Annotated in this window: 101 protein-coding genes and 2 pseudogenes (1 of these 103 cut by a window edge); 60 read left to right on the forward strand and 43 right to left on the reverse strand. The window is 70.9% G+C overall.

Going from position 1 to position 114,203, the window contains the following annotated elements:
- Both I004_RS39875 and I004_RS39505 read left to right on the forward strand, forming a co-directional pair.
- A pseudogene (locus I004_RS39875) lies at positions 1-274 on the forward strand (hypothetical protein); the annotation flags it as partial.
- Positions 271-1,017, forward strand: coding sequence for a tetratricopeptide repeat protein (locus I004_RS39505; protein ID WP_486580028.1), 747 nt, complete (start codon positions 271-273; stop codon positions 1,015-1,017). The pseudogene I004_RS39875 and the gene I004_RS39505, both read left to right, overlap by 4 nt.
- A gap of 92 nt (positions 1,018-1,109) precedes the next feature.
- Here the strand turns inward: I004_RS39505 and I004_RS0116070 are convergent, their stop codons facing one another.
- The 5 genes from I004_RS0116070 to I004_RS0116090 form a co-directional block, all read right to left on the reverse strand.
- Positions 1,110-2,927, reverse strand: a complete 1,818-nt coding sequence (locus tag I004_RS0116070; protein ID WP_028436336.1) for an IucA/IucC family protein — start codon at positions 2,925-2,927, stop codon at positions 1,110-1,112.
- A complete protein-coding gene (locus I004_RS0116075) occupies positions 2,924-3,574 on the reverse strand; it encodes a GNAT family N-acetyltransferase (protein WP_037976513.1) in 651 nt (216 codons plus the stop codon). The genes I004_RS0116070 and I004_RS0116075 overlap by 4 nt, the downstream gene beginning before the upstream one ends.
- Positions 3,571-4,935 (reverse strand): lysine N(6)-hydroxylase/L-ornithine N(5)-oxygenase family protein, encoded by a 1,365-nt coding sequence (locus tag I004_RS0116080; RefSeq protein ID WP_028436338.1) that lies wholly within the window; start codon positions 4,933-4,935, stop codon positions 3,571-3,573. Before I004_RS0116080 ends, I004_RS0116075 begins: the two co-directional genes overlap by 4 nt.
- Positions 4,936-4,965: 30 nt before the next feature.
- Positions 4,966-6,492, reverse strand: a complete 1,527-nt coding sequence (locus I004_RS34260) for a pyridoxal phosphate-dependent decarboxylase family protein (RefSeq protein WP_051345090.1) — start codon at positions 6,490-6,492, stop codon at positions 4,966-4,968.
- A gap of 133 nt (positions 6,493-6,625) precedes the next feature.
- Positions 6,626-7,972 (reverse strand): DUF1015 domain-containing protein, encoded by a 1,347-nt coding sequence (locus I004_RS0116090; RefSeq protein ID WP_028436339.1) that lies wholly within the window; start codon positions 7,970-7,972, stop codon positions 6,626-6,628.
- 113 nt (positions 7,973-8,085) lie between these two features.
- Here I004_RS0116090 and I004_RS0116095 point away from each other — a divergent pair, with 113 nt between their 5' ends.
- Positions 8,086-9,132, forward strand: a complete 1,047-nt coding sequence (locus tag I004_RS0116095) for an HAD hydrolase-like protein (RefSeq protein ID WP_028436340.1) — start codon at positions 8,086-8,088, stop codon at positions 9,130-9,132.
- A 157-nt stretch (positions 9,133-9,289) separates the two neighbouring features.
- Here the strand turns inward: I004_RS0116095 and I004_RS0116100 are convergent, their stop codons facing one another.
- Together I004_RS0116100 and I004_RS0116105 are read right to left on the reverse strand one after the other, a co-directional pair.
- On the reverse strand, positions 9,290-10,210 hold the full coding sequence (locus tag I004_RS0116100; protein WP_028436341.1) for a siderophore-interacting protein: 921 nt from the start codon (positions 10,208-10,210) through the stop codon (positions 9,290-9,292).
- Between the two features lie 179 nt (positions 10,211-10,389).
- On the reverse strand, positions 10,390-11,424 hold the full coding sequence (locus tag I004_RS0116105; protein ID WP_028436342.1) for an ABC transporter substrate-binding protein: 1,035 nt from the start codon (positions 11,422-11,424) through the stop codon (positions 10,390-10,392).
- Between the two features lie 254 nt (positions 11,425-11,678).
- Between I004_RS0116105 and I004_RS0116110 the strand changes: the two genes are divergently transcribed.
- From I004_RS0116110 to I004_RS0116150, 9 genes and pseudogenes are all read left to right on the forward strand, one after another.
- Positions 11,679-12,707 carry an iron ABC transporter permease gene (locus I004_RS0116110; protein WP_051345121.1) on the forward strand — a complete coding sequence of 343 codons (1,029 nt, stop codon included), beginning with the start codon at positions 11,679-11,681 and terminating at the stop codon, positions 12,705-12,707.
- Positions 12,704-13,735, forward strand: coding sequence for an iron chelate uptake ABC transporter family permease subunit (locus I004_RS0116115; protein ID WP_028436344.1), 1,032 nt, complete (start codon positions 12,704-12,706; stop codon positions 13,733-13,735). Before I004_RS0116110 ends, I004_RS0116115 begins: the two co-directional genes overlap by 4 nt.
- 71 nt (positions 13,736-13,806) lie before the next feature.
- Positions 13,807-14,694: an ABC transporter ATP-binding protein gene (locus I004_RS34265; RefSeq protein ID WP_051345122.1), complete on the forward strand. Its 888-nt coding sequence runs from the start codon at positions 13,807-13,809 to the stop codon at positions 14,692-14,694.
- A 56-nt stretch (positions 14,695-14,750) separates the two neighbouring features.
- Positions 14,751-15,200 (forward strand): hypothetical protein, encoded by a 450-nt coding sequence (locus tag I004_RS40350; protein ID WP_486580033.1) that lies wholly within the window; start codon positions 14,751-14,753, stop codon positions 15,198-15,200.
- Positions 15,201-15,203: 3 nt separating this feature from the next.
- The gene (locus I004_RS0116130) at positions 15,204-16,010 is read left to right on the forward strand and encodes a TlyA family RNA methyltransferase (protein WP_028436346.1); all 807 of its coding nucleotides are present in this window, start codon (positions 15,204-15,206) and stop codon (positions 16,008-16,010) included.
- Positions 16,007-16,912, forward strand: a complete 906-nt coding sequence (locus I004_RS0116135; protein WP_028436347.1) for an NAD kinase — start codon at positions 16,007-16,009, stop codon at positions 16,910-16,912. The genes I004_RS0116130 and I004_RS0116135 overlap by 4 nt, the downstream gene beginning before the upstream one ends.
- A gap of 72 nt (positions 16,913-16,984) precedes the next feature.
- On the forward strand, positions 16,985-18,745 hold the full coding sequence (gene recN, locus I004_RS0116140) for a DNA repair protein RecN (RefSeq protein ID WP_028436348.1): 1,761 nt from the start codon (positions 16,985-16,987) through the stop codon (positions 18,743-18,745).
- A 79-nt stretch (positions 18,746-18,824) separates the two neighbouring features.
- Positions 18,825-19,664, forward strand: a pseudogene (locus I004_RS34270) (Gfo/Idh/MocA family protein); the annotation flags it as partial.
- A gap of 278 nt (positions 19,665-19,942) precedes the next feature.
- Entirely contained in the window at positions 19,943-21,094 is a 1,152-nt protein-coding gene (locus I004_RS0116150) for a glycosyltransferase family 4 protein (RefSeq protein ID WP_028436349.1), read from the forward strand.
- A 130-nt stretch (positions 21,095-21,224) separates the two neighbouring features.
- On the opposite strand, the gene I004_RS0116155 is transcribed toward I004_RS0116150, so the two are convergent.
- Positions 21,225-22,274 (reverse strand): LacI family DNA-binding transcriptional regulator, encoded by a 1,050-nt coding sequence (locus I004_RS0116155; RefSeq protein WP_028436350.1) that lies wholly within the window; start codon positions 22,272-22,274, stop codon positions 21,225-21,227.
- Positions 22,275-22,384: 110 nt separating this feature from the next.
- Between I004_RS0116155 and I004_RS0116160 the strand changes: the two genes are divergently transcribed.
- Positions 22,385-23,344, forward strand: a complete 960-nt coding sequence (locus I004_RS0116160) for a glycoside hydrolase family 16 protein (protein ID WP_037976516.1) — start codon at positions 22,385-22,387, stop codon at positions 23,342-23,344.
- Positions 23,341-24,513, forward strand: coding sequence for a beta-1,3-glucanase family protein (locus tag I004_RS0116165; RefSeq protein WP_028436352.1), 1,173 nt, complete (start codon positions 23,341-23,343; stop codon positions 24,511-24,513). Before I004_RS0116160 ends, I004_RS0116165 begins: the two co-directional genes overlap by 4 nt.
- 183 nt (positions 24,514-24,696) lie before the next feature.
- On the opposite strand, the gene I004_RS0116170 is transcribed toward I004_RS0116165, so the two are convergent.
- Entirely contained in the window at positions 24,697-26,511 is a 1,815-nt protein-coding gene (locus tag I004_RS0116170; RefSeq protein WP_028436353.1) for a glycoside hydrolase family 15 protein, read from the reverse strand.
- 481 nt (positions 26,512-26,992) lie between these two features.
- Between I004_RS0116170 and pyrG the strand changes: the two genes are divergently transcribed.
- Both pyrG and I004_RS0116180 read left to right on the forward strand, forming a co-directional pair.
- Complete coding sequence (gene pyrG / locus I004_RS0116175) at positions 26,993-28,645, forward strand: CTP synthase (protein WP_028436354.1); 1,653 nt, start codon at positions 26,993-26,995, stop codon at positions 28,643-28,645.
- Between the two features lie 3 nt (positions 28,646-28,648).
- Positions 28,649-29,311, forward strand: coding sequence for an NUDIX hydrolase (locus I004_RS0116180; protein WP_051345092.1), 663 nt, complete (start codon positions 28,649-28,651; stop codon positions 29,309-29,311).
- A gap of 63 nt (positions 29,312-29,374) precedes the next feature.
- Here I004_RS0116180 and I004_RS0116185 read toward each other — a convergent pair whose 3' ends face one another.
- Complete coding sequence (locus I004_RS0116185) at positions 29,375-31,435, reverse strand: HelD family protein (RefSeq protein WP_486580036.1); 2,061 nt, start codon at positions 31,433-31,435, stop codon at positions 29,375-29,377.
- 254 nt (positions 31,436-31,689) lie between these two features.
- Between I004_RS0116185 and I004_RS0116190 the strand changes: the two genes are divergently transcribed.
- The 12 genes from I004_RS0116190 (at position 31,690) to der (ending at position 46,021) form a co-directional block, all read left to right on the forward strand.
- Positions 31,690-33,822: a tetratricopeptide repeat protein gene (locus tag I004_RS0116190; protein WP_028436357.1), complete on the forward strand. Its 2,133-nt coding sequence runs from the start codon at positions 31,690-31,692 to the stop codon at positions 33,820-33,822.
- Positions 33,823-34,037: 215 nt separating this feature from the next.
- On the forward strand, positions 34,038-35,153 hold the full coding sequence (gene ald / locus I004_RS0116195) for an alanine dehydrogenase (protein WP_028436358.1): 1,116 nt from the start codon (positions 34,038-34,040) through the stop codon (positions 35,151-35,153).
- Between the two features lie 374 nt (positions 35,154-35,527).
- A complete protein-coding gene (locus I004_RS0116200; RefSeq protein WP_078511290.1) occupies positions 35,528-36,721 on the forward strand; it encodes a ParA family protein in 1,194 nt (397 codons plus the stop codon).
- Entirely contained in the window at positions 36,718-37,527 is an 810-nt protein-coding gene (locus I004_RS0116205) for a hypothetical protein (RefSeq protein ID WP_028436360.1), read from the forward strand. The genes I004_RS0116200 and I004_RS0116205 overlap by 4 nt, the downstream gene beginning before the upstream one ends.
- Before the next feature lie 91 nt (positions 37,528-37,618).
- Complete coding sequence (locus I004_RS34275; protein WP_078511292.1) at positions 37,619-39,160, forward strand: segregation/condensation protein A; 1,542 nt, start codon at positions 37,619-37,621, stop codon at positions 39,158-39,160.
- On the forward strand, positions 39,157-39,939 hold the full coding sequence (scpB, locus tag I004_RS0116215; protein WP_028436361.1) for an SMC-Scp complex subunit ScpB: 783 nt from the start codon (positions 39,157-39,159) through the stop codon (positions 39,937-39,939). Before I004_RS34275 ends, scpB begins: the two co-directional genes overlap by 4 nt.
- Positions 39,939-41,183 carry a pseudouridine synthase gene (locus I004_RS0116220; protein ID WP_028436362.1) on the forward strand — a complete coding sequence of 415 codons (1,245 nt, stop codon included), beginning with the start codon at positions 39,939-39,941 and terminating at the stop codon, positions 41,181-41,183. The genes scpB and I004_RS0116220 overlap by 1 nt, the downstream gene beginning before the upstream one ends.
- 164 nt (positions 41,184-41,347) lie before the next feature.
- Complete coding sequence (aroH, locus tag I004_RS0116225) at positions 41,348-41,710, forward strand: chorismate mutase (protein ID WP_028436363.1); 363 nt, start codon at positions 41,348-41,350, stop codon at positions 41,708-41,710.
- Positions 41,710-42,798 (forward strand): prephenate dehydrogenase, encoded by a 1,089-nt coding sequence (locus I004_RS0116230; RefSeq protein ID WP_028436364.1) that lies wholly within the window; start codon positions 41,710-41,712, stop codon positions 42,796-42,798. Before aroH ends, I004_RS0116230 begins: the two co-directional genes overlap by 1 nt.
- Positions 42,799-42,956: 158 nt before the next feature.
- Entirely contained in the window at positions 42,957-43,724 is a 768-nt protein-coding gene (gene cmk, locus I004_RS34280) for a (d)CMP kinase (protein ID WP_106965366.1), read from the forward strand.
- Positions 43,721-44,377, forward strand: coding sequence for a lysophospholipid acyltransferase family protein (locus I004_RS0116240; RefSeq protein ID WP_028436365.1), 657 nt, complete (start codon positions 43,721-43,723; stop codon positions 44,375-44,377). Before cmk ends, I004_RS0116240 begins: the two co-directional genes overlap by 4 nt.
- A 165-nt stretch (positions 44,378-44,542) precedes the next feature.
- Positions 44,543-46,021 carry a ribosome biogenesis GTPase Der gene (gene der / locus I004_RS0116245; RefSeq protein ID WP_028436366.1) on the forward strand — a complete coding sequence of 493 codons (1,479 nt, stop codon included), beginning with the start codon at positions 44,543-44,545 and terminating at the stop codon, positions 46,019-46,021.
- Positions 46,022-46,107: 86 nt separating this feature from the next.
- Here der and I004_RS0116250 read toward each other — a convergent pair whose 3' ends face one another.
- Both I004_RS0116250 and I004_RS0116255 read right to left on the reverse strand, forming a co-directional pair.
- The gene (locus I004_RS0116250; RefSeq protein WP_028436367.1) at positions 46,108-46,371 is read right to left on the reverse strand and encodes a hypothetical protein; all 264 of its coding nucleotides are present in this window, start codon (positions 46,369-46,371) and stop codon (positions 46,108-46,110) included.
- Positions 46,372-46,561: 190 nt separating this feature from the next.
- Complete coding sequence (locus tag I004_RS0116255; RefSeq protein WP_028436368.1) at positions 46,562-47,518, reverse strand: hypothetical protein; 957 nt, start codon at positions 47,516-47,518, stop codon at positions 46,562-46,564.
- Positions 47,519-47,808: 290 nt separating this feature from the next.
- Here I004_RS0116255 and I004_RS0116260 point away from each other — a divergent pair, with 290 nt between their 5' ends.
- From I004_RS0116260 to I004_RS0116280, 5 genes are all read left to right on the forward strand, one after another.
- On the forward strand, positions 47,809-49,059 hold the full coding sequence (locus I004_RS0116260) for a glycosyltransferase family 4 protein (protein ID WP_028436369.1): 1,251 nt from the start codon (positions 47,809-47,811) through the stop codon (positions 49,057-49,059).
- The gene (locus tag I004_RS0116265; protein ID WP_486580039.1) at positions 49,056-50,201 is read left to right on the forward strand and encodes a hypothetical protein; all 1,146 of its coding nucleotides are present in this window, start codon (positions 49,056-49,058) and stop codon (positions 50,199-50,201) included. The genes I004_RS0116260 and I004_RS0116265 overlap by 4 nt, the downstream gene beginning before the upstream one ends.
- Positions 50,202-50,245: 44 nt before the next feature.
- Entirely contained in the window at positions 50,246-50,416 is a 171-nt protein-coding gene (locus I004_RS0116270; RefSeq protein ID WP_028436371.1) for a hypothetical protein, read from the forward strand.
- A 111-nt stretch (positions 50,417-50,527) separates the two neighbouring features.
- Positions 50,528-51,493: a helix-turn-helix transcriptional regulator gene (locus I004_RS0116275; protein ID WP_028436372.1), complete on the forward strand. Its 966-nt coding sequence runs from the start codon at positions 50,528-50,530 to the stop codon at positions 51,491-51,493.
- Positions 51,494-51,880: 387 nt separating this feature from the next.
- Positions 51,881-52,102 carry a hypothetical protein gene (locus I004_RS0116280; RefSeq protein WP_028436373.1) on the forward strand — a complete coding sequence of 74 codons (222 nt, stop codon included), beginning with the start codon at positions 51,881-51,883 and terminating at the stop codon, positions 52,100-52,102.
- Between the two features lie 147 nt (positions 52,103-52,249).
- Here I004_RS0116280 and I004_RS0116285 read toward each other — a convergent pair whose 3' ends face one another.
- Positions 52,250-53,302, reverse strand: coding sequence for a phosphatase PAP2 family protein (locus tag I004_RS0116285; protein WP_028436374.1), 1,053 nt, complete (start codon positions 53,300-53,302; stop codon positions 52,250-52,252).
- Between the two features lie 516 nt (positions 53,303-53,818).
- Between I004_RS0116285 and I004_RS34285 the strand changes: the two genes are divergently transcribed.
- Complete coding sequence (locus I004_RS34285; protein ID WP_078511296.1) at positions 53,819-55,756, forward strand: MFS transporter; 1,938 nt, start codon at positions 53,819-53,821, stop codon at positions 55,754-55,756.
- Positions 55,757-55,852: 96 nt separating this feature from the next.
- Here I004_RS34285 and I004_RS0116295 read toward each other — a convergent pair whose 3' ends face one another.
- A complete protein-coding gene (locus I004_RS0116295) occupies positions 55,853-56,299 on the reverse strand; it encodes a cell division protein SepF (RefSeq protein WP_028436375.1) in 447 nt (148 codons plus the stop codon).
- 947 nt (positions 56,300-57,246) lie between these two features.
- On the opposite strand from I004_RS0116295, the gene I004_RS0116300 reads away from it, so the two are divergent.
- Entirely contained in the window at positions 57,247-58,290 is a 1,044-nt protein-coding gene (locus I004_RS0116300) for an alpha-lytic protease prodomain-containing protein (RefSeq protein WP_028436376.1), read from the forward strand.
- A gap of 156 nt (positions 58,291-58,446) precedes the next feature.
- Here the strand turns inward: I004_RS0116300 and I004_RS0116305 are convergent, their stop codons facing one another.
- On the reverse strand, positions 58,447-59,469 hold the full coding sequence (locus I004_RS0116305) for an aspartate-semialdehyde dehydrogenase (RefSeq protein WP_028436377.1): 1,023 nt from the start codon (positions 59,467-59,469) through the stop codon (positions 58,447-58,449).
- 163 nt (positions 59,470-59,632) lie between these two features.
- The gene (locus tag I004_RS0116310; RefSeq protein WP_037976592.1) at positions 59,633-60,469 is read right to left on the reverse strand and encodes a metallophosphoesterase family protein; all 837 of its coding nucleotides are present in this window, start codon (positions 60,467-60,469) and stop codon (positions 59,633-59,635) included.
- A gap of 261 nt (positions 60,470-60,730) precedes the next feature.
- On the opposite strand from I004_RS0116310, the gene I004_RS0116315 reads away from it, so the two are divergent.
- Both I004_RS0116315 and I004_RS0116320 read left to right on the forward strand, forming a co-directional pair.
- Positions 60,731-64,456: a DNA polymerase III subunit alpha gene (locus tag I004_RS0116315; protein WP_028436379.1), complete on the forward strand. Its 3,726-nt coding sequence runs from the start codon at positions 60,731-60,733 to the stop codon at positions 64,454-64,456.
- Positions 64,453-65,550 carry a DinB/UmuC family translesion DNA polymerase gene (locus I004_RS0116320; RefSeq protein WP_078511300.1) on the forward strand — a complete coding sequence of 366 codons (1,098 nt, stop codon included), beginning with the start codon at positions 64,453-64,455 and terminating at the stop codon, positions 65,548-65,550. Before I004_RS0116315 ends, I004_RS0116320 begins: the two co-directional genes overlap by 4 nt.
- Before the next feature lie 17 nt (positions 65,551-65,567).
- Here I004_RS0116320 and I004_RS34290 read toward each other — a convergent pair whose 3' ends face one another.
- The 3 genes from I004_RS34290 to I004_RS0116335 all read right to left on the reverse strand — a co-directional run bounded on the left by I004_RS34290 (position 65,568) and on the right by I004_RS0116335 (position 68,647).
- A complete protein-coding gene (locus I004_RS34290) occupies positions 65,568-67,094 on the reverse strand; it encodes an MFS transporter (protein ID WP_078511302.1) in 1,527 nt (508 codons plus the stop codon).
- A gap of 74 nt (positions 67,095-67,168) precedes the next feature.
- Positions 67,169-67,657, reverse strand: a complete 489-nt coding sequence (locus tag I004_RS0116330; RefSeq protein ID WP_028436381.1) for a MarR family winged helix-turn-helix transcriptional regulator — start codon at positions 67,655-67,657, stop codon at positions 67,169-67,171.
- Positions 67,658-67,822: 165 nt separating this feature from the next.
- Complete coding sequence (locus I004_RS0116335) at positions 67,823-68,647, reverse strand: RNA methyltransferase (RefSeq protein ID WP_028436382.1); 825 nt, start codon at positions 68,645-68,647, stop codon at positions 67,823-67,825.
- 251 nt (positions 68,648-68,898) lie between these two features.
- Between I004_RS0116335 and I004_RS0116340 the strand changes: the two genes are divergently transcribed.
- Positions 68,899-69,894, forward strand: a complete 996-nt coding sequence (locus I004_RS0116340; protein WP_486580041.1) for an esterase/lipase family protein — start codon at positions 68,899-68,901, stop codon at positions 69,892-69,894.
- 73 nt (positions 69,895-69,967) lie between these two features.
- On the opposite strand, the gene I004_RS0116345 is transcribed toward I004_RS0116340, so the two are convergent.
- A complete protein-coding gene (locus I004_RS0116345) occupies positions 69,968-70,612 on the reverse strand; it encodes an MSMEG_1061 family FMN-dependent PPOX-type flavoprotein (protein WP_028436384.1) in 645 nt (214 codons plus the stop codon).
- Between the two features lie 74 nt (positions 70,613-70,686).
- Positions 70,687-71,688, reverse strand: coding sequence for a lytic polysaccharide monooxygenase (locus I004_RS0116350; RefSeq protein ID WP_028436385.1), 1,002 nt, complete (start codon positions 71,686-71,688; stop codon positions 70,687-70,689).
- 326 nt (positions 71,689-72,014) lie between these two features.
- On the opposite strand from I004_RS0116350, the gene I004_RS0116355 reads away from it, so the two are divergent.
- On the forward strand, positions 72,015-72,620 hold the full coding sequence (locus I004_RS0116355; RefSeq protein ID WP_106965369.1) for an AMIN-like domain-containing (lipo)protein: 606 nt from the start codon (positions 72,015-72,017) through the stop codon (positions 72,618-72,620).
- An 83-nt stretch (positions 72,621-72,703) separates the two neighbouring features.
- Here I004_RS0116355 and I004_RS0116360 read toward each other — a convergent pair whose 3' ends face one another.
- A complete protein-coding gene (locus I004_RS0116360) occupies positions 72,704-73,528 on the reverse strand; it encodes a DODA-type extradiol aromatic ring-opening family dioxygenase (protein WP_051345093.1) in 825 nt (274 codons plus the stop codon).
- Positions 73,529-73,660: 132 nt separating this feature from the next.
- Here I004_RS0116360 and I004_RS0116365 point away from each other — a divergent pair, with 132 nt between their 5' ends.
- Together I004_RS0116365 and I004_RS0116370 are read left to right on the forward strand one after the other, a co-directional pair.
- Positions 73,661-74,149: a MarR family transcriptional regulator gene (locus I004_RS0116365; protein ID WP_028436388.1), complete on the forward strand. Its 489-nt coding sequence runs from the start codon at positions 73,661-73,663 to the stop codon at positions 74,147-74,149.
- A gap of 220 nt (positions 74,150-74,369) precedes the next feature.
- Complete coding sequence (locus tag I004_RS0116370; protein WP_028436389.1) at positions 74,370-75,566, forward strand: MarP family serine protease; 1,197 nt, start codon at positions 74,370-74,372, stop codon at positions 75,564-75,566.
- Positions 75,567-75,641: 75 nt separating this feature from the next.
- On the opposite strand, the gene I004_RS0116375 is transcribed toward I004_RS0116370, so the two are convergent.
- Positions 75,642-76,571, reverse strand: a complete 930-nt coding sequence (locus I004_RS0116375; protein WP_028436390.1) for a GNAT family N-acetyltransferase — start codon at positions 76,569-76,571, stop codon at positions 75,642-75,644.
- 124 nt (positions 76,572-76,695) lie between these two features.
- Here I004_RS0116375 and I004_RS0116380 point away from each other — a divergent pair, with 124 nt between their 5' ends.
- Positions 76,696-77,067, forward strand: coding sequence for a GntR family transcriptional regulator (locus tag I004_RS0116380; protein ID WP_028436391.1), 372 nt, complete (start codon positions 76,696-76,698; stop codon positions 77,065-77,067).
- Between the two features lie 128 nt (positions 77,068-77,195).
- Here I004_RS0116380 and ybiA read toward each other — a convergent pair whose 3' ends face one another.
- Together ybiA and I004_RS0116390 are read right to left on the reverse strand one after the other, a co-directional pair.
- A complete protein-coding gene (gene ybiA / locus I004_RS0116385; RefSeq protein ID WP_028436392.1) occupies positions 77,196-77,762 on the reverse strand; it encodes a riboflavin biosynthesis intermediates N-glycosidase in 567 nt (188 codons plus the stop codon).
- A gap of 105 nt (positions 77,763-77,867) precedes the next feature.
- Positions 77,868-79,019, reverse strand: a complete 1,152-nt coding sequence (locus I004_RS0116390) for a DUF5925 domain-containing protein (RefSeq protein WP_078511350.1) — start codon at positions 79,017-79,019, stop codon at positions 77,868-77,870.
- A 208-nt stretch (positions 79,020-79,227) separates the two neighbouring features.
- Between I004_RS0116390 and I004_RS0116395 the strand changes: the two genes are divergently transcribed.
- The gene (locus I004_RS0116395; RefSeq protein ID WP_037976521.1) at positions 79,228-79,494 is read left to right on the forward strand and encodes a hypothetical protein; all 267 of its coding nucleotides are present in this window, start codon (positions 79,228-79,230) and stop codon (positions 79,492-79,494) included.
- Positions 79,495-79,657: 163 nt separating this feature from the next.
- Here I004_RS0116395 and I004_RS0116400 read toward each other — a convergent pair whose 3' ends face one another.
- The 3 genes from I004_RS0116400 to hmgA form a co-directional block, all read right to left on the reverse strand.
- Entirely contained in the window at positions 79,658-80,872 is a 1,215-nt protein-coding gene (locus tag I004_RS0116400; protein WP_051345124.1) for a type ISP restriction/modification enzyme, read from the reverse strand.
- Between the two features lie 137 nt (positions 80,873-81,009).
- The gene (locus I004_RS0116405; RefSeq protein WP_028436396.1) at positions 81,010-81,762 is read right to left on the reverse strand and encodes a GntR family transcriptional regulator; all 753 of its coding nucleotides are present in this window, start codon (positions 81,760-81,762) and stop codon (positions 81,010-81,012) included.
- Between the two features lie 11 nt (positions 81,763-81,773).
- Complete coding sequence (gene hmgA, locus I004_RS0116410; RefSeq protein WP_028436397.1) at positions 81,774-83,132, reverse strand: homogentisate 1,2-dioxygenase; 1,359 nt, start codon at positions 83,130-83,132, stop codon at positions 81,774-81,776.
- 256 nt (positions 83,133-83,388) lie between these two features.
- On the opposite strand from hmgA, the gene I004_RS34295 reads away from it, so the two are divergent.
- From I004_RS34295 to I004_RS0116430, 4 genes are all read left to right on the forward strand, one after another.
- Entirely contained in the window at positions 83,389-85,752 is a 2,364-nt protein-coding gene (locus tag I004_RS34295; protein ID WP_078511305.1) for a molybdopterin oxidoreductase family protein, read from the forward strand.
- Positions 85,749-87,182, forward strand: coding sequence for an MFS transporter (locus I004_RS34300; protein ID WP_486580043.1), 1,434 nt, complete (start codon positions 85,749-85,751; stop codon positions 87,180-87,182). Before I004_RS34295 ends, I004_RS34300 begins: the two co-directional genes overlap by 4 nt.
- Positions 87,183-87,283: 101 nt before the next feature.
- Complete coding sequence (locus I004_RS0116425; protein WP_028436398.1) at positions 87,284-88,702, forward strand: aldehyde dehydrogenase family protein; 1,419 nt, start codon at positions 87,284-87,286, stop codon at positions 88,700-88,702.
- Positions 88,703-88,822: 120 nt separating this feature from the next.
- Positions 88,823-89,926: a Zn-dependent alcohol dehydrogenase gene (locus I004_RS0116430; protein WP_028436399.1), complete on the forward strand. Its 1,104-nt coding sequence runs from the start codon at positions 88,823-88,825 to the stop codon at positions 89,924-89,926.
- Here the strand turns inward: I004_RS0116430 and I004_RS0116435 are convergent.
- Positions 89,908-90,843 (reverse strand): LysR family transcriptional regulator, encoded by a 936-nt coding sequence (locus I004_RS0116435; RefSeq protein ID WP_028436400.1) that lies wholly within the window; start codon positions 90,841-90,843, stop codon positions 89,908-89,910. The genes I004_RS0116430 and I004_RS0116435 overlap by 19 nt on opposite strands.
- An 83-nt stretch (positions 90,844-90,926) precedes the next feature.
- On the opposite strand from I004_RS0116435, the gene I004_RS0116440 reads away from it, so the two are divergent.
- Complete coding sequence (locus tag I004_RS0116440) at positions 90,927-91,688, forward strand: TSUP family transporter (RefSeq protein WP_028436401.1); 762 nt, start codon at positions 90,927-90,929, stop codon at positions 91,686-91,688.
- 88 nt (positions 91,689-91,776) lie between these two features.
- Here the strand turns inward: I004_RS0116440 and I004_RS0116445 are convergent, their stop codons facing one another.
- Positions 91,777-92,400, reverse strand: coding sequence for a TetR/AcrR family transcriptional regulator (locus tag I004_RS0116445; protein WP_028436402.1), 624 nt, complete (start codon positions 92,398-92,400; stop codon positions 91,777-91,779).
- A gap of 230 nt (positions 92,401-92,630) precedes the next feature.
- Between I004_RS0116445 and I004_RS34305 the strand changes: the two genes are divergently transcribed.
- Positions 92,631-93,302: a TetR-type transcription factor C-terminal domain-containing protein gene (locus tag I004_RS34305; RefSeq protein ID WP_051345094.1), complete on the forward strand. Its 672-nt coding sequence runs from the start codon at positions 92,631-92,633 to the stop codon at positions 93,300-93,302.
- 1 nt (position 93,303) lies between these two features.
- Here the strand turns inward: I004_RS34305 and I004_RS0116455 are convergent, their stop codons facing one another.
- Positions 93,304-93,765, reverse strand: coding sequence for a MaoC family dehydratase (locus I004_RS0116455; RefSeq protein WP_028436403.1), 462 nt, complete (start codon positions 93,763-93,765; stop codon positions 93,304-93,306).
- Positions 93,766-93,888: 123 nt separating this feature from the next.
- Complete coding sequence (locus tag I004_RS34310; RefSeq protein ID WP_486580044.1) at positions 93,889-94,395, reverse strand: hypothetical protein; 507 nt, start codon at positions 94,393-94,395, stop codon at positions 93,889-93,891.
- A gap of 455 nt (positions 94,396-94,850) precedes the next feature.
- On the opposite strand from I004_RS34310, the gene I004_RS0116465 reads away from it, so the two are divergent.
- The 5 genes from I004_RS0116465 to I004_RS0116485 all read left to right on the forward strand — a co-directional run bounded on the left by I004_RS0116465 (position 94,851) and on the right by I004_RS0116485 (position 100,251).
- On the forward strand, positions 94,851-95,657 hold the full coding sequence (locus tag I004_RS0116465) for an SAM-dependent methyltransferase (protein WP_028436404.1): 807 nt from the start codon (positions 94,851-94,853) through the stop codon (positions 95,655-95,657).
- Between the two features lie 195 nt (positions 95,658-95,852).
- Positions 95,853-96,695, forward strand: a complete 843-nt coding sequence (locus I004_RS34315; RefSeq protein WP_051345095.1) for an SDR family NAD(P)-dependent oxidoreductase — start codon at positions 95,853-95,855, stop codon at positions 96,693-96,695.
- Positions 96,696-96,697: 2 nt separating this feature from the next.
- On the forward strand, positions 96,698-98,356 hold the full coding sequence (locus I004_RS0116475) for a class I adenylate-forming enzyme family protein (protein WP_486580073.1): 1,659 nt from the start codon (positions 96,698-96,700) through the stop codon (positions 98,354-98,356).
- A 154-nt stretch (positions 98,357-98,510) separates the two neighbouring features.
- Positions 98,511-99,056, forward strand: coding sequence for a TetR/AcrR family transcriptional regulator (locus I004_RS0116480; protein WP_051345126.1), 546 nt, complete (start codon positions 98,511-98,513; stop codon positions 99,054-99,056).
- Positions 99,057-99,258: 202 nt separating this feature from the next.
- On the forward strand, positions 99,259-100,251 hold the full coding sequence (locus I004_RS0116485) for an NADPH:quinone oxidoreductase family protein (protein WP_028436407.1): 993 nt from the start codon (positions 99,259-99,261) through the stop codon (positions 100,249-100,251).
- Between the two features lie 384 nt (positions 100,252-100,635).
- On the opposite strand, the gene I004_RS34320 is transcribed toward I004_RS0116485, so the two are convergent.
- A complete protein-coding gene (locus I004_RS34320; RefSeq protein WP_486580045.1) occupies positions 100,636-101,661 on the reverse strand; it encodes a phosphotransferase family protein in 1,026 nt (341 codons plus the stop codon).
- 124 nt (positions 101,662-101,785) lie between these two features.
- Positions 101,786-101,995 carry a hypothetical protein gene (locus I004_RS0116495; protein ID WP_028436408.1) on the reverse strand — a complete coding sequence of 70 codons (210 nt, stop codon included), beginning with the start codon at positions 101,993-101,995 and terminating at the stop codon, positions 101,786-101,788.
- Positions 101,996-102,272: 277 nt separating this feature from the next.
- Here I004_RS0116495 and I004_RS40355 point away from each other — a divergent pair, with 277 nt between their 5' ends.
- Positions 102,273-102,401 carry a hypothetical protein gene (locus I004_RS40355; RefSeq protein ID WP_486580046.1) on the forward strand — a complete coding sequence of 43 codons (129 nt, stop codon included), beginning with the start codon at positions 102,273-102,275 and terminating at the stop codon, positions 102,399-102,401.
- A gap of 82 nt (positions 102,402-102,483) precedes the next feature.
- Here I004_RS40355 and I004_RS0116505 read toward each other — a convergent pair whose 3' ends face one another.
- The 6 genes from I004_RS0116505 to I004_RS0116530 form a co-directional block, all read right to left on the reverse strand.
- Positions 102,484-103,707: an acyl-CoA dehydrogenase family protein gene (locus I004_RS0116505; protein ID WP_028436409.1), complete on the reverse strand. Its 1,224-nt coding sequence runs from the start codon at positions 103,705-103,707 to the stop codon at positions 102,484-102,486.
- 5 nt (positions 103,708-103,712) lie between these two features.
- Positions 103,713-104,735, reverse strand: coding sequence for a phosphotransferase family protein (locus I004_RS0116510; protein ID WP_028436410.1), 1,023 nt, complete (start codon positions 104,733-104,735; stop codon positions 103,713-103,715).
- 360 nt (positions 104,736-105,095) lie between these two features.
- On the reverse strand, positions 105,096-105,290 hold the full coding sequence (locus tag I004_RS0116515; protein WP_028436411.1) for a hypothetical protein: 195 nt from the start codon (positions 105,288-105,290) through the stop codon (positions 105,096-105,098).
- Between the two features lie 125 nt (positions 105,291-105,415).
- Positions 105,416-105,889, reverse strand: a complete 474-nt coding sequence (locus I004_RS0116520; protein ID WP_037976618.1) for a gluconokinase — start codon at positions 105,887-105,889, stop codon at positions 105,416-105,418.
- An 86-nt stretch (positions 105,890-105,975) separates the two neighbouring features.
- On the reverse strand, positions 105,976-106,311 hold the full coding sequence (locus I004_RS0116525; protein WP_028436413.1) for a DUF202 domain-containing protein: 336 nt from the start codon (positions 106,309-106,311) through the stop codon (positions 105,976-105,978).
- Positions 106,308-106,703: a DUF202 domain-containing protein gene (locus tag I004_RS0116530; RefSeq protein ID WP_037976523.1), complete on the reverse strand. Its 396-nt coding sequence runs from the start codon at positions 106,701-106,703 to the stop codon at positions 106,308-106,310. Before I004_RS0116530 ends, I004_RS0116525 begins: the two co-directional genes overlap by 4 nt.
- Before the next feature lie 140 nt (positions 106,704-106,843).
- Here I004_RS0116530 and I004_RS34325 point away from each other — a divergent pair, with 140 nt between their 5' ends.
- Complete coding sequence (locus I004_RS34325) at positions 106,844-107,521, forward strand: hypothetical protein (RefSeq protein WP_051345096.1); 678 nt, start codon at positions 106,844-106,846, stop codon at positions 107,519-107,521.
- A gap of 46 nt (positions 107,522-107,567) precedes the next feature.
- Here I004_RS34325 and I004_RS34330 read toward each other — a convergent pair whose 3' ends face one another.
- Entirely contained in the window at positions 107,568-108,092 is a 525-nt protein-coding gene (locus I004_RS34330; protein WP_051345097.1) for a hypothetical protein, read from the reverse strand.
- A gap of 191 nt (positions 108,093-108,283) precedes the next feature.
- Positions 108,284-108,823: an NUDIX domain-containing protein gene (locus tag I004_RS0116545; RefSeq protein WP_028436415.1), complete on the reverse strand. Its 540-nt coding sequence runs from the start codon at positions 108,821-108,823 to the stop codon at positions 108,284-108,286.
- A 344-nt stretch (positions 108,824-109,167) separates the two neighbouring features.
- Here I004_RS0116545 and I004_RS0116550 point away from each other — a divergent pair, with 344 nt between their 5' ends.
- Positions 109,168-110,823 (forward strand): FAD-binding dehydrogenase, encoded by a 1,656-nt coding sequence (locus I004_RS0116550; protein WP_028436416.1) that lies wholly within the window; start codon positions 109,168-109,170, stop codon positions 110,821-110,823.
- Positions 110,824-110,869: 46 nt separating this feature from the next.
- On the opposite strand, the gene I004_RS0116555 is transcribed toward I004_RS0116550, so the two are convergent.
- Complete coding sequence (locus I004_RS0116555) at positions 110,870-111,658, reverse strand: NAD(P)-dependent oxidoreductase (protein WP_028436417.1); 789 nt, start codon at positions 111,656-111,658, stop codon at positions 110,870-110,872.
- A gap of 76 nt (positions 111,659-111,734) precedes the next feature.
- On the opposite strand from I004_RS0116555, the gene I004_RS0116560 reads away from it, so the two are divergent.
- From I004_RS0116560 to I004_RS0116570, 3 genes are all read left to right on the forward strand, one after another.
- A complete protein-coding gene (locus tag I004_RS0116560) occupies positions 111,735-112,406 on the forward strand; it encodes a GntR family transcriptional regulator (RefSeq protein WP_199779405.1) in 672 nt (223 codons plus the stop codon).
- A 400-nt stretch (positions 112,407-112,806) separates the two neighbouring features.
- The gene (locus tag I004_RS34335; protein ID WP_037976525.1) at positions 112,807-113,772 is read left to right on the forward strand and encodes a DUF6282 family protein; all 966 of its coding nucleotides are present in this window, start codon (positions 112,807-112,809) and stop codon (positions 113,770-113,772) included.
- Positions 113,769-114,203 carry the 5' portion of a PIG-L deacetylase family protein gene (locus I004_RS0116570; protein WP_037976528.1) on the forward strand. It continues 297 nt past the right edge of the window, so 435 of the gene's 732 nt are visible here — the first part of the coding sequence; its start codon is at positions 113,769-113,771; its stop codon lies beyond the right edge, outside the window. Before I004_RS34335 ends, I004_RS0116570 begins: the two co-directional genes overlap by 4 nt.

Genomic DNA, 114,203 nt, shown 5'->3' on the forward strand with positions numbered 1-114,203 from the left:
GAGCGGGGCGGGAGTGGTGGCCGGCGTCCGTATGGTCAGGGTGGCGGCCGTGGTCGGGATGATGAGCGGGGCGGGAGTGGTGGCCGGCGTCCGTACGGTCAAGGTGGCGGCCGTGGTCGGGACGACCGGGAGCGGCGTGGTGGTTTCCGGGGACGCGACGACCGCGGAGGTCCCTCTCGTGGCCCCGGCCGCGACGACCGCCGGGAAGGCCGCCGGGACGACAGGCGTCTGGATCGCGATGCGCCGAAGAGGCTGCCCATCGACGACGACGTGACCGGTGCCGAGATCGACAAGGACGTCCGGCAGGAGCTGATGAGCCTGCCGAAGACGCTCGCCGAGGACGTTGCGAAGAACCTCGTCATGGTTGCCAGGCTTCTGGACGAGGATCCGCAGGCGGCCTACGGCTATGCGCGCGTTGCTCTGCGGCTGGCCTCCCGTGTCCCGTCGGTGCGTGAGGCGGCGGGCTTCGCTGCGTACGCCGTGGAGAAGTACGCCGAGGCGCTGGCGGAGTTCCGTGCCGCGCGGCGGATGACGGGGCTGCAGCACCTGTGGCCGGTGATGGCCGACTGCGAGCGCGGCATGGGCAGGCCGGAGAAGGCACTGGCGATGGCCGGCGAGCCCGAGGTGCAGAAGCTGGACAAGGCCGGGCAGGTGGAGATGCGCCTCGTCGCGGCGGGGGCCCGTCGCGACATGGGCCAGGCCGAAGCTGCCGTGGTGACGTTGCAGAGCCCCGAGCTCGCGTCCGGTTCCCAGCAGCCGTGGACTGCCCGCCTGCGCTATGCGTACGCAGACGCTCTGCTGGAGGTCGGCCGCGAGGACGAGGCGCGGGAGTGGTTCGCCAAGGCGCTGGAGGCCGACCAGGCCGGGTCGACGGACGCGTCGGACAGGCTGGCCGAACTCGACGGAGTGGAGTTCATCGACGCCCTCGACCCGGAGGCGGAGGAGGACGACGTCGAGGACGGGGCCGCTGAGGACGGGGCCCCTGCGGACGGTGTCGGCGGCACCACATCGGAGTGAGGCCGGGGAGCAGCCGGGAGACATGAGGAGGCGGGAGCCCGTAGCGGGCTCCCGCCTCCTCGTCGTGGGACGCGTCCAGGAAGGGACGGGGACTACGGCGCGAAGCGCGCCAGCGGGTTCTCCAGCTCGCCGACGAGCTGGAGGGCGCCCGCCGGGTCCTGCAGGTCCACCATCTGCTGGTTGTTGCGCAGCTGAAGGCGGTTGAGGCAGGAGAGCGGGAAGGTGTCCGCGAAGAGGTCGTAGCGCTCGAAGCGTTCGGCCAGGTGCGGCGCGGACTTCTGATAGTCGCGGACGCAGTCGGCGACCGCGGACCAGAACGCGTCCTCGTCCAGCGTTCCGTTGCCGGCGAGGATGCCGTTGAGGAAGCGCAGGAAGCAGTCGAAGACGTCCGTGAAGATGGAGAGGAGCTTCTTCTCCTCCGGCACGTCGGCCCGGATGCGTTCGACCTCCGGGGGGAGCTCGGCGTCCGCGCTCATGACCGCCACCTCTTCGGCGAGGTCCTTGAAGATCGCCCGTTTGGGGACGCCGTCCTCGTCGAGGACGAGGATGACGTTCTCGCCGTGCGGCATGAAGACGAGGTCGTACTCGTAGAAGCAGTGCAGCAGCGGCGTGAGATACACATCGAGGTACCGGCGCAGCCACGTCGCCGCGTCCAGGCCCGACTGCTCGATGAGCGAGGTGGCCAGGGAGGCGCCCTCGGCGTCGGTGTGGAGCAGGGACGCCATCGTCGCCGGCCGCTCACCCGGTGCGAGAAGCGGTACGGGGCTCTCGCGCCACAGGGCGGCGAGCATCTTGAGGTACGGGGAGCCCTTGGCGGCAGCTGCTTCGTACGGTGCCGGGTGGTAGCCGACTGCGGCGCACTCGCGGAGCACCGCGAGGCCCGTCTCGCGCAGCACGTCGTCCTCGGAGATGAGGCGGGCCAGCCAGTCGTTGATGGCGGGTGTGGCCTTCATGTACTCGGCCGAAAGGCCGCGCAGGAAGCCCATGTTGAGGACGGAGAGGGCCGTCTTCACATAGTGCTTGCCCGGGTTGGTGGCGTTGAAGAAGGTGCGGATGGACTGCTGGGCGAGGTGCTCGTCGTCCCCGTGTCCGAGGCAGACGAGATTGCGGCGTGCGACCTCGGCGGCGAAGGTGACGGACAGCTTGTTCCACCACTGCCACGGATGGACGGGGATGAGGAAGTAGTCGTCCAGGTCGAGGCCGTCCTCCTTCATCGCGGCGGAGAAGCGGCGCAGCGTCTGCGCGGACAGCTCCGAGAGCAGCAGCTTGTCGTAGCTGAGGTCCGCGGCCGCGGTGAAGGTGGCGTGGTCGCGGTGCGCGGCGACCCAGATCAGCCGTACGGGGGCGCCGGCTTCGGGCGCGTAGGCCAGGTATTCGGCGATGTCGAAGCCGAGGCGGCCGTTGTTGGCGACGAAGCACGGGTGACCCTCGGTCATGCCCGCCTCGATCTCCTGGAAGCCGGAGCGGGCCAGCCGGTCGGCGCCGACGGGCGTACGGGCCAGCTTGAACGCCGTGCTGGAGAGGGTGGAACTGATCTCTTCGAGGTAGACGGGCAGGATCTCCGCACCCAGACGCAGCGAGTCGCGCAGCTCGGTGATGAACGCGAGGGCGTCGAGGGGAAGTTGGCCGCCGTCGCGGTGGCGGGTGATGCTGCCCGCGTCTATCTGCCAGTGGTCGAGGGCGAACTGCCGTGCGGTGAACCGGTATTCGGTGGTCCCGTCGTCGCTGTGGACGGAGTACCGGTCCGCGGACTGCCCGTCCTGCGACGGTATCGGCGCCGGCGAGAGGAGCCGTTCGTGGGTGAACTCGGCCAGCGCCTTGCGTATCAGCAGCCTGTTGGCCAAGTCCCAGCGCTCGGGCGTGAGATGGGCGACTGCATCGCGTGGGGAGAGGGACGTGGGGGTGGTCATCGGTTCTTCGCCTCTCCTGGGTTCTCGCGGGTACCGCCGGCCTCTCGGGTCTCGAGGGCCTTGCGTGCGTCCTCGAACTGCTCCCGGGTGCACATGCTCAGGTAGGCGTCCTTCTCGGGCTTGGCGATGGTGCGCTCGATGCGGAAGCCGACCGCTTCGTTGAGTGCGTGCACGGCGGTGTTGCGTACGTCCGGTTCGACGACGACCCGGCGGGTGTCCGGGTCGGCGAAGAGCATGTCCATCACCGTGGTGATCACGGCGAGGGTGAAGCCGTGGACCGGGGATTTGGTCGGGGCGCACAGGAAGTGCATGCCGACGTCGCCCGGCTGTGCCTCGTAGAGGCCCTTGAGCTCGACGTGGGCGGGGTCGTAGCGCTCCATGAGGAAGCGCGGCTCGCCGTCGTGCAGTCCGAGGTAGGCGTCGTGGTGCTCGGAGGCGGAGATGTCCATGAACTCCCGCTCCACGTCGGTGAGTGACGCCTCCTGCATCAGCCAGAAGGCCGACTTGGGGTCGGTGACCCAGGTGTGCAGCAGTTCGGCGTCGCCGGCCGGGTCGACGGGGCGCAGGGCGAAGCGGCCCAGGTCCGGGTCGGTGCGGGTGTGCACGGTGGCGGTGGCTCCGCCGGAGTTCGTACGGGCGCTGCTCATGGGTGGGGAACCTCCGTCCGTGTGGCGGGCGCCGGTGCCGCGTCGGGCACGGGGGCGCTGAAGTCCTGGAAGGCGATGGACTGTTCGATCGGGTAGTACTCGCGGCCGAGCAGTTCGCGGATGATGCACGAGTTGCGGTACGCGGCCATGCCGAGGTCCGGCGTGACGAAGCCATGGGTGTGCAGCTCAGCGTTCTGCACGTAGATCTCCCGGCCGGCGCTCATGCCGTTGTCGACGCGGTAGTTGCGCCGGACGTCGAAGCGGCCCTGCTCGTCCCATTCGATGCGGTCGGCGATGGGGCCGAGGAACTCGGGCGTGCGGTAGCGGTATCCGGTGGCGAGGACCAGGCCCTCGGTTGTGAGGGTGAAGTCCTGCTTCTGCTCCTCCTGGCGCAGCCCGAGGGTGTACGCACCCGCAGCGGGGTCGTAAGAGGCGTCCGTCAGCGAGGTGTTGGTCATCAGCCGCGTCGGGCAGGGTCCGCCGATGCTCTTCTGGTAGAGCAGGTCGAAGATGCCGTCGATCAGCTCGGTGTTGATGCCCTTGTAGAGGTTCTTCTGCGACGTGACGAGTTCGTCCCGGATGGCCGACGGGAGGCTGTAGAAGTAGTCCACGTACTCCGGGGAGGTCATCTCCAGCGTCAGCTTGGTGTACTCGAGCGGGAAGAAACGCGGGGAGCGGGTGGCCCACGTGAGGTGGTAGTCGTGGGTGTCGATCTCCTGGAGCAGGTCGTAGTAGATCTCGGCGGCGCTCTGACCGCTGCCGACGACCGTGACGGACTTCTTCTTCTGCAGCTCCGCCTTGTGCTCCAGATAGCGGGAGTTGTGTATGAAGTCCCCGCCGAGGCCGCGGCAGGAGTCCGGGATGTGGGGCGGGGTGCCGGTGCCGAGCACGAGCTTCCTGCTCCGGTACGTGCGCTGCTCCCCGGCCCTCAGGTCGTCGGCGCGGATGATATAGACCTCTTCGCCCTCGTCGAACTCGACGCCGGCGACGCGGTTGTTGAACCGCACCGAATCCAGCTTCCCCGCCGCCCAGCGGCAGTAGTCGTTGTACTCGGCCCGCAGCGGATAGAAGCTCTCGCGGATGTAGAACGAGTAGAGGCGTCCGGACTCCTTCAGGTAGTTGAGGAAGGAGAACGGGGAGGTGGGGTCCGCGAGGGTGACCAGGTCGGACATGAACGGGGTCTGCAGCGTGGCGTCTTCGAGCAGCATGCCCGAGTGCCAGTCGAACTCGGGCTTGTCGTCGAGGAACAGGCCGTCCAGCTCGCCGACGGGTTCGGTCAGGCAGGCGAGGCCGAGGTTGAAGGGGCCGAGGCCGATGGCTATGAAGTCGTGTACGCGGGTGGTGCCTTGTGGGGTGGACACAAAGGACTCCGGATCTCCGGGGGCAGGCGGTCAGCTGGCGCGGGGGTGGACCGGTTCCGGGTCCGGGAGCTGGGCTTCGAGGCCGCCCCGTCGTTCGGTGAAGCGGCGGCCCGCGTGCTCGGCGATGAGGTCGAGGACGGTGGCGATGTCATCGAGGGAGGTCTCGGGGTTGAGCAGTGTGAACTTGAGGTAGTGACGTCCGTCGACGACGGTGGACGCGATGACTGCCTCGCCGGAAGCCGAAAGGGCGTGCCGCGCATGGAGGTTGACCTCGTCCGTGACGGACTGGCCGGCCGGTGAGGGCGGCAGGTAGCGGAAGACGAGGGTGCTCAGCTGAGGCCGGGTGACGACCTCGAAGCGGGGGTCGTCGCGCAGCATCCGCCATGCGTCGGCCGCCCGGTCCACCACCTCGTCGAAGAGCTCACCGATGCCGGACGCGCCCATGATGCGCAGCGTCAGCCACAGCTTGAGGGCGTCGAAGCGGCGCGTGGTCTGGATGGACTTGTCGACCAGGTTGGGGATGTCGTTCTCCGCCATCCGTGCCGGGTTGAGATAGTCCGCGTGGTACGTGACATGGCGGAGCGTGGCCTGGTCGCGCACGAGCACGGCGCTCGAACTCACCGGCTGGAAGAAGGACTTGTGGTAGTCCACGGTGACCGAGTCGGCGCGCTCGATGCCCTCCAGCAGAGCGCGCCGTCGGGAGACCAGCAGACCGCAGCCGTAGGCCGCGTCCACGTGCAGCCACGTGCCGAACTGCTCGCACAGGTCCGCGATTTCGGGCAGCGGGTCGATGCTCCCGAAATCCGTGGTGCCGCCGGTGGCGACGACGGCCATCACCATCAGGTCCTCGCGCTCGCACCGGTCGAGTTCGGCCGCGAGGGCGGAGGTGCGCATCTTCCGGTCCTCGTCGCACGGCACGGCGACGACGGCCTCGGCTCCCAGTCCGAGCAGCGTGGCGGCCTTCTCGATGCTGAAGTGGCTGCACTCGGAGGTGAGGATGCGAAGCCGCGGCAGTATCTCCGGCTTCCGAAGCGGGGTGGGGGAGTTCTTCTCCACCAGGCGGCAGGCCTCGTCCCTGGCCAGCAGCAGGGCCTGCAGATTGGACTGCGTACCGCCGCTGGTGAAGATGCCGTCGGCGGCGGTGCCGAGGCCGATGCGCTCGGCGGTCCACTTGACCAGATGACGCTCGATCAGCGTGCCGCCCGCGCTCTGGTCCCAGGTGTCCATCGAGGAGTTGACGGCCGAGATCACGGCTTCGCCCAGGACCGCCGGGATGACCACTGGGCAGTTGAGATGTGCGAGATAGCGCGGGTGGTGGAAGTAGACGGCGTCGCGGAGGTAGACGCTCTCCAGTTCGTCGAGGGCTGCGGCCGGGTCGCCCAGGGGCTCTTCCAGGTCGATGCCGTGGACGGCCGGGCCGAGTTGGGACGGGGTGACTCCGGTGAAGGGGCGCTCGGTGCGGGCGATCCTGTCCGCCACGCGGTCGACGCCTTCCGTGACGGAGCGCCGGTAGTGCTCCGCCGTCCCGTCGTTGAGCAGGTGTGACCTGCTGCTCATGAACTGTCCTCCCTGACGCGGGCATCGTCGTCATGCACCGCACGGAGAGTGCGGTGAGGTAAGGCTACCCTAACCATGTCGCGGTAAGGGCGGACCGGGGTGGGTCACGAGCGTCACACGGGGCGGGAAGTCCTCAGGAGCCGTCACCGAGGACGCGGAGCACCAGACCGGTCGCCGGTTTCGGGCCGAAGGAGGTCGATTTGCGGGGCATCATCACGCCCTGCTCGGCGAGTTCACGTACGACTTCTTCCCGAACGGGCCTCATCAGAACCGCGGTTCCGCCCGCCCGGGCAGCCTTGCCGACGGCTGCGGCGGCGTCGTGGATGTAGCTGATCTCCTCCGGAAGGTCGGGCACCCGCCACACCTCGTCGAGCAGCACGGAGTGCAGCACGGTCGCGTCCAGGCGGCGCCACGACTCGGGACCGCCGGAATCGAGGGCCTCCAGCAGACGGGGAGCGGGGTCGTGCAGCAGATGGAAGCCGCCGCCGTCGGTGAGCAGGAAGGCGTTGCCGGGGGTCTCGTCCAGGGCGCGGAGCGCCTGCGGGAGCGGCACGGTCCCGAGGGCCCGTACGCGGAAGGCGCCTTCGGACTCGGCGGTGTGCAGGGCCTGTTCGAGCGGCAGCCTGGGAAGCACCCGGTGGATGGCCTGCACCCGCAGCGGGTGGCGGACGGTGTCGACGAGCAGGACGAGGCCGTGGTCCCAGGGTGAACCGCCGGGCACGGACGGGCCGTTGGTGGATCCGGCGTCGTCGCCGGAGCCGCCGTGTTCGCCGCCCTCGCCGGTCTCCGGGCGTTCCCGGTGTTCGCTGCGGAGCCGGAGATATGTCGCCCAGCGGTGGTGCCCGTCCGCGATCAGAGCGCGGTGTCGGGACAAGTCGGCCTCGATCTCGGCGAGTTCGGCCGGATCCGTCAGGGACCACAGACGGTGCGAGAAGCCGTCCTCGGTCGTCGTGGAGAGCAACGGCGCGCGGAGTGCTGCCCGTTCGATGACTGCCGTGGCACCGGTCACCGTGCCGTCGCCGCGGTAGGAGAGGAGCAGCGGCTCCAGATTGGCCCCGGTGGCGCGCATCAGCGCCGCACGGTCCTCCACGATCTCGGCTATGACGCCCTCGTGCGGCAGTACGACGCCCTCCTCGGGCGCGGAGAGCCGCAGCGCACCGATGAGTCCGCGCTGAAGAAGGTCGCCGCGGCGCTGCTCGTAGACGTAGAGCGCCGGTCTACCGTCCAGCGCCAGTACGCCCTCGGCGCGCCAGGAACGCAGCGTCGCCGCGGCCTTGGCCTGCCTGCCGGCCGCGTCGGCGGCCTGCGGCAGGATCAGCCGGACGATGTTGTACGGGTCCGCCGTCTCCAGCTGGTGCAACTCGTCGGGGCGGACCACCACGTCGTACGGCGGCGACGTCACGGCGGCGAGGGAGCCGACCTTCCCGGGCGCGTAGCGCAGGCCGCGAAAAGGGGTGAGCCGGAGGCCGTCGGTGGTCATTACCGCATGCTATGCCGGACTCCGTACGGGGGCGGAGCGGGCCCGGCGGCCCAGGGCGGCATCATCGGGGGAGTCGGGTGAGGAGAGATCCGTTGCGAGGAGAGCGAGAGACGATGGCGGGCACTGTGCGTACGAGCCCTTCCGGAAGCGGCCGGGCCTTGCGGGAGGCGTACGACACGGCTCTGCTCGACCTGGACGGCGTGGTGCACGTCGCAGGCGATGCGGTGCCCCACGCCGTGCGGTCGTTGGAGGAGGCGCGGGACGCCGGCATGCGGCTGGCGTATGTGACGAACAACGCGTCACGCACGCCGGAGGCCGTCGCGGCGCACCTGTGCGACCTGGGCATCCCGGCGGAGGCGAGCGACGTGATCACCTCGGCGCAGGCGGTGGCACGTCTCATCGCCGAGCAGCATCCGCAGGGCGCGCGGGTATTGGCCGTCGGCGGCGAAGGACTCCGGCAGGCGCTGCGCGAGCAGGGGATGAGCGTCGTCGGATCGGCGGACGACGAACCGGCCGTCGTGGCGCAGGGTTACGGCGGCCCGCAGCTGGAGTGGGGACGGCTCGGCGAGGCGGCGCTCGCCGTCGGAAGGGGCGCCGCGTGGTTCGCCTCGAACGCCGACGTCACCGTCCCGGGGGACCGGGGCATACTGCCGGGCAACGGCGCGGCCGTCGAGGTCGTCCGCATGGCGACCCGGTGGATGCGCGATGCCCCCGAGCCGCAGATCGCGGGGAAGCCGCGGCCCCCGATGCACCGGGAGACCATTCTGCGTACGGGGGCGACGCGGCCCCTGGTCGTCGGCGACCGCCTGGACACCGACATCGAGGGCGCGCACGTCGGCGGCGTCGACTCGCTGCTCGTGCTGACCGGGGTGACCGACGCGGCGCAGCTGCTCGCGGCGCGGCCCGAACACCGCCCTGCATACGTGGCCCGGGATCTGCGCGGACTGGCGCAGCCGCACCCGGAGTTGAGCGGCGACGCCGGGACCGGCTTCGGCTGCGGCGGGTGGAACGCCAAGGCCGGCTCGGAGGAATTCGTGCTCGAGGGCGAGGGTGAAGTACTCGACGGGCTGCGGGCGTTGTGCGCGGCGGCGTGGACCGCCGCGGGCGACGACGGCTGCGCGCTGGAGGCGGACAAGGCCCTTGCGCGGCTGGGACTGTGAGTAACGGGAAGGGCCCGGATTTTGAGGAGGGCGAAGGAGCGGGAGACAGAGGACGCCGCCAGGGGCCCCTTCCCTCCTGAAGCATGCAGGCCATCCCCAGCCTGCATGCTCCCGAGCCTGGGAGGAGGCGGCCCCGGCGGCGCCCTGGTCCTTCTCCTCAGTCGCTTCCGGCGGTGGCGGCGCCGGCCACGGCCTCCTCGACGAGCTGCTCCTCGCTGGTGTCCATCCGCCAATAGCCGGTGAACTTCACCCTCTTGCGGTCGAATCCGCGCTCGCCGACCAGATGGCGCCGCAGCGTCTTGACGGTTCCGGCCTCGCCCGCGATCCACGCGTACGGGGTGCCCTCGGGGAGGCGGGCGGAGGCGATGGACGCGAGATGGAAGTCCGTGCGGTTCTCGGTGGTGTTGTCCCGGACGAGCCAGGTGATGTCTGCGTCCGCGGCCGTCGGGAGCTCCTGGATGTCCTCGGCGTTCGGCACCTCGATCCACACCTTGGCCGGGGTGCCCGGCGGCAGCCACTCGAGGATTCCCGCGATCGCTGGCAGCGCCGTCTCGTCACCGCTGATCAGCACCCAGTCGGTACCGGGAGTCGGCCGGAAGTCGACACCGCCGTTGTCGTCCACGGTGGGTCCGAGGAGGGTGACCCGGTCGCCGGGTCGCGCGGTGGCGGCCCACCGGGAGGCCGGTCCCGCCGGCACGAAGCCGGCCGAGGCCGCTTCTGCCGGATCGCCGACGCCGTGCAGGGCGAAGTCGATGTCCAGCTCGTCCTGCGGGAAACGGCGCTGCTCGCGCACCGTGTAGGAGCGCATGATGCCGCGCACGGACGGGTCCATGGACCGCCAGACGGTGAACCACGCGTCGCCGGCGTCCGTGGGGACGACAGGCGCGTCCTGGCCCGGGTGCGGCAGGAAGAGTTTGAAGCGCTGGTCGCGCCCGCCGGAGGTGAAGTGCCGCAGCGACTCGCCCCCGAAGGTGATGCGCAGCATCGTCGGGCCCAGCCGGCGAGTCCGTACGACGTAGGTGTCGAAGAACTCGAACGGGATGGTGCGGGCGGGGGCTTCGGGGGCTGCGGTGCTCATGCTGCGGCTCTCCTCCCGGGGTGGCCGTGCCGTGCGTGGGTGCTTGGACTGCGGAGTGCTCCGGCCGCGGACGCGGCGGGCCATGGTGCGTGTGAAGTGCGCCGCGTGTGCGGCGAATTGAGGTCCGGAACGTCCGGATCGCGGTCGGGCGGCGGACCTGCCGCCGCCCGACCCGGCGCTCAGGCGGTCTTCTTCGCGTCCTCGATCGCCTTGGCGAGCTGCTCGAGGATGGGGGCGGCTCCCGCGTAGGAGAAGCGGGGCTCGGCGTCCCACGTGGTGACCTGGCCGTCCTTGACGGCGGGCAGGTCCGACCAGGTGGGCTTGGACTTGAGGGCGGCGGGCTGGAGAGCCTGCGTCCGGTTGTCCAGCATGATCACGTCGGCCTTGTACTTGTCGGCGTTCTCCCAGCTCAGCTCCTCGAAGAAGCCCTGCTTGCTGAGCTTCTTCGGTACGACGATGTCGACGCCGAGCTCCTTGAAGTACCGCAGGTCGGCGTTCGCGGAGGGGTCGGAGACATACATGAGATCCGGGGCACCGGAGGCGGCCATCACCTTGAGGCCGCCGCTCGACTTCGCCGCCTTGCGCAGCCTCTCGGAGGCCTTCTCGAAGCGGTCCTTGGCGTCGGTGACGCGCTTGGCCTTGAGGTCCGCGCCGAGCGATTCGGAGAGTTCGGCGAAGCGCTTGATGGTGTCCAGCATGGACGTCTCGGCGGTCTTCAGCGCCAGGGACGGGGCGAGCTTGAGGATCTTCGCCTTGCTCTCGTCCGGCACGTACCAGAGCGCGTCCTTGACGTACATGTTCGTCACCAGCAGGTCGGGACGGACCTTCGCGTACTTCTCGATGTCGAACTCGCCGAAGGCGTTACCGATGATCTCCAGCTTCTTCACGTTCAGGTCGCCGGCCAGCACGTCCGGCTCGCCGTTCTTCTTCTTCTTCGTCGGGCCGAACACGCCGACGATCGCGTCGCCGGCGCCGAAGTCGTGCAGGGCGGCGGCGGTGCCGACGTAGGCGACGATGCGCTTCGGTGCGGCGTCGAGGCTGATCTTCTTCTTGCGGTCGTCCGTGAAGGACCAGGCGCCTCCGCCCTTGCCGGAGCCGGACTTCGAACCGCCGTCGCTGCCGCAGGCGGTGAGCAGAGCACCGAGACCCGCGGCACCGCCTGCAGCCAGCAGACCGCGGCGGGAGAGACTTGGGGACGCGGACGAATAGGGCATGACAGAGCCTTCTCTTCCTCGGTGTCTTTCGGGCAGCTGTGGCCGGGTTGCGAGTTAGGTTAACCTAACCAAAGTCGTTGTTGTCCAGTGGCCGGGTGTCCCACGCCCCCGTCCCCGACCGGAGCCCGTACGTGACTCTCATCAAGTCCCGCCAGACATCGGGAAGTTCGGCGGCCGCAGGTCCCGGACAAGACGAACGTCCCCCGCAGGAGGGGGAGTCCGTACGGACGGGAAGCGCCCGCAAGATCGGGCCCATGGAGCGGAGCGGTGACCCCGCGACGGGCGGCGGCCGGACCGCCGTCGTGCTCCGCGCCGCCGGACTGCTGGGCGCCGCGGCCCTGTTGCTGCTCGTCCTCGCCCTGAGCATCGCCGTCGGGGCGAAGCAGCTCTCACCCGCGGAGGTGCTGAACGGCCTGACGGACCCCGGCTCGGCGTCGTACTCCGTCGTCCACGAGATGCGCCTGCCGCGCACCGTCCTCGGGCTGCTCGCCGGAGCCGCGCTCGGGCTGGCGGGCGGCGTGATGCAGGCGCTGACCCGCAACCCGCTTGCGGACCCCGGCCTGCTCGGCATCAACGGGGGCGCCGCGGCGGCCGTGGTCACCGCGATCTCCTTCTTCGGGGTCTCGGGCTACACCGGCTACATCGGCTTCGCGTTCGCCGGCGCCGCGGCCGTCTCGGTGGCCGTGTACGCGGTGGGCGGCGGCCGCGGGGCGACGCCCGCACGGCTCGCCCTCGCCGGTACGGCACTGAACGCGGCGCTCATCTCCTACGTCAACGCCGTGCAGTTGCTGGACACGGCCTCGCTGGACCGCATGCGCTTCTGGACGGTCGGCTCGCTGGCCCGCGCGCAGGACGACACCAACCTCAAGGCGCTGCCGTTCGTGCTGGCCGGTGTGCTGCTGGCGCTGGCGCTGGCCCGTCCGCTCAACGCGCTCGCGCTGGGCGAGGACGCGGCGCGCGCCCTCGGCTCACGTCCCGAGCTCACGCGCGCCACAGCCATCGTGGCCGTGACGCTCCTGTGCGGTGCGGCGACCGCGGCCTGCGGGCCCATCGTCTTCGTCGGCCTGATGGTGCCGCACATGGTGCGCTCCCTTACGGGCCCGGACCTGCGCTGGCTGCTGCCCTACTGCGCGCTGCTGGCGCCGGTGCTGATGCTCGGCGCTGACGTGCTGGGACGTGTGCTAGGGCGGCCCGCGGAGTTGCAGGTCGGCATCCTGACCGTGGTGCTCGGAGGGCCGTTCTTCCTCTATTTCGTGCGGCGCCGGAGGGTGGCACAAGCGTGAGCGTGATACGTACCGCAGGCGGATACTCCGTCAACTTCCGCCCGCGAGCGGCGCTGGCGGGCGCGGCCTGTGCGGTGCTGGCCCTCGTCGTCGGCGTCTTCGCCATCGGCAGCGGTGAATACCCGATGTCGCCCGCGGACGTGCTCCGCACGCTGGCCGGGCAGGGCGCACCGGCGGACGCCTTCATCGTGGGCGAGTTGCGGCTGCCGCGCACCGTGACGGCTCTCACCGTGGGTGCCGCGCTGGCACTGTCCGGCGCGGTGTTCCAGGCGGTGGTGCGCAATCCGCTCGGCAGCCCCGACGTGCTGGGCTTCACCCACGGTGCCGCGACCGGTGCGCTGATCGCCATCGTGATCGTCGGCGGTGGCAGCGCCGCGCTCGCGGGCGGTGCGATGGTCGGCGGCGTCATCACCGGGGTCGCGGTGTACGGGCTGGCGTGGCGGGGAGGTCTGCACGGCTACCGGCTGGTGCTCGTCGGCATCGGCGTCGCCGCGATGCTCACCGGAGTCAACGGCTATCTCCTCACCAAGGCCCAGATCACCGAGGCCGGGCGCGCGGTCCTGTGGATGACGGGCAGCCTCGACGGGCGCGGCTGGGGCGACGCGATGCCGCTGCTCGCCGCGATGGCGGTGCTGGTCCCGGTAGTACTGCTCGGATGCGAACGGGCCCTGCGCATGATGGAGATGGGCGACGACGCGGCCGGGGCGCTGGGCGTACGAGTGGAGCGGGTGCGGCTCGTGCTGCTCGCCGCAGCCGTGCTCCTGGTGGCCCTCGCGGCGGCGGCCGCGGGACCCGTCGCGTTCGTGGCACTGACCGCGCCGCAGCTGGCGAGGCGTCTGACGAAGTCGCCCGGACCGAACCTGCTGCCGTCGATGTGCATGGGTGCCGCGCTTCTGGTCACCGCTGACTTCGTCGCCCAACGGGCGTTCGGAGGACGCGAGGTGCCCGTCGGCGTGGTCACCGGTGTGCTGGGGGGCGGCTATCTGGTGTGGCTGCTGGCGACCGAGCGCAGGGCGGGACGGATATGAGCGGCGAGAACCCGGCGGACGCGATGACGGATGCGACGACAGGCAGAGGCAACGGTGCGAGGACGGCGAGCGTGACCTGGCAGCAGACCCCGGAGGCCCCGCAGGAGGCGCGGGCACCGAAGTCCCCGCGAACCGAAGGCACTCCGCAGGGCGGCGCCCGGCTCACCGGCGAGGACCTCACCCTCGCCTACGACCGGCGCACCGTCTCCGAGGGACTCACCGTCGCCGTGCCGGACAAGTCCTTCACGGTGGTCGTCGGCCCCAACGCGTGCGGCAAGTCGACGCTGTTGCGCGCCCTCTCCCGCATGCTCAGGCCCGCCGCCGGCTCCGTGCTGCTGGACGGCGCCGACATCGGCGGGATGCCCGCGAAGAAGCTGGCACGCACCCTCGGGCTGCTGCCGCAGTCGTCCGTCGCCCCCGACGGGATCACCGTCGCTGACCTGGTGGCCCGCGGCCGCTACCCGCACCAGAGCCTGCTGCGGCAGTGGTCGCGCGAGGACGAGCGGGTCGTGCGGGAGTCGATGGAGGCGACCGGCGTGGACGACCTGGAGAACCGCTTCGTCGACGAGCTTTCGGGCGGCCAGCGGCAGCGCGTGTGGATCGCCATGGCGCTCGCACAGCAGACGCCGCTGCTGCTCCTGGACGAGCCGACCACGTATCTCGACATCGCCCACCAGATCGAGGTCCTGGACCTGTGCGCCCGGCTGCACGAGGAGGAGGGCCGCACGCTCGTGGCGGTGCTGCACGACCTCAACCACGCGGCGCGCTACGCCACGCACCTCATCGCGATGTGCGACGGCGAAGTGGTCGCGGAGGGCGCTCCGGGCGACGTCGTCACCGCGCGCCTCGTGGAGGAGGTCTTCGGCATGCCGTGCAGGGTGATCGACGATCCGGAGTCGGGGACGCCGCTGGTCGTCCCGGCCGCGCGGTCGCGAGCGCGCGCAGCGCGGAGCACCTGAGCCCGCACGCACGGACCGGACCCGCGGCGAGCGCCGGAAGCGGTAGCGTCAGGGGCATGAGCGAGTCGATGCCGGGCGCACTGCCGGCGCAGCAGGACGCGGACCCCGCGGAGGCGGCGGGAGCCGCGGGACCTGCGGAACAAGCGGAATCCGCCGGAGAAGAGGCGCCGCACCCCCCGGAGGCCATCGAGGAGGCGGAGTACGCCGACGCGGACGAGACCGCGCAACCCGGGGAACCGGAAGAAGAGGACGACGGGCCGCGCCCGCTGGGGCTGCGCGTCGAGCCGACCGGGCACGCCCCCGTGGACGTCCAGCTGAGACGTCTGGAGGACGCCGACCATCTCGCGGTCTCGGGCCACCTCGAGGTGTACGAGGACGTGCACCGCGGACTGCGCGAGGCGCTGGCCGGGCTCGACCGGCACGCCGATCCCTCACCCGTGTCCGGCCCTGCCTCCGCCCACGGTCCGGGCCGTCCCGTGCCAGGGCCTCAGTACCCCCGGAGCTGACAGTTGCCCCGACGCCGACTCGACGCGGAACTGGTGCGCCGCAATCTGGCCCGTTCGCGTGAGCACGCCAGCCAGCTGATCGCCGCGGGACGGGTCACCGTCGGCGGCAACGTCGCGGCCAAGTCGGCCACGCAGGTGGAGACCAGCGCCGCCGTCGTCGTACGCGCCGACGACTCCGACCCTGAGTACGTCTCCCGCGGCGGCCACAAACTCGCGGGCGCACTCGCGGTGTTCGGGCCGCTCGGCCTGCGCACCAAGGGCCGCCGCGCCCTGGATGCCGGCGCCTCGACGGGCGGCTTCACCGACGTACTGCTGCGCGCCGGCGCGACGGAGGTCGTGGCCGTGGACGTCGGCTACGGGCAGCTCGCGTGGTCGTTGCAGAGCGACGAACGCGTCGCCGTCAAGGACCGTACGAACGTACGGGAGTTGACGCTGGACGACGTGGACGGCATCCCCGTGGACCTCGTCGTGGGCGACCTGTCCTTCATCCCCCTGGGGCTCGTGCTCCCCGCCCTGGTGCGGTGCTCCGCGCCGGACGCCGACCTGGTGCTCATGGTCAAGCCCCAGTTCGAGGTCGGCAGGGAACGGCTCGGCAGCGGCGGCGTGGTGCGCGGCGCCGCGCTGCGCACGGAGGCCGTCCTCGGAGTCGCCGACCACGCCGCACGGCTGGGCCTCGGCGCGCTGGGAGTGACGGCGAGTCCGCTGCCGGGGCCGTCCGGCAACGTCGAGTACTTTCTTTGGCTGCGCGCCGGTGCTCCCGGGATCGACGCGGCCGATGTCGAGCGAGCTGTGGCGGAGGGTCCGAAATGACGACAGCCGGTGACGCCCGTACGGTCTTCCTGCTCGCCCACACAGGCCGCGGAGCAGCCGTACGCAGCGCCGAACTGGTCGTACAGGGTCTGCTGCGCAAGGACATCGGTGTGCGGGTGCTGGAGGAGGAGGCCGGTGCCCTGCCGCTGCCCGAGTCCGTGCGTGCGGTGCCGTCCACGGAGGACGCGGTGGAGGGCTGCGAGCTGATCATCGTGCTCGGCGGCGACGGGACGCTGCTGCGCGGCGCCGAGTTCGCCCGCGCATCGGGCGTTCCGATGCTGGGCGTCAACCTGGGACGGGTCGGGTTCCTCGCGGAGGCCGAGCGGGACGACCTGGAAGAGGTCGTGCACCGGGTCGTCACCCGGGGCTACGAGGTCGAGGAGCGGATGACGCTCGACGTCCTCGTACGCACCGACGGGCGAATCGTGCACCGCGACTGGGCCATCAACGAGGCGTCCGTGGAGAAGGCCTCCCGCGAGCGGATGCTGGAGGTCGTCACCGAGGTCGACAACCGTCCCGTCTCCCGGTTCGGCGGCGACGGTGTCGTGTGCGCCACACCCACCGGCTCCACGGCCTACGCCTTCTCCGCCGGCGGGCCCGTCGTCTGGCCCGAGGTCGAGGCGCTGCTGATGGTGCCGATCAGCGCACACGCGCTCTTCGCCAAACCGCTGGTGACGGCGCCGGAGTCGGTGCTCGCCGTGGAGGTGCAGCCGCAGACGCCGCACGGTGTGATGTGGTGCGACGGGAGACGCAGCGTCGAACTCCCCGCGGGTGCGCGCGTGGAGGTCCGCCGGGGATCGGTGCCGGTGCGGCTGGCGCGTCTGCACCACGCCTCGTTCACGGACCGGCTCGTCGCCAAGTTCGCGCTGCCGGTGGCGGGTTGGCGCGGCGCGCCGCACTGACGCGCGCCGCCTCCCACGACTGGGCGACCACCCCTTCCGGGCCTGGGGTGGGGGTACCTCCGCGGACTGCGTATGGTCGTACCCGTGTTGGAGGAGATGCGGATCAGGTCCCTGGGCGTCATCGACGACGCTGTCGTCGAACTGTCCCCAGGCTTCACCGCGGTGACCGGTGAGACCGGAGCGGGCAAGACCATGGTCGTCACCAGCCTCGGGCTGCTGCTCGGCGGACGGGCGGACGCCGCCCTCGTACGGGCGGGAGCCAAGGCGGCGGTGGTCGAGGGGCGGATAGTCGTGCCGCCGGAGTCGTCCGCCGCGGTCCGCGCGAGCGAGGCCGGAGCCGAACTCGACGACGGGGCACTGCTCGTCAGCCGTACGCTCTCCGCCGAAGGACGCTCACGTGCGCATGTCGGCGGCAGGTCCGTGCCCGTCGGGCTGTTGGCCGAGCTGAGCGACGACCTCGTCGCCGTGCACGGACAGACCGACCAGCAGGGCCTGTTGCGCCCCGCTCGCCAGCGGCAGGCCCTGGACCGCTTCGCCGGTGAGGCCGTCTCCGCGCCGCTGGCCAGATGGACGTCCGCGTACCAGCGGCTGCGCAGCGTCAGCGGCGAACTCGACGAGATCACCACCCTGGCGCGCGAACGCGCCCAGGAGGCGGACATGCTCCGCTTCGGCCTGGAGGAGATCGCAGCCGTCGAGCCGCTCGCGGGGGAGGACACCGAACTCGCAGCCGAGGCCGAACGCCTCGGCCACGCCGAAGCCCTCGCCTCCGCCGCCACCACCGCGCACGGAGCCCTCGCGGGTGACCCCGAGGACCCCGGCCGCCCCGAGAACTCCGACGCGGCGGCACTGGTCTCGGCCGCGCACCGCGCCCTGGAGGCCCAGCGCGCGCACGACCCCGCGCTGGCCTCGCTCGCGGACCGGCTCGGCGAGGTCTCCATCCTGATGGGCGACGTCGCGGGCGAACTCGCCGGATACGCCGACGATCTGGACGCCGATCCCCTCCGGCTCGCCGCCGTCGAGGAGCGGCGCGCGGCACTGGCCCAGCTCACCCGCAAGTACGGCGAGGACATCGCCGCCGTCCTCAGCTGGTCGGAGGAGAGCGCCGCACGCCTCGCCGAACTCGAGGGCGACGACGAGCGCATCGGCGAACTGTCCGCCGAGCGCGACGCCCTCGTCAGCGAACTCACCGGCCTCGCCCAGCAGTTGACGGACGCCCGTACGGACGCGGCGAAGCGCTTCGCGGACGCCGTCACCGAGGAGCTGTCCGAGCTGGCCATGCCGCACGCCAGGGTCTCCTTCGCGCTCGGGCGCAGCGACGCGGCCGCCGGCGCGACGGGACTCGAACTGGACGGCCGCAGCGTCGCGTTCGGGCCGCACGGCACGGACGAGGTCGAGCTGCTGCTGGCGCCGCACCCCGGGGCGCAGCCGCGTCCCGTCGCCAAGGGCGCCTCCGGAGGTGAGCTCTCGCGCGTGATGCTCGCCGTGGAGGTCGTCTTCGCGGGTGCCGACCCGGTACCGACGTACCTCTTCGACGAGGTCGACGCGGGAGTCGGAGGCAAGGCGGCGGTCGAGGTGGGGCGGCGGCTGGCACGGCTTGCACGGTCTGCCCAAGTGGTCGTCGTCACGCACCTTCCGCAGGTCGCCGCGTTCGCCGACCGGCATCTGGTCGTGGAGAAGACCGACGACGGTTCCGTCACACACAGCGGCGTCCAGGCGATGGAGGGGGAGTCCCGGGTGCGGGAGCTGTCCCGGATGCTCGCGGGCCAGGAGGACTCCGAGCTGGCTCGGGCCCACGCGGAGGAACTGCTCGAAGCGGCGCGTTCGGGTTCCTGACGGGCGCGGGCGCCGGTGAGGGCGCCCGCGCCGGAGCCTGACGGCACGTTGGACCCGGGCCACCCCTGGCCCGGAATGAGAGGCGGAACGCATGACCGAGGCCGCCGAGCAGGCCGGGCGCGACGGAGTACGCGCCATGGTCGGCTTCAACTACCGCCGCGTGCCTGCCCTCGCCCATGCCGCCCGGCTGGTCGCCGACGGCCGGATCGGGGACATCCGGCACGTGCGGGCGCAGTATCTGCAGGACTGGATCACCGACCCCGACTTCCCGCTCGTGTGGCGCCTGCGCAAGGACCAGGCCGGATCGGGTGCGCTCGGCGACCTCGGATCCCACGTCATCGATCTGCTCCAGTACGTCACCAGACAGCGGCTGAGGGGTGTCTCGGCCGTCCAGAAGACCTTCATCGGCGAACGCCCCCTCCCGGAAGCCTCCGCCGGACTGACCGCGACCACGTCCGGCACCCGCCGCGGACAGGTCACCGTCGACGACGCCACCGCCTTCACCGGGCACCTGGAGGGCGGCGCCCTCGCGGTCGTCGAAGCGACACGGTTCGCCACCGGGCGGAAGAACGCCATGCGGTTCGAAGTCAACGGCTCCCAGGGCTCCCTCGCCTTCGACTTCGAGTCGATGAACGAGCTCCACTTCCACGACGCGACCGCAGACGACACCGAAGCCGGCTTCCGGCGCATCCTCATCACCGAGCCCGCCCACCCTTACCTGGACGCATGGTGGCCGCCGGGCCACGGCCTCGGCTACGACCACGCGTTCGTCCATGAGATCCACGACTTCGTGACGGCGGTGGCGGACCCGGGTACGCCCTTGCGCCCTTCCTTCGCGGACGGGCTGCAGGTCCAGCGCGTCCTGGACGCCGTCGAGCGCAGCGCAGCCGACGCGTCCCGCTGGACCGGCGTGACGTAGCGGCAGGCGGGCCGGAGCAGGGAGGAGCTGAAGCAGGGGAGAGGCGGCCTCGGCCCCCTCTGTGCCGCCGCCGTGAGCCGGCCGGCCCGTAGTACATGCGACGTCACCTGAGTGAGTGATAGCGGTACGGTACGGGGCGCGATGTGCCGCACCGGTGACTCCCGTGCGGTGACGCGGCGCCGGCCTCAACTGGCATGCTGGGCCAGTCCCGCACGGCCTGCCGCCCCGCATGCCGGCGCCCTTCCTCCGACCGAGACCACTTTGGAGCTCGACCTGCTGTGAGCCTTCCCCCCACGCCGCCCCCACCCTCAGCCGTCCGGGAGCCGCAGCACGCCGTCCAGGTCGTGGACGGTGCGAGTGCCGGGACCGGCGCCCATGTGCGCTCACTCACGGAGGGTCTCGTGGCGCGCGGCCTGCGGGTGACCGTCTGCGCGCCGTCGGGCGCCGAGGCGGTGTACGGATTCACCGGCGCCGGGGCCCGTTTCGCACCGCTCCCCGCGCGCAGCGAGCCGGAGGCGGCGGCAGTGCTCCGCCGGTTGTGCGCGGACGCCGACCTCGTGCACGCACACGGCGTGCGCGCCGGGCTCCTGGCCCTCACCACGCTCGCCCTGTCGGGGCGCGCCCGGCGGGTCCCGCTCGTGGTGACCTGGCATCACCGCAGCAACGCCCCGGTTGCGCGGGCGCCGCTGCGGCGGCTGATGGAGCGCCGCGTCGCGTGCAGCGCGTCGGTCGTTCTCGCCGTCACCACAGACCTCGTCGACCGGGCCCGGCGGCGCGGCGCTCACGACGCACGGCTCGCGCCTGTCGTCCTTCCCGGGCCGGCCCGGGACGAGACCCCGCTGGAGCCGCGGGCCGCCGTCGAGAGCCGGGGGCAGCACAAGTCGCGTGCCGAAGTGGGGGCGGTGGGGCGTCCGTTGGTCTTCAGCGTGGGACGTCTCGACGGCCGTCACGGCTACGGCACGGCCCTGAGCGCCGCCCGGTCCTGGCGGCACCTGGATCCGCCGCCGCTGCTGGCCATCGCCGGCGAGGGGCCGCAGCGGGCCCAGCTGCAGCGGCGCATCGCGGACGAGGAGTTGCCCGTACGGCTTCTGGGCCGGCGGGATGACGCCTTCGAGCTGCTGGCCGGCGCGGATGTGGCTCTTCTCAGCTCACGCTGGGAGGGCCGTCCGCTGCTGGCGCAGGAGGCGCTGCACGAAGGGGTTCCGCTGGTCGCCACCTCGGTCGGGGGTGTGCCGGAACTGGTCGGCGACGCCGCCGAGTTGGTGCCCTACGGCGACGCGCGCGCCATCGCGGCGGCTGTCGGCGGCCTGCTCGCCGATCCCGAGCGCCGTGAGAACCTCGTCGCGCGCGGCCGGGCCCGGGCCGCGGAGTGGCCCACGGAGGAGTCGACGGTGGCCCATGTCCTCAGCGTCTACGACGAGTTGACCTGAGAGGGCAGCCCCTGAGTCCTGGTCGGAGCTCCGCCCCCCTGTCCCGACCTGGTCCGTCCTCGTCCGTCGAGAAGCCCTCCGGCCCGGTACTCCCGTCCCCATCCTGTTCGTTGAGGGAAGTCAGCTCGACTCAACTCGACTCGCGCACGACCAGCGTGGCCGGTGTGATGACAGGCGCGGGCGGTGCCGCGGCTGTTCCGACGGCCAGCCCGATGCGGCGCAGCAGCAACTCGGCCATCATCCCGCCCATGCCTTCCACGTCCTGACGCACTGTCGTGAGGGGTGGCGAGGCCCAGGCGGCGGGTTCCAGGTCGTCGTAGCCGACGACGCTCACGTCCTCGGGCACGCGGCGTCCTCGGGCACGCAGCGTGCGCAGCGCACCGGAAGCCATCAGGTCGTTCCCCGCGAAGACGGCGTCCAGCGAAGGGGAGACGTCGAGGAGACGGGCCATGGCACGCTCGCCGCCCTCGGCGGTGAAGTCGCCCTGCGCGACGAGCGATCGGTCCGCCTCGTGGACGCCGATGCCCAGGGCGTCGCAGTAGCCGTGCAGCCGGTCCAGGGCGGAGGTCTGGTCGAGGGGTCCGTTGATGACGGCGATGGTGCGCCGCCCTCGCTCCTGCAAATGAGCAATGGCCTGTCGTGCGCCGTCCCGGTTGTCGGTGTCGACGTAGAGCAGATCCGCTTCCTTCTCGGCCCCCGGCCAGCCGGGCCTGCCTCCGAAGACCGCCGGCAGACCCGACTGGCGTGCCATGGCGGGCAGGGGGTCGTCGCCGTGCAGGGAGAACATCAGGGCGCCGTCTACGTGACCGGCCGACAGGTACCGTCCGATGCGCGCGTAGTCCTTCTGCCGCTCCAGCATCATCAGCAGCAACTGCGTGTCGTGGTCGGCCAGTTCGCGACTGATACCCCGCAACTGCTGCGCGAAGAACGGGTCGGCGAAGACGCGGCTCTCCGGCTCCGCGATGACGACGGCCACGGCACCGGTACGCCGGGTGACGAGCGTGCGGGCGGCGTTGTTGGGCACGTAACCCAGCTCCTCGACGGAGTTCCGCACCTTCTCGCGGATCTCCTCACGGACGCCGGGCCCCCCGTTGACCACCCGCGACACCGTCGCCCGTGAGACCCCGGCATGGGCGGCCACGGCCTCCAGGGTCGGGCGGGACTCGCGGAAAGTGTGCACGAACAACTCCCATTCTTTGCCTAGGTCTTGACCAATGCCGGGTTCGGTGGGCAGTGTGCTGTGCATGACGTGAGAGCGCTCTCACCCCCCACCAACGAGGAGCGTAAGTCATGCTCTTGAAGAGCGACAGACGGCGCTGGGCACTTGCCGGCATCGCGGCACTGGCCGCCATCGGGACCTGTGTGGCCCCGTACGCCCAGGCCGACGAGGGCGGCAACTCGGCGCAGAAGCAGAAGAAGGCGCCGGCCCTCGAGGAGGTCTGGCGCACGGACTTCGACGGCGCCGCCGGATCCCTTCCGTCCGGCGACGACTGGATCATCGACAAGGGGCACAACTACCCGGGCGGGCCCGCGAACTGGGGCACCGGCGAGATCCAGGAGTACACCGACAGCCCGGAGAACCTGCAGCTCGACGGCGAAGGCCACCTGAAGATCACCGCGTTGAAGAACGGTGAGAACTGGACCTCCGCACGCATCGAGACCAAGCGCACCGACTTCGCCGCACCCGAGGGCGGAAAGCTGCGCATCGAGGCGGGCCTCAAGTTGCCCGACGTCTCCGGCGACGAGGCCCTCGGCTACTGGCCGGCCTTCTGGACCCTGGGCGACGCCTACCGCGGCAACTATCAGAACTGGCCCGGTGTGGGCGAGTTCGACATCATGGAGAACGTCAACGGCCAGAACACCACGCACGGAGTGCTGCACTGCGGCACCAACCCGGGCGGGCCGTGCAACGAGACGACCGGCATCGGCAAGGCGCGCGAGTGCGCCGGCGACTGCAAGGCGGACTTCCACGAGTACGCCCTCGAACTCGACCGCAGTGGCGGGACCGAGGAACTGCGCTGGTACGTCGACGGCGAGCAGTTCCACTCCGTGAAGGAGTCGGACATCGACGCCGGAACGTGGTCCAAGGCCACGGACCACGGCCACTTCATCCTGCTCAACCTCGCCATGGGCGGCGCCTTCCCCGACGGTGTCGCGGGCTCGAAGACCCCCACCGCCGCCACCAAGTCCGGCGGCTCCCTGACCGTGGACTACGTGTCCGTCGAAAGCACCGGAGGTGCCTCCAAGTGATCAGCCGCAGGTCCCTCATCCGCGGTGCCGCCGCCTCGGCGGTCGCCCTGCCGGCGGCCGGTCTCCTGGTGACGCAGGCCGGCGGTGTGACACGCGAGAAGTCCGCCAAGGCCGCCGGCCCCCTGTCGTTGAAGATCGTCAACAAGAGCGGCCAGTTCGACAACAAGTCGGTCCACGTCTACATCGTCGGCAACGACGGCACGAACCAGGTCCACGTCACCCCGGAGGGCGAGCTGAAGCCGGTCTCCGCGGGCGACAACGGCAGCGACGGCTTCACGGACTACGCCATCCCGCTCTCGGGCAGCGAGACGACGCTCAAGCTTCCCGAGATGTCCGGACGCATCTACTTCGCGCTCGGCGACAAGCTGAAGATCAAGGCGGTCGAGGGCGGCGACGGCAAGGCCGCGCTGGCCTACCCGGCGGGCTGGGTGGCGTCCGACCCCAACTTCGGAGTGCTGCACGACTGCGCGGAGTTCACGTACAAGAACGGCGCCATGTACTGCAACACCACCATGGTCGACATGTTCAGCGTGCCGCTGTCCATCCAGCTCAAGGGCGACAAGGACCAGACGACCGGCACCCTGAAGGAGGGCGGGCGCGAGAAGATCTTCAAGGACGTCGCCGCCGCCGAGGGCTTCTCCGACCTGGTGATCGACGACAAGCGTGTCATCGCTCCCGGACACGGCCTGGGCGAGGGGAAGTTCGCCGAGAACTTCTTCGACGCGTACGTCGAAGAGGTGTGGAGCACCTACTCCGGCAAGGAACTCGTCGTCACCACCAACGCCGGCAAGTTCACCGGCAAGGTCAGCGGCGACAAGCTCTCCTTCAGCGGGCCCGCCGAGGTCTCCTTCAACAAGCCCAGCACGAAGGACATCCTCTTCTGCGACGGCGCGCTCGCGGCACCGAACGACGGCACCACCGGTCCGGTGGCCGCCATCCTCGGCGCCGCGTTCAACCGGACCACGCTCGCCTCGACGGCGTCCCAGCCGACGACCGACCCGGCCGAGTTCTACAAGGGCAAGTTCGCCCACCAGTACTCGAAGGCCATGCACGCGGCCACAGAGGACGGCAAGGCCTACGGCTTCGCATTCGACGACGTCGCGAGCTTCGCTTCCTACATCGAAGACGGCGGGGCCGGCGAAATGACGTTGACGCTGACCCCGTTCTGAGGGAACCGATCACGGGGCCGTGCCCACCCGCCGGGTCCCCGGGGGTTCTGGCCCGGGGAGGCCCCTTCCTGACGTTCTCTCACCTCCACGCCCGCTGCCGGTTGTCGCCGGGCAGCGGGCGTGGATCCGTTGGTGAGTGCTGTTCCGTACGTCTGCGGGGGAGTCCCGGCCGGGTGGTCCGTGTCAGCCGCCGTACGCGCCGGAGGCGGTCAGCCGCAGCGCCGTGTCGATCAGGGGCACATGGCTGAACGCCTGCGGGAAGTTGCCCACTTGACGCTGCAGACGCGAGTCCCACTCCTCCGCGAGGAGCCCCAGGTCGTTGCGGAGCGAGAGCAGCCGCTCGAAGAGCTTCCGCGCCTCCTCCACCCTGCCGATCATCGCCAGGTCGTCGGCGAGCCAGAAGGAGCAGGCGAGGAACGCGCCCTCCTCGCCGAGCAGTCCGTCCACGTTCTCGCCGTCGACCTGGGACGTCGGGTAGCGCATCACGAAACCGTCCTCGGTGGACAGCTCCCGCTGGATCGCCTCGATCGTCCCGATGACGCGCTTGTCGTCCGGGGGCAGGAAGCCCATCTGCGGGATCAGCAGCAGAGAGGCGTCCAGCTCGCGCGAACCGTAGGACTGGGTGAAGGTGTTGCGCTCCTTGTCGTAACCCTTCTCGCACACGTCGCGGTGGATCTCGTCCCGCAGGTCGCGCCAGCGGTCCAGCGGACCGTCCACGTCACCGGACTCGATCAGCTTGACCGTACGGTCGACCGCGACCCACGCCATCACCTTGGAGTGCACGAAGTGCCGCCGCGGGCCGCGCACTTCCCAGATGCCCTCGTCCGGCTCGTCCCAGTGGTCCTCCAGGTAGCTGATGAGCTTCAGCTGGAGGAGCGAGGCGTAGTCGTTGCGTGAGAGGCCGGTCATGTGAGCCAGGTGCAGGGCCTCGGTGACCTCTCCGTAGACGTCGAGCTGAAGCTGTCCGGCGGCCCCGTTGCCGATCCGCACCGGCGTCGAACCCTCGTATCCGGGCAGCCAGTTGAGCTCGGCCTCGCCGAGTTCCCGCTCACCCGCGATGCCGTACATGATCTGCAGGTTCTCCGGGTCGCCGGCGACCGCGCGCAGCAGCCACTCGCGCCAGGCCAGCGCCTCGTCGTGGTAGCCGGTGCGCAGCAGGGACGACAGCGTGATCGCCGCGTCACGCAGCCACGTGAAGCGGTAGTCCCAGTTGCGCATGCCGCCGATGCACTCCGGCAGCGACGTGGTCGGAGCCGCGACGATGCCGCCCGTCGGCCCGTACGTCAGCGCCTTCAGCGTGATCAGGGACCGTACGACCGCCTCGCGGTAGGGGCCGTGGTACGTGCAGTGGTCGACCCACTCCCGCCAGAACTCCTGCGTCGCCTCCAGCGCGGACTCCGGGTCCGGCTCCGCCGGGGGGCTCTTGTGCGACGCCTGCCAGCTGATGGTGAAGGCGACGCGTTCGCCGGGGGAGACGGTGAAGTCCGCGTACGTCGTCAGATCCTTGCCATAGGTCTCGGCCTCGGTGTCCAGCCAGACGGAGTCGGGCCCCGCGACCGCGACCGTACGGCCGTCGATCTGCTGCACCCACGGCACGACCCAGCCGTAGGAGAAGCGCATCCGCAGGGCGGAACGCATCGGCACGCGGCCGCTGACGCCCTCCACGATCCGCACCAGTTGCGGCGCGTGCTGTTCGCGGGGAGGCATGAAGTCGATGACGCGGACGGTGCCGCGTGGTGTGTCCCACTCGGACTCCAGGACGAGCGAGTCGCCACGGTAGCGCCGGCGGTCTGCCTTCGGAGGCTCGGCGCCGTTGGCGGGGGCGGGGCCCACCTGCCAGCAGCCGTGCTCTCCCCTGCCGAGGAGACTGGCGAAGACCGCATGGGAATCGAAGCGCGGCAGGCACAGCCAGTCAGCCGAGCCGTCCCGGCTGATCAGGGCTGCTGTCTGCATGTCCCCGATGAGTGCGTAATCTTCGATGCGCCCAGCCACGTATATCTCCAGTCGAACTGTGGCTCGCCCCTTGGGACGTGCGATGACCTGCGGATTTCCGTCACACTCAATCATGCGTCCGATCGAGCGTCCGAGCAGGATACGACGGAGCGAAGAGCTCCGCCCCGCGCTCTAGCCACTATGGATGAGCTGAAGAGCGACCCTCTGCCGAGCCGCTCACAAGGTGCGACCATGCCCTCACCGTAGGGGACGGCCGAACGCTCTCCGAAGCCCCCTGAGCTGTGACGCCGGACGCAGTCGGGCACACGGCGGGACACAGCCGCGGAGGGTCGCTGATACCCTGGTGGCCCGTGGACCGGTGGGCGGGAGTTCCCGGATTCGTCCTCGAATCTCCGGCACGGAAGCCCCCCGAGCCGCAGCGACGGTACCCCTGAACATCCGCTGCGCACCGCTGCGGGCCCAGTAACTCTGCGGCCAGGGCGCCGGTGCGTACCTCACCTCGCTACCACGGGAGCACCTCTTGGCTTTGCCGCCCACGTCCAGGACGACCAAGCACCTCTTCGTCACGGGGGGTGTGGCCTCCTCACTCGGCAAGGGGCTCACCGCCTCCAGCCTGGGCGCGCTGCTCAAGGCGAGGGGCCTGCGCGTCACGATGCAGAAACTCGACCCGTATCTGAACGTCGATCCGGGCACCATGAACCCCTTCCAGCACGGCGAGGTCTTCGTCACCAACGACGGAGCCGAGACCGACCTGGACATCGGGCACTACGAGCGCTTCCTCGACGTCGACCTCGACGGATCCGCGAACGTCACCACCGGGCAGATCTACTCCAGCGTTATCGCCAAGGAGCGGCGGGGCGACTACCTGGGCGACACGGTGCAGGTCATCCCGCACATCACCAACGAGATCAAGAACCGCATCCGTCGCCTGGCCACCGACGACGTGGACGTCGTCATCACCGAGGTCGGCGGCACCGTCGGCGACATCGAGTCCCTGCCCTTCCTCGAGGCCGTGCGCCAGGTGCGCCACGAGGTCGGCCGCGACAACGTCTTCGTGGTGCACATCTCGCTGCTTCCCTACATCGGCCCGTCCGGGGAGCTGAAGACCAAGCCGACCCAGCACTCCGTGGCCGCGCTGCGCAGCATCGGCATCCAGCCGGACGGGATCGTGCTGCGCGCCGACCGGGACGTGCCCCGCTCCATCAAGCGCAAGATCTCGCTGATGTGCGACGTGGACGACTCCGCCGTCATCGCGTGCAAGGACGCCCCGTCCATCTACGACATCCCGAAGGTCGTGCACGCTGAGGGCCTGGACGCCTATGTCGTGCGCAAGCTGGACCTGCCCTTCCGTGACGTCGACTGGACGCAGTGGGACGACCTGCTGCGCCGCGTCCACGACCCGGACCACGAGGTGACGGTGGCGCTCGTCGGCAAGTACATCGACCTTCCCGACGCCTATCTGTCCGTGACGGAGGCGCTGCGCGCGGGCGGCTTCGCCAACAACGCCCGCGTGAAGGTCAAGTGGGTCACCTCCGAGGACTGCCGCACGCCGGAGGGCGCACGCAGGCAGCTCGGGGACTGCGACGCGATCTGCATTCCGGGCGGCTTCGGTGAGCGCGGGGTCGAGGGCAAGCTCTCGACCATCACCTACGCGCGCGAGAACCGGATTCCTCTTCTGGGCCTCTGCCTCGGCCTGCAGTGCATCGTCATCGAGGCCGCGCGGAACCTGGCCGGGATCGAGGGCGCCGACTCCACCGAGTTCGAGCAGGGCACGGCACACCCGGTCGTCTCCACCATGGCCGAGCAGCTCGACATCGTCGCCGGCGACGGCGACATGGGCGGCACCATGCGGCTCGGCCTCTACCCCGCGAAACTCGCGGAGGGCTCCATCGTGCGTGAGGTGTACGGCGGAGAGCCGTACGTCGAGGAACGCCACCGTCACCGGTACGAGGTCAACAACGCCTACCGCGGCGAACTGGAGAAGAAGGCCGGCCTGGTCTTCTCCGGCACCTCACCGGACAACAAGCTGGTGGAGTACCTGGAATATCCCCGGGAGGTGCACCCGTACCTGGTCGCCACCCAGGCCCACCCCGAGCTGCGTTCGCGGCCGACCCGCCCCCACCCGCTCTTCGCCGGACTGGTCGCGGCCGCCGTGGCACGGCAGCAGGGCGAGGGCTGAGACATGACGGAGGACACGCTGCCGGTGCAGTCCGGAAAGCACATCGCAGATGCTCCCGAGGCGTGGGAGGTCACCTCGACCGCACTGCCGTTCGAGGGCAAGAAGACCGGCGTACGCACCGACGACGTCGTCATGCCCGACGGCTCCGTCGTCCGCCGCGACTACCAGGTGCACCCCGGTTCCGTCGCCGTGCTCGCCCTCGACGAAGAGGACCGGGTGCTGGTGCTGAGCCAGTACAGGCACCCGGTGCGGGAGAAGCTGTGGGAGATCCCGGCCGGGCTCCTCGACGTGCCCGGTGAGAACCCCCTCCACGCGGCACGGCGCGAGCTGTACGAGGAGGCACACGTCAAGGCGGAGGACTGGCGGGTGCTCGCCGACGTCTACACGACGCCCGGCGGCTCCGACGAGGCCGTACGCATTTTCCTCGCGCGTGAGATCGGCGCAGCCGACGGCGAACGCTACGAAGTCTCCGAGGAAGAGGCCGACATGGAGCTGGCGCGCGTGCCCGTCGCGGATCTCGTGCGCGGCGTGCTGGCGGGGGAGTTGCACAACAACTGCCTCGTGGTCGGCGTTCTGGCGCTGACCGCCGCCCGTTCCGGTCCCGGGCTGGAGTCGCTGCGCCCGGCCGACGCGCCGTGGCCCGCCCGCCCGTTCGAGAACACCTAGCGCCCGGCTGGGCGGATCGGGCCCGGAGGCACCGATCCGGCGAGTGGGCCGCCACGTACGGGTTCAACCAGCCAGGGGCCGGTACAGGAACAGGCGCTTGTTGGCGCGTGTGACGGCCACGTACAGATCACGCATGCCGGTCGCGCGGCCGGTCTCCATCGCCGAGGGGTCGACGACCAGCACGGTGTCGAACTCCAGGCCGCGGACTTCCTGCGCGGGAACCACGGTCGCCCGCGTCCCTCCGAGAGCGGCGGTCAGCGCTGCCGTTCGCCCCTCGGTGCCGACGACCCCGATGAGTTCGTCCGGGAACTGCGCGGCCAGCTCGAGTACGTGACGCCGGACGGCGTCGAGGAGTTCGGCGTCGGCGACCTCGAAGGTCCGGGGCGGGTCACCGTGGCGGATCGAGCGTGACGGGTCCTGTTCCGGCGCGATCCGATCGAGCAGCGGGGAGGCTAGCGCAAGGATTTCCGCGGTGCTGCGGTAGTTGACGCTCAGGGTGTGCCGGGTGAAGCGCGTCCCGACGAAGGGGGCCAGCGCCGCGGACCAGGACGGGATCGTCGTGGCCGGCCCTGCCTGGGCGAAGTCGCCCACCACCGTCATCGACCGGGACGGGCAGCGCCGCATGAGCATCCGCCACTCCATCTCGGTCAGCTCCTGCCCCTCATCGGCGACTATGTGGCCGAAGACCTGTTCCGGCGGCCCGTCGATGAGACTGCGCGCCTCGTCGAGCAGCACGAGGTCGGCGCGGGTGAGGTCGCTCTCCCGACGGCGGGGCGCCTGCGGTGCCGCCTCCTCGGCGGTGGGGGATCCGCCGGCCGCGGCACGTTCGGCGAGGAACTGCCGCAGGGCGTCCGTGGCGTGCAGCCGCGGCCACACGGTCTCGATCGCCGCGTCGAGCGCGGCGTCGTCGAGGAGCGCGGCACGGACCTGGACCGGGTCGAACCCGGGAGGACCCGCGGCGGCGGGGGAGCCGTCGAGACCGAGGGCGCGCAGATCGTCGGCGACAGCCTTGTCGAGGTCCATGCCCAGGACGGACGCCACGTCCGCGTCGATGTCTTCGAGGCTCTGCTCCGTCTGCTTCTCCAGCACCTCCACGAGCTCGTCGACCACGCTCTCCTTGAAGACCCCGCGGGCGCGGTTGTGTCCGGCGGCGCCCTGGAACGCCTCCCGCCGGGCGCGGTCGACCGTCGCCGGGTGCAGCGTGAGGGTGTCGAGTCCGATCCGTACGGCGAGCGGGACGCCGTGCGGCTGCCGTTCGCGCACCCATCCGGCGAGCGCCGCCGCCGTCTCCGCCCGGCCCTTCGTCCGCGCGGCGGCGTCGGGTTCGCGGGCGTCCGGTGCGAGCCCCACCAACTCCGCCACGGTGGCCAGTTGGGCGTCGTTCTCGCCCAATGAGGGCAGCACATCGCAGATGTAGTCGAGGAACCGACGGTTCGGACCGAAGAGGAGAACCCCCTGCTGCGCGACGCGGGGGTACGCGTAGAGAACGTAGGCGGCACGGTGCAGTGCGACGATCGTCTTGCCGGTGCCCGGCCCGCCCTGCACAACGGTCACACCCTGATGCGGCGAGCGCACGATCGTGTCCTGCTCGGCCTGGAGCGTTGCAACGGCCTCACGCATCCGGCCCGTTCGCGCCTGCCCGAGCGCGTCGAGAAGGGGGCCGTCCCCGATCACGTCGGCGTCCGTGGGGGTGGATCCGTCGAGGATCTCGTCGGTGACCGAGACGACTCGTCGGTCGTCCAGTCGCAGGTGACGGCGGCGGCGTACGCCCATCGGGAATGCTGCGGTCGCGGTGTAGAACGGACGCGCGGCCTCCGCGCGCCAGTCGACCAGCAGCACTGCGCCGTCCTCCTCGCCGCGCAGGCCCTTGCGGCCGATGTACACCGAGCCGCCGCCGGACGCATCGACCCGGCCGAAGCACAGCGCCCTCTCCCCGGCGCGCAACTCGGCGATGGCGCGGGTCAGTCGCGCGATCTCGACATCACGGGCATACAGATCCTCCGCGCTCTCGGTCTCCATGGCGAGCGCCCTCCGCCGCGCCGTATGTGCCTGCGCGGCCAACTCGTCCAGGCGCCGGTACATCAGGTCGACAGAGCCGCGTTCGAGCGCGACTTGCCGTGCCACCCTGCCGTCCGTCCGCATTCGAGCCGTCCCTTCGCCGGCCACTCAGTATGCGGAGAAAACAAATAAAAGTAAGGCTTGACTTACTTGTCCGCGTCAGCCCTTCAGGGACGGCTGCCTCGGGCGGGCCTGACATCCGGCGCGTGCGGCGTGCGCACCGCATGCCGCCGCCTGCGGTGAACTACGCTCTGTGCGTTCCCGGTCGCTGCTGCGACGGGGGTCGTACGCGCAGACGCAGGTGGACGGGAGCGTGGCCCGTGACGGATCAGGCGGTGCAGCCCGCAGGCACGGACGACGCAGCCGGCGGTGCCCCGCGCGACGGCGCCGGAGCGGCCGGGAGAGCCGCGGTCCCCGCACCCGCAGGCCACTTCACCGGACGCGACGACGAACTCGCGCAAATGCGGGCCGACATGGAGAAAGCGGGCCTGCACACGCTGTCCGGACGTCCCTCGCCGCACAGCCGTGTGCTGCTCGTCGCGGGCAGACCGGGTTCCGGCCGAACGGCGCTTGCGGAGGCCTTCGCGCGGCAGGCGGCGAGCACGTTCGCCGACGGGATCCTGCGGGCACGCCTCACCGAACCGGGCGGCACCCCCGTACCCACGGAACGCACGGCGCGCGACCTGCTGGCCGCCCTCGGCCCCGACCCCGTCCCGGCCGGAGCCGACGAGGACGAGCTGACAGAGACGCTCCGGACGGAGCTGGGGCGCCGGAAGGTGTTGCTGCTCCTGGACGACGTGACTCTGCCCGAGCAGGTGCTCGACCTGCTTCCCGACACCCGTGACTGCCTCGTCGTCGCCGTCGCGGCCGGGCCGCTGACCGGGGTGCCGGACGTGCGGCCCTGCACCGTCGGAGGGCTGAACGGCGACGCCGCCGTGTCGCTCCTCGCCTCACGGGCCGGCGCCCCGCACCGGACGACCGTCGATCCGCGCAGCGCCGAACTCGTCGCCGAGGCCTGCGGATACCTCCCCGCCGCCCTCGTCCTGGCGGGCGGATGGCTCGCCGCACGGCCGAAGCTCTCGGTGGCCGACGCCGCGAAACAACTCGGCCAACTCCCGCAGGCCGACCCGCTGGAGCGTGCCTTCCGGCTCGTCGCCGACTCCCTGACCAAGACCCCGGCCCGCGTGCTACGCATGCTCGCTCTCGCCCCGGAGGGCCTCGTCGACGCTCACACGGCCTCGTCGCTGTCGGGCTGCCCTGTGGCTGCCGCCCGCCAGATCCTCGAGGAGTTCCTGCGGCTCGGGCTGCTGCGCACCAGTGCCCTCGCGCCGGGCTGTTACGCGGTGCCGCGCTGCCTGGACCCGCTGCTGCGCGCCGAGCTCGCGGTGCACGAAGGCCCTGACGAGACGGTGTTCGCCCGCGCGCGGATGCTCGAGCGGACGGTACGGCAACTGCGGGCCTGCCATGCCGTCACCGAGCCGGATGGTTCCGAGGCCCGCAAGAGGCTCGCGTTCCTGCCGCGCACTGTCCGCTTCGCCACGCGCCGCGAGGCACGCGATTGGCTGGAGGCCCGGCGTCCCGCGATACTCGCCGCGGCCCGGCTCGCCGTGGCGGAGGGCGGCGGAAGGCTTGACGGCCTCGCGCGGCGGCTGATCTCCGCGCTGGCGCGCGCCTTCGACGCGCACCGCTCGCCCGAGGAGGCGGCGCCGGAGCTGTACCGGCTGCACGAGCTGGTGCTGGACGTCGCCGAACGTGCTGCCCTGCAGCGGGAGCGGGCCGCGGCGCTGCTCAACCTCGGAGACCTGGACGCCCGCACGGGCCGCCACTCCCGGGCCCTCCAGCGCTACCGGGCAGCACTGGAGGCGGCGCGCGACGGTGACGGGAACGAGGGCGGCGGCCGGGAGCGCACGGTCCGCGAGAACGGCAACGGCCGTGATGCACGCGGCACGCAGGACCATCCCGCGGCGGCTCGCGCCCTGGAGTCCATCGGCTCCACCTACGAGGACATGGGCGATCTGGAGCGCGCGGCCGACTGGTACGGACGCGCCCTCGTCCACCATCAGACCCGCGAATCCCTCGCAGCCGCGGCCCGGCTCCACGGACGGCTGGGCGCCGTGCACACCGCCGGAGGGCGCTTCGGGGAGGCGCTGCGCGAGTGGCGTGCGGCGGCGGCGAACTTCCGGAGGCTGGGCGACGCGGGCGCCCACGCCCGTGCGCTGGCGGAACTCGCGAGGGTCCATGAGCGCGCCGGACGTCCGCAGGAGACGGTGCGTGTGTGCCGTCAGGCAATCCAGGTCGCGCAGGAAGAGGATGACGTGCGGCTGCGGGCGGCCCTGCTGCTCAGGCTCGCCGACGCCTGCGACCGGACGGGGGACGTACGGGCGGGCAGAAAGCACCGCCGCGCGGCCGATGAGCTGCTGGATTCGCACAACCTGACGGTCCACGTGGAGTAGACCTAAGAAACCAATAGCCAGAGCTGGAAAGATTCCTTGTTTGTAAGGCTGGACAGCGCGCGATCCTTCATTAGACTGGCGGGGCCGTGGCCGTCCACGCGACAAGCCGGTATATACCTCCTATGTGCTGCCGTATCGGGATGTGCGCCACGGATGCTCCCGCACCCACAGGTGCGGGCGCTTCCGACAACCCGAAGTCAAGGACCGTGATCGACGTGAAGGTCGGCATCCCCCGCGAGGTCAAGAACAACGAGTTCCGCGTGGCCATCACCCCGGCCGGGGCGCACGAACTCGTACGCAACGGACACCAGGTCACGGTGGAGCGTGGGGCCGGACTCGGCTCCTCCATCCCGGACGAGGAGTACGTCGCTGCCGGAGCCACCATCCTGGGCTCCGCCGACGAGGTCTGGGCCACCGCCGACATGCTGCTGAAGGTCAAGGAGCCGGTTGCCGAGGAGTACGGGCGGCTGCGCAAGGACCAGACGCTCTTCACCTATCTCCACCTCGCCGCCTCCAAGGAGTGCACGGACGCGCTCCTGGACTCCGGCACCACGGCCATCGCCTACGAGACGGTCGAGACGAGCAACCGCGCACTGCCGCTGCTCGCCCCGATGTCCGAGGTCGCCGGCCGCATCGCCCCACAGGTCGGCGCGTACCACCTGATGCGTTCCGCCGGCGGGCGCGGTGTGCTGCCCGGCGGCGTGCCGGGTGTGCAGGCCGGGCGTGCCGTCGTCATCGGCGGCGGCGTCTCCGGCTGGAACGCCACGCAGATCGCCATCGGGCTGGGCTTCCACGTCACGCTCCTCGACAAGGACGTCAACAAGCTCCGCGAGGCCGACCGGATCTTCGGCACCAAGGTGCGCACGGTCGCCTCCAACGCCTACGAGCTGGAGCGTGCCGTCCTCGAGGCGGACCTGGTCGTCGGCGCGGTGCTGATCCCGGGCGCGAAGGCGCCGAAGCTGGTGAGCAACGAGCTGGTCTCCCGCATGAAGCCGGGAAGTGTTCTTGTCGACATCGCGATCGACCAGGGTGGCTGCTTCGAGGACGCCCGGCCGACCACGCACGCCGAACCGACCTTCCAGGTGCACGAGTCGGTCTTCTACTGCGTCGCGAACATGCCGGGCGCAGTGCCCAGCACGTCGACGTACGCGCTGACCAACGCGACGCTTCCCTACATCGTCGAGCTGGCCAACTGCGGCTGGAGGAACGCCCTTCGGCAGGATGCGACCCTGGCCAAGGGGCTCAACGTCCATGACGGGGAGGTCTTCTACGGACCCGTCGCCGAGGCGCACGGTCTCGGCAGCCGCGAACTCGGCACGCTGCTCGGCTGATTCAGCACGTCAACAGCGCAAGTCAATGCCGCCGACCTGCCACTGAGGGCATGTCACCGGATGTCACCGGCCCTGCTTCCGTCACCGCGACGGCGGGGCCGGTGACGTCTTTCCGGGGTGGTGACAACCGCTCAACCACGGGCCCGGACCGCCCCGTTCGCGGGTCTCCGGGCCGCTCCGCGGCCCTCCCGGAGGGGTTCCGTGAGCCGCATTGCCCCTTGACATCGAAGTGTTCGCAGCTCGACACATCGTGCCGTCTCCGGTGGATTGTGTTGCTGCGAACGGCCGACACGCCATAGAGTCGCCAATCATCGGCATGGTGTCACGCTGATCTGTCTAGAAGTTTCCTGGTCACCAAGGAGGTAGGACGACTTGTGAATGAGTCGACACTTTCTCCCGGGGGTGGTCAACCAGGAGCACCTGCGCGGGTCCAGGGGTCCTCGGGGTCCGAGGATGTCGGCTCCGTCGCTGTCCGCACCTTCGCCGCCCACCAGAACGCATCACCGACCACGACAGCCCAACAGAGCATGGACGGCCGCCAAGTGAACGCCATGGCCGGCAACTCGGCGGGCGACGAGTCCGCCGAACTCGCCGACTACAGTGACCCGCACCGCGTCCCCTACGGCGAGCTGCCCGAAGGGCATTTCTACGACCCGGACGCGGAATACGAACCCGACCCCGAGTACGCGGCCACCCTCGCGCCCGACGCCGCAAGGCAGCGCCGCGAGAGGATCGGCCCGACCGGGCGCCCGCTTCCGTACTTCCCGATCCCCGGCCCGGTCAACGAACCGGGCCCGGCGAAGATCATCGCGATGTGCAACCAGAAGGGCGGCGTCGGCAAGACGACCTCCGCCATCAACCTGGGCGCGGCGCTCGCGGAGTACGGACGGCGCGTGCTGCTCGTCGACTTCGACCCTCAGGGGGCGCTGTCGGTGGGGCTCGGCGTGAACCCGATGGAGCTCGAACTCACGGTCTACAACCTCCTGATGGAGCGCGGCCTGGCACCCGACGAGGTGCTGCTGAAGACGGCCGTGGCGGGAATGGACCTGCTGCCGAGCAACATCGACCTCTCGGCGGCCGAAGTTCAGCTCGTCAGCGAGGTCGCCCGCGAGTCGACGCTGCAGCGCGCCCTCCAACCCCTGATGAACGACTACGACTTCATCGTCATCGACTGCCAGCCCTCGCTCGGTCTGCTCACCGTGAACGCGCTCACGGCGGCGCACAAGGTGATCGTTCCGCTGGAGTGCGAGTTCTTCGCGCTGCGCGGTGTCGCGCTGCTCACCGAGACGATCGAGAAGGTGCAGGAGCGGCTCAACCCGGAGCTGGAGCTCGACGGCATCCTGGCGACGATGTACGACTCGCGAACGGTGCACAGCCGCGAGGTTCTGGCGCGTGTGGTCGAGGCATTCGACGACAACGTCTACCACACGGTCATCGGGCGGACCGTCCGCTTCCCGGAGACGACCGTCGCGGGTGAACCGATCACGACGTACGCCTCCAACTCCGTCGGTGCAGCCGCGTATCGCCAGCTCGCCAGGGAGGTGCTCGCCCGGTGCCACGCCGAGTGAGTCTTCCTGCAGCTGACGAACTGTTCCGTACGACCGGGGGCTCAGCGGTCCAGCCGTCGTCCCCCGCGAACCAGAACCACGCCAACGGTGAGGAGCCGTCCGGCAAGAGCGCACCGTCCACCACCCGCGTTCCGGCACCGGTTGGCGAACAGGACTCCACGGGCGCCACGGAGGCCACGGAGGACGGTGACGCCGGAGGCCGGACCGAGGACGGCGGGCAGAGCGAGCACAGCGCCGCGGGGGAGGCTGACGACTCCGCCGGCGAGGCCGGAGCGGCGCCGGGCGGTGGCCCGGCCACCGCGGGCGGCGGCGAGCACTCGGGACGTGAGGGCGGCGAAGGCCAGGAGGGCCGGTCCGTTCCGCGCCCTTCGGTGCCCGGCCAGGGCACGTCGCAGGCTGCCTCGGGCGGAGGCGGCCGGGCGGACTCGGACGCGCAGATCCCGTCCCGGCGGACGGGGCAGGCGGCTCCGGCCGGCAGCCCCGCGAAGTCACCGCAGCAGCCGAAGAGTCCGCGTGCCGCGGAGCCCAGGAGCCGTCAGCAGGCGGCCGGTTCGCCACGGCGCGGCGGCGGGCGCGGTGCCAACAGGCGCCCGAGCGGCCGCGAGCGGCACGACGAGAAGATCACCGTCTACGTCTCCGCCGAGGAACTGATGGACCTGGAGCACGCGCGCCTCGTGCTGCGCGGTGAACACGGCCTGGCCGTGGACCGCGGCCGCATCGTGCGCGAGGCCGTGGCCGTCGTGCTGGCCGACCTGGAATCCCGCGGGGACGCGAGCATCCTCGTACGGCGGCTGCGGGGGCGCTGAAACATTCCTGTGCGTCACCTCATCCGAAAGCGCGGGCACATGAGTGAGCCGGAACGCCCTGACCGGCTCCTCCCCAGTACGCTGCCCCGCGATGCCCAGTCCTGACGACAACGCCCACACGACGCCTCGCTCCGCCCGTCGCTCTCTCGGGCGTGGGCCCGGTACGACGTCGCCTTCTTCGGGCGTGGGGCACCCCGGGTGGGAGTCGGAACCCGTCGAGGAGTGGCCGGCCGAGCCCAGACCTGAGCCCGCGGACGGGCCCGTACCGGAGTCCGGGTCCGAACCGCCGCAGGAGTTCGTACGGGAGCCCGATCCCGTAGCGGAGCCCGATCCCGCACCGGAAGCTGAGTCCGTACCGGAGCGCGAGACCGCACCAGAAGCGGCCCCCGTACCCGAATCGGCCCCCGTGCCTGACGCGGAACCGGTGCCTGACGCGGAACCGGTGCCGGAGCCTGCGCCGGGTCCGGAGGCAGGAACCGAGTCCGAGCCGGAGCCCGTGGAGGAGCAGGAGCAGGAGCAGGAGTCCGGCACGGACTCCGGTGCCGCCACCCCCAGCGGCGAGGACCCAGCGCCGGTCGTCCCGGACGGACAGCGGAAGCAGGACGATGAACAGCCCGACGACGGGCGCTTCAAGGTCGTCCTGGACAACTTCGAGGGCCCCTTCGACCTCCTTCTGCAGCTGATCTCCAAGCACAAGCTGGATGTCACGGAGGTCGCTCTCTCCAAGGTCACCGACGAGTTCATGACCTACATCCACGCCATGGGCCCCGACTGGGACCTCGACCAGACCACCGAATTCCTCGTCGTCGCCTCGACGTTGCTCGATCTGAAGGCCGCGAGGCTGCTGCCCACCGCCGAGGTCGAGGACGAGGCGGACCTCGCGCTCCTGGAGGCCCGCGACCTGCTCTTCGCGCGGCTGCTCCAGTACCGCGCGTACAAGGAGATCGCCGGGATCTTCGCCGGACGCATGGCGCAGGAGGCGCACCGCCACCCCCGTACGGTCGGTCTCGAGCCGCACCACGCGGAGCTGCTGCCCGAAGTGGCCATCAGCATCGGCCCCGAGGGCTTCGCACGCCTCGCGGTGAAGGCGATGCAGCCGAAGCCGAAGCCGCAGGTGTACGTCGAGCACATCCACGCACCCCTGGTGAGCGTGCGCGAGCAGGCCGAGGTCGTTGTGGCCCTGCTGCGGGAGCTGGGCGAGGTCACCTTCCAGCGGCTCACGCAGGACGCCCCGGACACACTGACGGTCGTCGCCCGCTTCCTCGCCCTGCTGGAACTCTTCCGTGAGCGGGCCGTGTCTCTCGAGCAGGAGGAGGCACTCGGGGCGCTCACCGTCCGCTGGAGCGGCGAGGAGGGCAAGGAGCCCCTGGTGACGGACGAGTTCGACCAGGAACCCGGACAGCAGGACGACGATCGGGAGTCCCGGCAGGAGTCTGTGGTCGAGGAGGAACCCGGACGGCAGGACGACGATCGGGAGTCCCGGCAGGAGTCTGTGGTCGAGGAGGAATCCGGACGGCAGGACGGGGAGGGGGAGCCCCGGCAGGAGTCTGTGGTCGAGGAGGAATCCGGACGGCAGGACGAGGAGCGGGAGCCCCGGCAGGAGTCCGCGTCCGAGGAGGAGATGCAGCCATGAGCGAGGAGACGTACGAGATCCAGGAAGCGGGGGCGGAAGCGGCGGACGAGCCGGTGCTCGCGGCGGAGGCGGCCGCGGAGGCCGGCAACAGCGAGGCGCACGCGGACGCGGAGGGGCCGGACCCCGACGACCCGGACGCCGGTGATCCCGACGACATCGACGGAGTCGCGGCACTCGAACTGAAGCCCGCCCTGGAAGCCGTCCTCATGGTCGTCGACGAGCCGGCCACTGAGGAGCACCTGGCGAAGGTGCTGCAGCGGCGGCGCCGCGAGATCTCGGACGCACTGCGTGAACTGGCCGACGAATACGACCGTCAGCACCGGGGCTTCGAACTGCGTCTGGTCGCGGAGGGATGGCGCTTCTACACGCGGGCCGAATACTCCGAGGCCGTCGAGAGCTTCGTGCTCGACGGGCAGCAGGCGCGGCTGACGCAGGCGGCGCTGGAGACGCTGGCCGTCGTCGCCTACCGCCAGCCCGTGAGCCGGTCCAGGGTCTCCGCCGTGCGCGGAGTCAACTGCGACGGCGTCATGCGCACCCTCCTGCAGCGGGGGCTGGTCGAGGAGTCGGGCGCGGAACCCGAGACAGGTGCGATCCTGTACACGACGACGCATTACTTCCTGGAGCGGCTGGGCCTTCGTGGCCTGGACGAGCTCCCGGAGTTGGCGCCCTTCCTTCCCGAGGCGGACGCCGTCGAGGGGGACTCACAGGAGGGCATGCCGTCGTTCGACGTAGATGACAGCGGCGACGAAGTCCACGACAGAACGCAGACGGAACACTGATGCGAAGCAGCGGCAACACCGGCGGCAACCGTAAGAACAGGGGCTCGGGCGGCAAGCAGTCCCCCCGCGCAGCCGGAGGGGGCGGAGCCAGGCAGAAGCGGACGGACCGTCCGCGCCCGGAGGAGCGCCGCTACGGCAAGGGCGAGGAGCGGTCCGCGGGCGGCGGCGCCAAGCAGGGCGGCGGCGGCAAGCCCGCACGGAAATCCGCGCAGACCCCTTCGAGGAGCACCCCGAAGGCTGCAGGGAAGAAGGCGTCCGCTGCCGGTAGCGGCGGCGCCAAGAGTGGGGCGAAGGGCGGCCCCAAGAGCCCCACGGCCCGAGGAGCGGCGGCGAGGAGCGTCGCGGCGAAGAACGCCGCCAAGAGCGGCCCGCGCAAGGTCACCGGCAGTGGCGCCCCCAAGGCCCGCGCTCGCAACGCCTCCGCGCCCTCGCGCCCGCGTGAGTACGAGGCGCAGGTCGAGGAGCGCAACCGCGCCCGCCACACCGGGCCCGCCCGGAAGCTGCCGAAGACCTTCGGTGAGCAGGAGGGTGAGCGGCTGCAGAAAGTACTGGCCCGTGCCGGCATGGGCTCGCGCCGTGCCTGCGAGGAGCTGATCGAGCGGGCCAGGGTCGAGGTCAACGGCAGCATCGTCGTCGAACAGGGCGTCCGCGTGGACCCCGACAAGGACGAGATCAAGGTCGACGGTCTGACCATCGCCTCCCAGTCGCAGGTCTTCTTCGCGCTCAACAAGCCTTCGGGCGTGGTCGCGTCTATGGAGGACCCGGAGGGGCGCCAGTGCCTGGGGGACTACGTCCAGAACCGGGAGACACGTCTCTTCCACGTCGGGCGCCTCGACACCGAGACCGAGGGCCTCATACTCCTCACCAACCACGGTGAGCTGGCCCACCGGCTCACCCACCCCCGCTACGGCGTGAAGAAGACCTATCTCGCCGCGATCCAGGGCCCTCTGCCGCGCGACCTCGGCAAGCGTCTGAAGGACGGCATCAGGCTGGACGACGGCTACGCGCGTGCCGACCACTTCCGGGTCGTGGAGAACACCGGCAAGAACTACCTGGTGGAGGTCTCCCTGCACGAGGGCCGCAAGCACATCGTGCGCCGCATGCTCGCGGAGGCGGGCTTCCCCGTCGAACGGCTCGTGCGCACGCGCTTCGGGCCCATCGCGCTGGGTGACCAGAAGTCCGGATGGCTGCGCCGCATGACGAACACCGAGGTCGGCATGCTGATGAACGAGGTCGGTCTCTAGACCTCAGCCTCCGCAGTCACGTCGCGGGAGCCGGCGTCTCAGTGTTCGGTCCGCCCGGACGCCGGTTCCCCGTGCCGATCTACGCTGTGCGGTCGGCACGGACATCCGGCCACAGAAGGCACCAAGCAGCACGGCGGCACGGAGCGGCAGGGAGCGGGGAAGGCGTGGCGGTACGAGCAGTACGGGGAGCCGTACAGCTGGAGCGGGACGAATCGGGCCACATGCACGATCAGGTCTCCGCGCTGATGACCAGCGTCCTCGAGCGCAACGGCCTCACCGCGGACGACCTCATAAGTGTCTGGTTCACGGCCACCCCCGACCTGTACAGCGACTTTCCGGCGGCAGGCGCACGTAAGCTCGGAATCGTGGACGTGCCGCTGATCTGCGCACAGGAACTCGACATCGCCGGGGCCATGCCCCGCGTGGTGCGCGTGATGGCGCACGTGGAGTCGGACCTGCCCAAGTCGCAGATCAACCACGTCTACCTCGGGGCCGCAGCAGAACTCCGCAAGGACATCGCCCAGTAATGCGTACAGCTCTCGTCGTCGGCACAGGTCTCATCGGCACCTCCGCGGCGCTCGCCCTCACCGGACGCGGCGTGCGGGTGCACCTGAGTGATGTCGACCCGGAGCGCGTCCGCACGGCGACGGCCCTCGGCGCCGGTACGGAGGACGAGCCCGAGGAGCCGGTCGACCTCGCGATCGTGGCCGTGCCGCCGGCGCACGTGGCCCGCGTCCTCACCGACGTGCAGCGCCGCGGTCTCGCCCGCGGCTGCATCGACGTGGCCAGCGTCAAGGGCGGGCCCCGCCGTGAGGTCGTCGAACTGGGCGGCGACCTCGTCAGTTACCTGGGCAGCCACCCCATGTCGGGCCGGGAACAGAACGGTCCGCTCGCCGCCACCGCCGACCTCTTCGAGGGCCGGCCCTGGGTGCTCACACCCACGGGCGAGACCGACACCGAGGTGCTCAACCTCGCGCTGGAACTGATCGCGCTGTGCGGCGCCGTCCCCGTCGTCATGGACGCCGATGCGCACGACCGGGCCGTCGCGCTGGTCTCTCACACTCCGCAGCTGCTCTCCAGCATGATCGCGGCCCGTCTGGAGACCGCGGACGAGACGGCCGTACGCCTGTGCGGTCAGGGCATCCGGGACGTCACCCGCATCGCCGCCTCCGACCCCGGGATGTGGGTGGAGATCCTCTCGGCCAACCCCGGCCCCGTGGCGGACATCCTCGCCGACGTTGCGAGCGACCTCGACGAGGCCGTTCGGTCGCTGCGTGCGCTCGGCTCGGCCGACGAGGAGAAGCGGGGCGGCGGTGTCACCGGCATCGAGAGCGTGCTGCGTCGCGGCAACTCCGGCCGCGCCCGGGTGCCGGGCAAGCACGGCCAGGCACCGGCCGCCTACCGGACCGTGGCGGTCCTCATCAGTGACCGGCCGGGAGAGCTGGCACGGATCTTCGCGGACGCCGGGGCCGTCGGCGTCAACATCGAGGACGTGCGGATCGAGCACGCGACGGGACAGCAGGCCGGCCATGTGCAGCTGATGGTCGAGCCCGGCGCCGCATCGGTGCTGGAAGCGGCGCTGCGGGAGCGGGGCTGGGCCCTCCGGCAGCAGTGAACGCGGCCGTCCGGGCCTTGCGGGGACGGGCCGGAAGGGGCTGGGGCCGTGCGAGGGCGGCGGGAATGAGCCCTTCGCCGAGCCGGTAGCCTGGTGCCCGGGCCGGTACGGCACGGCCCCGCCCGCCCTGCCCGTGTTCGAGAAAGGTCCCCCACAGCGTGTCTGCAGTGATTGTCGCCATCGACGGCCCCTCCGGCACGGGCAAGTCCAGCACCTCCAAGGCGGTCGCGGCGGCGCTCGGCCTCAGTTACCTGGACACGGGCGCCCAGTACAGGGCGGTCACCTGGTGGATGCTGACCAACGGCGTTCCCGTGGACGACCCGGCGGCGATCGCGGCGGCGGCCGAAGAGCCCGTGATCGTCTCCGGTACCGACCCGGCCAGCCCCACGATCTCCGTCGACGGGACGGACGCCTCCGGCCCGATCCGTACCAAGGAGGTCACCTCGGCGGTCAGCGCCGTCAGTGCCGTTCCCGAGGTGCGAGCCGTCATCACCGCGCTGCAGCGTTCCATCGCCGCCGAGGCCACGGGCGGCATCGTCGTCGAGGGGCGGGACATCGGCACGACCGTCCTCCCCGACGCGGATCTCAAGATCTTCCTCACCGCCTCGCCCGAGGCCCGGGCCTCCCGCCGCAGCGGGGAGCTGAAGGGCAAGGAGGCCACGGACCTCTCGGCCACCCGCGAGGCGCTGATCAAGCGGGACGCTGCCGACAGCGGCCGCAAGACGTCGCCGCTGAAGATGGCGGACGACGCGGTCGAGGTGGACACCACCCCGCTCACGCTGGAGCAGGTCGTCGAGTGCGTCGTGACGCTGGTCGAGAAGGCCGTCTCCGCGAAGCGGGGCCGTGACGGCGAGAACGGCCGGAGCAGCGGTTCCGGCCGGGCCGCCGACGGTTCCGATGAGAAGGCGGGGCAGATCTCCAAGTGACATCGACCGGCTCCGCGCCCGGTACGCGAGGGGCGGCGGTGGGGCGCCGGATCGGCCTGGGCGTGATGCACGGTCTGTGGCGTCCGCGCGTTCTGGGCGCGGAGCACGTACCGCCGAGCGGGCCCGCGATCCTGGCCGTCAACCACTCGCACTTCATAGACGGCCCGATGCTGATGGGCACGGCTCCGCGCCCTGTGCACTTCCTCATCAAGCAGGAGATGTTCAAAGGCCCTCTCGGCTCGTTCCTCCGCGGCATCTCACAGATCCCGGTCGACCGAGGCAGCACGGACCGTGCCGCGGTCCTCGGAGCCCTGGGAGTCCTGGAGCGCGGAGGGGTGATGGGCATCTTTCCCGAAGGCACCCGAGGCGAGGGGGACTTCGCCTCCCTGCGTTCGGGGCTGGCCTACTTCGCCGTACGCTCGGGTGCGCCGGTCGTCCCGGTCGCGGTGCTCGGCAGCAACGACCGGCAGGGCCGGCTCGTCAAGGCCCTCCCGGCCCTGCGCAGCCGCATCGACGTCGTCTTCGGCGACCCGTTCGAGGCGGGCGACGGCAGCGGCAGGCGTACACGGGCGGCGCTGGACGAGGCCACTGTGCGGATCCAGCGCCGGCTCACGGACCACCTCGCGGAAGCGAGGCGCCGCACGGAGCGCTGACGGCGCCCGCCGTGAACGGGCATCGCGCGCTGCCGCCCGTACGGGCACCTCGTACGGCGACAGGACATCCGGCCGCCGCGGCCCGGCAGACTTGCAGTAGCCGTTGTGCGGAGCGCCCCGCACAACGGCAGACCACCTGAACATGAACGACGAGGACGAGACCGCATGGACGAGAAGGAACAGCACGGCGTTTACGAGCCCGGGCATGACCACGGTGAGCTCGGCGACGCCGAGTTCGACCGGTTCATGGAGCTCGCGGCCGAAGAGGGCTTCGACGCCGAAGAAGTTGAGGGCGCGCTGGAGGAGGCCTCGCACGGCCCGCTCCCGGTGCTGGCCGTCATCGGCCGCCCCAACGTCGGCAAGTCGACCCTGGTGAACCGGATCCTCGGCAGGCGCGAAGCAGTCGTGGAGGACCGTCCCGGCGTGACCCGCGACCGCGTGACGTACGAGGCCGAGTGGGCCGGCCGCCGCTTCAAGATCGTGGACACCGGCGGCTGGGAGCAGGACGTTCTCGGCATGGAGGCCACGGTCGCCGCCCAGGCGGAGTTCGCCGTCGAGGCGGCGGACGCGGTGGTGCTCGTCGTGGACGCCCAGGTCGGCGCGACGGACACCGACGAGGCCGTCGTGCGGATGTTGCGCAAGGCCGGAAAGCCCGTGGTGCTCTGCGCGAACAAGGTCGACGGCCCGACCGGAGAGGCCGACGCGACCTTTCTGTGGGGGCTGGGCCTCGGCGAGCCTCACCCGGTCTCGGCGCTGCACGGGCGCGGCACGGGCGACCTGCTCGACAAGGTGCTGGACGCACTGCCGGAGGCGCCCGAGCAGACCTTCGGCGGCGTCGGGACCGGCGGCCCGCGCCGGGTCGCGCTCATCGGCCGTCCGAACGTCGGCAAGTCCTCGCTGCTGAACAAGGTCGCCAAGGAGGACCGCGTCGTCGTCGACGCGACCGCCGGCACCACGCGCGACCCGGTGGATGAGCTGATCGAACTGGCCGGAAAGAACTGGATGTTCGTCGACACCGCCGGCATCCGCCGCCGTGTCCACCTCCAGGAGGGCGCCGACTACTACGCCTCGCTGCGCACCGCGGCCGCGCTGGAGAAGGCCGAGGTCGCGGTCGTACTGATCGATGTGACCGAGGCGATCAGCGTGCAGGACCTGCGCATCATCACCATGGCGGTGGAGGCGGGGCGCGCCCTCGTCATCGCGTACAACAAGTGGGACAACCTCGACGAGGAGCGCCGCTTCTACCTGGAGCGGGAGATCGAGCGGGACCTGGTCCAGGTCCGCTGGGCGCCGCGTGTGAACATCTCCGCCCGCACCGGGCGGCACATGGAGAAGCTGGTGCCCGCGATCGAGACGGCCCTGGGGGGCTGGGAGACGCGGGTGCCGACGGGGAAGCTGAACTCGTTCCTCGGCGAGATCGTCGCCTCCCACCCCCACCCGGTACGCGGCGGCAAGCAGCCCCGCATCCTCTTCGGGACGCAGGCGGGTACTCGGCCGCCGCGGTTCGTGCTGTTCGCCTCGGGCTTTCTGGAGGCGGGCTACCGCCGCTTCGTGGAGCGCCGGCTACGCGAGGAGTTCGGGTTCGAAGGGACGCCGATCCACATCTCGGTGAGGGTGCGGGAGAAGCGCGGCAAGAAGAAGTAGCGGACGGGCAGCGGCCGGGAGCCGGAGCCCGGGAGCCGGGGTCGTGGGACTACGGCCCCGGCCCGGTTTCTCGGGCCGTGGCCGGATCAGTAGGCCTGGCCGTCCCGCGGACCTGGTGGCAGCGCCGCCGGTACGCGGGTGCTGCGTCGCGGCAGTGAGTCGTGCTGCCAGCCTTCGCTGCCCCAACTGCCGGTGCCGTGCACCGTGCCGAATCCCTCGAAGCGCAGCTCTTCCTCTCCGGTCCGGTCGCCGGGCAGTGTGCGGAAGAGCCTGCTGTACTCCGCGTACAGCGCGTCGTAAATGGGCGTGGCGGAGGCGCTGTTCGCTCGCGAATCGTGGCCGGTCCGCATGGCGGGGATGCCGAGGCCGGGGCCTCTGTAGGGACGGGGAGCTCGGGAAGGTTCGTAAGGTTGCACGTCTGGGCCAACGACGGCGCCGCCCCGCGGATGCGGGGCGGCGCGACGAATGACCTGTTCGCAGCGGTGGGCTGTGGTCCGTACGTGCGAAGCCGTACACACGGAACGGGTCGCCCCGCCTCCGTCAGGATCCGGCGAGCGGCATGGCCGCGGCGACGAGGACGCCCTGGGCCGCGGCCTGCACCAGTGCCTCGCGCAGCAGGTCCTCACGTGGCTGCTGCCCGATGGAGCCGACGGGAGCGGCGTAGACGAGAACCGAGTTGCTCTGGTTCGCGGCGGTGCGCCATCCGTCGGTGACCGGCAGCGCCTCGTGCGCCTGCCACCAGATGTTCTGCTGGAGACTTGCTCCCGTGGGCGGCTGCAGGATCGCGTGCAACTGGCCCATCGCGACGAGGACGGACCAGCCCGGCACCGGAGCCGGGGTCTGGGTGAGACCCGTGACGGGCAGGAAGCCCTGTTCGACCAGGAGCGGCAGGAAGTCGTCGCCGCGTCCGTCGGATCCGGGGCGGGCGATGCGGGCCGTCGGTTCGACGACGACGGCCGCGTGCAGAGTGTCGTTGATCAGGACCTGCCCGCAGGTGACGCCGAGCACGGCGCGCTCCGGGGCCGGCCGTCCGGCGCCCGGGTGAACCGGGCCGGGTGCGGGAGCCTGGGCGTAGGAGGGGCTGTACTGGGGCGTCTGCGGGGCTGCGTATGCGCCCGGTGCCGGTGGTGGCGGCGGGGACATGGACCCGGGCGCCGGTGCGGGTACGGAGGGTGCCGGCGGAGCGGTGTGCGAGGCCGCCGGCGGCGCTGCGTGGGAGGCCGCCGCGGCGTCGGCGGTGATCGTGCGGACGGCGCCCTGGACCTCCTCCTCGGAGACCTTTACCACCTGCGACGGGACGCACGTGGCGTGCGCGAACGCGAGCACCGCGGTTTCCTCGCCCACGAACAGGACTGTGCTGGTGGGGATTTGGCCCGTGTCGCCCGGAGCGCGGCACGAGGTGCAGTCGTAGCTGCCCGGGGCGTTGTCGCCCGTGAGCAGCCTGTTGGCTTCATCGTCGCCGATCTCGGCGCGTACGTCGTCGCTGACATCGAGCATGGGGGACACGGGGGCTCCCTGGGCGTTCGGTTCTTGTCCGTATGAACAACGGGGGAGCCGTGGTCCCGGTCACGCGCGATCGGACGCGTAATCAAACCGCCGCCGATGAACCGGCGTAGAGCAGGGAACGCCGCACCTGCCGATCAGGTTCCAGGATCTTCTTCACAATGTCGGAACTCTTCTGGAACAAAACCCTATTGCGTCCAACCATCGCCATCCCGGGCCCGTCTAGCAAGTGACCGATGAGTAGTTGGGGGAACGAACGCTCTACATATGTAGGAGTCGGGGCAATGCACATCTCGTTTTTGATCAACAGCGGGTACGGCATGGGGGGAACCATCCGCACCACGTTCAATCTGGCGCGGACGCTTGCCGAACAGCACGACGTGGAGGTCGTCTCGGTCTTCCGTTACCGGGACAAGCCCTTCTTCGACCCGGGTCCGCGCGTGCGCCTGCGGTCTCTGGTCGACATGCGCCGGCACAGCCCCGGCTACGAGGGCGACGATCCCGAACACGCCCTGCCGACGCGGAAGTTCCCACGCGGCGACGGCCGGCATCCGCAGTACAGCGCGCTGACCGACCGCCGGATCGGCGAGCATCTGGGCAGCACCATGGCGGACGTCGTCGTCGGCACGCGGCCAGGGCTCAACGCGCAGATAGCCCGTCAGACCCGCCGCGGTCCGGCTCGTCTGGGACAGGAACACCTCACGCTCTCCACGCACTCGGCGCGTCTGAAGCTGATGCTCCGCGCCACCTATCCACGGCTGGACGCGGTCACCACGGTCACCGAGGCCGACGCCCGTGACTACCGCCGCATCATGCGGCTCCCCGGCGTACGGATCCAGGCCCTGCCCAACAGCGTGCCCGCGCCCGACGTCAGGCCCTCCGACGGCACGGGCAAGTGGGTCGTTGCCGCCGGACGGCTCGCCCCCGCCAAGCGATACGACGTGCTGATACGTGCGTTCGGCGAAGCCGTCGTCGAGCGCCCGGACTGGGGGCTGCGCATCTACGGTTCCGGGCGCGAGCGTGACCGGCTGCGCTCCTTGATCGACGAACTCGGCCTGTACAACCACGTGTTCCTGATGGGCCCGGCACATCCCATCGAGGCCGAGTGGGCCAAGGGCGCGATCGGTGCGGTGACTTCGAGCCTTGAGTCGTTCGGCATGACCATCGTCGAGGCCATGCGCTGCGGGCTGCCGGTCGTGGCCACCGACTGCCCCCATGGACCGGGCGAGATCATCCGCGACGGTGTCGACGGGTTCCTGGCCCCCGTGGGCGACGTGCCGTCGATCTCCGGTGCCCTGCTGCGACTCATGAACGACGACGCGTTGCGGCAGAGGATGGGGCGGGCCGCGCTCACCTCGTCCGCCCGCTTCGACCCGGCCCAAGTGGGCGCACGCTACGAAGACTTGATGACCGCTCTCGTCAACCGCCGCGGCGGTGCGCTGCACAGGGCACGCGGAGTGCTGCTCGGCGGCGCCTACGCGGCCAAGGACGCCCTCAAGGTCGCGGGGCTCGCACTGCAAGGAGGACGCGCATGAGCACGTACGCCGCCGGCACACCCGGAGCCATGGGAACCGCCCTCCCGGCCGCGGCTGCTGCGGGAGCCTCGCCCGCGGGCACACCGCCGGCTCCCGCCGGAAGGGCCACGAGGACGGGACGAAGGGCGCGCACAGGACGGGCGGGACGTGCCGAGAAGGCACAGAGGTCCGGCAGAACACGCGGGGCGGACAGGAACGGGACGGCTCCGGGGAACGGCCGCCACGACGAGTCGGTGCATTCCCTGGCGCCCGGCGCTCCGCCCGCGATCGTGCGTCCGCGCGCCGACTGCACGGCCGACAGCGCGGGAGGGCTCACCTTCGACGTACGGCTGACCGACGGCCGGGCCACGGCCGCGGTCTCCCCGTCGGGTGATGCCGCGCTCCTGCTCCGCCTGCGGGGCGGCGAAGGCCCCGAGGACACCGTCCGGTTGCCGCTGGGGCCGGCGGAGACCGAGGGAACGCTCCGTGCCGTGCTGCCCAGCATCATGAGCCTTCCCGAAGGGCGCTGGGACGCGTATGTCGCTCTCGACGGCGGGGAGCCGCGCAGGCTGCTGCCCGGCGTGCACGACCTGCGGTCACTGATCGGCCGCGTGCCGCGCCAGGGCCGCACCTGGCTGGGCGTCCGGATCCCGTACGCCACCAAGTACGGGAATCTCACGGTCCGTTCGTGGCTGCGCTGGCCGCACGCCGAGGCGGGCCCGCTGTGCGTCTCGGACGGCTGCGTGGTGCTGCAGGGGAGGCTGTACGGCGCCCGGCTCTCCACCACCGCCCGCCTCGAGGCGTATCCCCGCGGGGTTCAGGATCCCGTGAGCGTTTCCCTGTTCCTGGACGGGGCGGAACCCGGCGACCCGGACGGGGGGAGCGTCGACCGCGCGGACCACGCGGCAGGCTTCACCGCCCGACTGCCCCTGAAGGCCGTCTCGTCCGAGCACCGGGTGTGGGACCTGTGGGTACGCCCCTCGGCCGGTGAGGAGCCGGTCCGGCTCGCCCGGATATTGGACGACGTGCCGGACAAGGGGCAGATCTTCAGCTATCCGCCGCAGCGTGTGACCGGCCCGGACGGTGAACCCCGTTCCGTCAGGCCCTACTACACGCACGACAACGACCTGTCCGTACAGGTGAGTTGCGGAGGGCCGGTGTAAAACCCGTGAGGGGGGCACCCGTTGCGCCAGGAGGTGTTAAGCGAATGGTTCCCATTCTGCTCGTGCTGCTTCTGGCGTTGATACTTTTCGGCGCCGGTTTCGCACTCAAGGCTCTGTGGTGGATCGCCGTGGCGGTCCTGGTGATCTGGCTGCTCGGCTTCCTGCTGCGCAGCACCAATGCCGGGGGGACGAGGGCCCGCTGGTATCGCTGGTAGCGATCCGGACGTGGCCGCGCGCACGACCTCGGCCACGACCTGCAGAGCACTCCCGGGGCTGCCACCTGTTGCGGACAGAACGTGTCCGCAACAGGTGGCAGACTCATGTGCATGGTCGAGACCTCCGCACGGCTGCTCCGCCTGCTGTCCCTTCTGCAGTCCCCGCGCGAGTGGTCGGGCTCCGAGCTCGCCGAGCGCCTCGGCGTCACTCCCCGAACCGTCCGCCGGGACGTGGACCGGCTACGCGGCCTGGGCTATCCCGTGCACTCGAGCACCGGGACCGCGGGTGGTTACCAACTGGGCGCCGGAGCCCAACTGCCTCCGCTTCTGCTCGACGACGAGGAGGCCGTGGCCGTCGCCGTCGGTCTGCGGGGCGCCGCGGGCGGCGGAGTACAGGGCATCGAAGAGTCCTCCGCCCGGGCGCTGGCCAAGCTCGAACAGGTGCTGCCGCACCGGCTGCGGCGCCGGGTGAACGCACTGAACGCCTACACCGTCCCCATGACGCGGGCGTATCAGGGGCCCGCGGCCGAACCGGAAGTCATCACCGAACTCGCTCACGCCTGCCGCGATCACCAGCAGCTCCGCTTCTCCTACGAGACACACGAGGGCACCACCACCCGCCGCATCGTCGAACCGCACCGGCTGGTCAGCACGTACAGGCGCTGGTATCTGGTCGGCTGGGACACGGAGCGGCAGGACTGGCGCACCTTCAGGGTCGACCGCATCACGCTCACACCCCCACACGGCTCCCTCTTCGCCCCCCGCACACCGCCGGCCGAGGACCTGGCGGCATGGGTGTCCGAAGGCGTGGCGGTCAGGGCCTACGCGGAGCAGGTGACGGTGCTGCTGCGGGTACCGATCGAGCGTGCGGCCGAGGTGGTGACGCTGTCGACGGGGACCCTGGAGGCGGTCGACGAGCACAACTGTCTGCTCCGTACCGGTGGGCCGTCGCTGGAAGTGATCCTTCCGTACATCCTGATGCTCGGGTTCGACTTCGAAGTACGCGCTCCAGAAGGGCTGTTCTCGCAGGTCAGACTGCTGCGGGACAGGCTGGACGGTGCTCTGGGCGGAAGCTGAAGTCTCTTCCCCTTCTGCGCTCCGTTCCCCTTCTCTTCCGACCCTTCCTCTTCTTCCTTCACGGCTCGAGTCCATCGAGAGGAGCGGGGCGGGAAGGCTCGTTACGCCGGAATTGTGCAAGCGGTTGCGACGCACAAGTTCGGGACGCCTCCGGAGCGTTACCGGATCGCGGCCACATGGTGAATTTGCGGAGCCTCGCAATTCCTGACGACGTGTCCGCCGGAGAATTCCCGCGGACGATTCCGTGTGCGCCGAAGAGCGGAATGCGGGTTGGCGAAGTGACCACCTACGAGTGACACGGTGAACGGTGAAGCGGACGGCGGCCCTTGTGACAAGAGTGTGACGAGCTGACGATACGGCCCGGACTTCCGGCGGTACGGTGGCGGCATGGCACCGGAATCCGCAGCCCAGGACAACCCGCAGGACGACCCCGAGACCTACGTGGGACTCACAGCGGAGGCGGCCGAGGCGCAGGCATACGCACGCGGCTGGACCACTGTGCGCTCCCTGCCGCCGGACGCGATCATCACCATGGAGTACCTGAGCGGGCGGCTGAACTTCGCCGTCGAGAAGGACACGGGCAACGTCGTGCGCTGCTGGAAGGGCTGAGCCCCCCACGGCCCGGGCCCGTGATCCGGCTGCCACGAGCGATGCCGAAGGCGGGCCGGTCGGGCGCACCGTTCGCGCCGGACGGCCGACAGACAGCGAGCGGCCCCGGCGCCCCTGACAGGGCGCCGGGGCCGCTCGGCTTTCCGGCTACTTGCCCCCGGGTCCCAGACGCGCTGTGCGCGGCTGTGAGCGGTCCGGGAAGGGGCGGACGGGAGGCTGCGGGCTGACCGGCGCCCGCTCCGCGCGCAGCGGGTGCTGACGGCCCGGCGCGTGGTAGAGCCTGGCCGCGCCGATGCCCGTCCCCGACGAGGACGAGGCGGGCGCGCGGCCGCCGATGACCGCCGTCTCGCCGTGGGCCTCGTCCTGCGCCGTCATCTCCTCAGCCGGCCGAGCCCTGCCCGAGGGCAGCAGGGACTGCCGTGTGACGGGGGAGAGCGGCGAGGGCACCAGGCGGCGGCCCGGGAGCGTGGCGCGTCCACGGTCCCTCCAGGCCTGGATGCGGTCCTCGGCCCACGCGATGACGGGCTCGGCCCACGGCAGCGCGAGCAGGATCAGCAGTCCGGCCACCCAGCCGAGCAGGACGTCGCTCACCCAGTGCGTACCGAGGTAGACGGTGGTGGCGCCGACCCCGAGGGCGAAGTTCGCGGCAACGACGGACAGCACCCGGCGGGCCCGGGGCGTGGTGGCCAGATACGCCAGAATGCCCCAGGTCACAACGGCGTTGGCGGTGTGACCCGAGGGAAATATATCGCCGTCGGCGAAGAGTTCGGCGGATCCGACGGTGGTCGCATAGTGCGGCCCGAGTCTGCCGAGGCCGATTTTCACGGCGCCGACCGTGGCGTTGAGGGCCAGGAGCGCGGCGCCCAGTACCAGCAGCGGACGCAGCGTGCGCTGCCGCCATGAGCGCCAGCCCAGCCACGCCGCGACGAGGACTGCGGTCGGGCCGCGCTGGCCCAGGACGACGAAGTAGTCGAGGAACTCGTGCACTTGCGGCCACTGCTTGTAGGGCCGGAAGAGCATCACCTGCCAGTCGAGCCGTACCAGATCTGCCCGGACCAGCACGGCGACGACAATCACCGCATAGAGCACCGAAGTAGCGCCGAACAACAGCTTGCGTGTTCGGCTCATCCGCGGGACTTCGCGGTTGCTCGGTCGCTCGGGCTCTTGTTCCAGCCGGGCGAGTAGTCGGTCGGTACGCACCCAGTCGACGTTACAACGGCTGTGAGAGGTGGCCGCACACGTGACGGGGGTTCGTGACAACGATGTGATGTGGAGTGTGTCTCACCGAGTCCTTTGTGGTGGTGAATTCCCGCAGCTTATCCGGGGTTTAGACACCGCATTCCGGATGCCGTTGCGAGTGCGGACGGCCAACACGCCCCGGAATTTCTGTTCACCAGCGGTCGGTGAGGAATTCGGTTCCTCTTTTCCATCCGGATTCCCCTGCGGGGCCGCGGAGTTGACGCCCTGGGACCCGCGGCAGGGGACGCGCCGCCCGGAGGTGGGGGGACGTGCGGGCCGACGTGCGGGTGCGGTGCAGGTCGGACGGTAGGTGAGATGCGCCACGCGAGCGTCCGGCAGACTCGCGTACCCTGACATGCCACTCGCCCTTCTGTTTCCGGGCCGCCCTGTGTGTTCCGTCCCCTCCGGGGCAACCGTCCGCAGCAGGCCCGGTGATCCCCCACCCTGCGAAGGGCGAGCGCGAGAGGAGGTGCGCAGATGTCCCGGACGACCCCGGCCGGATCAGCCGGCGAGGCGTCTGACGTTCCCGCGCACACGGCTGCCCGCCGCGTCTCCGGTGAGGCAGCACCTGCCAACCGGTGGACGGTGCTCGTCGTCCTCTGCGCCAGTCTGCTTCTGGTCGCCATCGACGCCACCGTGCTGCACGTCGCGGTCCCGGCCGTCTCCGAGCAGCTGCGACCCGGCTCCCTCGAACTGCTGTGGATCGTGGACGCCTATCCACTGGTCTGCGCGTCCCTGCTGATCATGTTCGGCACGCTCGGCGACCGGACCGGGCGGCGCCGGGTGCTGCTCTTCGGCTACGCCTTCTTCGCCGCGGCCTCGGCCCTGGCCGCTTACGCACAGACACCGGGCATGCTCATCGGAGCACGCGCCCTGCTGGGCGTCGGCGGCGCGATGATCATGCCCGCGACGCTCTCGATACTGCGCCACGTGTTCCCCGACCGCCGTGAGCGGGCCCTCGCGATCGGCATCTGGAGCGCCGTCGCCGCGGTCGGAGCCGCGGTCGGCCCCCTCGTCGGAGGGCTGCTGCTCGAGCACTTCTGGTGGGGCTCGGTCTTCCTCGTCAATCTTCCGTTGATGGCCGCCGGCCTCATCGTGGGGCGCTGGCTGCTGCCCGAGTCCACCGGCGACCGCAGGGGGCCCTGGGACGTCCTCGGCGCCGTCGTGGCTGCGGGCGGCCTCTTCGGCCTCATCTTGGGCGTCAAGCACGCGGGCGGCGGCCACCCCTTCTCGCCGGGCACGATCGTGCCGCTGATGGCGGGTCTGGTGCTGCTCGGGGTCTTCGTGCGGAGGCAGCGGCGGCGCACGTACCCGCTCATCGACGTCCGTACGGTCGCGCGTCGCGCCTTCGGCACCGCCGTGGGGTGCATCGTGCTCACGGTGCTCGCCCTCGTGGGTCTCGCGCTGATCGCCGCCCAGTACCTGCAGCTGGTGCTCGGCTTCTCGCCGTTGCAGACAGGTCTGCGGCTGCTGCCGCTCTCGCTGGCGGCCATCGCCGCCGGACTCGTGGGCTCCCGGCTGCTGCGGCTGCTGGGCCCGCGGTGCATGGTCGGGCTGGGTTTCCTGCTCACCATCGTTGCCGTGATCTGCCTGACGGGCCTGGGCCAGGAGGACCGGCCTGTGCTGCTCGTCGGGGGGTTCGTGCTGCTGGGCTTCGGTCTGGAGACCACGCTCTTCGGCTGTTACGAGTCCATGCTCAACGAAGCGCCCGCCGCCCGCTCGGGCGGTGCCGCCGCGGTCGGCGAGACGGCGTACCAGCTGGGGGCCGGCATGGGCATCGCCGTGCTCGGCAGCGTGATGAACGCGGCGTACGCGCCGGGCGTCCGGGACGTGCCCGGCGTCTCCGCCGCCGCGAAGGGCGACGCGAGCCACTCGCTCGGGGAGGCGTACGGCATCGCGGCCCAGGTGGGCGGCTCCGCCGGGGACGCGCTCCGCTCGGCGGCGCGCGAGGCGTTCGTCCACGGCATGCACGTCACGCTGATCGCCAGTGCGGGACTGCTGCTCCTCGGCGCTCTGGCAGCACTGAGGCTGCCGCGTTCCATGGACGACGGTGCTCCCGGGGGTGCGGACGAGCAGACCGCCGCGGACGGCACCGCAGCGGGCGAGGAGGAGTCCGGGAGCCCGAAGGGCAGCGAGCGGGCCGACCAGGACGGACGGGACGAGGCGCCCGCAGTGGCCGAGGGCGGCGGCGACCGTCGCGCACCCGCGTCCGTGAGCGGTCGGCTGCCGCGCCAAGCCGACAGGAGTCAGGAGCGGGCCGGTGCGGTTCCCCATGCGCCGTCGGCTGGTTCCGGTAACGGGAACGGGAAGGGATCCCCCGGCGGGAATGGGCCCGGGAACGGGAACGGACGCGGCCATGAGCAGAAGCAGGGCGACGGCAGCGATCTTCTGCCGAGCGGGATCACACGGCCCTGACGGGCGCGGCCGGCCGCCGGGCGCACGGAAGGTGCGGCCCTGCCGCCGTCGGCGTCGAATGCCGGGGGAGAGCGGTGACTTCGCCGTCGGCCCGGATCAGCTCTGGTTGAAGAAGCCGCCCTCCGCGGCGCGGCGGTTCTCGCTGCCGACGATCTTGTAGTCGTCGGGCGTCAGCAGGAACACCCGCGTCGCCACACGTTCGATGGACCCGCGCAGCCCGAAGGTGAGGCCGGCGGCGAAGTCCACGACGCGCTTGGCGTCCGCGGACTCCATCATGGTCAGGTTGATGATGACGGGCACGCCGTCCCGGAACAGTTCGCCGATCCCGCGCGCATCGCGGAAGCCGTCGGGTGTCACGGTCGCGATCCGGGTGCCCTGGTCCTGAGCGGCCTCCGCCGTCACCCGGATCCGCGGGTCCGTGACCCAGGACTCCTGAGCGGCGTCACCGGGCTCCGGCCCCTCGGCGTAGTCGTCGTCGTAGTAACGCATTTCGCTGTCGTCGACGAGGCCCAGCCAGGCACTCGCCTTGCGCACCGATCCCATGGACGCCTCCTCTCCTCTGCGCGGTCCGTCCGCAGTCACATCGAGCAGCTCCCCCCCGGGAGTCCGCATCTCTATGGTCGTCCATGATGCGGATGTTGCGCCAAGTGGATACCTGCCCAGTACGGGTTTCGTGACGGTACTGGTGCAGAACCTATGGTGCCGGGTCAAGGAACCTGTGGGGCACGCGTGGTGACGGTGTGCAAGTTGTGCACCTCCCACCGGGTGCCGGCGGGGGGAAGACGGGTACGGGTCACCCCGCACTCCATGGTGAACTGCCGCATGTGTGATGCCGCCGTCCGACGCGTACGAAACACTGTGCGAGGGGTCAACAGGGAGACGGAGAAGGGGTGTTCGGACTCTCCGTCCATGTGTCGCTCAAGGGCTGCGGATCATGTTGCGTGCGTTCGCGGCCTGTTGACGTGCGCGGGGCCCAACATCCGCGTGCCGGACGCCGTAGCCGATCATCGTTTCCGGGGCGTTCGCGGCCGAACAGCAAGCCGGAATTCGCAGGAAACACGCGGAAGCGGGAACGCGGAGCATGGAATTCCTGAAATCGCTTCCTGCCGCCATTGCTGAGACCTTGATGAAATCCCGTACATCGAGCGGGAATCGATGGACAGAACGGGACAAGTCCGCTTGTTGTGCCAGTTGAGGCCATCATCTGCCATTGTCGCCCCTTGCGATCAATCAGGGTATCGACGCGACGAGTTGCGCTGTGTACGGTCCACCTGCAACGGTCCGACTTTTCATGGGACGACGCTTACTCGGCCTTGTGCGGTAACAGGGATTCTCGTAATACTCATGGGTACGAGTTGGCATGGACGCGACTTCCTTCGATCGGCGAAGGGCGTGTTCGTACTTCCTCCGGGGCCGTACCCGGGAAACGCCAAGGGCGGCCTCAACCCCCCACTGGAGGTTCAGAGTTGAAGAAGATATCGAAGCGGCAGATGGTCATCGCGGGTGCGGGTGTCGCAGCGCTCGTGGCCGGATCGGTGACCCTGTCGACAGCGAACGCCGCGGAAGACTCCGCGCCGAGTCTCAAGACCCTGACCAGCGCGTCGGCTTCGAAGCTCGCCACGACGCTCGTCTCGGACGTCAAGGGTGACGCCGGTTCGTACTACGACGCGAAGGCCAAGAAGCTGGTCGTCAACGTCACGGACCAGGACGCCAAGAAGCAGGTCGAGGCGGCCGGTGCCGAGGCGAAGATCGTCCAGCACACGATGTCCCAGCTGAAGTCGGTCAAGGACGCCTTCACCGCGAAGGACATCGCCGGCACCGCGCGGATGGTGGACGTCAAGTCCAACAAGGTCGTCATCACCGCCGACAGGACGGTCAAGGGCGCCAAGCTCGCTCAGCTGAAGAAGCAGGCCAAGGCCGAGGGCAGCAAGGTCGAACTGAACCGCACCGCGGGCAAGTACACCACCAAGATCGCGGGTGGCGACGCCATCCACGGTGACGGCGGCCGCTGCTCGCTCGGCTTCAACGTCACCCTCGACGGTCAGCCGGCCTTCCTCACCGCGGGCCACTGCACCACCGCGATCGCCAGCTGGTCGGACAGCGAAGGCGGCCAGGAGATCGCCAAGAGCGGCGACGGCGAGTTCCCGGGTGCCGACTACGGCATCGCCTCGTACACCGCCGAGGTCGACCACCCGAGCTCGGTCAACCTCTACGACGGCGGCACCCAGGAGATCACGGGCGCGGCCGAGGCCGAGGTCGGCCAGCAGGTCACCCGCAGCGGCAGCACCACCCAGGTACACGAAGGCACGGTCAAGGCCGTGGACGCCTCCGTCACCTACCCCGAGGGCACCGTCAACGGTCTGATCCAGACCGACGTCTGCGCCGAGCCCGGCGACAGCGGCGGCTCCCTCTTCGCCGGTGACAAGGCTCTCGGCATGACCTCCGGCGGCAGCGGTGACTGCTCCGGCGGCGGCGAGACCTTCTTCCAGCCGGTGACGACGGCCCTCGAGGCCACGGGTGCCCAGCTTCCCTGACGCACCTGAGGCGCCCGGTGCGACCTCGCACCGGGCGCCGGCCCGGTGACGGGCACAGTCACACACATGCGGAACCCCCGGGCGGCGCCCGGGGGTTCCGTCGTGATGTTCGAGTCCGGCTTCAGCGGAGTCCGCCGCGGAAGGGCTGCACCCGCCTCACTCGGCGGCGACCAGCTCCGCGATCTGCACGGCGTTCAGCGCCGCTCCCTTACGGAGGTTGTCGTTGGCGAGGAAGAGCGCGAGGCCGTTCTCGGCGGTCTCATCGGTGCGGATGCGTCCGACGTAACTCGCGTCCTTGCCCGCGGCCTGGAGCGGCGTGGGGATGTCGGAGAGCTCCACGCCCGGTGCCGCTGCCAGCAGCTCACGCGCCCGCTCCGGCGTGATCGCCCGCTCGAAGCGGGCGTTGACCTGGAGGGAGTGACCGGTGAAGACGGGCACGCGCACGCAGGTGCCCGACACCCTCAGGCCGGGGATGTCCAGGATCTTGCGGCTCTCGTTGCGGAGCTTCTGCTCCTCGTCCGTCTCGTCCAGGCCGTCGTCGACGATCGAACCGGCCATAGGCAGCACGTTGAAGGCGATGGGACGCTCGTACTTGACCGGGTCGGGGAAGTCCACGGCGTCGCCGCCGAAGGTCAGCCGGGTCGCGTCGGTCTCGATGGCCTTGCTCGCCTGCTCGTTCAGCTCGGCGACGCCGGCCAGGCCGCTGCCGGAGACCGCCTGGTACGTGGCGACGACCAGCCCCGTCAGCCCGGCCTCGTCGTGCAGCGGACGCAGCACGGGCATGGCGGCCATGGTGGTGCAGTTCGGGTTGGCGATGATGCCCTTCGGGCGGCGCTTCGCCGCGTCAGGGTTCACCTCGGAGACGACGAGCGGGACTTCGGGGTCGAGCCGCCAGGCGGAGGAGTTGTCGATGACGACCGGCCCCTGCGTGGCGACCTTCTCTGCGATGGCCTTCGACGTCGAACCCCCGGCCGAGAAGAGCACGATGTCCAGCCCGGAGTAGTCGGCCGTGGCCGCGTCCTCGACGGTGACCTCGCCGCCCTGCCAGGGCAGTGTGCGCCCGGCGGAACGGGCGGAGGCGAACAGACGCAGCTGCTCGACGGGGAGTTTCCGCTCGGCCAGAATCTCCCGCATCACGCTGCCGACCTGGCCGGTCGCTCCGACGATCCCGATCCTCATGGGGCTCCTTCTGTGCATGTCCTGTGCGAGTGTGTCCGGGCCCTGTCCGTCCGCGGCGCGCGTACGGCCGGGCGCTGGCTCTTCTACCCTGCCCTGCCCCCGCTACGATCGGCCACTTCTTTGACATCGGTCACACGGGACGGGCAGCCACCGGGCGCGCCGGTCACCCGGCACGGCCGTCGAGCGGGCCGAAGGCGGTGAGCGCGTCCTCGGCGCTGTTGCGCGCGTGCACGTACTCGTCCGCCCACTCCGCGGCGCCCTCGTACGCGGACTCGGCGGCGATGCGGGCGCAGGCGGCCGCGTAGTCGTACGTGGTCCGCCGCAGGGTCACGGAGTCGCCGGGACCGAGCAGGGCCCAGTGCGCGCCGGGACGTCCGTACGGCATCCCCACGCTCCCGGGGTTGACCACCAGCACACCCTGGACGACCCGGACGAACGGCATATGGGTGTGGCCGCACACCACGGCCCGCACATCCGCGTCCACGTCCGCCAGTACCTCGGTCCAGCGCTCGGAGCGGGAATCGACCAGTGCCACCTCGGTGTCGTTGCGAGGTGTGGCATGGCAGAAGAGCACAGGGCCCAGGCCGTCGACATCCAGGCGTGCGGTCGGTGGCAGCCCCGCCAGGAACCGGGCGTCCGCCTCGCTCAGCAGGCCCGCGGCCCACAGGCCGATGGCGAAGGGCGCGTCGTGCTGCTCGGCCGGCTCGCGCCGCTCATGGCCCCTGCTCTCCCCGCCGTCGCCCTCGTCCGAGACGCGTCCGGCGGCGTCGCGGTGTTCGGCCAGCTCCCGGTCGGCGTTGCCCCGCACCCACACGGCGCGGTCGCCCAGCCCGCGCAGCAGCTCCAGGGTCTCGAGGGGCTGCGGGCCGGCGAGGAGGTCTCCCGTGAGGACGATGTGGTCTGCCGTCCGCACGTCCGGCTCGTCGAGCACAGCCTCCAGGGCGGGGAGGACGCCGTGGATGTCCGAGAGCACCGCTACGCGTCCGTCTTGTCGGGTCATGCGGCTCAGCATGGCCCGGCAACGGGGCCGGCGAGGGGTGGTTCTCCCAGCGCGGAAACCCCGTCGTGGCGCGCCCGGAGCGGCCGTTCGCACACCCCGGCCGTGCGGTGTCCGCGGGCCCCGCCCGTGCGGCCGCGTACCGCCGGTGAGCTGCGGAGGGACGTCACACACCTTGTTCGAACACTGGTTCGACAGACTGGTCTATGGTGGGGGTGTACCCAGGGACAGGCAGAGGTGCGGATGCGGCAGGAGGTGCGTGCGATGCCGGGATTCGTGCACCTGCACGTCGCCTCTGGATTCTCCATGAGATACGGGGCCTCCCACCCCGAGACGCTGGCCGAACGAGCCGCCGAGCGCGGCATGGACGCGGTCGCGCTCACCGACCGGGACACCCTCGCCGGAGCGGTCCGCTTCGCCCGTGCGAGTGCCGGCGCCGGAGTGCGTCCCGTCTACGGGGTGGATCTGGCCGTGGCGGAGCGGCCGGAGAAGAAGAGCGCGGTGCGCCGGCGCCGTACCCCCGTCAGGGGCGGGGCCTTCATCGACGAATCGGCACAGCGCGTCGTCTTCCTCGCCGGGCAGGGTGCGGCGGGGTGGGAGCGCCTGTGCCGGCTGGTCACGGCTGCCCACGCCTCCGGCGGTGAGCGTCCCCGGCTGGAGTGGGAGGACCTGGCCGCGGTGGGAGGGGCGTCCGGCGCGGGAGGCTCCGGAGCAGATGAGGGGGCGCTGACCGTGCTGCTCGGCCCCGACTCCGACGTCGGCCGGGCGCTCGCCGCCGGACGGCCCGATCGCGCGGCACGGCAACTCGACGGCTGGCGGGAGATCTTCGGTACGCAGGCGCTGCGCCTGGAGGTCGGCGCGCATGTGCCGACGCGGGAGTCCGCGCGGATGCTGGGTCTCGCGGCAGGGGAAGGGGTCAAGCCCGTACTGGCCAACGGGGTGCGCTACGCCGATCCCGGCCAGGGCCCGGTCGCGGACGTACTGGACGCCGCACGCCGCCTGGTCCCCGTCGACCCCCGGAAGGGACTGGACAGCGGCGAGCGGTGGCTCAAGGGTCCGGAGGCCATGGCGTCGGCTGCGGAGCGCATCGCTCTTGCCGCGGGCTACCGGAGCGACACCGCGAACCGGCTGCTGGCGGTGACCGAGGAGACCGCCGGGAGCTGCCGTGTCGACCCGGAGTACGACATCGGCATCGGGCGTGTGCACTTCCCCGAGCCGTGGCTGGTCGGTGCGGGCGGAGGCAGGAGCGCCGAGCGCGTGCTGCGTTCACGGTGTGCGGCCGGGATGGTCGCCCGGCGGTACGAGGGACAGCGGAAGCGCTGGGAGAGACTCGAACACGAGCTGCGGATCATCGAAGGGCTGGGCTTCTCCTCCTACTTCCTCACCGTCGCGCAGGTCGTGGAGGACGCACGGGCGATGGGCGTGCGGGTCGCGGCGCGCGGCTCGGGCGCCGGATCGCTGGTCAACCATCTGCTGGGCATCGCACACGCCGATCCCGTCGAACACGGCCTGCTCATGGAGCGGTTCCTCTCGCCGAGCCGCGCCGCACTGCCGGACATCGACATCGACGTGGAATCGGCGCGGAGGCTGGAGGTCTACCGCGCCATCTTCGACCGCTTCGGCGAGGAGCGCGTCGCGGCCGTCGCCATGCCGGAGACCTACCGGGTGCGGCACGCGATCCGCGACGTGGGCGCGGCGCTGAGCATCGACCCCGCCGAGACCGACCGGCTCGCGAAGTCGTTCCCGCACATACGGGCACGCGACGCGCGTGCCGCCCTCGATGAGCTTCCCGAGCTGCGCGGTGTGGACGCCGAGAAGTACGGACCCCGCTTCTGGGACCTGGTCGAGTCGCTGGACGCACTGCCCCGCGGTATCGCCATGCACCCGTGCGGTGTGCTGCTCTCGGACTCCTCGCTCCGCGCCCGTACGCCCGTCGTGCCCACCAGCGGTGAGATCCCCTTCGGCCCCGCCGGTCCCGGCGATCCTTCCGGGCCCGGGCACCTCCCTGGGGGCCGGCGAAGCCAGGGGGAGCAGCCAGGTGGTGAAGCCGGGGGGAGCGCGCCCGTCGCGATGTCGCAGTTCGACAAGGACGACGTGGAGGAGCTGGGGCTGCTCAAGCTGGATGTGCTGGGGGTGCGGATGCAGTCCGCGATGGCGCACGCGGTCGCGGAGATCGAGCGGACCGGCGGCGGCCATGTCGCGCTGGACGAGGTGCCCGAGGGCGATCCGCAGACGTACGAGCTGATCCGCTCCACCGAGACGCTCGGCTGTTTCCAGATCGAATCGCCGGGCCAGCGCGACCTGGTGGGACGGCTGCAGCCGGAGAGCTTCCACCATCTCGTCGTCGACATCTCGCTGTTCCGGCCGGGACCGGTCGTCGCCGACATGGTGCGGCCGTTCATCGAGGCGCGGCACGGACGGCGGCCCGCCGCGTACCCGCACCCGGATCTGGAGCCGGCGCTGCGCGAGACGTTCGGCGTCGTGGTCTTCCATGAGCAGATCATCGAGATCCTGTCCGTCATGACCGGCTGCGGCCGCGCCATGGCCGACGAGGCGCGGCGCGCGCTCTCGGACGACGAGCGGCAGGGGAGGGTGCGGGCCTGGTTCACGCAGGAGGCGTCCCGGCGCGGGTACGACGCCGAGGCCGTCGAACGCACCTGGGAGATCGTGGAGGCGTTCGGCTCCTACGGTTTCTGCAAGGCGCACGCCGTCGCCTTCGCCGTTCCCACGTATCAGTCGGCGTGGCTGAAGGCCCATCATCCGGCGGCTTTTTACGCGGGGCTGCTGGAGCACGATCCGGGGATGTACCCCAAGAGGCTGCTGCTGGCGGACGCACGCAGGCGCGGGGTGCCGGTGCTGCCGCTGGATGTGAACCGGTCGTCGGTCGGTTATCAGGTCGAACTGGTGTCTGATTTCAGGGGTGTTGGAGACGGGCTCGCGGACACCACGGGGCCCTCCTCCGAACACCCGGACCATCAGGAACATGCGGGCCATGCGGAACATGTGCAGCGCCTGTGGGGACTGCGTCTCGCCCTTTCCGAAGTGCAGGGCATCAGCGAGGCGGACGCGGAGCGCGTCGCCGCAGGGCAGCCCTACGACTCGCTGGCGGACCTCTGGAGACGGGCACGGCCGCCGCGTCCCGTCGCCGAAAGGCTCGCGCGCGTGGGGGCGCTGGACGCCTTCACGCCCGACGGCAACCGCCGCGACCTGCTGCTGCAGATCGCCGAACTCCACCGCCAGCAGCGCGGCAGATCCGGTGCCCGCGAGGGGCAGCTGGCGCTGGACCATCTGGCGAAAGGCGCCGCCGCACCCGAGCCGGCCGGGCTTCCCGACCTCGACGCGGACGAGCGGCTGGGAGCGGAACTCGGTGTCCTCGGCATGGACACCTCCCGGCACCTCATGGACGATCACACCGCCTTCCTGCGGGAGTTGGGCGCGCACTCCGCACGTGCGCTGCGTGACGCACGGCATGGTGAGACGGTCCTGGTCGCGGGGGCCAAGGCCGCGACCCAGACCCCGCCGATCCGCTCCGGGCGGCGCGTCATCTTCAGCACCCTCGACGACGGCACCGGTCTGGTCGACCTCGCCTTCTTCGACGACAGCCACGCGGCCTGTGCGCACACCGTCTTCCACTCCTGGCTGCTGCTGGTGCGGGGAGTGGTGCAGCGGCGCGGGCCGCGCAGCCTCAGCGTGGTCGGGTCGGCGGCATGGGATCTGGCCGAGCTGGCCGAACTGCGCCGCGCCGGTGGCCTGGACGCGGTCACGGCCAGGCTGGCGGAGCCGCCCGTGGGCCCCGGGCCGGATCAGGACGAGGGGAGCGGCGAGGACCAGAACCAGGGCGCGGGCACCGGTTCCGGCGGCCGTACCGTCGAGGTGGCCAAGGGTTACGAGATGCATCCCTGGGCCGATCTGCGTCCTCCCGGGGATGCCGCCGGTTCTCCGAACGCCCTGCGCAAGCTCTGGCACTCCAGCCCGGGGAGCGCGGGATGAGCGGCTCCAGCGAGCCCGGCGGGCACAGTGAACCCAGCGAGCACAGCGAGCACAGCGGACACGGCGAGCAGGGCGGGCCGGGCGAGCAGGGCGGACCGGGTGGGCAACTGCGCGTGCTGTACGTCCACTTCGGGGGCAGAGTCCGTCAAGTGGACGAGGACCGCCCGGAGTTCTCCGTGCTCCTCGGTCTCCTCGCCCGTTTCACCCCCGTCGTACAGGCGCTGCCGCCCGATGCCGCGCTCGCCGACGTGCGTGGCGCGCTGCGCTACTTCGACCGTGACGCACCCGGGCTGGCCCGGCTCATCCGTCTCCGCGTGCTGGCCCTGTACGACACCGACTGCACCGTCGGCGTCGCCGTCAATCCGCTGCTCGCGAGGATGGCCGCGCACTCCGGACCCCCGGGCGCGGTCCGGGTCGTGCATCCGGAGGAGACCGCCGGGTTCCTCGCGGGCAAGCCCGTCGCGGCACTGCACGGCGTCGGCCCGGTGACCGCTCGCACCCTGTGCTCGTACGGTCTGGACACCGTCGGCCGCGTCGCCGGCGCCCCGCCCGCCACCCTGCAGCGCATCCTCGGCGCGAAGACCGGACGCCTCCTCCGGGAGCGCGCCCGCGGCATCGACCCGACACCGGTGGTTCCCGATGAACCGGCACGTTCGGAGAGCTCCGAATTCCGCTTCGACCGGGACGAGATCGACCCGGCCGAGCGCCGCCGTGCGCTGCTCACCCTCGCCGACGAACTGGGCTTCCGTATGCGCACGGGCGGGCAGGTGGCCCGTGCGCTGACCCTCACCGTCCGCTATGCCGACCGCTCCGTCACCACGCGCACCCGCACGCTCGCCGAACCCACCGCGCACACCCCGGCGTTGACCGCTGCCGCCTATGCCATGCACGACGGGCTCGGGCTGCAGCGGGCCCGCGTGCGCGCGGTGACCCTGCGCGCGGAGGAGCTGATGCCGGCCGAACTCGCCTCCCTGCAGCTGTCCCTGGACCCTCGTGAGGAGAAGGCGAGGCGCGCCGAGGCGGCGGCGGACCGGGCCCGGCTGCGGTTCGGCGCGGCCGCGGCACACCCCGCGGGGCTCTTCGACGCGGCGTAGCCGGGGCGGGCAGGCACTCAGCCGTCGAGGCCGCCGCTGTCCGTACGAGCTGGAGCGGCGGTCGGCGAGAACGCCGACGCCTTCGCAGCGCTCTCGTCCTCGTACCTGCCGTCTGCAATCGACGCCTGCCCGGGCCTGCGCAGCACGATGAGTGCGATGACGAAGGCGGTGGCGAGAAGCCCCGCACCGATGGTGAAGGCCAGGTGATAGCCGCCGGTCAGCGCCTCGGCCCGGCTCCTGCCCTGTGCGAGCAGCTCCTCGCTGCGGGAAGCCGCCAGGGTGGAGAGCACCGCGACGCCCGCAGCCATGCCGATCTGCTGGGTGGTGTTGAAGAGTCCGGAGGCGAGCCCGGCGTCGTCGTCCCCCGCGCCGGACATCGCGAGCGAGGTCAGCGCCGGAAGGGCCAGCCCGAAGCCGGCAGCGAGAAGCATCACGGGGAGCAGGTCGGTCGCGTAGTGCGCGTGCACGGGGATTCGGGTGAGCAGGCCCAGGACCCCGATCAGGAGGACGAGCCCCGTCAGCAGGACGTTGCGCTCGCCGTAGCGGGCGATCAAGCGGGCCGAGGCGCCCAGGGACACCGCGCCGATGACCGCTGCTGCCGGGAGCATGGCCAGGCCGGTCCTGGCGGCACCGTATCCGAGCACCTTCTGCAGGTAGAGGGCGACGAGGATCTGGAACGAGAACAGCGCGGCCACCATGAGGACTTGCACCAGGTTGGCCCCCGAGACGCTGAGCGACCGGAAGATCCGCAGCGGCATGAGGGGTGTTGTGGCAGTGGCCTGGCGGGCGGTGAACGCGGCAAGCAGAGCTGCGGCGAGTGCTCCGAAGCCGAGCGTGGGTGCCGAAGTCCAGCCGTGTTCCTCGACGTTGACGACGGTGTAGATCCCCGTCATCAGCCCCGTGGTGACGAGGAGGGCTCCGATCACATCGGCTCCGGCCCTGATGCCGAGTCCGCGGTCTGCGGGCAGGAAGGGTACGGCGACCGCGAGAGCCGCGAGTCCGATCGGCAGGTTGATGAAGAAGATCCAGTGCCAGCTGAGCTCGTCGGTGAGAACTCCGCCGAGAACCTGGCCGATCGATGCACCGGCCGCGCCGGTGAAGCTGAACACGGCGATCGCCTTGGCCCGCTCCTGGGGCGTGGTGAACAGTGTCACGAGGATGCCCAGGCTGACGGCGGAGGCCATCGCGCTGCCGACCCCCTGCAGGAACCGGGCCGCGATCAGCACCGCAGGGGAGCCGGCGGCACCCGCCAGGAGCGAGGCCGAGGTGAAAAGTCCTGTACCGGCCATGAACATGCGCTTGCGGCCGATCAGGTCGCCGAGCCGTCCAGCGAGCAGCAGCAGGCTGCCGAACGCGATCAGGTAGGCGTTGACGACCCAGCTGAGGCCTGCGGCGGAGAATCCGAGATCACTCTGGATGGCCGGCATGGCCACGGTCACGATGCTGCCGTCGAGGATGGTCATCAGCATCCCGGTGGTGATGACGGCGAGGGCGGTCCACCGAAAGCGCGGAACGGCGGGGGGCGGGGCGGAGGTTGCGGACATGGGCCTCTCCTGTCGACTCAGGCAGCAGGAGAGACATTAGCAGATGGTTTTGTTGTAGACGATTTACTTCGGGCCTACTTCCCCCGCTGGCGCGCCCGTCGCACCGGGTGCGGGTTCTCGGCGGGGGCGGCCAGATGTCCGGCGATCAAGTGGCTCAATGCCCTCAGGAAGGCCTGCCGGTCCTTCTCGGGGAGCGCTGCCAGCGCTTCCTCGTGAACACGGTCGACGATCTTCTGACTCCGCTCGGCGACTCGGGAGCCTTCCTCGGTGACCGCGATGATCCGGGCCCGCCGGTCCCGGCTGGACGGGCGGCGCTCGGCGAGGCCGGCCTTCTCCAATGCGTCCACCGTCACCACCATGGTCGTCTTGTCCATGTCGCCGATCTCGGCGAGCTGGATCTGGGTGCGCTCCTCCTCCAGGGCGTGCACCAGTACGCAGTGCATGCGCGCCGTCAGTCCGGCCTCGGCGAGCGCTGCGGACATCTGACTCCGGAGCACGTGACTGGTGTGATCCAGCAGATAGGACAGATCGGGTTCGGTACTGGTGGGCGTCATGGCGGTCATGCCCGCCAGCGTAGCAATCCGATCCGTGGCAGATTATCCGCAAAGGGTCATTCCGTGCCGGGCCTCGTTTCCGAGATTCTTCGAACCCGATCGCTGCGGGGCCGACTGCGGCTGACCGGCCCGGCCGCCCGGACCAGCCCGGGAGCCGGTGCGGCCAGGGTCGCATCAGCCCCGGCGCGCCGCGATGCGCTGCCGGGAGACCTCGTACAGCACGGCGGTCGCGGCGCCGGCCGCGTTGAGTGAACTGGCCGCCCCGCTCATCGGGATGCGCACCGTGACGTCGCACAGCTGGCGCCAGGCCGCGCTGAGCCCCGCTGTCTCGTTCCCGACGAGGAGCAGTACCGGGCCGGTCAGGTCGGAGTCGAAGAGGTCCGTGGCGCCGTCCTCGTCGGTGCCGACGATCGTGACGCGCCGTCCGAGCGCCCTGTGCTGCTCCAGCCATGCGACGACCTCACGCTGCGAGGGCACCCGCACCGCGGGCAGCGCGAAGAGCGAACCGGTGCTGGCCCGCACCGACTTGGGGTCATAGACGTCGGCGGCGTGTCCGGTCACGATCACGCCGCCGGCGCCGAAGGCGTCCGCGGAGCGGATGACCGTGCCGATGTTCCCGGGCCCGGTGGGGCGGTCGAAGAGCACGCCGAGGAAGTCGTCGTCCACGCCGATGCGGGACAGGTCGTCCTCCGGCATCTCGAGCACCGCGACGACCTCGGGCGCGCTCTCGTCCTTCCCGCCGAGCTCGGCGAGGAGTTCGGGTGCCATCGCGACCCGTTCGGCGTGGACGTCGCGTACCAGGTCCTCGGCCCACCGCGAGAGCGGTCGCCGCGTGGAGTGGATCAACGCCCGTACCGGCCAGCCGTGTTCGACGGCGAGCGTGATGGGGCGGACTCCCTGGACGAGGAACTCCCGTGCGCGCTGCCGCTTGTTCCGGTTGGTGAGCAGCGACTGCCACTGCTGGAAGCGGGCGTTGCGGGAGGTGATCTTCTGAACCAGGGGACTTCCTCCCTCGTGACTTCGTGCCGCCGCGGCAGCCTACACAAGAGCCGGGCGCTCACAGAATCTTCACAGTCATGCTTATGGCCCTCCCAAGTTACCGCTGCGTTAATTGACGTGACTTCGACAAGTGTGGTCTGCCTCACTTCAGTTGCCCCCACCAGAGCCACCACCCCCCACGCAGCACCCCTGCACCACCCCCCACGAGGCGCCACAGGAAAACGCCCCCTCACCCCCACGAGGAGACGGCAGTGAAACTGTCCTGGAAGCACCCCTACACCCCGGCAGTCGCTGCGGCGGCCGCGATCGTCATGACGGCGCTCCCACTCACGGCATCCGGTGCCTCCGCTTCGGAGGCCCCCGCATCGGGCACGTCCACTCCGGACTCCAAGACGTCCTCGGACGCCGACGCCGCCGGGCAGGCCCAGCTGGCCGACAAGCCCGCAGGCGAGGAGCCGAAGGGCGGCTCGGCCGGCAAGTCCGCAGCCGGAGATTCGAAGGGTGGCTGGAACGACTTCGACTGCAAGCCCTCGGAGGCACATCCCCGCCCCGTCGTGCTGGTGCACGGCACGGGAGGCAACAAGATCGACAACTGGCTCGGTCTCGCGCCCTACTTGAAGAAGCGCGGCTACTGCGTCTTCTCCCTCGACTACGGCCAGTACAACGGCATTCCGCTGCTGCACGGCCTCGGCCCCATCGAGGACTCCGCCGTCCAGCTCGACACCTTCGTCGACAAGGTCCTCGGCTCGACGGGCAAGGGCAAGGTCGACATCGTCGGCCACTCGCAGGGCGGCATGATGCCCCGCTACTACATGAAGTTCCTCGGCGGAGCGGACAAGGTGAACGCCCTCGTCGGCATCGCACCGAGCAACCACGGCACGACGCTGAGCGGGCTCACCAAGCTCGTGGACCTGATCCCGGGACTCGGCGACGCCATCGACGGGCTCGCCCCGTCGCTGATGCAGCAGAAGCAGGGCTCGGACTTCATCAACCGTCTCAACGAAGGCGGCGACACCCTGCCCGGCGTGAAGTACACCGTGATCGCGACGAAGTACGACGAGGTGGTGACGCCCTACAAGTCGCAGTTCCTGGAGGGACCGGACGTCAACAACGTCACGCTGCAGGACCTGTGCCCGGCCGACATCTCCGAACACCTGGCGATAGGCCTCTTCGACAAGCTCGCGTTCCACGAGACGGCCAACGCCCTCGACCCGGCGAACGCCGAGCGCACGACCTGCTCCTCCTGACTGACGGAGCCGGAAATGACGGACGACGGGGCCCCACTGGAACTTAAGCCTTCTGGGCGGGGCTCCGTCGACGTCACCACTCGTACAGCTTCTCCGCGTACGCCGGCCCGTAGTGCGTCTCGAGCACCTGCAGCGGGTCCTCCTGACGCTCCAGCGCCTTGGACATCCTCGCCCGCCCGGGCAGCGCATCGGGCTCCCAGGTGGCGGGACTCCAGGCGGAGGAGCGCAGGAAGGCCTTCGAGCAGTGGTAGAAGATCTCCTCGACCTGGACCACCAGTGCGAGTGCGGGCGTGTTCCGCCGGACCGTCATCTCCTCCAGGAACGGCGCCTCACGGACGATCCGCGACCTGCCGTTGATCCGCAGCGTGTCGCCGCGTCCGGGCAGCAGGTGGATGAGCCCGACCTGCGGGTTCTGCAGGATGTTGCGGAACCCGTCGGCCCGCTTGTTGCCCGGCCGGTCGGGGATCGCGACCGTACGTTCGTCGAGCACCTTCACGAAGCCGGGCGGATCGCCCTTCGGTGACACGTCGCACGAACCGTCGCGGCCCGATGTGGCGATCAGACACAGCGGCGAGTGTGCAAGCCACTCCCGGTCCAGCGCGTGCAGCGTGCTCCGGACCTTCCGCGCCGCGTGCGGGGCGGGCTCGCCCAGCAGTTCTCGCAGCTCGGCCTCCGAAGTGACTTCCCTCGTCGCCGACGGCGGTTCCAGATGCTCCACCCTGCCTCACCTTCTCCGCAGGGCACGCAGGTTCCGTCCCTGGCCTGCTCGTAACCGCATCCTACGAGCACGTGTCAGCTTCCGCTGCGACGGCCGAGGTCACGGCGGCGTGCACCGAGGCACACGAGCGTGGCACCGACGACGAGGACGCCCGCGCCGGCGAGCGCGATGTCCGTCGTCGTGCCGTCACTGCCGGACTGGGCGAGCCGGCCGCCCTGCTCGGCACCCTTCGTCTTCGGGGTGTTGTCGGAGGAGTGGCCGGCCCGGGTGTGCTCGCCACTGCCGTGCGCGCTGTGCGTGCCGTGCTCGCCGGCCGACGGGTTGCCATGGCCGTCGTGTTCCACGGTCGACTTGGCGGCGCCCGCCTTGATCTGCGAGTCGCTCGGCGCGGAGGGCCGGCCCTGCGAAGTGGTCTGCGACCTGGTGCCCGCGGCAGCCTGACCGCTCCCGAAGGTGACGTCGGAGCAGGTGTAGAACGCCTCGGGGCTGTCGGAGCGCTGCCAGACGCTGTAGACGAGGTGCCGGCCCGACCTCTTGGGCACGTCGCCCTTGAACGTGTACGCCCCGCCCTCAAGTCGCGGGTCCTTGACCTTCGCGAAGGGCTCGGACTCCAGATCCGACCACTTCAGCGGCTTGGACGGGTCGTAGCCCGACTTCGTGATGTACAGCTCGAAGCTGCCCTTGTGCGGGGCCGTCGACTTGTAGGAGAAGGCGTGCTCACCGGCGGTCATCTTCGACGAGGGCCAGTCCTTGCGCGGCAGGTCCAGGCCCTTGTACTTGGCCCGTCCCGCGCTGCACAGCTTGCCGTCCGGGATGATCTGCTTGTGCCTGCCGGCCGCGTCCGGGATGTTGACCTCGTTCCAGTCGTAGAGCGCCTGGGTGCCGCCGGTCTTCACGGCCGCCTTGCACGCGGCGGACCGCGGATTCTCCGGTCCCTCGGCGAAGCAGGCCGAGACGCGGCTCACCGGGTCCGTCATCGATCCGTGAGCTGCGGCGGGCGCCGCGCCTGCCATGGAGAGCGCGAGCGACACGGCTCCGAGAGCGGCCATGCGTGCGACCGTGCGACGAGCGGACATCTGGGGCTCCTGATGGTGGGGGACATACGTGTCGCCCGTGCCCCGCGCGCCCCGGTGGTGCCAGGCGGGCCGGACCGATGCGGTATGTACCAGCACGCTAGCCCCGCTCAGCTGCCTGTTCGATGCCCGGAAGCCCCAACTGCCCATCTTTATGGTGGCGTTAAGGCAGCGGTAAGAGGGGGCTCAGGCGCGGAGCCCGGGGCGCATGGATGTGCACCGTGCATCCCTTTCCTCACCCGATTCCGTTAAATATGCCTCTGTACAACTCCAGCCCTTTTTCAAGTGTCTAGCCTCCTACCAGAGCAATGCGACACAAGGGGGCCCCAATGCGACACACCAGACTGCTCATCATCGCCGTGCTCACCAGCGCGGGGCTCCTGACCACCGCGGCGGCGGGCACGGCCGCCGGAGCCGAAGCCACGGCGTCCGTGTCTAACGCCTCGGCTGCCGCCACGAGTTGCGGCGTCACCTGGGGGAGCCTGCCGAAGACCGGCAGCGGCCCGGGCACGCGCTCGCTCACCGACGTACGGACGGGGCGGCACGACTGCTACGACCGCATGGTCCTGGACATCCGTCCGGGAACGCCTGCCGCTTCCCCGACGTACCAGGTCCGCTACGTCGACAAGCTGTACCAGGACGGCTCGGGCCAGCTCATCAACGTGGGCGGTGGTGCGATCCTGGAGATCGTGGCCACGGCGCCCAGTTACGACCCGGAGACCTACGAGGCCACCTATCCGGGCAGGGGCGGGAAGCCGCTGCCGGGTGTGAACCTCAAGGGCTACAAGACCTTCCGCGACGCGCGCTTCGGAGCCAGCTACGAGGGAACGACCCAGCTGGGCCTCGGAGTCAGGGCACGGCTGCCGTTCCGAGTGCTCGAACTGGGCGACCGCCTCGTCATCGACGTCGCCCACACCTGGGCGGCGCCCCGCTGAGACCCTGCGACTCCCGGGTGCCGGGCGGAACAGCCGCCCCGTACCCGGGACTTCACGACGGCCGCCGCACCGCTGTGCTCTTTTCAGCCGCCGATCTGGACGGACCGCTTGGCCAGTCCGGCCCAGAAGCCGTCGATGACCGTGCGCTGTTCCGCCAGTTCCGTCTCGCCCGCGCCGAGGGTGACGAACAGCGGGGCGAAGTGCTCGCTGCGGGGGTGTGCGAGGCGTCCCGTCGGTGACTTGTGCGCGAAGTCGAGCAGCGCGTCCACGTCGCCCCGTTCCAGTGCCTCACGTCCCCAGGCGTCGAACTCCTTCGACCAGGACGGCGCTTCGTCCACGCCGGCGCCCCAGCGCAGCTCGCTCAGATTGTGGGTGAAGAAGCCGCTGCCGATGATCAGGTAACCCTCGTCCCGCAGCGGGGCGAGCCTCCGTCCCAGGCGCAGCAGCTCCTCCGGCTCCAGGGTGGGCATGGACATCTGGAGCACCGGGACGTCGGCGTCCGGATACATCTCGACGAGCGGCACGTACGCCCCGTGGTCGAGGCCGCGCTCCGGTGCGTCGTGCACCTCCTCGCCGGGCCCCGAGAGCAGTTTCCGTACCCGCTCGGCGAGTTCGGGAGCGCCGGGCGCCGGATAACGCACTTGGGAGTAGCGCTCGGGGAACCCCCAGAAGTCGTGGACCAGTGGCACGGTGCGCGTCGCCGAGAGCGTCACCGGTGCCGATTCCCAGTGCGCGGAGACCATCAGGACGGCCTTCGGGTGCGGCAGCCGGGCGCTCCAGCCCGCCAGTTGAGCGGTCCACAGCTCGTCGTCGGCAAGCGGCGGCGCGCCGTGGCTGAGGTAGAGCACGGGCATGCGGGCGGGTGTTCCCGCCGCGTCCGGGGTGCCGCTGGTGGTGCCGGTGGTCATGATCGCTTCAGCCTCTCCGCGGTGTCCCCGAACATGCGGGCCTGTCGTGGCCAGAGTGTTGTTCAAGTTCGAATCACTCGCTTCGGACGGTAGCCGATGATTCGAATTCGAACAACCGCCTAGGATTGACCCATGACAGACGCACGGTGGCTGGACGAGCGCGAGATGGCGGCCTGGCAGAGCTTTCTCCAGGCGAGCCACAGGGTCGGGCAGCACCTCGAGCAGCAGCTGCGGGAGGAGAGCGGTCTGTCCCATCCGCAGTACGAGATCCTCGTGCGCCTCGGCGACGCCCCTGACGGTGAGATCCGCATGACGGAGCTGGCCAGGGGTCTGGTCACCTCCAAGAGCGGGCTGACCTACCAGATCGGCCGGCTGGAGAGGCGCGGCCTGGTGTGCCGCCGCTCGTGCGAGAGCGACGTCCGCGGTGTCTACGCGGCGCTCACCGATGAGGGCAGGCGCGCCCTCCGCGATGCCGCGCCGGGCCATGTCACCGCCGTGCGTGAGGCGCTGATAGATGTCCTCGACGACGGAGAGCTGGCGGTGCTCAGCGAGGGGCTGGGGCGGGTGGCCCGGCGGCTGGAGGATCAGGGGCGACAGGGTGGCGGAAGATGCGGAGAGTGAGTACCTCAGCCGGGCAGGCCGCGTGAAGCTCTCGGGTGCAAAACGGTCCGAAACGGGTGAATGGATCGCGTGCCGTGTGCGATGCGGAACCAACCCTGCTCGGATTCGCGTGTGTTCTGCGACCGGGGGCAGATGCGGAGGACGAGCGAGGCACAATCGGAGGACAGGGCCGCAACGTGAGCACGAAGAGTAACCCGAGTGGGGCGAGAAGGGATGTGCGGTGAACCTGCTGGATGTGCTGTTGCTGCTCGCAGTGCTGGTCTTCTCCGTTTCCGGCTATCAGCGCGGCCTCGTCGCGGGATTCGTCTCGCTCGCCGGCTTCGTCGGCGGTGCCGTCGTCGGTGTGTGGGCCCTGCCGTTCGTCCTGGAGAGAGTGCATCCCGGCACCACCGAGGCCACCATCGTGGCGCTGCTGACCGTCCTCGTGCCGGCGGCACTGGGGCAGGCCGTGGCCGCGCCTCTGGGATGGCGGCTGCGTGACGCGCTCAGCTGGACACCGGTGCGCTGGGCGGACGGCGCCGGGGGAGTGGCCGTCAACGCGATAGCGGTCCTCGTCGTCGGCTGGGTCGCGGCGAGCGCCCTTTCCGTGTCGCCCTCGCCCGTGCTGAACCAGACCATCCGCGGCTCCGTCGTGCTCGGCACCGTCCAGGACCGCATGCCCGACCAGGCCGCAACCTGGTTCAACGACGCGACGGGAGCGCTCACGACAGCGGGCTTCCCGCCGGTCTTCAACCCGTTCGAGCACGAACCCGGTACCTCCGTGGCCAAGCCCTCCGGCGATTCCGTCACCCCCGCCGCAACCCAGGCCGCCAAGCGCAGCACGGTGAAGGTCGAGGGTGTGGCCGACGTCGACGGAAGCCCCCGCGGGCAGGAAGGCAGCGGCTTCGTCTACACGAACCAGCGCGTCATGACCAACGCGCACGTGGTCGCCGGAGTCGACGAGCCGACGGTGCGGATCGGCGGTGTCGGCCCGCGCTACGAGGCGAGGGTCGTCTGGTTCAGCCCGAAGACGGACGTCGCCGTCCTCGCCGTGCCCGGACTGAAGGCACCCGCCCTGGACTTCGCGGGCAACGCCGGACGCGGAACGCCCGGCGTGGTCGCCGGATATCCGGAGAACGGCAGCCTCGATCTGCGTGCGGCCGCCATCTCCCAGCGGGTCAAGGCGCGGGGTCAGGACATCTACGGGGACAACCTCAGCACCCGCGACATCTACGCCATACGCTCCACCGTCCGGCCCGGCAACTCCGGCGGCCCGCTGCTGTCCAAGGACGGAAGGGTCCTCGGGGTGATCTTCGCCCGCTCCACGACCGACGCCGCTACCGGCTACGCACTCACCGCGGAACAGGTGCAGCAGCACGCCAGGAGAGGCGCCGCCAACGACCGGGCCGTCGACACCGGCAGCCGGTCGGCGCTCTGAGCCGCGCGCCGCGACGCAGGGATGCGACCCGGCGCGCAGCCGCGGACACACGCCGCGCCCGCGAGTTCTGCCCGCTCACAGCCGCTTGGAGTAGCGCCATTCGGCGGCCGCCTGCTCATAGCCCAGGCTCCGGTTGAGCGCCAGCATCGGGGCGTTCGTGGCGTCGTTCCCGGTGAAGGCCCGCCGGCAGCCCTCGGAGCGGGAGCGCCGCAGGGAGTCGAGCTTGGCCAGCCGCGCCAGACCGCGCCCGCGGAACGCGCGCCGGGTTCCGGTCATCCCCGACCAGTAGCGCTCACGCCCGTCCGTCTGCGCCACGGAGTACGAGGCGACTTCGCCGCCGACGAGCACGACGGAGCTGAGGCGGTGGTCGATGTCCGGGCGGTCCCAGTTCAGCCGCAGCCAGTCCTCGTACGGCACGAAACCGTGGCGCACATCGCCGGGTTCGTCCGCTGTGCACTCCAAGTCCGCCTCGTACAGCGGACGCAGGTCACCGGCGAAGTCGAGAGCCGTGCGGAGCTCGACGCCGGCGGGCAGCCGCTCCGGCGGTTCGGGAAGCCCGGCACGTGCGAGGTCGAGACCGAGGAAACAGGCGCGCCTCCCGCGCGTGTAATCGCGGTGCTCCGCGAAGCCGGGAGAGCGGCCGTCGTCGGAAACCCACGTCCAGACGCGCTCGGCGCCCACGCCTGACAGATGACGTTCCGCCTCGGCCACCAGCGCCGCGCCCGCACCCAGTCCACGGCTGTCCGGGTGCACGGCCGTGTGCAGGTAGCCCTGTCCCGGCTCGATGCTGCCGATGAGCAGCCCCGTGTCAGCACAGCCCAGCACCCGTCCGTCGGGCTCCCTGGCGACCAGCCAGCGCGTACGTCCCGCCGCGGGGGCGGACTCGGCCTCCCAGGCCACCGATTCGGCCGTGCACACGAGATACGGCACAGCCGCGCGCCTCACCTCGGCCACCGTCCCCGCGTCGCCCGGGCGGAAGGATTCGACGGTGACCTTCGGTGTCATGACCCGGCACGCTACGCGCCCGCCAGTGGCGCCGCTCCTGATTTTCCCGCCCCTGAGGGAGAATCGGCAGCGCATACGAATGCGCCGCCCTGACGGAAGAAACCGCGAACACACCGGAGATCACGTGCCGTTGCAGATCACCATCGACCCTGCCGCGCCGGACGCCCCGTACGAGCAGCTGCGCGCCCAGATCGCCGGGCAGGTGCGCGGCGGGGATCTGCCCACGGGATACAAGCTGCCGACCGTGCGCGGGCTGGCAGAGGAACTGGGTCTTGCCGCGAACACCGTCGCGAAGGCCTACCGGGCGCTGGAGTCGGACGGAGTCATCGAGACCAGGGGGCGGCACGGCACGTTCGTGGCGGCGGCGGGGGACGCGGCGGCGAAAGAGGTGTCCGAGGCGGCGCTGTCCTACGCGCACCGGGCGCAGAGGCTGGGCCTGGACCGCGACGCGGCGCGTGCGGCGGTCGAGGACGCCCTGCGCGCTGTGTACGGCTGAGAGCCGGCCGCCGGGAGTTCGCGCAGGGGCGGACGGAGGGCACCGGCAAGTGCCCCAGGAGCCTCAACAGGCCGGTGCGGCAAGGGAGTCGGGTCCCGTGGGAATGCCGTGCGCTCGGGCGGGAGTGGCTACGTCAGCATCCCGGTGCGTGTGAGCAGCCTCGTGCGGGCCTCCATCAGCGCGAACCCCAGCAGGTTCTCTCCGCGCCACTGCGAAGGGTCACGCACCCGCGCGTCGTCCGCGGCGAGGCCGACGCCCCACACCCGGTCCAGTGGGCTCGCCTCCACCAGTACGCGGCTGTTGGTGCCGAGCAGATATTCCCGCAGCTCGCCGGGCTGCCCGAACTTCCGCAGGCTGCCCTCGACCACGATGCCGAAGCGCTCGCGCTCCCACACGCTCTGGTCGAACCCCTGAACCGAGCGGCCCGCGGCCTTCGCCTGCCGGGGATGGCGGGCTGCCACCGCGTGCTGCTCCGCCTCCTCGTCCCCGAACAGGCGCGCCTTACGGGCCATCATCCAGTGCTCCGCGGTGGCGTATTCGACACCCTCCACCTCGAAGGGAGAGGGCCACCACTGGCTCAGGCAACCCTTGCCGATGGCGCCGTCCCGCCGTGGCCGATGGCCCCAGAAGTAGAGGTACTTGAAGCGCTCGCCGCGTGCGGCGCGCTCGGCGAGTTCAGCGACGTTGTCGACCATGGCGTGATTCTGGCAGCGCCGGGGTGAATTGCTCGACTGTTTATCAGGTGAGCCGGAGGCCCCGGCGCATACACCGGCCCGCGGAGCCCCCGGCCCGGCCCCGGGCTACAGGTACAGCCCGGAGCCCTCGCCGTCGTGCTGCGCGGGAACCGAGGCCGGCGAGGTGCCCTTGCGGAGCGCGAACAGCTCGGCCAGCGTGGCGCCTTCACGACCGATTCCCTCTTCCGTACCGAGCCAGTTGACGGCCTCCCTGCGGCTGAGGGCGCCGACCTCGATGCGTGCCAGACATCTGCCCGGCCGCACGACCGCGGGGTGCAGCCGCTCCAGGTCCTCGTTCGTGGTGACGCCGACCAGCACGTTGCGGCCCTGGCCCAGCAGACCGTCCGTCAGATTGAGCAGACGTGAGAGGGCCTGGCCCGCGGCGTGCTTGGCCTCTCCGCGGATCAACTCGTCGCAGTCCTCCAGGAGAAGGAGCCGCCAGCGTTGCTCGTCGGAGTCGCCGTCGTCGGCGCCGATGGCGATGTCCATCAGATAGCCGATGTTGTTGAACAGATGCTCCGGGTCGAGGACGCAGTCCACCTGGCACCAGTCGCGCCACGAGCGTGCCAGCGTGCGCAGCGCCGAGGTCTTGCCAGTGCCGGGCGGCCCGTGGAGCAGCAGCAGCCGGCCCGAGACCTCGTCAGGGGTGACTTTCATCAACCCGTCCATGGCATCGGCCACGCGTGCCGTGTAGTTGGGACGTACCTCCTGCCATGTGCCCGCGGTGATGGCGCGGGTGGTGCGGCGCGGGCCGCGCATCGGCGAGTGGTACCAGAACCCCATGGAGACCTTGTCGGACTGCGGCTCCGGCTCGTCCTCCGCGCCGTTGACGGCCGCGTCGAGCCGATTCCGGGCGAGTTCGCCGCTGACCGCCGTCACCGTGACGTCCGCGCCGTGCGTCCAGCGCGAGACGAGAACCGTCCAGCCCTCGCCCTCCGCCAGAACCGTGCTGCGGCCGTCGGCCTGCGCCTCGCGCAGCACCTTCGCATCCGGGGGCAGCAATGTGCGGCCCTTCTTGACGCGGTCGACGGAGTGACTGCGCGAGTAGGGCTGCTCCCCTTTGGTGAAGCGGCCCAGGAAGAGTGCGTCGATGACGTCGGACGGCGAGTCGGTGTCGTCGATGGTCAGATACGGAGTGATCGCGTGCTCGGGCCTGGTCGGAGAAGTCAGAGTCTCACTCCTGTCAGTGGTGGACGACCGGCGGGACTGTGCTGGCATGGCTGCCATGATCCGGCATCACGGGCCCCGGCGCACGCACGTTTCCGCCCGTCCGGCCGGAAACAGGTGCGTATCACAAGGCGTGCCGTATGTTCGTCAACGCGCCTGTGGGGCAGGTGAATCCTGTGACCGGGATACACGGGTGGAGCAGTCGGGCGTTAGGGTTGCGGTGCCCGGGCCTCGTGCCCTCGTACGGGTGGGGAGTGTCATGGAACAGATAACAGTGAGCGGCAGGGCGCGAGTGCCCGCCATCAAATGCGGTACGGGTGCGACGAGTTCGCGCCTCGACCGGCATCTGGCTGTGCTCGCGGGCCCCGCCGTGCCGCAGGGTGAGACGGAAGAAGCGACTTCGCTCATGCGTGAGATCACCAAGCGTGACTCCGCGCGGAACCGGTCCGCAACCCGGAGCGGGCGTGTCTCGCTGTTCGCGCCACTGCGCAAACTGCGCCGCACGCTCTTCGGCGGCCGCGGCTGAGCTTCCTTCCGCAGACATTTCTCCTGGGCCCTTGGGCCCGGGGAGACCCCGACCCTGCACCCTGGGGCGGTGGCCGACCGGCCACCGCCCCAGAGTCGTGTCGTCCCGTCGTGCGATCCCGGCGCCGGGCGCGGGCGCCGCGCCGTCACATCCCGGACTCCCCCTAGAGCAACGCCAGTTGGCCGTTGGGCCCTTCTTCCGGCACGTCGAGTACGGACGCCGGGAGACGTGACGCCGGGGGCACCGGCAGCAGGCCGGCCCCCTCGAGCCCGGCGCGTCCCGGCTCCCCGCCGGACTCCAGCGAGCGGGCCAGGTCCCGCTGCTCCTCGCGCAGTTCGGACAGCAGCGTCAGGACCGTGATCAGCTCCAGCAGTTCCGACGTCCACTCCTGCGGCCAGCTGCCGGGACGCACGGCGGCGAGCCTCCCCGCGTCGAGGGGGGCCACCGACCGCTGCCCGAACCACGCCTCGAGCACGCGTGCGCCTCCGGCCTCGTACTCCCATGCCTCCGGCGCCACCGGGGCGACACGTCCCTCGCCGACGTGCAGCGCGCGCTCCTCCGGGTCATGGACGAGCTCCTCGGCCGCCGGCGCCGCGGCGGGCAACGGGGCGCGCACGTACGGACGATGACCGCCCGGCAGACGAGGGCGGCCGCCCCCGTTCTCCTCTCCGGCGCACCGCGCGCCCCGTGTGTGCAGCCGCACCACCCGGCGGCCCAGTTCCACGCCGCGCCGCCACAGGCCCGGGTCCGAGGTCAGCGGCACCGCACGTCCCCGCGGGCCCGGCCGGGCCGCGGCGGCGGTCCAGGCAAGGACGTCCTCAGCCGTGACCCGCACGCCGAGCCGCACGGCGAGATGGTCCAGCAGGCCGGGGAGAAGGTTGGGTTCACGGCCGCCGGGACGTCTGTACAGCGGACGGATGCGTCCCGAACGCCCGACGGGCGCCTGCCCGTCGGGCAGCAGCGCCGTGAAGGTGAAGAGGGGGCCGGGATGCCGGTGGTCGTGGGCGGTCTCGACCAGGTGCGTCTGGTGTGCGTCGCTCACCCGCCACAGCTGCGGCCGTGCCGCGTCGACGAGCCGGTGGTCGGGGATGAGCCACTGCTGGTCGAAGGGCCCGTGCAGGATCCGCACCGGCTCCGGGCAGCCGCCCCGCTCCAGGGTGAGCGGCCCGCCGTGAGCCGGCATCCCGGGCAGGGGAGCCACCGCGCTGTGCAACGTGCGGGACCGGCTCGGCCCGAAGAGCGCGGCACGCTCCGCTTCGTCCTCGGAGCGGACCAGGGCCTTCCAACGTCCCCGCAGCGACGCGGCGTCGGGTGCGGCCACCCACCCGCGGCCCAGGCGCAGAGGCGGTACGGACCAGGGCATCACCTCGTCGAGCATCACCTCGTCGAGCGCGGGTGCGTCCTTGGTGCCGGGTCCGTCGTCGCTCACCGCTCGATGCTACGAGGGGGCGCGTGCCGCCGTCAGGAGTGCGTGGAGCTTGCCGCCCTCGTCCCGCCGCAGGCTGTCCGTCGTGCTCAGTGCGCCTGGACCGTCACCGAGAAGGAGAACCGGTCACCGCGGTAGTGGATCAGTGCCACGTCCACGACCTGCCCGTCCTGGTCGTACGTCACGCCCGTGTAGTGCAGGATCGGGCTGAGCAGCGGCACGTCGAGGAGCTTCGCCGTGGCCGGGTCGGCCAGCCGGGCCTCCACGGTGTCGGTGATCCGGCTGATTCGCACGCCGACCGCGTCCCGCAGCACCTTCGTCATCGGCCAGCCGCGCTCCAGATCGGCGGGGTCGATGTGCGGCGCGATGCGGGGATGGATGTGGTTCTCCGCCCAGTTGGTCGCCTCGCCGCTCTCCGGGTCACGCCGCAGCCGCCGGAAGACCGTCGTCTCCGCCACGCCCGGGAAGTGCTCGGCCAGCTCGGGCGGTACGGGGGCCGCGCCGTGGTCCAGCAGCGTCGTCAGGTCGCCCGACTGCTGGGCCACGATCGTGTCGACCGAGCCCAGCAGCCGTACGGGCCTCGTCCTGCAGGCTTCGGGCTCGATGAACGTGCCGCGCCGCCGGTGCCGCGAGATCAGCCCTTCCGTCTCCAGCTCCTTCAGCGCCTGCCGCATCGTCAGGACGCTCACCCCGTAGTGCTGGGCCAGGCGCTCCTCCGTCGGCAGCCGCAGTGGCGACTGCGGCGTGCGGCCGAGTATCGAGGCCCGCAGGGACTGCGAGACCTGGTACCACAGCGGCAGCTTGCGGTTGAGCTCCAGCGAGTCAGGAGCGAAGACGGACACAGGTGCACCCCCTACGGGCGGAAATTGCGCTGGAGACCCTGCCACACGTCGTCGTAGCCGGACTGCAGATGGGCGGCCTCCAGCGCCTGTGAGGTGGGGATCACGGGCCAGCGCGTCTCGAACATGAACGCCAGCCCGTCGTCGATCTTCTGGGGCTTCAGCTCGGCGGAGCTCGCGCGTTCGAACGTCTCCCGGTCCGGTCCGTGCGCGGACATCATGTTGTGGAGCGAGCCGCCGCCCGGAACGAAGCCTTCCGCCTTCGCGTCGTAGGCCCCCTCGATCAGGCCCATGTACTCGCTCATCACGTTCCGGTGGAAGTAGGGCGGGCGGAAGGTGTCCTCGCCCACCAGCCAGCGCGGCGCGAAGACCACGAAGTCCACGCCGGCCAGCCCCGGTGTGTCGGACGGCGAGGTGAGGACCGTGAAGATGGACGGGTCCGGGTGGTCGTAGCTGATGGTGCCGATCACGTTGAAGCGGTGAAGGTCGTAGACGTACGGGACGTGGTTGCCGTGCCAGGCGACGACATCCAGCGGCGAGTGGTCGTACCGGGCGGCCCACAGGTTCCCGCAGAACTTGTTGACCACCTCCACCGGCCGCTCGGTCCCGCCGTCCTCCTCGTACGCGGCGACCGGCGCCATGAAGTCCCTCGGATTCGCCAGGCCGTTGGCGCCGATCGGGCCCAACTCGGGCAGCTCGAAGGGCTGTCCGTAGTTCTCGCAGACGTAGCCGCGCGCCGTCGCGTCCAGCAGTACGACACGGAAGCGCACCCCGCGCGGGATCAGCGCGATGTGCCCCGGCTCCGCACGCAGCAGCCCGAACTCGGTGTGCAGCAGCAGCCCGCCGCGCTCCGGGACGATCAGCAGCTCGCCGTCGGAGTCGCAGAAGACCCGGTCCGTCATGGAGGCGTCGGCGGCGTAGAGGTGGACGGCCATGCCGGAGCGCTGCGCCGCGTCGCCGTTGCCGCCGAGCGTCCACAGTCCGGCGACGAAGTCCGTCCCCTGGGGCGGCTCCGGAAGCGGGTTCCAGCGCAGCCGGTTCGGGTCGGCTTCGGTCTCGTCGAACGGCGCGCTGCGCAGGCCGCCGTTGCCGGTGCGGCGGAAGCGGGGGTGTGCGGCCGAGGGGCGGATGCGGTAGAGCCAGGAGCGGCGGTTGCGGGCGCGCGGCTCGGTGAAGGCCGTGCCGCTCAACTGCTCCGCGTACAGACCGAGCGGGGCGCGCTGCGGCGCGTTGCGGCCCACGGGCAGAGCGCCGGGCACTGCTTCGCTGCTGTGCTCGTTGCCGAAGCCGGAAAGGTGGACGAGACCTTCCGCCGTCTTGCGTGCCTGCTCCTGGCCTGCCGTACCGCCGTTGGCGCCGGTGCCGAGGGTCATCGGATGCTCCTGCCGCTCATGTATCCCCCTGAATTCCTGTACATGACCATAGGAATGCGGGGTGTCCGCGTCAATGAGGTATGAACAGCGGTGAGTCCGGCAAGGAGTCGTGGTGAGCCCCGGGGACGCCGCGAGCCGCGCCGCCCGCGCGGCGCCGTAACCCCCGTCACGTTCACCCACCTCCCGGGCGAACTCCCGCTCGCAGGGCCTACAGTTCGTGGCACGGAGTGACAACAGCACGGTCCGAGGGAGCGCGATGACCGCTACCGGTACGCCCGAGACGTCCGCCGAAAACACCGACGCCGCAGTCGGTATCCACGAGGAGACCGGCACCGGGCTCCGCATCTGTCCGCTGTGCGAAGCAACCTGCGGCCTGACAGTCACCCTGGAGAACGGGCGCATCACCGGGGCACGGGGTGACCGCGACGATGTCTTCAGCCATGGATTCGTCTGCCCGAAAGGCGCCTCGTTCGGCGAACTCGACTCGGACCCGGACCGGTTGACACGTCCGCTCGTGCGCGACGGAAGCGGTGAGCTGAGGGAGACCGGCTGGGACGAGGCGTTCGCGGCCGTCGCCGCCGGCCTCGGCCCCGTTCTCGGGGGCGGCGAGGCCGACGCCGTCGCCGTCTACCTCGGCAACCCCAACGTGCACACCATGGCGGGTGCCCTCTACCCGCCGCAGCTCCTCGGGGCGCTGCGCACCCGGAACTTCTACACCGCCAGCACCCTCGACCAGATGCCCAAGCATGTCTCCTGCGGCCTGCTGTACGGCGATCCGCAGGCCATACCCGTCCCCGACGTCGACCGCACCGATCACCTGCTGATCCTTGGGGCCAACCCCGTCGAGTCCAACGGATCGCTCGCCACCGTCCCGGACTTCCCCGGCAGGCTGAAGCAGCTGCGCAAGCGCGGGGGACGCCTCACCGTGGTCGATCCGCGCCGCACGCGTACGGCGAAGCTCGCCGACCGGCACGTGCCGATCCGTCCCGGCAGCGACGCGCTGCTGCTGATGGCGATGGTGCAGGTGCTCTTCGACGAAGGGCTCACCGACACCCGCGAACTCGGGCCGCATCTGAGCGGCGTCGACGAAGTACGGGAGCTGGCCCGGGAGTTCACGCCCGAAGCCGTCCAGGACGCCTGCGACGTACCGGCGGAGGACATCCGGGCTCTCGCGCGCGAGCTGGCGGCCGCCACGAGCGCCGCCGTGTACGGCCGCGTCGGCTCCTCCACCGTCGAGTTCGGCACCCTCACCAACTGGCTGGTCGACGTCCTCAGCGCCCTGACCGGCAACCTCGACCGGCCCGGCGGCTCCATGTTCCCGCTCTCCGCCACCGCACGGCCTCCGCGCCCGGCCGGCACCCCCGGCAAGGGCTTCGCGCTGGGCCGATGGCACAGCAGGGTCGCCTCGCACCCGGAGGCCAAGTCGGAGCTTCCCGTCGTCGCACTCGCCGAGGAGATCACCACGCCGGGCGAGGGACGGGTACGGGCGCTGATCACCCTCGCCGGCAACCCGGTGCTCTCCGCACCCGACGGCGAAGGGCTCGAAAAGGCCCTGGCGGAGCTGGACTTCATGGTCAGCCTCGACCCCTACCTCAACGAGACCACCCGCCACGCCGACGTCGTGCTGCCACCCGCCAGGCCCAGCCGCACCGCGCACTTCGACTTCGCCTTCAACGCGCTGCCCGTACGCAACCAGGTCCGCTACACGCGCGCCGTCGTCGAGCCCGGCAAGGACGAGCTGGGCGAGGCGGAGATCATGGCCCGGCTCCTGCTCTGCCTCGCAGGAAAGACCGACGCTCCCGCCGGCGCGGTCGACGACGCCGTCATCTCCCGTGCCCTCGGCCGGGCAGTCGCCGATCCGCACTCGCCCGTGCACGGCGAGGACCCGGAGAGCCTCGCGCAGCAACTGACCGGGCGGGACGGCGTGGAGCGGCGCCTGGACATGATGCTGCGGCTCGGCCCGTACGGAGACGGCTTCGGCGCGGACCCCGAGGGGCTCAGCCTGGCGAAGCTCCTGTCACACCCGCACGGCATCGACCTGGGGCCGCTGCGTCCGCGGCTGCCCGAGCTGCTGCGCACCCGCTCCGGAACGGTGGAGCTGTGCCCTGAGCCGGTCCGCGCGGACGTGCCGCGGCTGCGGTCCGCGCTGCGGCGGCGCGCCTCCGGGGAGACCCTCGTGCTCGTCGGACGGCGCCATCTGAGGTCCAACAACAGCTGGATGCACAACGTGCCCGCCCTGCGCGGCGGCACGAACCGCTGCACCCTCCAGATCCACCCCGAGGACGCCGCTCGTCTCGGCCTCGCCGACGGTGCGGACGCCCGGGTCACCGGCGACGGGGGAGAGGTGACCGCACCGGTCGAGGTGACCGACGCCGTGCGCACGGGCGTCGTCAGCCTGCCGCACGGCTGGGGCCACGACCGGCCCGGTACGCGCATGCGGGTCGCCGCCGACGATCCGGGGGTCAACGTCAACCAGCTCCTGGATGGCTCTCTGCTGGACCCGCTCTCCGGCACCGCCGTCCTCAACGGCTTCCCGGTGCGGGTGGCACCGGCTGCGCCCGCCGCGTCCGCCGCTGCCGCCACTTCCGCCGCGCCGGCCGCCGTTCCGGATGCCGGGTGACCTCGGGAGTCCCATCGCCGTCGCGGTCGTCGTCACGAGCAGGGGCCGAGGCGCCGCGTCGCTGGCTGCTGCGTCTCGTCGTCTCCTTCGTCTTCTCGCAGGGCGCGGTGAGCATGGCGAGGCCCGCCATCTCCTACCACGCGCTGGAACTCGGCGCCGGTGCCCGTGCCGTCGGCGTCGTCACCGCCGCGTTCGCGTTGCTGCCGCTGGCGGTCGCCGTGCCGCTCGGCAGGCGCACCGACCGGCAGCGGTGCGGGCCGCTGCTGCCGGCCGGTGTCGCTCTCGTCGCCGCGGGCAGCGCACTGGCCGCCACGGCGCCCTCCCTCGTCCTGCTCGCCGCATGGAGCGCACTGCTGGGTCTCGGGCACCTGGTGTTCGTGATCGGTGCGCAGTCGCTGGTGGCACGGCAGAGCGGCCCCGACGAACACGACCGCAACTTCGGCCACTTCACCATCGGCGGCTCGGCGGGCCAGCTGATCGGGCCCGTGTTCTCCGGCTGGCTCGTGGGCGGTGCCGGTGGCGGACCTCCCGGGGCGGGTGAACACAGCAGTGCCGTCGCCCTGTTCGCCTCCGGTGTGCTCGCGCTCTGCTCGTACGCGACGCTGTGGCGCATCGAGGGCCGTGCGGTGCCGAGGCGGCCGGGAGGAGACGCCGCTGCGGGCAGCCCACCGTCCCTGCCGGTCCCGGTCGCGCGCATTCTGCGCTCGCGTGGAGTGCCCGCGGGCATCTTCGCCTCCCTCGCGGTGCTTTCCACGACGGACGTGCTGACGGCCTACCTGCCGGTCGTCGGCGAGGAGCGGGGCATCGCACCGGGCGTGGTGGGCCTGCTGCTGAGCCTGCGCGCCGCGGCGTCCGTGCTCTCGCGCGCGGGGCTGACGAGGATGACGGCCCGGCTCGGCCGGCAGCCCCTGCTCGTCGTCAGCTGCCTCTTCGCGGGCGTGCTGTGCGTGCTGCTGACCGTGCACCTCCCGGTGTGGGCCCTCGCGGTCTCACTGGTGGTGCTCGGATTCTGTCTCGGCGTCGGCCAGCCCCTGACCATGACCACGGTCGTGCAGGCGTCGCCGGGCAGCGCACGGTCGACTGCGCTGGCGCTGCGGCTCACGGGCAACAGGCTGGGCCAGGTCGCCGCGCCCGCGGGGGCCGGGCTGGTCGCGGGAGCGGCAGGTGCGGCGGCACCGTTCGTGCTGCTCGCTGTGCTGCTGCTGGGGGCGTCGGCCACGGCTGCGCGTTCGCGCCCGAACCGGCGGAGCACAGCGGCGACGTCCGACGGCGCGGGCGGCGCGGGGAGTTCGGAAGGCGCGGGGAACACCGAAGGCGCCGGGACCACGGGGAACGCCGAAGGCGCCGGGATCGCGGAGAGCGCCGGGGGTCCGGCAGCAGTAGCCGGAGCAACGGGCACGGCAAGCCAGGGAAACTCGACCGGAAGGTAGCCGGGTACGGTCACAGGGGTCGCGGGGAGTCCCGGGCGCGGGTGACTCATGGCACCCGCCGCCGTGCTGACACCCCAAACTAGCGGCGCTAGTTTGGGTCCATGCAGGCACACGACGGTATGTACATCGACGGCGCGTGGCGCCCCGCAGCATCCTCGGAGAAGCTCGAGGTCATGAACCCCGCGGACGGCAGTGTGATCGCAACGGTGCCGGCGGGCGGCGAGGAGGACGTGGCCGCCGCGGTACGCGCGGCCCGCGCCGCCTTCCCCGCCTGGGCCGCGACACCGCCCGCGGAACGCGCGGCGCTGCTGGGCGCGTTGCACGAGGCGCTGGAGGCCCGGCGCGAGGAGATCGCCGAGACCGTCACGGCGGAGCTGGGATCGCCGCTGGCCTTCTCCAAGGCGGTGCACGCCGCCGTGCCGGTCGCGGTCTGCGGCAGTTACGCGAAGCTGGCGGCCGAGTACCCCTTCGAGGAGAAGATCGGCAACTCCCGTGTCTTCCACGAGCCGGTGGGCGTCGTCGGCGCCATCACGCCGTGGAACTATCCGCTGCACCAGATCGTCGCCAAGGTCGCTCCCGCCTTCGCCGCGGGGTGCACCGTCGTGCTCAAGCCCGCGGAGGACACGCCGCTGGTGGCCCAGCTGTTCGCGGAGGCCGTGCACGAAGTGGGCCTGCCTGCCGGGGTGTTCAACCTCGTGACGGGCCTCGGTCCTGTCGCGGGACAGGCACTCGCCGGGCACGAGGACGTCGATCTGGTGTCCTTCACCGGCTCGACGGCCGTGGGCAGGCAGATCGGCGCCGCTGCGGGCGGTTCGGTCAAGCGCGTCGCCCTGGAGTTGGGCGGCAAGTCCGCCAACGTCATCCTGCCGGGCGCGGACCTTGCCAAGGCCGTCAAGAAGGGCGTCGCCAACGTCATGGCCAATTCGGGCCAGACCTGCAGCGCCTGGACGCGCATGCTCGTCGACTCCGAGCACTACGACGAAGCCGTGCGGATGGCCGCCGAGGCCGTCGGGAAGTATCTGCCGGGCGATCCGAAGGACGAGACGACGCGCATCGGGCCCGTCGTCAACGCCAAGCAGCACGCACGCGTCACCGGCTTCATCGCCAAGGGCGTCGAGGAGGGCGCCACGGTGGCAGCGGGCGGCCCCGGCGCCCCCGACGGGTACGAGGACGGCTGCTACGTGCGCCCGACCATCCTGTCCGACGTGACCCCGGAGATGACCGTCGCCCAGGAGGAGATCTTCGGGCCGGTCCTGTCGATCCTGAAGTACGAGGACGTCGAGGACGCCGTCCGCATCGCCAACGACAGCGTCTACGGGCTCGCCGGCGCCGTGTGGGCCAAGGACGAGGACGAGGCCGTCGCCTTCGCCCGCAGGCTGGAGACCGGACAGGTCGACATCAACGGCGGACGCTTCAACCCCCTGGCGCCGTTCGGAGGTTACAAGCAGTCCGGTGTCGGCAGGGAGCTGGGCCGGCACGGGCTGGGCGAGTACCTGCACACCAAGTCCCTGCAGTTCTAGGGGGTTTCGCCGACCGGTCCGGCCGGTGCACGCCCTCCGGGCGTCCCGGCACGGACCGCGCGAGCCCCGCCCGAAGCCCGCGCACGAACCGTGCGAAACCGACCCAGCCAGGAGCCCGACATGGTCCGCGCCGCCGTACTCTCCGCCGTCGGAACGCCTCTCGAAGTCACCGACATCGACCTGCCCGAGCCGGGCCCGGGGCAGGTCCGGGTGCGCCTGGCCGCGGCGGGTGTCTGCCACTCCGACCTGTCGCTCTCCAACGGCACGCTGCGGCAGCCCGTACCGGCGGTGCTCGGCCACGAGGGCGCGGGCACGGTCGTCTCCGTCGGCGAGGGAGTGGAGGGGCACGCCCCGGGGGATCCCGTTGTCCTCAACTGGGCGCCCTCCTGCGGTGAATGCCACTTCTGCGGGACGCTCGAAGAGCCGTGGCTGTGCGTGAACGCCAACGCCGGCACGACCGTTCCGTACGCGCGCACCAAGGCCGGGGAGGAGCTCTACCCCGGGCTCAGCTCCGCCGTCTTCGCGGAGGAGACCGTCGTCTCGTCCCGCTCGCTGCTGCCACTGCCCGCGGGGGTGCCGCTCGACGAGGCCGCGCTGCTGGGCTGCGCCGCCCTGACCGGGTACGGCGCCGTGCACCACAGCGCCCGGGTCCGCTCAGGCGAGTCGGTGGCCGTCTTCGGCGCCGGCGGCGTCGGGCTGGCGGCGATCCAGTCGGCGCGTCTGGCCGGGGCGGGAGCCGTGATCGCGGTCGATGTCTCCCCGGCGAAGGAGGAGTTGGCGCGGGCGGCCGGCGCGAGCGCGTTCGTCGTCGCCTCGGACACGACCGCCAAGGAGATCCGCAAACTCACCGGAGGCCACGGAGCGGACGTGGCCATCGAGTGCGTCGGGCGGGGGGAGACCATCCGCACCGCCTGGAACTCCACGCGGCGCGGAGGCCGTACGAGCGTGGTCGGCATCGGAGGCAAGGAAGAGCAGGTGCAGTTCTCGGCGTTGGAGATCTTCCACTTCGCCCGCACCCTCACCGGCTGCGTCTACGGCAACTGCGACCCGGCCCGGGATCTGCCCACGCTGGCGGAGCACATACGTCAAGGGCGCCTGGATCTGGGCGCGTTGGTGACGGAGCGGATCGGCCTGGAGGGCATTCCCGCGGCCTTCGACGCGATGCTCGCCGGACGCGGGGGGCGTGCGCTGGTGGTCTTCGAGGGTCAGTCCGTCCCGTCCTGATCGCCTGCGTGGACCGCTCGGGAGGGCTCGGACGACGCGGCGTCACGCAGATGTCCGGCCAGCGCGGTGGTGGCCTCCGAGGCGGCGTCGTCGCCGACGCCCCATGCCAGCAGGTGATGGCGGCGGGCCCAGGAGTCCCGCAGCTCGCACACGTCGAGTCGCCGGTCCGGGTCGAGGGCGCGGCGCGGTACGACGGCGAGCCCCGCACCGGCGGCCGCGAGAGCGACGAGGACGTTGAGGTCGGCGACCGTGGTGCGGTAGCGCGCCACCGAGGCGTGCGGCCCGGCGTGCTTCTCGATCCAGCGGCGCAGGGAGGAGTCGGCGTCCAGCCCGACGAGAGGGTGCTCGGTGACCTCGCTGTAGCTGAGCGCGCTCCGCCCGGCGAGGATCCCTCCGGCCTGGCCGATCACGACGAGGGAGTCGTCACCGAGCGGCTCCACTCGCAGGCCGCAGTCATGGGCCTCGTCGTCGAGGACGACGCCGAGATGCGCCTCACCGTCCGTGAGCATCCGCACGGTCTTCGGAGTGCGGCTCTCCGACACCCTGACGTCGATGTCCGGGTGGGCACGGAGGAAGGAGACCAGGGCATGCGGTACGAGCCGGTGCATCGCGGACCCGCCGCCCAGCAGGGTCAGCGGAGCGGACCGGGACCGGACGTAGCTGGCGACGGCGCTCTCCAGCCGCGCGGTCCGCGTGAGCACATCGCGCGCATGACGGGCCAGGGTCGCACCGGCCGGCGTGGGCCGGACTCCGCGCCGGCCGCGTATCAGCAGCGCCACACCGGCCTGACGCTCCAGCGAACGCACCCTGGCGCTGGCCGACGGCAGGCTCAGATGCATCCGGTGCGCACCCGCCGTGATCGACCCCTCCGTCACGATGTGGAGAAACAGTCGCAGATCGTCCAAGTCGTAGCGCACCGCCTCAGCCTAAGGAGCAGCCTTAGGCCGGGTACAGGGATTACGCATTGTGAAATGGCTGGTCACGGCCCCATGCTCGACGGGTGTCCGAGATATTGCTCGCCCTGCTGGCCGGTGTCGCCGCCGGGGCGCTGAACGCCGTCGGCGGCGGTGGCACCTTCGTGGCGCTGCCCGCTCTCGTCGCGTTGGGCCTGACGCCGGTGACGGCGAACGCGTTGTCGCGGATCGCCCTCGTACCCGGAGCCCTGGCCGGCGCCTGGGTGTGCCGACGCGAGATCGGCCCGGTCGGGCCGACATCCATGAGGGAGATGACCGCGGTCAGCGTGATCGGCGGCGGGGTCGGTGCAGGCCTGCTGCTGGTGCTGCCGGCCTCGTCGTTCGACGCCGCGGCGCCGTGGCTGCTCGCCTTCGCCACGGTGGTCCTCGCCTCCGGACGGCGCGTGTCACAGGCGCTGAGCGACCGGCTGGGCCGCTCGGTCGCCCTGAGTTCGCGGGCCGTTCTGACCGGACAGTTCTTCATCGCCGTGTACGGGGGCTACTTCGGCGGGGCCGTCGGCGTGATGATGCTGGCCCTGTGGGGCATCGGCCTCGGCCTCGACTCTGCTGCCGGCAATCCGATGCGCATCGCGCAGCTCGCGGCCATCTTCGCCAGCGCGACGGTGCTCTTCCTCGTCGCCTCCGACGCCCTGAGCGCCCCGCTGCTGCTCGGCGCCATGCTGGTCGGAGCCGTGGCCGGCGGCTACGGAGGCGCCCATCTCGCCCGCCGCCTCCCCGCCCCGCTGCTGCGGGGCGTCCTTCTGACCACCGCGGTGACGACGACCGTCCTGTACTTCCTGCGCGGCTGACCGGCCCAGCGCGCCGCGTCTCGTTCGGACGATCCGGAACGGCGCCCTCACAGGGCTGCGCGCCGGCGGCCTCCGGCCCCGGTCGGTCTCAGCCGGGGAAACCCGCGGCCAGACCGTCGACGATCGCGCGCAGACCCGTCTCGAACGCCCCGTCATCGACCTGCTGTTGATGCCTGGCGAGCAGGTGGGCCTGGTCCAGGTGGGGGTAGTCGCCCTCGTACAGGGACGCGTCGCCGACGAAGCCGCGGGCGAACGAACCGAGCGCCGACCCGGCCACGAAGTAACGCATGAGGGCGCCGATGTGGGTGGCCTGTGCGTTGGTCCAGCCCGCCGCGGTCATCGCGCCGAAGACCGCGTCGGCCATGCGCAGCTGGCTCGGGCGTCGGCCCGGGCCCTGCGCCAGGAACGGCACGATGTTCGGGTGCGCGTTGAGCGCCGCACGGTAGGAGCGTGCCCATTCCACCAGCGCCTGCCGCCAGTCGGTGCCGTCGTCGAACATCGACACCTCGACCTGTGCGCACACCGTGTCGGCGGCGGCGTCGAGGATCTCGTCCTTGTTGCGGAAGTGGTTGTACAACGACGGCCCGCTCACGCCGAGTTCGGCAGCGAGGCGGCGTGTGGAGACGGCCTGGAGCCCTTCCGAGTCCACGAGCGCCAGCGCGCACGCGACGATCCTCTCCCGGTTCAGCAGCGGCTTCGGCGGTCTGGCCATGCGGTGAATGGTAGAGCGGCTCGAATGGGGAACCGGAGCCGGTCACATTCCTGCAACCGGTCACGCTGGGCGGGGCACTCTGCGTGGCGCACCGTGCCCGGCGGACGGCGCGGACGCCTCGCCCGCGCTCCGCCGCCGTACGCCCCGCCACCGGCCGCACCACCCGTGGCTAAGCATCTGCTCAGTCGCCGATGTATGGTGTTCGACCGGTCGACGGGAAGGCACAGGCAATGGCATCGGAGGCGGAACCCCGGGTCGCGGCTGCCGACGCATCCTTCGAGGGCGTGACCCCGGACGCCGCGCGGCGGCTGTTGCTGGGCGCGGTGGACGCGTTCGCGGAGCGCGGTTTCCACGCCACCACCACCCGCGACATCGCCGGCCGCGCGGGGATGAGCCCTGCCGCGCTCTACATCCACTACAAGACCAAGGAAGAACTCCTCTTCCAGATCAGCAAGGTCGGACACGAGCGCTCCGTGAGCGTGCTCGCAGAGGCCGCGGAAGGCGGCGGCAACGACTCGGATCGGCTGGCCCGTGCGGTGCGCCACTTCGTCCGCTGGCACGCCGAGCACCACACGACGGCACGCGTCGTGCAGTACGAACTGGCGGCGCTCGGCGAGGGGCACTACGAGGAGATCGTCGGACTGCGCCGCCGCAGCGAGGAGATCCTGCGCGGCGTGCTGGAGAGCGGGGACGCCTCGGGCGAGTTCGAGATCGCCGACATCCGCGGCACGACGCTCGCGGTGATGTCCCTCTGCATCGACGTGGCCCGCTGGTACAGCCCGTCCGGCCGCAGGACACCGGACGAGATCGGCACGCTCTACGCCGACCTCGTCCTGCGCATGGTCGCTCCGCCAGGTGACGCCCGGGTTCCCGGGCCGGGGGCGGGTGCCGGCTCCCGGTGATCTACCAGAAGTAGCGGCTGAGGGTCTCGGCCACGCACACCGGCTTGTCGCCGCCCTCGCGTTCGACCGTCACCTTGGCCGCGACCTGCACGCCGCCGCCGGCCTCGCTGACGTCGACGAGTTCCGCCCGTGCGCGCAGCCGTGAGCCGACCGGTACCGGAGCGGGGAAACGGACCTTGTTCACGCCGTAGTTGACGCCCATCCGGACCCCCTCCACGCGCATGATCTGCGGTACGAGGTCGGGCAGCAGGGAGAGGGTCAGATAGCCGTGCGCGATGGTCGTGCCGAAGGGGCCGTCCTTCGCGCGTGCCGGGTCGACGTGGATCCACTGGTGGTCGCCGGTCGCGTCAGCGAACAGGTCGATCCGCTTCTGGTCGACCTCCAGCCAGTCGCTGAAGCCGAGTTCCTGGCCGACCGCGGCCACCAGTTCGTCGGTCGAGGTGAAGACCCGGGGCTCCGCCATCCGTACAACCTCCCGCATGCGTGTCGCGCGCCGCCGGATGCTAAGCGCTCGCTCAGCTCAGCATGCTGCGGTGCTGTCGCGCGTGTCAACGTCCGCAGGAAGCGGGAGGCGCGTGCGGTGTGGTCAGCTCCGGGAAGCGGCCATCGAACCCAGTCCGGTGCGCAGCAGGCGTCCGCGGCCGGCAAGGCGGATGACGTCCTTGCCGACGTCCTTGTCCATGGCGGTGATCATCCGGCGCAGCACGTCCGCGAGTCGGGGCGTGGGCGGAGTCGAGGGGTCACAGGGGAGCAGCGACCTGCCGCCCCACGTCAGTCGGTGCCATTCGTCGTGCTGCGCCGGCTGTCTGATTCCGTGGCGCTTCTCGGCTCTGCGCCGGACGGCGACCTGCGACTCGTACTCCAGCCACACCGTCCGCGCCTCTTCGAGTTCCTCCAGGGCGGCGACGAGCAGCTCCGGGTCGGGTTCACGGTCGTCCGGGCCGAAACCGGCGCGGGCACACAGGTGTTGCCATGTCGCGCGGTGCCCGTACGGGGCGAATCGCTCAAGGCACTTACGCAGCGCCTGGCGACGCTGTGAGGGTGCTCTCTCAGGGTCGCGGACTTGCTCTGCGAGGGCTCTGAAACCGGCCAATCATCCCACCTCCGACGGACTGGACCCGACTCGTCGGCGTTATGACGTAAGTGCCGCGCAATCGGATCCCCCCGTTGCGAAGTCATTTTCCTCTGGTTGTCCGGGCCTTCCGTGCTCCGGTCTTCCCGGGCCCGTGAGCTACCCCGGCAACGCCTGAACACTCTCCCCTGAAGAGAATTCTCACCTCGTTCTCATGACTTCTCACAGAACACTCATCAGTAGTGAAGACATCGCAACGAGTGGTTCCGCATATGGGCCTGCTGTGCACGGCGCGGACGGAACGTGCGCCCGCCGTCACGTGCGCCGGGTGTTCTATGCGCGTCAACTCCGCTCGGCACACATGGAATTGGCCGCGCAGGGCTCTTGGCGCTGTTTCTCTTTCCCGTGCCCGGGACATGAAGGCCCGCCGTAGGGTGGAGACGGGAATCCACCAGGCAGACGGGAAGACGATCACCATGGCCGACGAGAAGTCCGAGCCGGACCTCCCGCCGAAGATCGACACATCCGTGCCCCATTCGGCGCGGATCTGGAACTACTGGCTGGGCGGCAAGGACAACTATCCGGTGGACGCCGAGGCCGGTGACGAGTTCGCGAAGACATTTCCCGGAATCGTCGACGCGGCCCGCGGATCCAGGTACTTCCTCGCCCGTGCCGTGCGTCATCTCGCGGGCCGGGCCGGCATCCGCCAGTTCCTCGACGTGGGCACCGGGCTGCCCACCGTGGACAACACCCACGAGATCGCCCAGTCCGTCGCGCCGAGTTCACGCATCGTGTATGTGGACAACGACCCCCTGGTGCTCGTGCACGCCCAAGCGCTCCTGACATCCACACCCGAGGGCGCCACCGACTACATCGACGCCGATGTGCGCGAGCCGGACACGATCCTCGAAGCCGCGTCGAGGACGCTGGACTTCGAACGGCCCGTCGGTCTGATGATGCTGGGAATCATGGGCCACATCGCCGACGACGAACTCGCCCGGTCCCTCGTGCGGCGGCTCCTGGGCGCCCTGCCCCCCGACAGCTATCTCACGCTGAGCGACGGCACCGACATCAGCGCGGCGCGTCAGGCGGCCCACGAGAAGTACAACAGCAGCGGTGCCGTCCCCTACCACCTGCGCAGCCCCGAGGAGTTGGCCCACTTCTTCGACGGACTCGAACTGCTGGAGCCGGGGCTCGTTCCCGTCACGCAGTGGCGTCCCGACCACACGCCGTTCCCGGTGACTCCCGTCACCACCTACGGAGGGGTCGGCCGGAAGACCTGACCGCCCGCCCGGGCGCCGCCGGGCGAAGGCCGCTGGTCAGGACCGAACCGGGGCGTCGCCTGCCGGCGGTCACGGCGTCCTCGTCCCCGTGCTTCCCGAACCCGCGTCCGGATCCCCCTCTTCCCCCCGGCATACCGACTGGTTAGTCTGCCGCCGCGGGGAGAGCCGCCGAGAGTGTGAAGGGGAGTTGCGGGGATGGAGTCTTTGCGCGACAGCACAGTGGTCGTCACCGGCGGGGGCGGCGGAATCGGGGCGGCACTGGCCCGCCGGTTCGCCGCGGAGGGAGCCCGCGTAGCGGTCAACGATCTCGACGCCGCCAAGGCAGGGGCGGTCGCGGAGGAGATCGGCGGCGTCGCCGTTCCCGGTGACGCGTCCACGATCGTGCCGGTCGCCCGCGAAGCGCTCGGCGGCACCATCGACACCTTCTGCGCCAACGCGGGCGTTGCGACCCGCGGTGGCCAGGAGGCGGGCGAGGAGCTGTGGGAGCACGCCTGGGACGTCAATGTGATGGCACACGTGCGGGCCGCGCGTGAGCTGGTGCCCGGCTGGCTGGAGCAGGGCCGGGGCCGGTTCGTTGCGACCGTCTCGGCGGCGGGTCTGCTCACCATGCTCGGCTCGGCCCCCTACAGCGTGACCAAGCACGCCGCGCTCGCCTTCGCCGAGTGGCTGTCGGTCACCTACAGGCACCGCGGCATCGATGTGCACGCCGTGTGCCCGCAGGGCGTGCGCACCGACATGCTGGCGGGCACGGGCGCCGCGGGCGACCTGGTGCTCGCGGAGACCGCCATCGAGCCGGAGGCCGTTGCCGACTCCCTCTTCGAGGCGATGCAGGCGGGGCACTTCCTCGTACTGCCGCACCCCGAGACCGCGGGCTTCTACGAGGCCCGGGCCGGACACCCCGACCACTGGCTGGGCGGCATGAACAAGATGCAGCGCAAGCTCGAGGAACTCCTCGACAAAGAGGCACAGGAGGCGCAGCCGGCCGGGGGAGCGGCGGGATCCAACGGCGCCGAGGGCTCGCAGGGGGCGGCACGTTGACGGTGACCTACGAGGACAAGCCGTGGCTGAAGCAGCTCAACGAGGTTCAGCGTGCCCCGGTGCAGCCGCCGGAGACGATGCTGCACGCCTTCCGCGACGCGGCGGGCGCCGTCCCCGATCGCGCCGCCCTCGCCTACTTCGACGGACGCGTCAGCTACCGCGAGGCCGACGAGCTCTCCGACGGCATAGCCGCGCACCTCGCGGCACGCGGCTTCGAGCGCGGTGACCGCCTGGCGTTGATGCTGCAGAACAGCCCGCACTTCGTGCTCGCGCTGCTGGGCGCGTGGAAGGCCGGAGCGGTGGTGGTGCCGGTCAACCCCATGTACAAGGCGGGCGAGGTCGCGCACGTACTCCACGACGCCGAGGTGACGGCGCTGGTGTGCGACGAGAGGGCATGGGAGCCGTATCTGCGGGCGACGGCCGCCGACTCGCCCGTACGCATCGCGCTGACCGCCTGCGAACTCGACCTGCAGTCACGGGACGATCCCCGTGTGCTGGGCTTCGAGCGCGCGGCGCCCGCCGAGGACGCCGAGGACCTGCTCACCGTCGCGCGCTCCGGCGGTGCGGCCCCGTCGGGACGCGAACTGACGGGCTCCGACATCGCGCTCATCAGCTACACCTCGGGAACGAGTGGCGCTCCCAAGGGCGCGATGAACACCCACGCCAACATCGCCTACAACGCCGAGCGTCAGCACACGGGTCTCCAACTGCCCGACGCTTCCTGCATCTTCGTCCTGGCGCCGCTCTTCCACATCACCGGCATGGTCTGCGAACTCTCGGCCTGCCTGGCGGGCCGGGGCACCCTCGCCCTCGCCCACCGGTTCGAAGCGGGTGTCGTGCTGGACGCGTTCCTGGAGCACCGGCCGGCCTTCACCGTCGGCCCGTCCACCGCCTACATGGCACTGGCGGCCCACCCGCAGGCCACGCGGGAGCACTTCTCCTCGTTCCGGGTGCTCTCCTCGGGCGGCGCTCCGCTGCCGCCCGCGCTCGTGGAGAAGCTCGGCGCGGCCTTCGGCCCGTACCTGCGCAACGGCTACGGGCTCACCGAGTGCACCGCGCCCTGCGCCTCCGTGCCGCCGGGCCGTGAGGCGCCCGTCGACCCGGCCTCCGGCACGCTCGCGGTGGGCGTACCCGGGCCGGACACGGTGGTGAGCATCGTCGACGACGAAGGCAGGCCCGTACCGCTGGGCGAGCAGGGCGAGATAGCCGTCCGCGGACCCCAGGTGGTGCCGGGCTACTGGCGCAGGCCCGAGGAGTCGGCCGCAGCGATACCCGACGGCGAACTGCGCACCGGAGACATCGGATTCATGGACGCCGACGGCTGGCTCTACGTCGTCGACCGCAAGAAGGACATGATCAACGCCTCCGGGTTCAAGGTCTGGCCGCGGGAGGTGGAGGACGTCCTCTACGGTCATGCCGCCGTGCGGGAGGCCGCGGTCGTCGGCGTCAGCGACGAATACCGCGGCGAATCGGTGAAGGCGTACGTGAGCCTGCGCCCGGGGACTCCGGCCGGGCCCGAGGAACTGATCGACCACTGCAAGGAACGGCTGGCGGCGTACAAGTACCCGCGGGAGATCGAGATCCTGGCCGACCTGCCCAAGACGACCAGTGGGAAGATCCTGAGGCGGGAACTGCGTTCCCGCGGTGACAGCGGCAAATGAGACAGCGGCGGCGGTCGTCGCGGTGTTCGCGGTGAGCGGGCGCACGAGGAAAGGCAGGTGAGGGCGCATGGCCACACCTAGAACGGCGCCCCGCACCGGCGCCCACAAGAGCGGTCAGGCCGGCACGGCCGCCGCCCCCGTACCGCAGCGCCTGATGGCCGCCGCGACGCGTCTGTTCTCCGAGCGCGGCTACGACCGCACGTCCGTCCAGGAGATAGTCGAAGCGGCAGGGGTGACGAAGGGCGCCCTCTACCACTACTTCGGCTCCAAGGACGATCTGCTGCACGAGATCTACGGGCGGCTGCTCCGACTCCAGCAGGACCGTCTGGACGCCTATGCCGACGCGGAGCAGCCCGTACAGGACCGTCTGCGCAGGGCCGCCGCCGACGTCGTCGTGACCACCATCGACAACCTCGACGACGCGCGGATCTTCTTCCGCTCCATGCACCAGCTCAGCCCCGAGAAGCAGAAGCAGGTGCGCGCGGAGCGGCGGCGCTACCACGAACGCTTCCGCGACCTGGTCGCGGAGGGCCAGCGCGACGGTGTCTTCAACGCGGCGACGCCGCCGGACCTGGTCGTGGACTACCACTTCGGTTCGGTCCATCACCTGAGCGCCTGGTACCGGCCCGACGGGCGGCTCGCTCCGCAGGAGGTCGCGGACCATCTCGCTGACCTGCTGCTGCGGGCGCTGCGGCCATAGGACGTACGTCCGCGGGCACAGACACGGGCACACGGACACACGGACACCGGCACAGGCAACGGGCCCGCCGCCCCCATGCACCGGCACGCGGCCGGGCAGGCACACGCATACGGGCTCTCGCACGGCGAGCGGCGCCACGGGCGGCGGGCGCCGGGCGACAACACGAGCGAAAAGCAGCAACTACGTTCCGGAGGTAGCACCGGTGAAGGCATGGCGCGTCCACATGAACGGCGAGCCGCGTGAGGTGATGCGGCTGGAGGACATCCCCGACCCCGAACCCGGCGCGGGCGAAGTGCTCGTACGGGTGCGTGCCGCCGGCGTCAACTTCCCCGACGCGCTCCTGTGCCGGGGTGAATACCAGGTCAAGCCGCCGTTCCCGTTCACTCCCGGCGTGGAGCTGTGCGGCGAGGTCCTCGCGGTCGGGGAGGGCACCCCGGAGGGCGACGCACCCGAGGTGGGATCGCGCGTGATAGCCCAGCCGGCGCTCCCCATGGGCGGTTTCGCGCAGAGCACGCTGGTCAGCGCGGCGAGTGTCCGCAAGGCGCCCGAGGCACTGGACGACGCGGAGGCGGCGGCGCTCCACATCGGCTACCAGACCGGCTGGTTCGGCCTGCACCGCAGGGCCCGGCTGCAGCCCGGCGAGACGCTGCTCGTGCACGCGGCGGCGGGCGGCGTCGGGAGCGCGGCAGTACAGCTCGGCAAGGCGGCCGGGGCGCGCGTGATCGGCGTGGTGGGCGGCAAGGCCAAGGCCGAGGCGGCGCGCGAACTGGGCTGTGACGTGGTCGTCGACCGCCGCGAGGACGACATCGTGGCGTCGGTGAAGGAAGCCACGGGCGGCCGCGGCGCGGACGTCGTCTACGACCCGGTCGGGGGCGACGCCTACGCCAAGTCGGTCAAGTGCATCGCCTTCGAGGGCCGCATCGTCGTCGTCGGGTTCGCGAGCGGGGCGGTGCCGACGCCCGGCCTCAACCACTCGCTGATCAAGAACTATTCGATCCTCGGCCTGCACTGGGGTCTCTACAACACCAAGGACCCGGCCGCCGTCCAGGCCTGTCACGAGGAGCTGACCGCGCTCGCCGCGGACGGCGCGGTCAAGCCGCTCATCAGCGAACGTGTTCCGCTGGAGGAGGGCGCGAGCGCGGTGCAGCGCGTCTTCGACGGCATCACGACGGGGCGTGTGGTCATCCAGCCCTGAGCGGTGCGGACTTGGGAGGCGGGTGCGCCGGAGCCGTGGAGGTGCACCCGCCGGACCCGTGGTGTCAGACGGTCGCCACCGGATGCTTCCGCCTGAGGGCACTGACGCCTCGCCGGCGGCTCCCGCCGGTGGCCAGGTACCCGTGAACCATCTGCGGAGGCGGACGGGTTCAACTCGTATGCAAGAAAGGCCAGTTCACCGGAAAGGGCATTGGCGCCCGGCAATCCCCGTCGCCGCGGCACGCCCCGGCACCATGCACCCACCCGAGGGGAACCAGCCGAGACGGTGTCCTCCAGCACCCACGGCGGATCGTCCTCGCGCACGTGGGCCGCTCTCAGCAGCGCACTGCCCATTGCCGAACGGCTTGCCGTGCCGCGTTCCATGTCATCCACCGCCGCCTTCATGCCTCCCAGGTGGTGCGGCCGCCGGCCATCCCCAAGCGGCGTGCCCCGACAGCGAGTTCGTCCTGCGGCGCGCTGACAGCCAGCGCAGGCAGGCCAGTCCGAGCCGCGTCATCATGCGCACCAGATGCGGGTCCGCCCCCGGGTCCGCCGTGCAGGACGACGCCAGAAGGAAACCCGCCTGCGCCGAGATGAGCACGTCGACGGCTTCGGGCTCGATGCCGCTCAGCAACGGAGTGCGCGCGGCGAACGGTTCGGGATCGATGCCGCTGAGGGCCACGCTGCTCAGCAGCATTACGAGGTCCGCGTGAGCCGGGCCCACCCAGGCGTGCGGCCAGTCCACGAAGACGACACGTTCGCCGGTGAGCAGAACGTTGAACGGGTACAGGTCCCCGTGCGTGAGCGTCCCTCCCGCGGTGGCTTCGTCGAGGTGCGCCTCCAGCGTCAGGTGCAGACCGAGGTCCCGTGCGGTTCCGGGAGCGAGGTCCGCGAGCCTCGTCATTGCCCGGCCGTCACCGGCCAGACGTGCCCAGCCGCCCAATCGCGGTGCGCCGGGAGCTACTTCGAGCCGCGGCGCCGGTGTCAGCCGTTCCGCGAGTCCGGTCATGGCGTCGACCACCCGCTCCAAGTCGGCCTCGCGCCACGGCTGTGCGGGAAGCGCCCCGTCGACGTGCTCGAAGACCAGGGCCACCCACCCACCGTCGTCGAACGAACCGAGCAGCCGAGGCGCCGGCGTTCCGGGCGGCAACGCGCCCGCCGTCGCGATCTCGCGCCGGTGGAATGCCCCCACCGCGGGTGCTGCTGCCGCGTTGACGGCCTTGGCGAATGCTCTGCGGCCGTCGGCCGACTCCAGCCGGGCGGCGAGTCCTTCGGAGAAGCCGCCCGGCAGGCTCGTGACCACGGCCGCCTTCCTTCCGAAGAGGTCCTCGATCCCGGATCTCACGGACTGCGGCAGGCCGCCCCACGGCAGCCGTTTGCTGCCCGTCTGTGCGGGCGGCGATTCACACACCACGCATTCCTTTCGCGGGGGAGGGGCGTTTCACGTGCGAGGGGGCGGTCCGGAGCGGGCCCGGGCGCGATAATGCGGTCACGCTGATCCGGGGGAGTCCTCTTCCCCCGGATCAGCGCTCGCCTCAGGCCGAGGCCAGGCTGAACCGCTGGTTCTCGGGATCGATCTCGAGGATGCGGACCGAGACGCGGGTGCCTACGGGCCAGGACTCCTGATACGCGAGACCGGTGACCCCTTCGGATTCGACGAACGAACCGAACGGCACTTCAGCGGTGACCACGCCTTCGATGACGTCACCTGCCTGGTGACGGGCGAGGAATTCCTGCCAGCTCATGAATTCACCTCCTTCCGCTACGAGTGGCTGTGCGCACTTCTCGTAACGGGGGCGGGCCTCTCGCCCGCGCGGTGATCAAACGCCGGCCGGGTATCCGTTCTGTGTGCGGCCCACGGCCGACCCGGCAGTCATGTGAATGATCCTAGCGGACAGGGAACTTGAGGAGGAATACGAGACCGGCCATTACCCCGCGGGCAATCGATCCCTGGGCCGTTCCCCGGAAGAATCCGGTCCATCGCGTCGAGCGACGCCGGTATCTCCAGGACGGAGACTTCTCGTGCCCCGTAGCCAGGGACATGCCCGCTCGGGCGAACTGCTCGGATTCCCGCCCGATGTCCGCGTGCTCCTCGTCAACTGCGACGACCTCGGGCGGGAGGTGTGGCGCCGCGCCGTCTCGTCCCCGTGAGCACCCTGGGACGGACGCGGCGCGCCCGGTCCCGCCCTCCCCGCCGTTGGCCGGGAAGCGGGACCGAGGCATCGGCGCGCGGCTACTCGGCGGCGGCGTGCCGCTTCAACTCTCGCTTGGCGAGGGAGCGTTGGTGTACCTCGTCCGGTCCGTCGGCGAGCTGGAGCGTACGGGCGGCCGCCCACAGCTCCGCCAGGGGGAAGTCCTGGCTGACTCCGCCGGCGCCGTGCAGCTGCACCGCCCGGTCGAGGATGTCGACGACGGCACGCGGCGTGGCGATCTTGATGGCCTGGATCTCCGTGTGCGCGCCCTTGTTGCCCACGGTGTCCATCAGCCACGCCGTCTTGAGCACCAGCAGGCGCAGCTGCTCGATCTGCACGCGCGCGTCGGCGATCCACTCCCGCACCTGCCCCTGCTCGGCGAGCTGCCGCCCAAAAGCCGAACGCCCCTGCGCCCGGCGGCACATGAGCTCGACAGCCCGCTCCGCCATCCCGATCAGGCGCATGCAGTGGTGGATGCGGCCGGGGCCGAGTCGGGCCTGGGCGATGGCGAATCCGCCGCCCTCCTCGCCGACGAGGTTGCTCCTGGGCACCCGGGCATTGTCGAAGACGATCTCGGCGTGGCCGCCGTGGTAGTGGTCCTCGTAGCCGTAGACCTGCATGGCGCGGCGCACTTCGAGCCCCGGGGCGTCCCGCGGGACCAGCACCATCGACTGCTGGCGGCGGATGTCGGGGGCGTCCGGGTCGGTCTTGCCCATGACGATGAAGATCTTGCAGTCGGGGTTCATCGCACCGGAGATGAACCACTTGCGGCCCGTGATGACGTAGTCGTCGCCGTCCCGCCTGATGCGGGTCTCGATGTTCGTCGCGTCGGACGAGGCGACGTCCGGCTCGGTCATCGCGAAGCCCGAGCGGATCTCGCCGCTCAGCAGCGGTTCCAGCCAGGTCCTGCGCTGCTCCGCGTTGCCGAACTCCGTGAGCACCTCCATGTTCCCGGTGTCCGGGGCGGCGCAGTTGACGGCCGTCGGCGCCAGCCGGGGGCTGCGTCCGAGGATCTCGGCGAGGGGCGCGTACTGCAGGTTCGTCAGCCCCGCCCCATAGGTGCGGTCGGGAAGGAACAGGTTCCACAGGCCGTGCTTGCGCGCCGTCCTCTTCAGTTCCTCCACGACGGGGGGCGTGTCCCAGGGCGAGTCCTGCGCGTAGCGCTGCTCGTCGGCGACTGCCTCGGCCGGATAGACGTGCTCGTCCATGAAGCTCTGCAGCTTCCTGCGCAGTTCCTCCGTACGGGCGTCGTATGCGAAGTCCACTGACTTCATCCCTTCCGCAGCGTGGTGAGTCCGTTGTCGATGAAGACCGGGACGAGGCCGCCTATCCGGTCGAAGCCGGGCCCCACTGTCTGGCCCAACGTGTAGCGGTAGTGGATGCCCTCGAGGATCACCGCGAGCTTGAACCAGGCGAAGGCCGTGTACCAGTTGATGCGGGAGACGTCCCGGCCCGAACCGTCGGCGTACCGCTCGATCAGCTCCTGGGGGGAGGGATGCCCCGGGGCCTCGGCCGTCGAACTGACCGGCGCGTCGGGGACGTTCAGCGGCTCGCTGTACATCACCAGTAGACCCAGGTCGGTCAGCGGATCGCCCAGGGTGGACATCTCCCAGTCGAGCACGGCGGCGATCCGGTCGTCCTCGCCCGCCAGCACGTTGTCGAGCCTGAAGTCCCCGTGCACGACGGAGGCTTGGGGGGACTCGGGCAGCTGCTGCCCGAGCGACGCGTGCAGTTCGTCGATCCCCTGCAGCTCCCGGCTGCGCGAGGCGTCGAGTTGCTTGCCCCAGCGGCGCAACTGCCGCTCCAGGAAACCCTCCGGGCGCCCGAAGTCGGCGAGCCCCACCTCCGCCGGGTCCACGGAGTGCAGCGCGACGAGCGTGTCGGGCAGCGCCAGCCCCAGCTCGCGGGTGCGCTCCGGGCCGAGCGCGGCCAGTTGATCGGCCGTGCGGTACGGAGTGCCCTCGACCTCCTCCATGACGTAGAACGGTGAGCCGATCACGTCCTCGTCCTCGCACAGCAGCACCGTCCCGGGCACCGGCACGTCCGTGCTCCGAAGGGCAGTGATCACGCGGTATTCGCGCGCCATGTCGTGTGCCGTGGCCAGCACATGCCCCAAGGGAGGGCGCCGCACGACCCAGCGGCTGACGCCGTCGGTCACGCGGTACGTGAGGTTCGACCGGCCGCCCTGGATCACCTCGGCCTCCAGCGGCCCCCGCACCAGGCCCGGCCGCTCCCGGTCCAGATACGCGGCGAGCCGCTCCGGATCGAGGCCGGGCGGATTCTCCTTGCTCATGCGTGAGCGCTCCTTTGCGTGAGTGGGGCGGGGGACAGGGAGTGGGCGACAGAGGATCGGAGGTCGGGGGAGGCGCGGAGCGGGCTGACGGACGATCGTGGGAAGGCGGTTGGCACGATCATGCCGACTAGTCGGTATGGCGTCTAGGGGTGCAGGGCCGCGGACCCCGCTCAACGGCCCGCATGTGACGAGACACACCCGCGAAGCGGCAAAGGACCCGTCGGGCGCGGCACCGGAGCGGGTGGCGGCTCAGGCGTGGCACGCGACCGGCCTGCCGCCGTTCATCTGCTCCATGTCGGCCCACACGGAGGGGATGTCGAGCGGTTCTCCCGGCGGGCATCCGTCCAGTTCGGCGCGCGCTCACAACGGTGGCGGTGCGGGTGCGCCGGTCGCCGCAAGTGCCGTGCGCAGCACTTTGGTCCGGCGTTCCGTGGCGGCGCACCAGCCGCCGTCCGGCTGGATGTAGGCGTGCACGCCCTCGGCGATCTTCTCCGTGAACGGCTCACCCGGCGCCGGCGCGCTGCCGCCCGCCTCCGCCGCTGACGCAGACGTCATGCGCTGCTCTCTCCCTCGTTTCTCGCCGCCCGCCGAACTCGCCCGCCGACGGAGGGGCCGCCCGGTCGGGCCGGTGGCTCCGGCGCCACAACGCCCAAAGCTTCTCAGTGTGTTCGGCGCCGCGGCTACGGCGCGAGCGCGGCGAGTGCTCTTTCCGCGACGTCCTGGGGGCTCCCCCCGATGGCGATCGCCGCGCCCCGCTCGTCCGCCTCCAGCGGCTCCAGCGTCGCGAACTGCGAGCGAAGCAGCGCGCGCGGCATGAAGTGACCCTTGCGGCTGCCCAGCCGCTCCGCGATCAGTTCCTCCGAGCCGTCCAGATGCAGGAAGAACATCGGCACGCCGCTCGCGCGCAGCCGGTCGCGGTAACGGCGGCGCAGCGCCGAGCAGCTGACGACGCCGCCGGATTCCGCGTGCTCCGAGAGCCAGCCGGCGATGGCGTCGAGCCAGGGACGCCGGTCCTCGTCGTCCAGCGGCGTGCCGGCGGACATCTTCCGTATGTTCGCGGGCGGATGGAAGGAGTCGGCCTCCGCGTACGACACCCCGAGCCGGTCCGCCAGCAGTTCGCCCACGGTGGACTTGCCGGACCCGGACACCCCCATCACCACGACCAGGGGCGCCTGTCGGCCGTCGGCCGCCCCGCGTCCGCCGGCATCCTCCGGGCGCTCTGCGCGCCCGCTTTCCTCGTTCACCACAGCAGCACCACTCCAACCGTCACCATGGCCAGTGTGCACAGCGCCGCCGCCCGTACGGTCGCGGGCCCCATGCCCGATGGCCGGTCCGCCTCCATGGCTCTGATGCGCCGGTGGGCCAGCACCAGGAACAGCAGCCACGCCAGCACGCCGAACGCGGCGGCCGCCGCCTCGGTGGCCGAGACCCCGCCGCCCCCGTACACCGCCTCCCGCACGCCGAGTGCGACGGCGACGGCGAACGTGAGGGTGGTGCGGCGCCATGCGAAGCGCGTGCGTTCCGGCTGGGCCGCGGGGTCGCCGGTGCGCGCGTTCGGCCCGCCGCCTCCGTTCACCTGCCGCGCCCCAGCACCACGGCGACGAGCACCAGAACGGCGGCCACCGCGGTCGCCGTCGCCAGCAGCACCGGGAAGCGGGAGACCGGAAGGTCCTCGCCGAGCCGCATCGCCCGCTCGCAGCGCATCCAGTGGCTGACGGCGCGGAACGCGCACAGCGCCCCGCACGCCAGGACCGCCACCGAGATCGCCGTACGTACGCCCCAGCTCAGCCCCGTGAGGAACTGATCGACTGCGATGCCGCCCGCGACGAGTGCCAGCGCGGTGCGGATCCAGGCGAGGAAGGTGCGCTCGTTGGCGAGGGAGAAGCGGTAGTCGGGTGTGCTGCCCTCAGCCCGCAGGCGCTGAGGTGCGAACCACAGGCGGAGTGTCGCCATGAGCCGGTCGATCATGCGGACGAGCCTACGGGCACTCGCTCCGGGGGCCATTACGCCCGATGCCGCATACTGGACTTTCCGCTCTTCACGACCCGGGGGGCGGACCGCGTACGGGGGCGGGCGGCACCCCGTGATGTCTCAGGGGGAGCAGACACGTGACAGCACCGGTAGCAGCACCGGGCCAGGGGAACCGCCTGCGGCACATCGACGGCACGGCCCCCGCACGCTGGGTCGAGGAGAGCGCCAAGGACCTCTCGCCGGCCATCCCGACGCCGCTGCCTGCGGGATTCGAGGCGTACGCACGGGTGTTGCACCCCGCCGAGGCGGCCGGGGGCGGCTTTGTGACCTGGAGCGACCTCGCCGCGAGGGCAGGAGTCGAGCTGCGGGCAGCGACGGGGTTCGCCGAGATCGCCGGGGCCGTCGACGCCGAGCCCCGTCAAGGGTCGTTCCCCGCCGAGCTGCTGCCGGTTCTCTGCGACGTGCTCGCCTTCCACACCAGCGATCCGGAGCACTGCGTCATGGGGCTCTGGGACGGCTGGGGCTGGATCGAGTGCGGCGACGAGGTGCCGCGTGCGGACCTGGGAAGCCGCGCGTATCTGCTCTATGAGGGCCCCGTCGAGGCGGCGGCCGACATGGGGGAGCGCGGCGACGGGTTCTTCTTCCCGCAGTCACCGAATCTGTGGTGGCCGGGGGACCGGGCATGGTGCGTGGCGACCGACGTCGATCTGGACTCGTCCTTCGTCGGCGGGTCCGCCCGTCTGATCGGGGATCTGACGGGCGGACCGCGCCTCGAGGCGATGGCGGTCGGAGTGCCGGAGGCCGGCCGCGAGTGAGCCCTCGCGGTGGCGTCAGCGTCCGCCTCGCGTCACTGTCGGGATGTCACTTCTTCTTGCAGGCCCGGATCACGACGCTCGAACTCTGGTGGCTGACGTTCTTGGTGCGCGGCGTGTAGTTGGGCGGGAAGATCACGGTGCCGTTGGCGGCGCCCGTGTACGTCTGCTTCTTCACGCACCGGCGTGCGGCGTTCTGGCTCACGTAGTTCTTGCCGGTCGAGCTCTTGACGGCGCTCTTCTTGTAGAGGCTCCCGTTCTTGTAGAGGCCGACCTGGACGGAGAGCCTCGAGACCTTCTTCGAGCACTTGATGTCGGCGGTGACGTTGACGCGGTGCTTGTTCTCGGCGTGGGCGTGGTGGGAGTAGTGCGGCGTGTGCGTCGTGATCTTGCAGGTGATGACGTCGCTGCTCCTGGAGTCACGGGCCTTGAAAACGGACGTGGTCGTGTCGCCGGAGCCGGAACCGGCAGGGAGTGAAGAGGTGGACGCGGCCCCGGCCGAACCGGCCCCGGTGGTCGCGATGAGCAGGGCCGCGAACCCGCCCGCGGCGGCAGTGCGAAGAGCTGTGTTCATGAACTTCCCCCTGGTCGATGAGATCTGTGACCCCCGTGGGCCTCAGCGGATCTCACATTGCCGCAGGAAAAGGGGCAAAGCATCCGTATAAGTACTCAGCGCCACATGAGTGTCCGCACCCGGTGCGCCATCCGGGAGTGGTTCTTCCGTAGCCGTCCCCGCCGGCGTGGCGCCCGGCGCACACGTGCGGTTCAGCCACCGTTGCCCGGCCCGTGCCACGCACGCAGACGCCGGTGGCACTCGAGCCCGTCCGGCACGACCTGCCACTGCGGCAGCGTCAGCCGGCGTTCCAGTTCGTCCTCCGGGAGGAAGTCCCACCAGGCGATCTCCTCCTGCTGCGGCTGTACGGGCAGCTCGCACACCAACTCGTAGACCCGGAGGAACCAGGTGTGCTCCGGCGACTCGTACAGGAACGTGAAGCGGGGCTCGGGCGCGGGCAGATCCCGCACACCCAGCTCTTCCTCCGCCTCGCGCAGTGCGCAGTCGTCGTAGGACTCACCCGCCCCCACGACGCCGCCGACCACCACGTCGTACATCGACGGGAAGACCAGCTTCCGTGGTGTGCGGCGGTGCACGAAGATCCGGCCCAGCGGATCGCGCACCTGGACGGACGTGGCCCGGTGCCGCAGCCTCCGTGCCATCGCCTCGCCGCGCGGCGCCTGCCCCACGACGCGGTCTTCCTCGTCGACGATGTCGAGCAACTCGTCCGCCGAGAGGGCTCCTTCGGTCATCGGATCTGCCACCGAGTCTCCCATTGCTGAGCAGCGCGGATACCTGCGCAGGATGATGCCCGACATCCCGGAGCCGTGCTCGCGACGACCGGCGGGCGCCGGCGGACCCTGAGCAGGTCCGCCGGCGCCCGCCGGGCTCATGTCTTATCGGTCAGTTCGCAGCTGTCCTCAGACGCAGATCCCGTCCGGGGAGTCCTTGGGACACAAGTTGCCCCGGTCACGCCAGCCCGCAGAGGGACGGCACCTGACCGTGCGCCCCTGGGGTGCCGCGCGCGACCAAGGGGGCATACCCTCCCGTCACCAGATCGTCAGGGTGGACAACGGGCGCGGAACAGGTGGAACGCATGGCGTACGACGCCGATGTCATCGTGATCGGAGCAGGGCTCGCGGGGCTCGCGGCGACGGCGGAACTGGCCGACGCGGGACGCAAGGTGATCCTGCTGGACCAGGAGCCGGAGCAGTCACTCGGAGGGCAGGCCCACTGGTCCTTCGGAGGCCTCTTCTTCGTCGACTCCCCGGAACAGCGCCGCATGCGCATCCGTGACAGCCATGAGCTGGCCTGGCAGGACTGGCTCGGCACGGCGGGCTTCGACCGCGAGGAGGACCACTGGCCGAGGCGCTGGGCCGAGGCGTATGTCGACTTCGCGGCCGGTGAGAAGCGGTCGTGGCTGCGCGGCCAGGGCCTGAAGATCTTCCCCGTCGTCGGCTGGGCCGAGCGGGGCGGCTACGGCGCGACGGGACACGGCAACTCGGTTCCCCGCTTCCACATCACCTGGGGCACGGGCCCCGGCCTCGTCGAGCCCTTCGAGCGGAGGGTTCGGGCCGGCGTCGAACGCGGCAACGTCGAACTGCGCTTCCGACACCGGGTGACAGGCCTCTCCCGCAGCTCCGGCACGGTCGACACCGTCACCGGCGAAGTGCTGGAGCCCAGCGACGCCGAGCGGGGCACGGCGAGCAGCCGTGACGTGGCCGGCACGTTCGAGCTGCGTGCCCAAGCCGTCGTCGTCACCTCCGGCGGCATCGGCGGCAACCACGAACTCGTGCGCGCCAACTGGCCGCAGCGGCTGGGCACTCCGCCCGCCCGCATGCTCTCCGGCGTCCCCGCACACGTCGACGGCCTGATGCTCGGCATCACCGAGGAGGCGGGTGGCCGCATCATCAACCGCGACCGGATGTGGCACTACACCGAGGGCATCGAGAACTGGAGCCCCATCTGGAACATGCACGGCATCCGGATCCTGCCCGGACCCTCGTCACTGTGGCTCGACGCCACGGGAAAGCGGCTGCCCGTGCCGCTCTACCCGGGCTTCGACACGCTCGGCACGCTCGACCACATCATGCACACGGGCCACGACTACACCTGGTTCGTGCTCAGTCAGAAGATCATCGAGAAGGAGTTCACGCTCTCCGGCTCCGAGCAGAACCCGGACCTGACGGGACGGGACCTGCGGCTGCTGCTGGCGCGCGTCGGCTCCGGTGCGCCCGGCCCCGTACAGGCCTTCATGGACAACGGGGCCGACTTCGTCATCGAACGTGAACTCGGCGCTCTCGTACGGCGGATGAACGAGCTGACCGGCGAGAAGCTCATCGACGAGGCGGGGCTGAGGCGCGAGATCGAGGCCCGTGACCGGGAGATGACCAACCCGTTCACCAAGGACTCCCAGGTGACGGCGATCCACGGTGCGCGCAAGTACCTGGGCGACAAGCTGATCCGCGTCGCGACTCCGCACCGGCTCCTCGACCCGAAGGCCGGGCCGCTCATCGCGGTCCGGCTGAACATCCTCACGCGCAAGACGCTCGGCGGTCTGGAGACCGACCTGGACGCGCGGGTGCTGAGCAAGGGCGGTGAGCCGCTGCCCGGCGTGTACGCGGCAGGCGAGGCCGCCGGGTTCGGGGGTGGCGGCGTCCACGGATACCGCTCGCTGGAGGGCACGTTCCTCGGCGGCTGCATCTTCTCCGGGCGCACGGCGGGCAGGGCTGCGGCCAAGGCCGTGGGATAGCCGCTCACTTGATTCGCCGCCGGCCGCGGCCGGGACGGCGCTGCCGCTACTTCGCGGACAGCCGTGCCAGCAGGTCGCGGCTGGCGGTGGAGATTGCCGGGTCGATACCGAGTTCGCCGAGCATCTCCGTCGCGGCAGCCATCTCGGCCGTACGGCGCACCGCGTGACGGTGCGTGCCCTCGACCAGGCGCTCGACCGTCGAGGCGTCGGCCCGGGTGAGCTCGGCGGCGATGTTCTCGCGGAGCCACTCCTCGCAGCCCGCGGCGCGCCCCGCGGCGAGTGCTTCGACCACGGCGGCGGCCAGGCCCTTGAAGAACACGCTGCGCAGCAGCTTGCGTTCGGCGGCCGTGCCGGGCCCTCCCTCGACGAGGTCGACGAACGCCCCGAGGGGGCCCAGGAGTTCAGCGGTGTGTGCGGCGCCCGGTCCGCATGCCAGCATCGGTACGCGCAGTCCCCGGCCCGGAACCGGCGCCATGATCGCGACATCCGCGAACGTCACACCGTGGCCGTCCGCGGTGGCGGCGAGGGCCCGTTTCGCCCCGGGGGAGGCGGTGTTGAGGTCGGCCCAGACGCATCCGGGCGGCGCCGTGCGCATTCCGGCGCGGAGCGCGTCGTGTGCGGCCGAGGCGCTGTTGACGCTGAGGACCAGGTGCGCGTCCGTCGCCGCATCCGCTTCGCTGCCCGCCTCCCGTACGCCGTCGGGAACGGGCACCGGGGCGGGGTCGTAGCCACGTACGATCGCACCGGCCCGAGCCAGGTCGCGGGCGAGCGCGCTACCTGCCTCACCCAGGCCGAGGACGGCGACGACGGTTCGGGGGGTCGCGTCGGAGGACATGCCTGTACACTAAACTCGCACAATATTGTTGACAATATCGGTGTGCATCTGCGGACGGAGAGGAGCCGGAGCGGACGTGTCAGAGGACGGGGCGCGGAACGGGGCCCGAGTGCCCCTGGTGGAGGCCATCCGTGAAGCGATCATCCGCGGGGAGTTCGTACCGAACCAGCGGCTCGTCGAGGCCGATCTGTCCACGCAGTTCGAGGCCAGCCGGGCCAGCGTGCGGTCGGCGCTGCTGGAGCTGACCAATGAAGGGCTCGTCGAGCGCATACAGAACCGCGGAGCCCGCGTGCGTGCCGTCTCCCTGGACGAGGCCGTCGAGATCTCCGAGGTCCGGATGGTGCTGGAGGGGCTCTGCGCGGCCAAGGCCGCCACGGCCGTGACCGGCGAGGAGATCCGCGAACTGCGGTCGATCGGCAGCTCCATGCGGGAAGCGGTCGCCGACGGCGACCTGCTCGGCTACTCCTCCCTCAATCAGCAACTCCACCGCCGCGTACGGGAGATCGGCGGCCAGCAGACGGCGTCGCGGATGCTGGAGCGGCTGCGCGGGCAGAACGTGCGCCACCAGTTCCGGCTGGCCATGCACCCCGGGCGCCCCACGGTGTCCCTGCCGGAGCACCTCGCGATCATCGACGCCATCTGCACGCACGACGCGGAGGCCGCGGAAGCGGCGGCCCGTACCCATCTGCGCAGCGTCATCAAGGCGCTCAAGGAAGTCGACAGATCGGGAGCGGGGCCGGCTCACTGAACCCGCCGGGGATCGGCGCGCGCTCGGCGCCTTCGCGCTCACGGCGTCATCCCGCTGCCGGTGCGTCATGGCCCGCCGGTCGGCCGGGTGCCCGTCCGCGGTTGCCGATTCTCTGTAACTCGGTCGCCGGTCGCCGGTCGCGTCGCGGGTCGCCAGTCCGCGCCCGCCAGTTGTCGGTCAGGCCCCGCTCCCGGTTCGCCCCTTCCGGCTCTCTGCCTCGGCCTCCGTCCTTCCGCTTCGTCGGGCTCCGGCATTCCGCTCCGGCGCCGCACGGTCGTCCCGCCGCTCACCACCCGGCCCCTCGGCGGGGCATTACCTTCGACGCACCCCTTGACCCCTGTAGCCAAGATTGTTAACAATCTGAGCGGAGATTATGGCTGCAAAGGGTCGAAGGAGAGAGATGACGGAGCACCCCCAGCCGTCCGAGCGGGCGAGAGAGCTGGTGCGTGGCGCGTACGACGTGCACATCCACGTGGCGCCGGACGTGATGCGGCGCCGCATCGACGACGTGACCCTCGCCGAGCGCTTCGCCGCCGTCGGTCTCGCGGGCTTCGTGCTCAAGTCGCACTACGCGCCCACCGCCGAACGTGCCGCCGTCGTCCGCCGCGCCGAGCCCGGCGCCACCGCGCTCGGCGCGATCACGCTCAACGCGTCCGTCGGCGGCCTCAACCCGATCGCCGTGGAGATCGCCGGACGCGGTGGTGCGAAGTTCGTCTGGTTGCCCACCGTCGACAGCGCCAACCAGCGCCAGTGCCATGCCCGCGAGCCTGAAGGCGCCACACCTCCCATGTGGGCCAAGCTCCAGGACGACCTGCGCGCCGACGGCATGGCCGCCGACCCCGTCGACGTCCTCACACCCGACGGCGACGTCGTACCCGCAGCACGGCAGGTCTTCCGGCTGATCGCCCGCCACGACATGGTGCTCGCCACCGGCCACCTCCACGCCGACGAGATAGCCGCCGTCGTCGAGGCCGCCGCCGAGGAGGGCGTCGAGCGGATGGTCGTCACACATCCCGAGTTCACCTCGCAGCGCGTCGCCGTCGACCGCCAGCGTGAACTGGCCGCCCACGGGGCCCTGTTGGAGCGCTGCTTCACCACGCCATACACCGGCAAGGTCTCCTGGGAGACCTGGTTCCGGGCCATCAGGGAGGCCGGTCCCGAGAACTCGGTGATCTCCAGCGACCTCGGCCAGCCGTTCAACCCGCCCGTCGAGGACGGCCTCGCCATCTGTGTCGACCGGCTGCTGGAAGAAGGTCTCTCCGAGGCCGACGTCCGCATCATGACCGTTCACAACAGCCGCTGGCTCGTCGGCGCCGAGCCCCTCGATGGCGCTCCCTCCCGTCACCGGAAGGAGAGCCTCGTATGAGCGAGCAGCGTTCGAGCGAGCGGCGCATGCTGGTCGTCGGCGCGCACAGTGCCGACTTTGTCTGGCGCTCCGCCGGCACGGTCGCGGCGCACACGGCCGCCGGGGGCGAGGCTCTCGTCGTGGCCCTCACCTACGGGGAGCGCGGCGAGTCCGGAGTGCTGTGGAAGGAGGAGGGCCAGACCGAGGAGAACGTGAAGCGGATACGCCACGAGGAGGCGACCAAGGCCGCCGCCGCCGTCGGTGCCGGCTTCCGCGCGTTCGACCTCGGCGACTACCCGCTCCACGTCTCACAGGAGTCCGTGGGTGAACTCGCCGAACTGATGCGGGACTTCGCCCCCCACGTGGTGCTCACCCACCCGGAGAAGGATCCGTTCAACCCGGACCACCCGGTCGCACACGAGGCGGTGGCCCGTGCCCGGCTCCTCACTTCG

It is taken from the genome of Streptomyces sp. TAA486, assembly GCF_000426165.1.

What these genes read in the sequence shown, in the direction of transcription:
- I004_RS0116330 (WP_028436381.1), bottom strand. Translation starts at nt 67,657, where the DNA reads ATGACCGCCATGACGCCCACCAGTACCGAACCCGATCTGTCCTATCTG.
- I004_RS0116545 (WP_028436415.1), bottom strand. Translation starts at nt 108,823, where the DNA reads ATGACCGAAGGAGCCCTCTCGGCGGACGAGTTGCTCGACATCGTCGAC.
- I004_RS0116160 (WP_037976516.1), top strand. Translation starts at nt 22,385, where the DNA reads ATGCTCTTGAAGAGCGACAGACGGCGCTGGGCACTTGCCGGCATCGCG.
- I004_RS0116255 (WP_028436368.1), bottom strand. Translation starts at nt 47,518, where the DNA reads ATGCTCGATGTCAGCGACGACGTACGCGCCGAGATCGGCGACGATGAA.
- I004_RS0116180 (WP_051345092.1), top strand. Translation starts at nt 28,649, where the DNA reads ATGACGGAGGACACGCTGCCGGTGCAGTCCGGAAAGCACATCGCAGAT.
- I004_RS0116275 (WP_028436372.1), top strand. Translation starts at nt 50,528, where the DNA reads ATGGTCGAGACCTCCGCACGGCTGCTCCGCCTGCTGTCCCTTCTGCAG.
- I004_RS0116230 (WP_028436364.1), top strand. Translation starts at nt 41,710, where the DNA reads ATGCGTACAGCTCTCGTCGTCGGCACAGGTCTCATCGGCACCTCCGCG.
- ybiA (WP_028436392.1), bottom strand. Translation starts at nt 77,762, where the DNA reads ATGGTCGACAACGTCGCTGAACTCGCCGAGCGCGCCGCACGCGGCGAG.
- I004_RS0116095 (WP_028436340.1), top strand. Translation starts at nt 8,086, where the DNA reads ATGGCGGGCACTGTGCGTACGAGCCCTTCCGGAAGCGGCCGGGCCTTG.
- I004_RS0116520 (WP_037976618.1), bottom strand. Translation starts at nt 105,889, where the DNA reads ATGGGGGTGTCCGGGTCCGGCAAGTCCACCGTGGGCGAACTGCTGGCG.
- I004_RS0116315 (WP_028436379.1), top strand. Translation starts at nt 60,731, where the DNA reads ATGCCGGGATTCGTGCACCTGCACGTCGCCTCTGGATTCTCCATGAGA.
- I004_RS0116355 (WP_106965369.1), top strand. Translation starts at nt 72,015, where the DNA reads ATGCGACACACCAGACTGCTCATCATCGCCGTGCTCACCAGCGCGGGG.
- I004_RS0116430 (WP_028436399.1), top strand. Translation starts at nt 88,823, where the DNA reads ATGGTCCGCGCCGCCGTACTCTCCGCCGTCGGAACGCCTCTCGAAGTC.
- I004_RS0116070 (WP_028436336.1), bottom strand. Translation starts at nt 2,927, where the DNA reads ATGACCACCCCCACGTCCCTCTCCCCACGCGATGCAGTCGCCCATCTC.
- I004_RS0116465 (WP_028436404.1), top strand. Translation starts at nt 94,851, where the DNA reads ATGGCCGACGAGAAGTCCGAGCCGGACCTCCCGCCGAAGATCGACACA.
- I004_RS0116135 (WP_028436347.1), top strand. Translation starts at nt 16,007, where the DNA reads ATGACGACAGCCGGTGACGCCCGTACGGTCTTCCTGCTCGCCCACACA.
- I004_RS0116360 (WP_051345093.1), bottom strand. Translation starts at nt 73,528, where the DNA reads ATGACCACCGGCACCACCAGCGGCACCCCGGACGCGGCGGGAACACCC.
- I004_RS34305 (WP_051345094.1), top strand. Translation starts at nt 92,631, where the DNA reads ATGGCATCGGAGGCGGAACCCCGGGTCGCGGCTGCCGACGCATCCTTC.
- recN (WP_028436348.1), top strand. Translation starts at nt 16,985, where the DNA reads ATGGTCGTACCCGTGTTGGAGGAGATGCGGATCAGGTCCCTGGGCGTC.
- I004_RS0116305 (WP_028436377.1), bottom strand. Translation starts at nt 59,469, where the DNA reads ATGAGGATCGGGATCGTCGGAGCGACCGGCCAGGTCGGCAGCGTGATG.
- I004_RS0116090 (WP_028436339.1), bottom strand. Translation starts at nt 7,972, where the DNA reads ATGACCACCGACGGCCTCCGGCTCACCCCTTTTCGCGGCCTGCGCTAC.
- I004_RS0116260 (WP_028436369.1), top strand. Translation starts at nt 47,809, where the DNA reads ATGCACATCTCGTTTTTGATCAACAGCGGGTACGGCATGGGGGGAACC.
- I004_RS34290 (WP_078511302.1), bottom strand. Translation starts at nt 67,094, where the DNA reads ATGTCCGCAACCTCCGCCCCGCCCCCCGCCGTTCCGCGCTTTCGGTGG.
- I004_RS0116250 (WP_028436367.1), bottom strand. Translation starts at nt 46,371, where the DNA reads ATGCGGACCGGCCACGATTCGCGAGCGAACAGCGCCTCCGCCACGCCC.
- I004_RS0116425 (WP_028436398.1), top strand. Translation starts at nt 87,284, where the DNA reads ATGCAGGCACACGACGGTATGTACATCGACGGCGCGTGGCGCCCCGCA.
- I004_RS0116510 (WP_028436410.1), bottom strand. Translation starts at nt 104,735, where the DNA reads ATGAGCAAGGAGAATCCGCCCGGCCTCGATCCGGAGCGGCTCGCCGCG.
- I004_RS0116310 (WP_037976592.1), bottom strand. Translation starts at nt 60,469, where the DNA reads ATGACCCGACAAGACGGACGCGTAGCGGTGCTCTCGGACATCCACGGC.
- I004_RS0116265 (WP_486580039.1), top strand. Translation starts at nt 49,056, where the DNA reads ATGAGCACGTACGCCGCCGGCACACCCGGAGCCATGGGAACCGCCCTC.
- I004_RS0116270 (WP_028436371.1), top strand. Translation starts at nt 50,246, where the DNA reads ATGGTTCCCATTCTGCTCGTGCTGCTTCTGGCGTTGATACTTTTCGGC.
- I004_RS34315 (WP_051345095.1), top strand. Translation starts at nt 95,853, where the DNA reads ATGGAGTCTTTGCGCGACAGCACAGTGGTCGTCACCGGCGGGGGCGGC.
- I004_RS0116550 (WP_028436416.1), top strand. Translation starts at nt 109,168, where the DNA reads ATGGCGTACGACGCCGATGTCATCGTGATCGGAGCAGGGCTCGCGGGG.
- hmgA (WP_028436397.1), bottom strand. Translation starts at nt 83,132, where the DNA reads ATGACCCTCGGCACCGGCGCCAACGGCGGTACGGCAGGCCAGGAGCAG.
- I004_RS0116480 (WP_051345126.1), top strand. Translation starts at nt 98,511, where the DNA reads ATGGCCGCCGCGACGCGTCTGTTCTCCGAGCGCGGCTACGACCGCACG.
- I004_RS0116555 (WP_028436417.1), bottom strand. Translation starts at nt 111,658, where the DNA reads ATGTCCTCCGACGCGACCCCCCGAACCGTCGTCGCCGTCCTCGGCCTG.
- I004_RS34335 (WP_037976525.1), top strand. Translation starts at nt 112,807, where the DNA reads ATGACGGAGCACCCCCAGCCGTCCGAGCGGGCGAGAGAGCTGGTGCGT.
- I004_RS0116445 (WP_028436402.1), bottom strand. Translation starts at nt 92,400, where the DNA reads ATGGCCAGACCGCCGAAGCCGCTGCTGAACCGGGAGAGGATCGTCGCG.
- I004_RS0116075 (WP_037976513.1), bottom strand. Translation starts at nt 3,574, where the DNA reads ATGAGCAGCGCCCGTACGAACTCCGGCGGAGCCACCGCCACCGTGCAC.
- I004_RS0116455 (WP_028436403.1), bottom strand. Translation starts at nt 93,765, where the DNA reads ATGGCGGAGCCCCGGGTCTTCACCTCGACCGACGAACTGGTGGCCGCG.
- I004_RS0116365 (WP_028436388.1), top strand. Translation starts at nt 73,661, where the DNA reads ATGACAGACGCACGGTGGCTGGACGAGCGCGAGATGGCGGCCTGGCAG.
- I004_RS0116280 (WP_028436373.1), top strand. Translation starts at nt 51,881, where the DNA reads ATGGCACCGGAATCCGCAGCCCAGGACAACCCGCAGGACGACCCCGAG.
- I004_RS0116530 (WP_037976523.1), bottom strand. Translation starts at nt 106,703, where the DNA reads ATGATCGACCGGCTCATGGCGACACTCCGCCTGTGGTTCGCACCTCAG.
- I004_RS0116375 (WP_028436390.1), bottom strand. Translation starts at nt 76,571, where the DNA reads ATGACACCGAAGGTCACCGTCGAATCCTTCCGCCCGGGCGACGCGGGG.
- der (WP_028436366.1), top strand. Translation starts at nt 44,543, where the DNA reads ATGGACGAGAAGGAACAGCACGGCGTTTACGAGCCCGGGCATGACCAC.
- I004_RS0116400 (WP_051345124.1), bottom strand. Translation starts at nt 80,872, where the DNA reads ATGCTCGACGAGGTGATGCCCTGGTCCGTACCGCCTCTGCGCCTGGGC.
- I004_RS34275 (WP_078511292.1), top strand. Translation starts at nt 37,619, where the DNA reads ATGCCCAGTCCTGACGACAACGCCCACACGACGCCTCGCTCCGCCCGT.
- I004_RS34260 (WP_051345090.1), bottom strand. Translation starts at nt 6,492, where the DNA reads ATGAGCAGCAGGTCACACCTGCTCAACGACGGGACGGCGGAGCACTAC.
- I004_RS40350 (WP_486580033.1), top strand. Translation starts at nt 14,751, where the DNA reads ATGAGCGAGTCGATGCCGGGCGCACTGCCGGCGCAGCAGGACGCGGAC.
- I004_RS0116100 (WP_028436341.1), bottom strand. Translation starts at nt 10,210, where the DNA reads ATGAGCACCGCAGCCCCCGAAGCCCCCGCCCGCACCATCCCGTTCGAG.
- I004_RS0116220 (WP_028436362.1), top strand. Translation starts at nt 39,939, where the DNA reads ATGCGAAGCAGCGGCAACACCGGCGGCAACCGTAAGAACAGGGGCTCG.
- I004_RS0116515 (WP_028436411.1), bottom strand. Translation starts at nt 105,290, where the DNA reads ATGACGTCTGCGTCAGCGGCGGAGGCGGGCGGCAGCGCGCCGGCGCCG.
- I004_RS0116495 (WP_028436408.1), bottom strand. Translation starts at nt 101,995, where the DNA reads ATGAGCTGGCAGGAATTCCTCGCCCGTCACCAGGCAGGTGACGTCATC.
- I004_RS0116395 (WP_037976521.1), top strand. Translation starts at nt 79,228, where the DNA reads ATGGAACAGATAACAGTGAGCGGCAGGGCGCGAGTGCCCGCCATCAAA.
- I004_RS0116110 (WP_051345121.1), top strand. Translation starts at nt 11,679, where the DNA reads ATGGAGCGGAGCGGTGACCCCGCGACGGGCGGCGGCCGGACCGCCGTC.
- I004_RS34295 (WP_078511305.1), top strand. Translation starts at nt 83,389, where the DNA reads ATGACCGCTACCGGTACGCCCGAGACGTCCGCCGAAAACACCGACGCC.
- I004_RS0116105 (WP_028436342.1), bottom strand. Translation starts at nt 11,424, where the DNA reads ATGCCCTATTCGTCCGCGTCCCCAAGTCTCTCCCGCCGCGGTCTGCTG.
- I004_RS0116350 (WP_028436385.1), bottom strand. Translation starts at nt 71,688, where the DNA reads ATGTCCGCTCGTCGCACGGTCGCACGCATGGCCGCTCTCGGAGCCGTG.
- I004_RS0116295 (WP_028436375.1), bottom strand. Translation starts at nt 56,299, where the DNA reads ATGGGATCGGTGCGCAAGGCGAGTGCCTGGCTGGGCCTCGTCGACGAC.
- I004_RS34330 (WP_051345097.1), bottom strand. Translation starts at nt 108,092, where the DNA reads ATGAACACAGCTCTTCGCACTGCCGCCGCGGGCGGGTTCGCGGCCCTG.
- scpB (WP_028436361.1), top strand. Translation starts at nt 39,157, where the DNA reads ATGAGCGAGGAGACGTACGAGATCCAGGAAGCGGGGGCGGAAGCGGCG.
- I004_RS0116300 (WP_028436376.1), top strand. Translation starts at nt 57,247, where the DNA reads ATGGTCATCGCGGGTGCGGGTGTCGCAGCGCTCGTGGCCGGATCGGTG.
- I004_RS0116320 (WP_078511300.1), top strand. Translation starts at nt 64,453, where the DNA reads ATGAGCGGCTCCAGCGAGCCCGGCGGGCACAGTGAACCCAGCGAGCAC.
- I004_RS34285 (WP_078511296.1), top strand. Translation starts at nt 53,819, where the DNA reads ATGTCCCGGACGACCCCGGCCGGATCAGCCGGCGAGGCGTCTGACGTT.
- I004_RS0116390 (WP_078511350.1), bottom strand. Translation starts at nt 79,019, where the DNA reads ATGCCAGCACAGTCCCGCCGGTCGTCCACCACTGACAGGAGTGAGACT.